Source organism: Hyunsoonleella aestuarii (genome assembly GCF_006148925.1).
Classification (GTDB): Bacteria; Bacteroidota; Bacteroidia; order Flavobacteriales; family Flavobacteriaceae; genus Algibacter_D; species Algibacter_D aestuarii.
Genome location: NZ_VAWB01000001.1, coordinates 245,344 through 360,686, shown reverse-complemented (window position 1 = coordinate 360,686; position 115,343 = coordinate 245,344). Strand labels below are relative to the sequence as shown.

Sequence of the window (115,343 nt, the reverse complement as noted above, 5' to 3'; positions counted from 1 at the left end):
TATCGGTTTTAAAAATTGTTTCTTTTGAGCCTTCCCAAGCCTTTAAACCATCTTTTAAGAATACAATTTTCTCCCCTATTTCCATTACGGAATTCATATCGTGAGAGTTAATAACAGTTGTTATTTGATATTCATCTGTAATTTCCTGGATGAGGTTATCTATGACTATGGCAGTATTTGGATCTAAACCGGAGTTTGGTTCATCACAAAATAAATATTTAGGATTATTAACAATAGCTCGTGCAATGGCCACACGCTTCTGCATACCTCCAGAGGCCTCACTTGGCATCTTTTTATGGGCATCAGGAAGATTAACGCGTTTAAGGACAAAATCTGCACGTTCTTCCATTTCAACTTTACTCATTTTAGTAAACATTTGGAGAGGAAACATGACGTTTTCTGCAATGGTCATGGAATCGAACAAAGCGCTTCCTTGAAAAACCATACCAATTTCCGCTCGTAAATTTCGTTTTTCATCTTCAGTTAACTGTGAAAATATTTTACCATCGTATGATATAGAACCTTCTTCATAATCAAATAACCCTAAAAGGCATTTGATAAAAACTGTTTTACCGGAACCACTTTGTCCAATAATGAGGTTCGTTTTACCTTTAGAGAAAGAGGTGCTAATGCCCTTTAAAATATGGGCGTCTCCAAACGATTTATGTAATCCTTTAACCTCTATCATTAGCCTAACATCATATCTGTTAATATATAGTTAAGAAGTATTATGGCAACACTAGTCCAAACGAATGCTGTTGTACTAGCCTTACCAACTTCTAATGCTCCACCTTTCATATAATAACCATGAAAAGATGGTATTGTTGCTAAAATAAAAGCAAAAACAAAAGTCTTTATAAAAGCATAAAAAATATGAAAAGTGTCGAAGTCTGTTTGTATGCCAATTATATAATCGGCTAGAGTAGAATAGCCTCCAAATACGCATGCGGCCATCCCACCAAGAATTCCTAAAAACATACCAATGGCAATCGCAAAAGGGTATAATAGCAGTGCGATTGTTTTAGGAAATACGAGGTAATTAAGTGAATTAATTCCCATAACTTCAAGAGCGTCAATTTGCTCGGTAACGCGCATTGTCCCTATGCTAGAGGTTATAAAAGACCCTACTTTTCCGGCCATAATAATAGATGTGAAAGTAGGTGCAAATTCTAAAATAACAGATTGCCTTGTCGCAAATCCAACAAGGTATTTTGGTATGAGTGGATTGTCAATGTTAAGTGCCGTTTGTATGGTAATAACGCCGCCAACAAAAAATGAAATAAAAGCAATAATACCTAAAGAGCCAATAATTAAATCGTCAATATCTTTTAAGATTAATGTTTTCATCACCGACCATTTTGTTGGTTTACGAAACATTTCGGCAATCATTAAAAAATAGGCGCCAATATTATGAATGTAACTCATATAAAAATTTGTTAGCGCTAAAGTAAAAAAAACTTAGTCTTTATTATCTTAAAAATAAAATTATGATGTTTTAAATTATGTATTTTTGGTTACTAAATTTATCTAAATTATGCTTAAGAAAATTATTATTGTTTTATTGGTAGGTATATCCTGTTTGTCTACAAAGGCTCAAGATGCTTCAAATAAGGCAAACATAGATTCTGCTTATAGTGATGTCCCAAAATTGGTTGTCGGGATTGTGATTGATCAAATGCGTTATGATTATTTAACACGATATTATTCTAAATTTAGTGAAGGTGGATTTAAACGATTAGTGCATGAAGGCTTTAATTGTAAAAACAATCATTTCAATTATATCACAACCAAAACCGGACCAGGTCATGCCTCCATTTTCACGGGAACAACACCCAAATATCATGGGGTAATTGGAAACGATTGGTTTGATAAAACATTAAGTCATAATGTTAATTGTGTTGAAGATAAATCTGTTTTGCCAATAGGAACCGATAGTAAAGATGGTATGAAATCGCCTCACAGACTTTTAACAACAACCTTTGCAGACGAGAATAGGTTATTCACACAAATGAAAGGCAAAACAATTGGTATTTCGTTAAAACATAGAGGCGCCATTTTACCAGCAGGTCATACAGCAAATGCAGCTTTTTGGTGGGATTATGAACATGATGGAAGTGGTAACTGGATTTCAAGCTCTTTTTACATTAATGATTTGCCTCAATGGGTTAAGAATTTTAACGAATCGAATATTGCTGAATCTTATTTTAAGCCATGGAATACATTATATAATATAGACTCTTATACTGAGAGTGGCTCAGATTTAAACAAGTTTGAAGGGGGGTTTAAAGGAAAAGATTCACCAATTTTCCCTTATGATTTAGAAGTGTTGAAAGATCAAAATGAAAATTTCAAAATTATTGCCGAATCGCCCTATGGAAATAGTTTATTAACAGATTTCGCTTTAGAAGCGATTGAAGGAGAACAACTAGGACAAGATCGTTTTACGGATGTACTTACCATAAGTTATTCAAGCACTGATAAAGTTGGTCATAATTTTGGAGTTAATGCTATTGAAACACAAGACACCTATTTGCGGTTGGATTTAGATATAAAAAGATTATTAGAAGCTTTAGATGAAAAGGTTGGAGAAGGACAATACACTGTTTTTTTAACTTCTGACCATGGAGCACCTTATGCTCCAGGTTATTTAAAATCTAAAAAGATACCAGCAGGGTTTTTTGATGCTTCAGCTATGAGAGTTGCATTAAATCAATTTCTATTTGAAAAATATGGTGTTTTAAATTTGATTTTAAGTAGAATAAATAATCAGATATTTCTGGATCATAAGAAGATTAATGATTATAAGATAAACCTAAAACAATTAAAAGAAGAGATCTCTCTTCAATTACTTCAGTACAAGTTAATAGATAAAGTATATGTGACTTCACAAATAAACCAATTCGTTAATACTTCAGGAAACGGTTATTTAGAAACCTTATTGGATAATGGACATCATCAAAAACGTTCAGGGGATATTTTGTTTGTATTCAATCCTTCAGTATTTAAGGATACACCTTGGAATCGAACAGGTACAGACCATCATTCATGGTTGAGTTACGATACTCATGTGCCGCTATTATTTTTTGGAAAAGGGATTAAGCGTGGGCAAACAATAAGAAAAACTGAAATTACAGATATAGCGCCTACCATTTCCGCTCTTTTGGGAATTAGTTTTCCTAATGGTTGTGTTGGTGAACCTTTAGACTTTGTTTTAGATTAGTTTGAAGAGGAAAACAACCTATATTATAGTTTCCATATTTATTATAATTGGTGTTTATGGATATGAACATTTTTTAAAAGAGGAAGAGGTAAATATTGCAATTGAGACAGGCGAAATTGAAAAAAATGACACAAAGTCTTACTTTCTACCTTCAAGTACTACAGGACAGGTTATTCATCACGAAGGTTATTCCCTATCCTATAAAGAGAAATATGAGCAGGCTGAATGGGTAGCTTACGAATTAAAAAAATCTCATCTTTCAAAATCAAAGTATAAGCGTCCTTTTTTTGAGATTGATCTTGCCGTAAAGACTGGTGCGTCTCATTGGCGGAACTATAAAAATTCTGGATTTGATCGTGGGCACTTATGTCCAGCAGGAGATAGAAGATACAGTCAAGAAGCTCATGACGAAACTTTTTTAACGAGTAACATTAGCCCACAAGACCATGATTTTAACGCTGGTGTGTGGAATCGGTTAGAACAAAAGGTAAGATATTGGGCCAGAAAATATGACGGTGTATTTGTTGTAACAGGAGGTGTTTTAAATGGAGAAATGGAAACCATAGGAGATGAATATGTTGCCGTACCAAACCAATTTTATAAAGTACTCTTAGACTACAATTCAGACAATCCTAAAATGATAGGTTTTCTCCTACCAAATAGAGACTCTAGAAAACCATTGTACGAGTTTGTTGTTTCTGTAGATAGTTTAGAAAAGACCACAGGAATTGACTTTTTTCCAAGTTTAGAAGATGCTTTAGAACGTCAGCTTGAAACTTCAAATAGCTACAAATCATGGAGTTTTTACTAATCAACGAAAATATTTGCGCTTAAAATGTTAGATAGCTAACAAATAAGGTCTTTTATGTATCTTATCTTTCCAAAAATTTTAAAATCAAATAGTTATGAAAAGAAAAGTACTTATTGATTCCCCAAATCGAATAGTACAGATTTTAAAAGCTACGTTTATAATAGCTTTATTCATGGGAACTTCAAATGCTCTTTTAGCACAAAATCCTAATGCAAATGAAAATGCTACAGTTTATGGTGGCGAAATTACGTTTATGGATGGTGAAAAATACACTAGCGTTTGTGTAGGGGATGGAGAAGCAGATTATGTACAAGTAGTTCTCGAAAATGCATCTGGTCGAGTAAAGCAATGGATTGTTACTAACGAAGATGGCGATATTCTCGGTTTACCCGATAATCCTTCAGATGTGAATTTTGATGGAGCAGGTGTTGGTATTTGTTACATTTACCACCTTTCTTATAATGGAATTAAACCCTTAGTAGACCCATCAGGTCAAGGTAAGTTCACCAAAAACGTGAATGATATTGTTGGAAGGTTTGATTTATCTGAACCTATTATGGTTGAAAGATTTCTGCAACCTACCCCAGGAGTATTAGAAGGAGGACCTTTTGAATTTTGTGTAAACGATGGTGAACCCGATTACATACCAGAGGGCGCTATTACACTTTCTGGAAATAGTAGTACTAATGAAGCGTGGGTAGTTACAGATTCCGATGGTAATATTTTAGGACTTCCTCCAACGCCTTATGATGTTAATTTTGATGAAGCTCCAGAAGGTGTTTGCTTAGTTTGGCATCTTGGGTATGAAGATAATGTAAGTTTTGATGGCGTTACAAATGCCAATGACTTAATGGGTTGTTTCGAATTATCAAATCCAATTAGCGTTAATAGAATACAACAACCGGAAGGCGGCGATATTGCCTTAGCGGATGGCTCTACGGAGATAGAAATTTGTGCTGGTGACGGTGTTTCAGATTTGTTTGAAGTTACTTTAACCGGAGCAAGTGGCGGACAAGGCGTACAGATGCTATGGGTTATTACCGATGCAGATGCCAATATACTTGCTGTTTCTAATGATAATAGCTTTGATTTAGAAGGTGCTGGTGAAGGTATTTGTTTAATTTGGAATTTAAGCTACGCTGAAAACGTAAGTCTAGAAGGCGTAACAAATGCAGGTCAGTTAATGGGCTGTTACGACTTATCAAACCCAATTACTGTTAACAGAATTCAACAGCCAGAAGGAGGCGACATAGCTTTATCTGATGGATCTACTGCAATAGAGATATGCGCTGGTGATGGTATTTCAGACGCCTTTGATGTTACCCTAACAGGAGCTAGCGGAGGACAAGATGTGCAAATGCTTTGGGTAATTACCGATGCAGATGCAAATATATTAGATACATCTGATACTAATACTTTTGACTTAGAAGGAGCTCCAGAAGGTGTTTGCTTAATTTGGCATCTAAGCTATGCTGAAAATGTAAGTTTAGATGGCGTTACAAATGCTGGAGATTTAATGGGATGCTATGATTTATCTAATCCTATTACTGTAACTAGAATACAACAACCTGAAGGCGGCGATATAGCTTTAGCAGATGGTTCTACTGCAATAGAGATATGTGCTGGTGATGGAAATTCAGACCTATTTGAGATAACCTTAACAGGTGAAAGTGGAGGGCAAGGTGTAAATATGCTTTGGGTAATTACTGATGCAGATGCCAATATATTAGATGTATCTAATGATAATAGCTTTGATTTGGAAGGAGCTGGTGATGGTGTTTGTTTAATATGGCATTTAAGCTATGCTGAAAATGTAAGCTTAGAAGGTGTTACAAATGCAGGAGATTTAATGGGTTGTTATGATTTGTCTAATCCAATTACAGTTACAAGAAATGGTGTTAATGGAGGTACACTAACTGGAGGGACAGATAATACTTTTAACTTTACGGTTGATGATACCGAGGATAAAATTCCAGCTGATGCCATTACATTAGAAGGTAACATCGGAACAAATTCTGCATGGGTTGTAACAAATGAAGATGGAACAATAATTCTTGGTTTACCAGCAAACTATGCCGATGTTGATTTTAATGCTGCTGGGGTAGGCGTATGTAAAATATGGCACTTAAGTTATGAGGACGGATTAATAGGAACTGTCCCACCTGAGGAAGGAGATCATTTAGTCTCTGGTTTAGAAGGCTGTTTTAGCCTTTCAAATCCAATAACAGTTAATAGAACAGCTCCTAGTAGCTCAAAAGTTTCGGTATTTCCAAATCCAGCAAAGAGCTCTGTTAATGTTGACTATTCTGGATTTAATGGGAGCGAGGTTAATATAAGAATATTTAATTTGAGAAGCCTTCAATTGAGCAGCAAAGATTATAGTACTAGAATTAAAAGAGCAAAGCTAAATGTAGAGAATTATGAACAAGGCCTTTACTTTATTAGAGTAACTGATAAAGTAACAGGTGAAAGTTCTATAAAGCGATTAGTTATTGAGTAAATTGCTATTAAAATTTTTAAAAAGGGTTCTAAATTTTATTTAGAACCCTTTTTGTTTAATATACCTTTCCATCTTAAATTCCGTATATATAGACCTTCGGCATCAGTTACAAGAAATTCCATTTTTTCTTTTTTGGCCTTAAAATATCCAGCCATATAATCTTTAAAAAGAATAAACCTACCTTTTTTAAAAGCTAGTTTCAATGCTGAAAGAAGGGTTATTACGAAACCATAACGCATTTTGTACATTGCTTCTCCTTGTAAGTATTTAGAAGCTTTGTTGTAGCTCTGACCAGTGGGTTTTAAATGTTTAACATGGAGCTTTTCATCGGTTAAAAGTTCCCAACCATGATACTTTGCCAGTAATTCATCAACGGTGTCCCATCCCATAGATGGTTTCAGTTTACCAATATCATAAAAGCATTGTTTTCTATATGCTTTCAAAGCCCCGCGAATGTGGTCTTTTCTTGTAAGGTTTTCTAAAATCCAATTTCCGTTTTTTTCAATTAAACAAAAACCGGCGACCATACCTAGTTTTTGGTTCTTATTGAAATGAATAGATATATGTTCCAAATAATTTTTAGGAAAGATTAAATCGGCGTCATATTTACAAATTATATCGTAGTAATTATCCAGTTCATTATAACCTTTGTAGAAAGCATTTATAATTTTTGATCCTGGTAAATGTTGATTTGAAGAGGTTACATTTAGTAAGGAAATCCAAGAATGTCTTGACGAAAAAGCTTCAACAATATCTTGAGTATTATCGGTTGAATTATCATTAACTACAACTAACTTTTTTGGTAATAGCGTTTGATTTACTAATGAATCTAAAGTTCGTCCTATGGAACTTTCTTCGTTATGAGCAGGAATGATAATATAAAAGTCCAATAGATATTAGATTTAAAACGTAAAGTTAAACCCTTTCGGCGTAAACAATATAATATCTTGGTGTAAACCATCTTAAAATGGGGCGAACACCAAACTTTTTTGTTGGGTTGGTCCATTTCTTCCGATCAATAATTTTCCAACCAGACTTCTGCAATAGCCAATCGAATTGCCAATCTTCGAACTCATGATAATGCCTATCTAGCATATCGGTTTTACTTCTATAGGCCGAAGAAAACCAGAGCTTAAGAGGCACACTTGCCACAAGTTTATTTGTTCTTATGGATTTTAAAACAGTAAATGGTGACAGTAAGTGTTCAAAGATTTCAAAGGCTGTTACTGCATCAGCAGTTGACCTTTCTATTTTAGAAGTATCTAAATCCAAATCTTCACCAGCAGTATTTTCGACCCTATAACCATGATCTTGCATTATTGTCGTAAACGGATTTTCAACTCCTAAATCTAAAATGGAATGGTCTTTTGTGACGTGTTTTTCTAAAAATTTAATGGTATGCTTAAAGCGTTTATTGGGGTAGCTTTGCTCGTACATGGTTATTGTTTGTATACAATAGCATTAATGTTCATTCCAGCACCAACGCTAGCGAAAATGATAACATCTCCTTTTTTTATTTCTTGATTCTCTAAAGAATCATTCAAAATCATGTCGTATAATGTTGGTACCGTTGCTACGCTAGAGTTTCCTAATTTACCAATTGTCATTGGCATAATGCCTTCTGGCATTTCTAGGTTGTACAACTCATAAAAACGTTTTACGATGGCCTCATCCATTTTCTCATTCGCTTGATGAATTAATATTTTTTTTACTTCAGAAATATCAACACCACTTTCGTCTAGGCAAGATTTCATTGCTAAAGGCACATTGGTAAGCGCGAATTCGTAAATTTTGCGTCCATACATTTTTATGTAACGACAATTGTCTGTTATTTCTTGGTTGTTGGTTTCACCGAAATAAATAAAATGAGCCTCATCTAATGCAAAGGTTGCAGTGTCATGAGTTATAATACCACCCTCATCGTTGGTTGCTTCTATGATTACGGCTCCAGCACCATCGCTATATATCATAGAATCACGATCATGTGGGTCTATTACGCGTGATAATGTTTCCGCACCTATAACCAAACATTTTTTTGCTAAACCAGCTTTTATAAAAGCATTGGCTTGAATAACACCTTCAACCCAACCAGGGCATCCAAATAATAAATCGTAACCAACACATTTTGGGTTTTTAATGCGTAAAAGGTGTTTTACTCTTGAGGCGATACTCGGTACGGTATCGCTTTGGTTACTACCATGTCTAACATCTCCATAATTATGCGCGACAATTATATAATCGAGCTCTTCACGATCTACTTTTGCTTTTTCAATGGCTTTTTCAGCCGCAAAAGAAGCTATATCCGAGGTGTTTAAATGGTTCTTAGTATAGCGCCTTTCATCTATTCCAGTGATGGCTTTAAACTTTTTTACAATGACTTCGTTTGGTGCGTTTATACTGGAACCATCACTGTTTAGAAATTCGTGATTGTAAAAGTTTTCATTTTTCTCAACAATGGCAGGAATGTAACTACCTGTACCTGTTATCTTAATATTCATAGATTGTAATTGCCATTAATTAATATAAAACCAATATAAATGCTTTTAATTAAATGTTAAAGTGAGTTGGTTTTAATTTACGATGTTCAAAGAGCAATTTATGCTTCAGCATAAGCCTCAATAGGTGTACATGAACAAATTAAATTTCGGTCTCCATAGGCATCATCAACTCGCCTTACGCTTGGCCAAAACTTATTGTTTCTTACATAGTCTAATGGAAACGCAGCCTCTTCACGTGTATACGTGAATTGCCACTCATTTGCCGTTATCATGTTCAATGTATGTGGCGCATTCTTTAAAACATTATTATCATTGTCTTTAGAAACATTATCAATTTCGTTTTTAATTGAAATCATAGCATCACAAAAACGATCCATTTCAGCCTTACTTTCGCTTTCGGTGGGTTCAATCATCATGGTTCCGGCAACGGGAAATGAGACGGTAGGCGCATGGAACCCATAGTCGATAAGGCGTTTTGCTATATCGGTAACTTCAATGCCATGTGCTTTAAAAGGACGACAATCAACAATCATTTCGTGCGCTGCTCTGCCACGCTCACCTGAATACAGGGTGTCAAAACTTCCTTGTAAGCGATGTTTGATATAGTTCGCATTTAAAATAGCTATTTTCGTGGATTCTGTTAAGCCTTTTGCGCCAAGCATCTTTATATAGCCATAGGAAATTAAGCATGCTAAAGCAGAACCAAATGGTGCTCCAGAAATAGCGGTTATGGCATTGTCTCCTCCTGTTTTCACTAAGGGATTACCAGGTAAAAAAGGAACGAGTTGTTTGGCAACACAAATAGGGCCTACACCGGGACCACCACCTCCATGAGGAATAGCAAAGGTTTTATGTAAGTTAAGGTGGCAAACATCCGCGCCAATATTTCCTGGATTGGTTAATCCTACTTGGGCATTCATATTAGCGCCATCCATATAAACCTGTCCACCGTTATCATGAATAATTTGAGTTACTTCTTTAATAGCAGACTCATAAACACCATGAGTTGATGGGTAAGTTACCATTAAGGCAGAAAGATTGCCTTTATGTAATTCGGCTTTTTCTCTTAAATCTTCAACGTCAATATTTCCTTCTTCGGTAGATTTTGTAACAACAACTTTCATGCCCGCCATTACCGCACTTGCAGGATTAGTGCCATGAGCAGAAGACGGAATTAAACATATATTTCTATGATGGTCGCCACGGGATTCATGGTAAGCTTTTATAACCATTAGACCAGCAAATTCTCCTTGAGCACCAGAATTGGGTTGCAAAGACGTAGCTGCAAACCCAGTGATTTCAGTTAATTGATCTTCCAATTCTTTAAGAACTGTTAAGTAACCCTTGGCTTGTTTAAGTGGGGCAAAAGGATGAATGTTTCCCCATTTGAACCAGCTTAGAGGCAGCATTTCTGAAGCGGCATTCAACTTCATCGTACAAGACCCTAAAGAAATCATAGAATGATTTAAGGCTAAATCTTTACGCTCTAAAGATTTTATATAACGCATCAACTCGGTTTCGGAATGATAAGTGTTGAATACTGGGTCGGTTAAAAAATCTGATTGCCTTTGTAAAGGTTCTGAAATATAATTGGCTTCTTCAACCAAAGAAATTATAGTAGTTTCTTTTTCAGCTGCTTCTGCAAAAATTGAAATTAAATAATTGATGTCTCTAATAGAGGTTGTTTCGTTTACTGATAAGGTTACCGTGTCTTTGTTAGGGTAGTGCAGATTAACTTTTTTTTCAGTAGCAACTTTCTTTATTGCTTTAGCATTCGTTTTTATTTGAAGCGTATCAAAGTAAGACGTGTTAACTTGATTATATCCCAAACTCTCTAGAACAACCGCAAGTTTAGCGGTTTTACTATGAACTTTATTAGCAATGAATTTTAAACCTTGAGGCCCATGATAAACACCATACATGCTAGCCATAACAGCTAATAATACTTGAGCTGTACAGATATTTGAAGTGGCTTTATCTCTTTTTATGTGTTGCTCTCTGGTTTGTAAGGCCATACGGAGAGCTCTATTACTATTGGCATCTTTGGTTACACCAATAATGCGACCTGGTAGATCTCGTTTGTAAGCTTCCTTGGTAGCGAAGTACGCAGCATGAGGACCACCATAACCCATCGGGATACCAAAACGTTGTGTGGTTCCAACCACAACATCGGCTCCAAATTTCCCTGGTGCTTCTAATTTTACCAAACTTAAAATATCAGCCGCAACGGCTACTTTAATTCTTGAGTTATTTGCTTTGGAAATGAAAGATTTTATGTCTGTAATTTGACCGTCTTTTCCAGGGTATTGTAGAATAGCTCCAAAGAAATCTTCAGAATAAGCAAAAGCTTCTTCTTTACCAATAACAAGCTCGATACCTATTGGAGTTGCTCGAGTTTGAAGCAATGATAATGTTTGTGGTAAAATATTTTCAGATACAAAAAACTTGTTGATGCCTGCTTTTTTCTGATCACGCTCTCTTACTGCGAAAAGTAAACTCATAGCCTCTGCTGCAGCAGTACTTTCATCTAACAGAGAAGCATTAGCAATCTCCATTCCTGTTAGGTCGATTACCATAGTTTGGAAATTCAATAAGGCCTCCAGCCTTCCTTGTGCAATTTCAGCTTGATAAGGTGTATAAGCTGTGTACCATCCTGGGTTTTCTAGAATATTTCTTTGAATTACAGCAGGCATAATAGTTGGATGGTAACCCAAGCCGATATACGTTTTACGCGCTTTGTTCTTCTTCGATAAATCATGAATATGCAATAAATACTCGTGCTCGGTCATTGGGTCATCCAAGTTCAATCCATTTTTTAAACGGATATCGTTTGGTATGGTTTCATAAATAAGCTGATCTAAAGAGTCTAAACCTAAGGTTTTTAGCATAAGTTTTTGGTCTTCTTCTCTCGGACCAATATGACGCAATGCAAAGGCGTTTGTATTCATCTAGCAACGATTTTTTATATAATTCGCAAAAATACGCAATATTTAGTGTGTTTTATTGAGCGAAATGGAAAGTTTTTAACTATTCGCAAACGTTATCAACACTTTAACTACTTTTGTTTTATGCGTTTTTTAAGGAAGCTTTTTAATTTTTACATTAATAGTAGTATTCACGTGGCTTTATCGGTATTTTCATTAGCATGGATTACCTTACTTTCATTCGATTTAAGTTATACAGAATCTGTACTTTATTTTGTGTTTTATGCTTCGATAACTGGCTATAATTTTGTTAAGTATTTTGCAATTGCGAAGTTTCATCATAGACAATTAGCCAATTGGTTAAAATTTATTCAAATATTATCTTTTGTTTGTTTCATTCTCATGTGCTTTTATGCAGCACAATTAACTTTAAAAGCACTTACTTTCATTGTATTATTAATGTTACTAACTTTTTTTTATGCGATTCCGTTTTTTTCAAAATCGCAAACTTTAAGAACGATTGGCGGCTTAAAAGTTTATATCATTGCTTTAGTCTGGGTTAGTGTTACAGTGTTTCTTCCTTTGATTACTTTAGACTATAAGATTAATTTGGATGTTATAATACTTGGGATTCAACGCTTTTTATTGGTTATTGCACTGATGTTGCCATTTGAAATTAGAGATTTGAAGTTTGATTCTAATGAATTGTCTACAATTCCTCAAAAGCTTGGTTTAAAAAAAACAAAGCTTCTTGGTTTGTTGATTCTAATGAGCTTGTTTTTCTTGGAGTTTTTTAAAGATTCAACCGCCGAAAATCACATTCTTGTAATGTTTATTGTAGCCTTAATAACTGGCTTATTAGTGCAATTCAGTAAAGTGGAACAAAATAAATATTATAGTTCTTTTTGGGTCGAAGGAATACCCATATTATGGTTAATGCTAATTTTAATATTTAATTAGCAACTTCTTTCAGAGCTTTTTCGAAATCTCTTTTCATTAAGTCTTTAGATGTTTTGTCCAAACACTCAACATCAGATTTTTTTATTGCTTTTGTAAGCTTCGAGTTATTAGCGGTGTATTTTCTACAAGCTCTGCAGTAGATTAAATGTATGTTAAGTTTTATTTTTTCCCACAAGGTGGCATTATTATATTGTGTTTTATCACAAACATGATTTGCTTCATCACAAGGAATAGTAATTTTAAACTTACTCATAACTAAAACCAATTTTCTTTTAGGCAATCAGCCATTGCAGTTCTTGCTCTATGAATAATTACCCAAAGGTTAGACGCTGTAATATTTAGTTCATTACAAATAACTTCGGTTTCGTAACCTAAAATTGTTTTCATTTTAAAAACGTCTGCTTGTTTTTGCGGAAGTTTACCTAAACAATTATGAATTGCATCTCCTAATTCACTATTTTGTAATGTGTCTTCAGCTGTTTTATCAAATGGATCTGCAACGCGTTCTTCAAGCCAATCCCCTTCAGATTCTGAGTCGGTACTGTAATTTATCCTAACTTCTGCTTTTCCTTTAGTGGAATTAATCTTGCGATAATAATCTATGATTTTGCGCTTTAGGATAGAAATTAACCAAGTACGCTCGCTTGCCTCGCCCTTGAAATTTTTCATAGATTTTAATCCAGCTAAAAAAGTATCTTGGACTAAATCTTGAGCAATTTCTCTATCACTTACACGTGTGATGGTGTAATTGAAAAGATAATCAGAATATAAATCGATCCACTTATTAGGATTAATTTTATGTTCGGGCATTGGTTAGCTCTTTTTTTGAATTTCAAAAATAAGTAAATTTTCTATACTTCAATTAAACCCGCACGTTTTAATAATGCCTCTGGTCTTGGTTTTTGCCCTCTAAAACGTTTATAAAGAGTCATAGGATTATCGGTACCACCTTGGCTTAAAACACACTCTTTAAATTTATTGGCTATAGTCTTGTTGAAAACACCATTTTCTTTAAAATATTCAAAGGCATCGGCATCTAAAACTTCGGCCCATTTGTAGCTGTAATATCCAGAGGAATACCCGCCTTGGAAAATATGTGAGAATGCTGTACTCATGCAAGTTTCTTTGATTTCAGGGTAAAGCGAGGTGTTTTTGAAAACATCAGATTCAAAAGCTTTTACACTTTTTATTACCTCTGGAGACTCGCCAGCATGCCAGCTCATATCTAATAAACCAAAACTTAGTTGTCTTAAAGTTTGCATGCCTTCATGAAAGGTTGCAGAAGCCTTAATTTTATCAATCAAGTCCATTGGTATAACTTCTCCAGTTTCATAATGTTTAGCAAAGAGCTCTAAAGCTTCTTTTTCGTAGCACCAATTTTCCATAACTTGACTTGGTAATTCTACAAAATCCCAATAGACACTTGTCCCAGATAAACTAGGGTAGGTCGTATTTGCTAACATGCCGTGCAGTGCATGCCCAAATTCATGAAAGAGTGTGGTTACCTCATTAAACGTTAATAAAGAAGGTTTTGTTTTTGTAGGTTTTGTGAAATTACATACAATGGAAACATGAGGTCTGCTATTCTCTCCATTCTTGATGTATTGTGGTTTAAAAGAGGTCATCCATGCGCCATTACGTTTTCCAGACCTCGGAAAGAAATCGGCATAAAAAATAGAAATCAATTCGCCTTTTGGATTCGTAACTTTATATGTTAAGACATCCTCATGATATTTATCAATAGTATCAATTTCTTGAAAGTTTAAATCGAATAACTTATTGGCTATTGTAAAAGCGCCGTTAATAACATTTTCAAGCTTGAAATAAGGCTTTAGAAGCTCATCGTCTAAACTAAATAATTTCTGTTTTAATTTTTCTGAATAATAAGAGCCATCCCATTTTTCTAATCTTTCAATATTATCTAGTGTTTTAGCGAAGTTTCCTAAGTTTTTAAATTCACGCTCTGCGGCAGGTTTTGCTTTAAGTAATAATTCGTTTGAAAAATTGAGAACATTTTTTGGGGTCTCTGCCATACGCTCTTCTAAAACAAAATGAGCATGGGTTTTGTAGCCTAAAAGGGTTGCTCGTTCGTGTCTAAGTTTTACTATTTCAAGTACAATATTTTGGTTGTCTAAATCGTCTCCTTTAAATGATTTGCTTCCGGCTGCAAGGGTAATATTTTTTCGTAATTCACGATTATCAGCATAGGTTACAAAAGGAATATAACTTGGGTAGTCTAAAGTAAATAACCAGCCTTCTTTCTTTTTGGATTCTGCAAGTTGCAATGCAGCTTCTTTGGCGCCATCAGGTAGCCCAGATAAATCAGATTCCTTTGTAATGAGCATTTCAAACTTATTAGTTTCAGCTAAAACATTCTCGCCAAATTTTAGTTTTAGTTGACTCAAAATTTTATCAATTTCTCTTAGTTTTTCTTTTTTATCTTGAATTAAATTAGCACCATTGCGAGAAAAACTTTTGTATTTCTTATCTAATAATGTTTGTTGTTCGGTTGTTAGATTTAGTTCATCTTTCGAATTATAAACGGCTTTAACACGTTTAAACAAATCTTCATTCAACGTAATGTCGTTACTAAATTCTGAAAGTAGAGGTGATACTTCTTGTGCTATTTTTTGAATGGTTTCATTCGTTTCGGCAGAATTTAAGTTAAAGAAAATACTTGAGATCCTATCTAATTGTTCTCCAGAAAAATCAAGTGCTTCAATTGTGTTTTGAAATGTTGCTGCTTCTGGACTATTCACTATATCATCAATTTCAGCCTTTGCTTTTGCAATAGCGTTTTTAAATGCAGGTAGAAAATGCTCATCATTAATTTTAGAAAAAGGAGCTGTATTATATGCCGTGTTGAATGGTTCTAATAATGGATTTTTTGTCATTAGTAAGAGGATATGTTAAATTTTAATTGTATTATGCGCGCATAGCATAATTTTATTATATTTGCCGCGATAATTATAGGAGTGACTAACTCAGGAATTATTGTTAATAGCTAAGAATCCTCGAATTTATTCGAGGATTTTTTATTTAAAGATCCTTTGCGGACTCGATAACTTTTATTTTTAAGCCTTCTTTGTAAGCAATAACTTTATCAAGCACACATTTATCACTTGATCCAATTATTTGAGCACCAAGAATTCCTGCATTTTTTGCACCATTAAGGGCTACAGTTGCTACGGGGACCCCACCAGGCATTTGTAAAATAGATAGTATAGAATCCCATCCATCAATAGAATTGCTGCTTTTTACTGGAACGCCAATTACTGGCAGCGGTGATAAGGAAGCAATCATTCCAGGTAGGTGGGCTGCTCCTCCAGCACCAGCAATTATAACAGAAAAACCTCTTGTATGTGCATTTTTGCCATAATCAAATAGTTTTTCAGGTGTGCGGTGTGCAGAAACAATATCAACTTCTACTTCTATATCAAATCCTTTTAAGATGTCTATTGCATCTTGCATAATGGGAAGATCACTTTTACTTCCCATAATAACGCCAACTTTACTCATAATTATTCACTTATTACTTTAATAGCTTTCTTAACTTCTGCCGCAATACGACGCGCTTTATTTAAATCTTCATTTACAATAGTAACATGACCCATTTTTCTAAAAGGTCTTGTGTTTTTTTTACCATAAATATGAGGGGTTACACCATCCATATTCATTATTGTCTCTATGTTTTGATAGACAACATTTCCATGATGCCCTTCGGCGCCAACCAAATTAACCATAATACCACCCACTTTGCTATCTGTACGCCCCAACGGTAAATTCAATATAGCTCTTAGATGCTGTTCAAACTGGGAGGTGTAACTTGCTTCAATAGTTTGGTGACCAGAGTTATGCGGTCTCGGGGCCACTTCATTAACTAAAACGTCTCCATCATGTGTTTGAAACATTTCAACTGCTAATAATCCAACATGATTAAATGCTTTAGAAACTTTTAAAGCAACATTTTGGGCTTTTTCTGCAATTTCATCATCTATTCTTGCAGGGCAAATAACATATTCAACTTGATTTGCTTCAGCGTGAAATTCCATTTCAACTACTGGATATGTTTTTACTTCTCCAACTTCATTTCTAGCCACAATAACTGCCAATTCATTTTTAAAATTAACTAACTCTTCCGCAATACATTCTCCATTCGGTAAACCTTCTAAATCCGAAAGATGTTTTACAACTTTAACGCCATTACCATCATAACCAAATTGAGCAGCTTTCCATACAAATGGAAATTCTAACCCACCATTTTCAATGGCGTCTTCAATTTCAGATAGATAGGCAAAACGAGAAAATGCTGATGTAGGGATTTCATGATCCCTATAAAAAAGTTTCTGCGTTGCTTTATTTTGAATGACTCGTAAATTTCTCGAAGAAGGAAATACTTTTATCCCTCTTTTTTCTAATGTTTCTAGGGCATCAACATTTACATTTTCAATTTCAAAAGTTAAGACATCAACATCTTTTCCAAAGTTAACAACTGTTTCATAATCCATTAAATCACCTATATGAAATTCGTTGCAAGCAATTTTACATGGCGCATCTGCACTAGGCTCTAAAACCGATGTGTGAATATCAAATTTTCGGGTGTTGTATAGTAACATTTTGCCTAATTGCCCACCACCCAGAATTCCAAGCTTAAAATTAGATGAAAAATAGTTCATGAAGACCTGTTTAACTTAAATCAATTAATCTTTTTGCAAAAATACATTTTAATATCATATTACTTTAGAAATCCTAAATCAAAAAATCGGTATTCCTTAATCTATTGATTATCTTTGCATCTTTCAAAACTTTAAGTAAGTGATTAAGCTTCACGATAAAATTTTTAAACCATTTATTTCTGCCGAAGAAATAGAAAAAGCTATTGATAAATTGGTAGCCCAAATTTCCAATGACTTAGGAGATGAAATTCCGGTTTTTATAGGGATTTTGAATGGGTCTTTTATGGTGGTAAGTGATTTTGTGAAAAAATATCCAAAACCTTGTGAAGTAACATTTATTAAGTTAGCTTCTTATGAAGGTGTGAAGTCTTCCGAGGATATTCAACGTTTAATAGGATTAACACAGGATCTTACGGGTCGAACGGTTGTTATTCTTGAAGATATAATAGATACAGGAAAAACACTTGCTGAAGTGCATCGTATTTTTAAAAACGAAAAGGTGAAATCCTTAAAGATTGCGACCTTATTTTATAAACCAGATGCGTATAAGAAAGATTTTAAACTTCATTACATTGGTATAGAAATTCCGAATAAATTTATTGTAGGCTATGGATTGGACTATGATAATTTAGGAAGAGATTTGCCAGAAATTTATCAAATAAAAGAAACGCAACACATGACAAACTTAGTGCTATTTGGACCTCCGGGAGCAGGAAAGGGAACGCAGGCAAATTTTTTAAAAGAAAAATATAATTTAGTTCATATTTCTACCGGAGATGTATTTAGATATAACATAAAAAATGAAACAGCTTTAGGGATGTTAGCCAAATCTTACATGGATAAAGGTGAATTAGTTCCAGACCAAGTAACAATCGACATGCTTAATGCTGAAGTTGAAAAAAATGCCGATGCGAATGGGTTTATTTTCGATGGATTTCCAAGAACAAATGCTCAGGCAGATGCTCTTGATACTTTAATGGATAGTAAGGATTCTCAAATTAATGCTATGATTGCCCTTGAAGTTGATGATGAAATTTTGGTTGAGCGCCTGTTAGAAAGAGGTAAATCGAGTGGAAGGGCGGATGATGCTGACGAATCTATTATAAGAAACAGAATTAAAGAATATTACAATAAAACGGCTATCCTTAAAGACTATTATTCGGCTCAAGACAAATATTATGGTGTCGATGGCGTAGGGAGTATTGAAGATATTACGATTAGGTTAAGCAGCGTTATTGACAAACTTTAGTTTATTCGTTTAGTTGTTTAGAACACTTATTCTCAACTAAACAACACAAAAACAAATAAACATAAAAAATGACTGAAGGGAATTTTGTAGACTACGTAAAGATGTTTGTTAGCTCTGGAAAAGGAGGGCAAGGTTCGGCGCATTTACATCGTGAAAAATATATTGAAAAAGGCGGTCCCGATGGAGGAGATGGCGGTCGAGGAGGGCATATAATAGTTCGCGGTAAATCTAATCTTTGGACACTTCTTCATCTAAAGTTTAAAAAGCATATTCGAGCAGGTCATGGTGAACATGGTAGCAAAAGTAGAAGTACTGGAGCCGATGGAGCAGATGTTTATGTTGATGTACCATTAGGCACTGTTATAAGAGACACCGAAACCAATAATATACTTTTCGAAATTACTGAAGATGGTGAAGAGAAAATCTTAGTTGAAGGCGGTAAAGGAGGATTAGGTAATTGGCATTTTAAAAGTTCGACAAACCAAACACCGCGTTATGCACAACCTGGTTTGCCCATGGAAGAGAAGCATGTTACCATGGAGCTTAAATTGTTAGCTGATGTTGGGTTGGTTGGTTTTCCTAATGCGGGGAAATCTACATTGCTGTCAGTGATTACATCTGCGAAACCAAAAATTGCAGATTACGAGTTTACAACACTAAAACCTAATTTGGGAATTGTAAAGTATCGCGAATTTCAAACCTTTGTCATGGCAGATATTCCAGGTATTATAGAAGGAGCTGCGGAAGGTAAGGGTTTAGGATATTATTTTCTTCGTCATATTGAACGTAATTCGGTATTACTGTTTTTAATTCCTGCGGATGCCGATAATATTAAGAAACAATATGATATTTTGCTGGATGAACTAAGACGCTATAATCCAGAAATGTTGGATAAAGAACGAATAATTGCCATTTCTAAATGTGATATGCTTGATGAAGAGTTGAAAAGTGAGTTGCAGACAGAGTTAGATAACGAATTACCAATTCCGTATTTATTTATATCTTCGGTAGCGCAACAAGGACTGAAAGAATTAAAAGATATGCTTTGGCGTATTTTGAATAATTAAATTTAATTTTTTGTACTTCTTAACCTGATTTGCTTATGAAAGAGCGCATTAAGAGTATTGTAGAAATTAATGATAATAAAGTTAGTAGTAGCTTCGGGTTTTTTATTCAAGCATTAATTTTATTATCTGTTATTACTTTTTCAATTGAAACCATTCCAAACTTAAAACCAAGAACACGTATTGTTCTGAAGGTAATTGAGTGGTTTAGTGTTATTGTTTTTAGTATTGAATATATATTAAGAATTTATGTAGCCGATAGTAAGCCAAAATTTGTTTTTAGTTTTTTTGGGATTATAGACTTACTGGCTATTTTACCATTTTATCTTTCTTTTGGAGTTGATTTAAGATCTTTAAGAGCACTCCGATTTTTAAGGTTATTTAGAATTTTGAAGTTAGTGCGCTATAACAGAGCCATGAATCATTTTACGCGTGCTATAAAATCAGCTAAGGAAGAAATCTTACTTTTCTTATTCATAACTTTGATACTGATTTATTTTTCTGCGGTTGGCATATATTATTTTGAAAATCAAGCACAACCAGAACATTTCACTTCCATATTTGATAGTTTGTGGTGGGCTATAATTACCCTAACAACAGTTGGTTATGGCGATGTTTATCCTATAACAGTAGGAGGGAAAGTTTTTACTTTCTTTATTCTCATGATAGGTTTAGGTATTGTGGCAATTCCAACGGGAATAATCTCATCGGCATTGACAAAGTCAGTTGATAAAAAACAAGATGAATAATTAATTAGTATTGTTTTGGTTTAGCTCATTAAGTAAGCTAGGTTTAAACCAATAAAAAAACCCATGAAATTTAATCTTGGGTTTTTTTATTTAGTAGCGAGAGGGGGGCACGATCCCCCGACCTCCGGGTTATGAATCCGACGCTCTAACCAACTGAGCTACCTCGCCGTAAATTGAGGCTGCAAATATAAAAACAATATTAATGCCTACAAATATTAGTTTAGTAAAATATTATTAAAAATAGTTGTAAAACTTATCAATTAATGTATATATTGAGCATCATATATTTAATGTTTACTTATGGAAGATAAAGTTAAATTTGAAATAGAGTTTCCTATTCATGCTTCACCACAGTTGTTGTATCAGTATATATCGACACCGTCTGGTTTATCTGAGTGGTTTTCAGATAATGTAAATTCAAGGGGCGAATTATTTACTTTTATTTGGGATGATAGTGAAGAACAAGCAAAGTTATTAAGTAAAAAAAGTGGTGAACGTGTTAAATTTAGATGGCTAGAAGATGAAGAAGAAAACCTGTCATGTTATTTTGAAATTCGTATTCAAGTTGATGAAATTACTAAAGATGTATCTCTAATGGTCACTGATTTTGCTGAAGAAGATGAAGTTGATGAGGCTAAAATGCTTTGGGATAATCAAATTTCAGATTTAAAACAGGTATTAGGTTCAGTTTAATTTTATAATACATTTTAAATTATATTTGTCCCGCTAAAACAGCGGGATTTTTTTTATGATAAATTTTAACGGGAATATTCAAGAAAACAAAGAGATTTTATCAATAGAAAATAGAGGATATACCTATGGCGATGCTTTGTTTGAAACGATAAAAGCGGTTCATGGAAAGCTCTTTTTTTGGGAGGACCATTACTTTAGGTTAATGGCTTCCATGCGTATTATGCGTATGGAGATTCCAATGAATTTTACCATGGAATTTCTTGAAGAACAAATTCAGAATACATTAACCGCAAATCAATTAAATAATGCATCTGCACGAATAAAGATACTAGTGCATAGAATTGAAGGCGGATTATATTTGCCAGAATCTAACGATGTTAACTTTGTAATTTCTGCTAAGGCAATTGATTCCGACTATTATTTACATGTTAACGAGAATTATGTTGTTGATCTTTTCAAAGATTATTACGTTTCACCAAGTTTACTGTCTACATTAAAAACTAACAATAAAGTGTTAAATGTTGTTGGTAGTGTTTATGCTAAGGAAAATAACTTGAATAATTGTTTGATTTTAAATACTGATAAAAAAGTTGTTGAAGCACTTAATGGAAATGTTTTTTTGGTAAAGGATAATATTATTAAAACACCGCCTTTAAGTGACGGCTGTTTAAAAGGTGTTATGCGGAAACAAATTATTGAAATTTTAAAACATATTCCTGATTATCAATTTGAGGAAGCATCTATTTCGCCATTTGAACTTCAAAAAGCAGATGAGTTATTTATAACAAATGTTATTGTTGGGATTCAACCTATCACAAATTACAGAAAGAAACAATTTTCCCAAGAAGTATCTAAAGAATTGCTGCAAAAATTGAATGTAAAAGTAAGATTGGGCTAGTTGTAGCTTGGGTTTTCAGGAGCATTGGACCAAATGCTATATTCACCGCCAAGTTCTAGCATTTTTTCTTTCCAAAACGTTTCGTAGTCCTTTTCAATGATGTTCTTTTCATAAATATTTTCAGAAACCAACCATGAGTTTGCTTTTAATTCACTTTCTAATTGGTTAGAATCCCATCCAGAATAACCAAGAAAAAACCTTATATCATTTTCTTTGATAGTCTTCGTAGCAATCAACTCTGAAACTTTTGAAAAATCACCACCCCAAAATATGCCTAATGATATTTCGATACTATTAGGAATCAACTCAGGAACCTTATGAATAAAATATAAATTATCCTGCTCCACAGGTCCACCATTATAAACTTTATAATTAGCTTCTATTTCCGGTACTAAGTCATTAATATTATATTCCAATGGTTTGTTAAGAATAAAACCAATAGATCCATCCGAATTATGATCTGCCAATAAAACAATAGAGCGATTAAACGAAACATCACCGATTATCGCTGGTTCCGCGATTAAAAGATCGCCTTTTTTTGGTTTTGTGGTTATCATTAAATATGAGAAATTAGTAATTAAATCTAAGATTTTTTAATTAAACATGCAACTTCAACATTTATTAAATAAAAAAGCCTTCAAAATATGAAGGCTTTCTAAAATATTTAGGAAGTAAATTAGTTTACTGCGCTTGATAAATCTGAACCAGCTTTAAACTTAACCACTTTTTTAGCCTTTATTTTGATAGTTTCACCAGTTTGAGGGTTTCTTCCTTCTCTTGCAGCTCTTTTAGAAACTGACCAAGAACCGAACCCTACTAAAGAAACTCTATTACCTTTTTGTAAAGCTCCTTCAATTTCAATAAGAGCACACTCTAAAGCTTTTTTTGCAGCAGCTTTAGTAATTCCTGCGTGTTCTGCCATTGCGTCGATTAAATCTGTTTTGTTCATAATATAAATTTTAATTATTAATAAATTGGTTAAACATTTTTGTTAAATCCTCTACAAATTTATACGGATTATGCAACCATGCAAGTAATAGCAAGGGAAATACCCGCTATTGTTGATAACTTCGTCTATTTGTTAATAAAGAAAGAGTCTTTGGTCGATGTTTTCGTGATATCAGTATTAATAAGGGTTTAGCGAACTTTAGCATTAGAATCAAATCGATATCCATTTAAAAGTGCTTGAATATCCATTTTACGTTTTCCTGGAAGTTTAATTTCGGTTAATTTAATGTACCCTTTTGATACTGCAACTCTTAAATCTTTTTTGGTAGCTATAATGCTTCCAGAGGGTAAATCATGTTTCGAAAACTCCTTTTCTGCTCTATAAACTTTAATGTCAAAATGGTCATCACCGTTAATTAAAGTGGTATATGCTGACGGATAGGGACTTAATCCACGAATCTTATTATATATATTGTCGATAGTATCTGTCCAATCAATTCTGCAATTATCTCGATTAAGTTTATATGCTGTTTTTAAATTTCTAGTATCTGGCTGGGGAGTTGTTTTAACTTCACCTTCTTTTATAAGATTAACTGTTTTCAAAACAAGATTACTACCTAATGTCATTAATTTATCATGAAGACTACCAGCATCCTCTTCTTGATCAATTGGTATTTCTTCTTGAAGAATCATTTCTCCAGTGTCAATTTTATCATCTATAAAAAACGTAGTAACTCCTGTTTTTGTTTCACCATTAATAATCGCCCAATTTATTGGAGCAGCACCGCGGTAATTTGGTAGTAATGAGGCATGCAAATTAAATGTACCATACTCCGGCATTTGCCAAACAACCTTTGGCAACATTCTAAAAGCTACAACTATTTGAAGGTTTGCTTTTAAATCTTTTAAAACTTTCAAGAAATCTTCGCTCTTTAAGTTTGTAGGTTGCAAAATGTTTAAGTTTTGTGATTTAGCATATCGCTTTACCTCACTCTCATGTAATTTGCGTCCTCGACCAGCAGGTTTATCTGGTGCAGTAATAACCCCAACAATATTATATTGATTCTCAACCAACACTTTTAAGGTGTTAACTGCAAAATCAGGGGTGCCCATAAATACAATTCTTAAATCGTTCATAAATGACTTAATTTATATGTGTTTGTTTTAGTTAAGCTTATAATATTGTGTTCTAATAACAAAGCAAGTGTATCCATAATCTCTTTTTCTGAATAGTCTAAGTTGGAAACTAGATCTCTTGATGAAAAATCTTTAGTCTCCAATAATTCTATGATACACTTTTTTACAGAATTTATATTGGTTGTCTTGGTGTTTTTTTTCGTTTCTAAACAAACCGAGCATATACCACAAGACTTTATGTTTTCTTCACCAAAATATTTAAGTAATTGAATGCTTTTACAAACAATGTTGTTTTCGGTATAGTCAAGTATGGCTTTAACCTGTTCTTGTTTAAGCTGATTTTGTTGTTCAATTACTGTGGCAATCCGGTTAATAGTTTTATCGTCCTCACGAGGTTGTATGAATGTGATTTGAGCATCGGTCTTTGAAAACTGAAAATCAATAATATTGTCACGTTCTAATTGTTGCAATGTTTTAATAACATCGGATTCCGATGTAGACGCTTTTTCAGCTACTTTATCCATATTTATCTTGGTTTTGTGATCAAAAATACCGCCATAAATACGAAGCATAGACTTAACAATAAGCACCAAATTCTGATGCGTTTCTAAATAATTAAAAAGGGATGCGCTAGATATTATAAACTGTACCGTAACGTTATTTTTAAACTGTTTAGATAGGCTAATAATGCTGTTTCTGTCTAACAATAATAACGTGTTATAGGTTAATACAGATGGAAATTTGTAGGTCTTGCAAAAATCATTAAAGTTAAAGTCGTGTATTGAATAAGGGCCTTCACCATATGAGATTTGGAAATAACTACTTAATTTTCGATACACTTGTTTTACAAATTCCACCGATGGTAAAATTTTTAAAAATTGATTTTTGACTAATACTTCATCACTATTATTTTTCAAGAGAATGGCAAAAGCCTTATTTCCATCTCTTCCTGCTCTACCGGCTTCTTGAAAATAACTTTCTAAGCTTTCGGGTAGATTGATGTGAATAACCGTTTTTACATCTGGTTTGTCAATCCCCATTCCAAAAGCATTTGTAGCAACCATAACCTGAGTTTGATTATTGAGCCATTTGGACATGTTGGTGTCCTTTTCATCGTTTGACAGACCGCCGTGATAAAATGTAGCAGAAATATTTTTTGAATTAAGAAAGGTTGATAAATCGATAGTTAACTTTCTGTTTCTAACATAAATAATAGAGGATGCTTTATATTTTTTTAAGATGATTTCAATGCGATAATATTTATCATTTTCATGAAAAACCATGTAAGCCAGATTTGATCTGTAGAAAGATTGTTTGAAGATCTTTGGTTGAATAAAGTCGAGTTCTTCAGTGATGTCTTTAATAATGTTCCATCTCGCTGATGCTGTTAGAGCAATTACATTTACAGACGGTTGTAGTTGCCTTAAAAGCCTAATGTTTTTATAGGCTGGTCTAAAATCGTTACCCCATTGAGATATGCAATGAGCTTCATCTACAGCTATTAAATTTACAGGCATCTGTCGAATACGGTCTTGCACTAATTCTTGTTGTAAGCGTTCTGGCGATAAGTATAGGAATTTGTAATTTCCATAAATGCAATTATCCAATAACGTATCTAATTCGTTATATGAAATACCACTGGTAAGCGCCATGGCTTTTATACCCTTATCATTAAGTGCTTTAACCTGATCTTTCATTAATGCAACTAATGGCGATATTACAACGCAGATGCCTTCCTTTGCTAATGCCGGTATTTGAAAACATAACGATTTTCCACCGCCAGTAGGAAGTAATGCAAAAGTGTCTTCACCTTCAATAACCGCATTTATTATAGGTTCTTGTTGCGGTCTAAAAGATGTAAACTTCCAATAGCGTTCCAGTATGTTTAAAGGATGTGACAATAGGTCCTAAATATTTTTTAAAATGAAATCGGTACGTTCGGCAATAGTGCCAAAAGGAACCTCAATAACATTATAACCAAACTTTTTATAAGTATCGCTTAAATGGTTATGAATTTTTAAAACTTCATCGAAACTTTCAAATCGGGCGCTATCGGTTTTATAGATAGCTTTCCAAGGGGGGAGAATGAAAACATTGGTGTAAACATGTTCGTTGCATGCGTCTGTAAATAATGCATCATATTTCTGATTAAAAAAATCCATGTAAGCCAAAACATCTGGTATGCCACGATCAAAAAAACATAGTGCTTCATTTAACAAACTTCCTTCTTTAAATTGATTAATTCTGCCTTTTAAAAGTCGCATGTTAAAGTCAAGAGGGTCTTTTGCAAAAACAATGGGATTTGAAATTTGATTCACCGTGTCCACTTCTTTTGTAAGTTCTGAAGTTAAAGATCTAATAACTTCTTCAAAACAATAAAAACCTTTTGTGTTTAAGGCATTAATAACCGAAGTTTTACCTGTGCCTGCACTACCACTAATTACAATCTTTTTCGTTTTCAATTCTGCAATATTTGCCGTAAAAATCGGAATTTAACTGGTATAAAAAAAATAGAAAGGAAACTGTATATTTGTGGCTTAAAATTAGACTATGAGTACTTCTTCAGAATCAGAGGCATTTTACAATAAACTAAGAGCTCAATTGTATGATACAGCTTTATGGCCATCTGAATATCTTTATAAATTTATTGTTTCTACGGACTCGAATAAAATTGAACGAGTGGAATCGCTTTTCAATAATATGGGGGCTGTTATTAATACCAAAGAATCAAAAAACGGTAAGTATACAAGCATTTCCATAAATGTTAAAATGAAAAATCCAGATGCCGTTATAGAAAAGTATAAAGAAGTTACAGAAAAAGTTGAGGGTGTGATAAGCCTTTAGTTTTTTTTTGTATTTTGCGCTAGCATAGCAACTACATGCACAAATATATAACTCTACACATTTATTTTGATAGATAATCTAGAATACAACACAGAGCGTGAGCATTTAATTATTCCCGAGTACGGGCGTCATTTACAAAAAATGATTAATCACGCTAAAAGCAGAGAAACAAAAGACGAACGGAATAAATTAGCTAAGGCGATTATATCTGTAATGGGTAATTTACAACCGCATTTAAGAGATGTTCCAGACTTTCAACATAAACTATGGGATCAGTTATTCATAATGTCAAATTTTGAATTGGATGCCGATTCTCCATACCCCAAACCAACAAAGGAGCTTTTTGAAGAAGCACCAGAGCCTTTAAAATACCCACAAAATCATCCGAAGTATCGTTTTTACGGTAATAACATTAAAACCATGATCGATGTAGCGAATACATGGGAAGATGGCGAACTTAAGGAAGCCTTAACCTATACTATTGCTAATCATATGAAAAAGTGTTTTTTAAACTGGAATAAAGATACTGTTGAGGATGCTGTAATTTTTGGTCATTTATTTGAGCTATCGAATGGAAAAATTGATTTAAGAAATTCAAGTGAAGACCTATCAGAATCATCAAGTTTGATGAGAGTAAAAAGCAAGTACAGCAACAATAAAAAAGGTGGACATAAGAAGAGTTCCAACCGCCAAAGAAAACGCTACTAAAATTTTATGGGAACATTTAAAATTGAAGGAGGCCACCAACTAAAAGGAAGTATTCAACCTCAAGGTGCAAAGAATGAAGCCCTACAGATTTTATGTGCGGTTCTGTTAACCCCAGAAGTTGTTACGATAAACAATATTCCAGATATAATCGATGTTAACAAACTAATAAGCTTATTAAAGAAATTAGGGGTTAAGGTCGAAAAACATGCTCGAGGGAGCTATTCATTTCAAGCAGACGATATTAATTTAGAATATTTAGAGTCTGACCAATTCAAAATAGATGGACGTGGACTTAGAGGGTCGATAATGATAGTTGGGCCTCTATTAGCACGTTTTGGTAAAGGATATATCCCGAAACCAGGAGGAGATAAAATTGGTCGCCGTCGTTTGGATACACATTTTGAAGGGCTTATTAAGCTTGGAGCTAAATTTGGTTACAGCAAGGAAGAGCAATTTTATGGTGTTGAAGCTAAAAGATTAAAAGGGACATACATGCTTCTTGAAGAAGCGTCTGTTACTGGCACCGCAAATATTGTTATGGCGGCTGTTTTAGCAGAAGGACAAACAACTATTTACAACGCAGCTTGCGAACCTTATTTGCAGCAATTATGTAAGATGCTAAATAGAATGGGAGCTAAGATTAGTGGAGTAGGTTCTAATAAACTTATTATAGATGGCGTTGAAAGGTTAGGCGGAACAGACCACAGGTTACTTCCAGATATGATAGAAATTGGGAGTTGGATTGGGCTTGCAGCGATGACTAAAAGTGAGCTTACAATAACCAATGTGTCATGGAACGACTTAGGATTAATACCAGAAACATTTAGAAAACTTGGTATTACTGTTGAAAAACAGGAGGACGATATTCATATTCCCGCACATACTGATGGCTATGAAATACAAAGTTTTATTGATGGTTCTATATTAACTATTTCTGATGCACCATGGCCTGGGTTTACGCCAGATTTGTTGAGTATCATTTTAGTAGTAGCAACTCAAGCCAGAGGTAGTGTTTTAATTCATCAAAAAATGTTTGAAAGCCGCTTATTCTTTGTTGATAAGCTAATTGATATGGGAGCTAAAATCATTTTGTGCGATCCACATCGTGCAACGGTAATTGGGCATGATTATAAATCGACTTTAAAAGCCACTACCATGACATCTCCAGATATTCGTGCTGGGGTGTCATTGTTAATTGCTGCGCTTTCAGCAAAAGGGACTTCCACTATTCAAAACATCGAGCAGATTGATCGTGGTTACGAGCGTATTGCCGAGCGTTTGCGTGCTATTGGGGCTAAGATTGAGCGTCTTGATTAGTTTTTCTTCGTTTTTTTATAATAGTATTTTGTTAATTTAAATAAGGGAAAGGAGAGCCAAATAATTATTAAAATTATTCCACATATTTTTAAGTAAGTATAAAACCCGGATCCCACGCTTCCATCAGCAGCTGAAATAAATTTAGAATTCATGTCTATGTTAAACATAAACATGATAATAAATGCCGCTGGGAATGCTAATACACTTAGAACAATTTGAATTATAATAGTTAGAATGATTTTAGTTTTTATCACTTGATAGTTTTGCTGATTATCTTTAAATATAATAAAAGGAAAAGACTATTCTTACTTTATAAAAATTAAAACAAGCCCGTAATCTCACCATCATCATTTATATCAATATTTTCTGAAGCAGGATGAGCCGGTAGCCCGGGCATACGCATAATATCCCCCGTAATAGGAATTAAAAATCCTGCACCAGCAGCAATTTCAATCTCTCTAACCGTGATGATAAAATCTTTGGGACGGCCTAATAATTTTGGATTGTCTGATAGTGATTTTTGGGTTTTTGCTATACAAACAGGCAAATGATCTAAGCCCAGATTTGTGATTTTTCTTAAATGTGCTTTTGCTTTTGCCGTATAATCAACATATTCAGCACCGTATATTTCTGTGGCAATCGTTGAGATTTTATCCTCCACAGAAGATTCCCATTTGTAAAGAGGTTTGAAATCAGATTTATTTTCTTCAACGATATTAACCACATGCTGAGCCAGTTCAAGCGCGCCTTCGCCACCCTTTGCCCAAACCTCTGCTAAAGCAACACGAATGCCTTTTTCTTTAGCAAACGCTTTTATCAGATTAATCTCTGCATCACTATCTGAAATAAACTTATTAATGGCTATAACTGGTGATACCTTAAACTTAAAAATGTTTTCAAGATGCTTTTCTAAGTTAGGTAATCCTCTTTCTAACGCTTCTAAGTCTGGAGTTGTGAGTGATTTCAAATCGGCTCCTCCATGGTATTTTAAAGCGCGAATGGTAGTGGTAAGCACAACAGCTTTTGGTTTAAGTCCAGCACTTTGGCATTTAATATCAAAGAATTTTTCTGCGCCTAGGTCAAAACCAAATCCAGCTTCGGTAACCGTATATTCAGAATGTGTCATACCCATCAAGGTGGCAATAACGGTATTGGTTCCTTGAGCAATATTAGCAAATGGCCCACCGTGTATTATGGCAGGATTACCCTCAATCGTTTGAACTAAATTGGGTTTAATAGCATCTTTAAGTAAGGCCGTCATAGCGCCTTCAGCTTTTAAATCTTTAGCATAAATAGGTGCTTTATCGAAAGTGTAACCAATGAAAATATTGCCTAATCGTTTTTTTAGGTCGGTGAGGTTTTCGGCTAAACAAAGAATCGCCATTATTTCTGAAGCTGCTGTAATATCAAACCCTGTTTCTCTTGGAACTCCAGATGTTGTTCCACCCAATCCTACAATTATACGCCGTAGCGCTCGGTCGTTTAAATCAACCACCCGCTTCCAACCAATTGTTCGTGGGTCGATACGGAGTGAATTGGTTTTATTTTGAATATTATTATCAATAATTGCAGAAAGTAAATTATGAGCTTTCTCTATGGCAGAAAAATCTCCAGTAAAATGAAGGTTGATGTCCTCCATAGGCAATACTTGTGAATTACCACCTCCTGTAGCACCGCCTTTTATGCCAAAAACAGGCCCCAAAGATGGTTCTCTTAGCACTACAGTTGTTTTTTTATTTAGGCGGTTTAATCCTTCGGATAAGCCAATGGACATAGTTGTTTTTCCTTCGCCTGCCGGCGTTGGAGAAATAGCTGAAACAAGAATAAGATTGCTTTCAAGAGCTTTCTGTTTGTCTATAGCTTTTAATGGTAGCTTAGCTTTATGCTTACCATACATTTCAATATCATCAGAAGGTATTCCAAATTTTTCTGAGATTTCCGATATATGTTTTAGAGTAATGGTTTTGGCTATTTCTAAGTCAGTCATAAGCTATAGAATTATATGAAAAAATTATACTGACTTAAATGTATGAAATTTGTAAATGATGTTATGTAATTTTTATCATTTTCAGAAGAGTTGAGAAGTTATTTAATTTAAAGCCTCTTTATAAACCGACAAACAACGTTCGCGTGCGTATTTATGATCTACTATAGGCTGCGGATAGGTGAGTTCTTGAAAATCTGGAACCCAATTTTTGATGTATTCCAAGTTTTTATCGAACTTTTGAATCTGAGTCGTAGGATTAAAAATTCTAAAGTATGGTGCTGCATCTACACCCGAACCAGCAACCCATTGCCAATTGCCTACATTGCTGGCCATTTCGTAATCGTGCAGTTTTTCTGCAAAGTAAGCTTCGCCCCAGCGCCAGTCAATTAATAAATGTTTGCAGAGAAAACTACCCACTAACATACGCACACGATTATGCATAAAACCTGTTTCGTTTAGCTGGCGCATCCCTGCATCAACAAATGGGTAACCTGTTTTGCCTTCACACCATGCTTTAAATTCGGTTTCATTATTACGCCATTGAATGCGGTCGTATTTCGATTTAAAACTTTCGTTAACGGTATGGGGGAAGTGCCAAAGAATTTGCATGAAAAATTCACGCCAGATGAGTTCTTGCCAAAAAATTTCATTCTTTTCGGAAATAGCTTTTTCAATCATTTCTCGAATACTAACAGTACCAAAGCGTAAATGAGGGCCTAATTTAGAGGTAGTGTCTTGGGCAGGATAATTCCTTGTAGCCTCATAATTTTGAATTAAGCTTGGAGAGATTTTAAAGGGCTCTATGCTTTGATTTGAGGGTTTAAAACCAATATCTGATAGACTTAGATTGGGTAAGTTATTTTCAGAAATAAGGTGATCTAAATATTGTTCTGAAGGATAATTTTTAAGAGTGACCTTTTTAAAAATTTCTTTCCATGTTTTCATATAAGGTGTGTAAACCACATATGGAGAACCATCTGATTTAACAACCTCATCTTTTTCAAAAATGACTTGATCTTTATAAGAATTAAATACTATGTTGTTTTGGCTTAATAAGCTCTTAATTTCTTTATCTCGTTTTATTGCATAAGGTTCATAATCATGATTCGTGTAAACTTCTTTAATTTCATACTTATTAATTAGTTTATTGTAAATGTCAATTGGTTTTCCAAAATACAAGGCCAAGTTATGGTTATGAGCGTTTTGTAAAACATGACGCATATTTTGAAGTGTTTTATGAATGAAAGATACGCGAGCGTCATTTTCTGGAAGTTTATGTAATATTTCAGAATCAAAAATAAAAACGGGTAAAACGGGAAGACCTCCTTTTAAAGCTTCGTAAAAACCAACGTTATCGTGAAGTCTTAAATCTCTACGAAACCAAAAAATATTGATAGGTTGTTTCATACTTTTTCATTGTTTCATATAGATAATGTTCTCAATCAATTCCAATCTTCATTTGAATTACTCTAACAGACATTTTCGGTTAGTATTTACCAAACAATTCCTCTAACTTTTCAGTTCTATAATTAAAAATTTCTTCAAGTTTAGGTTTTACTAAAATAGGATGTACTAACTGACCGAGCAAACCAAAAGGAACTTTATAGTCTATAATATCTTCCATTTCAACCCCGCCATCTATTTCTTTAATAAAATGTTTATGATGCCAAAGTGAATAAGGACCGAAACGTTGTTCATCTACGAAATAATGCTTATCAACAATGTGAGTAATTTCAGTAACCCATTTTGTTTTTATTCCCAGAACAGGTGTTACTATGTATTGAATAATTTGACCAGCGAACATGGGTCTGTCTGCACCAGATAAAATATGAAACCCCATATAATTTGGAGTAATGGTTTTTAAGTTTTTTGGATCAGACAGGAAATCCCATGCTTTATTAATGGTAATGGGTAAATTCTGCTTTTTATGTAACCTGTAAATTTTCATCGTTTAATTATGAATAAGGATGTACATGTTTAATGATGTTGCTATGCATAGCCAAATGAAATAGGGTAGAATCAATAGACTTTTTAATTTCAGTTTTTTTCTATAGTCATATAGCATAATCGTAACGATAGCCGTTAAAGCAATAATAACTAGCAGTCCAATACTTACTAAATGTTGATTAAAAAAGATATAATTCCAAATGACATTAAGAATAAATTGAACTGAAAATAATATAATAATTTTGGTATTGAGAAGTATATTAATGAGATAAGCCATATATATTGAAAAACAAAACATAATGGTTGTCCAAGCCATACCAAAAACCCATCCAGGAGGTGTCCATGGTGCTTTATTTAAGTTCATATACCAATTGGTTTGTGGACCATTATTCATGAGAAGCGTTCCAACATATAAGGCTCCAAAATTTATTACAAGAAAGATGAAAATGTTTTTAAGCAGCTTCATGTTTCATTTCATTGATTTGTTGAGCTATCAATTGAGCCTCAGCATATTTTGCATCACTTTTGCTTCTATTAATGCTTGATAGTTCATGCCATTCTTGCATTAATCTTTTAAATTTTGCTTCTAATTTTTCTCTCTTTGATTTTTTCTTGAAAAAACGGAACATAGGTATTTTTAATTTAAATGTTTAATGATTTTTGAGCTCAATGGGCTGGTAGCAGAAAAATAGTAATCTACCAATTTCCCCTTTGGGTCAATTAAGTATTTTTGAAAATTCCACTTTACAGAAGAATCTTTTACGCCATTATTTGCTTTTTGGGTTAACCATGTGTAAAGTGGGTGTTGATGTTTTCCTTTTACATCAATTTTTTCTGTAATCAAAAAATTCACACCATAATTTACTTCGCAAAATGTTTCAATATCCCTAACATTACCAGGTTCTTGACCACCAAATTGATTACATGGCACTCCAATAATTTCTATATTATCACCGTATTTCCCATGTAGCTGTTGTAATGTTTTATATTGTGGCGTAAAGCCACATTTAGAAGCTACGTTTACAAAAAGTATATGCTTGCCTTTAAATTTAGATAAGTTTATAGGTTTTCCTTGTAGCGAGTTTATACTGATATTATATATTGAATCAACATTCAATTTTTTCTCAGTATACCTATTGCCAGCAGTAGCTATAAATGCTTTTAGCGGATTCATATATTTAAATTTTAAAACTTACAATACCACAATCCATTTCAAGTACTTGTCCCGACATTGAGGATGAGTTTTTGGAAAGCAAAAATTCTGCCATACCTGCAACTTCCTCAGGAGATAAGAATTTTTTCAAAGGGTGACGTTCTGTAATATTTTCAATCATTTTATCGTTTCTTAGTAGCTTTGAGGCCAATTCGGTATCTGTAACCGTAGGGGCAATTGCGTTTATGCGTATTGTTGGTGCTAATTCTGCACCAAGAGATTTTACTAAGCCCTCTATACCCGCTTTAGAAACTGCTATACTCGCATGATATGGCATGCCAAGTTTTGCAGCAACTGTACTAAATAAAACAATAGATGGGTGATCTCCATTTTTTAAGATGGGCAAGTACTTTTGAATGACTTTTACAGCGCCAAGAACATTAATTTCAAAGTCCTCTTTAAAATCATCAATACTTAATCTGGATATGGGTTTTAGATTGATACTTCCTGGACAATATACAAGTCCGTCAGCATTTTTTATCTCTGGTAATTCATTTTGTATAACATCACATTGATGATGAGTTAAATTGTTGTGTGATGTTTCGGGAGTACTTCTACTAATGTTTTTTACATTGTAATTAGGCAAAAGCTTTTCAACTAAAGCTTTTCCAATGCCCTTACTTCCTCCGACTACTATTATTGTTTTCATGGGTTTCAGGGCATTTAGTCTTTATGGCCTGCCCTTCAGCCGTTTTTCTATTTTTTGTTTAATTACAGTTAAACGTTTCATTAAATCCATAATTTCAGGATCTTTGTCTACTTTATAGATGTCGTTTAAGCTTAATATTAAACTCTTTACTTCTCTAGATGATTCGATACGCTCACTTGTTGTTTTAAACGTATGTTTGCGTTGTTCGAATTCTAAAGCTTTGTCAATAATCTCCATATTTCTAATCTTACTATAATTTTAATAAACTGCACTAAAATTCATGCAGTTTTGCAATATAATAAAATATAGAGGATTAGCTATTTTTATGTCGATTTATTAGATAAAATTTAATATTTAACTAAATCTAAATCGCTTTTTTGATAGATTTACTATTATATTAATCGACCTTTTAAACGCTTCTCTACTTTTCTTTTGATAGCTGTTAAGCGTTTCATGATATCCATAATATTATCATCCTTTTTTTTCTTGTAGATTTGATTTAGATCTAAGATTAAGGTTTTAGCTTCTCTTGAAATCATAACTCGATCGCTTGTAGATAAAGATCTCATTTTTCTTTGTTCAAATTCTAACGCTTTATTAATTAACTCTAATTCCATTTTTCTAGCTCTTTAAATAATTTTGTAATTCTGTGATTTTTTCTGAATTATTAAACTCTCCACCATAATAGGCAGTAACCGTCGTTGAGGTATCGTCTTTTATACCTCTGGAGGACACGCATAAATGCTTAGCATCAATTATAACTGCGACATCTTCAGTGTCTAAGATTGATTTTAATTCGTTAGCTATTTGGTTTGTTAATCGCTCCTGCACTTGAGGGCGTTTGGCATAGTATTGTACAATTCTATTAAGCTTTGATAAGCCAATAACCTTTCCAGAAGAAATATACGCGACATGGGCTTTACCTATAATTGGAACAAAATGATGTTCACAATTTGAATAAAACGTAATATTTTTTTCAACCAACATCTGGTTGTATTGGTATTTATTATCAAAAAGTGCAACTTTGGGTTTGTTGGCAGGATTTAATCCAGAGAAAATTTCATCAATGTACATTTTGGCAACGCGATTCGGCGTTCCTTGAAGTGAATCATCTGTTAAATCGAGTCCCATAACGTCCATAATTTCTTCGAACAAGATCGCGATTCGGTGCTTTTTTTCAGTATCACTTAATTTGAACGCATCTGGTTTCATTGGAGTCTCTAAACCCGTGTAAAGATGATCGTCACCAATATCTTCAATTGAAAATCCATTAAGTCTGTGTCCGTTTGTTTTCTTTTCTAATTTTTCTATTTGCATAGCTTCTTTTTTATGTGCTGTTTTAGTATTAACCAAACAAAGCACGTTAGCGTTTTGAGATTTTATTTTGTGTTATTTGTTTTTGTCTGCTACATTTAAAGCGCCCTTTTTGAAAAACTCTTAGTTTTTCATGTTTTGTTGAACGACCTTGAACACGCTTTCGCCACATTTTGAAACTACTTGGTTTCATTTCTCTCCGCATCAATGAAATGACTTCTTGTTCTTTCAAACCAAATTGAAATTTTATGGAATCAAACGTTGTTCTGTCTTCCCATGCCATTTCAATGATTCTATCAATAGACTCAGTAGGTAATTTCATACATACTGAAAATTGTATTGCTCGTCATGTCTTATCTTTTCATTTAACATTTTGTCAAAGAAGCGCTTGTTTTCTTTGAATGTCTTGTTATTCTTAAAGTGTATAAATTTCCCTTGCGCATGAATGCTGGCTCCATTGGTTTTATAAATTACCAACTGATAGTATGGTATTAACCATGTAAAGTTTTGTAAACCCTTATTGATAAAAATTAAAATGCCATTTTTTCTTAATTCTATGTTCGCATAATTAATGTCGGACACTGAATTAAGCACAGACATGAAATTTGGACTAACTTCACCAATTATCATTCGTTTAGAGCCAATTCCTTTCATTTTTAGTGATTCCAATAAGGTGAATGATCTACCCACCAAATCACTTATAATTTGCTTGTGTTCTTTATTGTTATGTGTTGTATTAAGTATCATTTACTTCTTGTGATACTCAAATATACAAAATGTTTAACAAAAAATATAAAAAGTTAAACAAAAATGAATATTTTACTATTAGAAAAATTTATAATAGAAGTTAAGTGTATGATATACAGCATTTAACGGTTTTAAAAACGACTTTTAAGAGTATGTTTTCTTAAAATTCTTTTGCTTTCTTCTAAAACAGTCTTGTCCTTGCGCAGTTTCCAAAGTGTGTTTCCTGCTTTTTTTCTAGTACTTTCTAAATTCACAATCGGTTTTGGATAGTCTTTGCCTAACTTAAAATTATAGAGCTGTTGTTCCATTTCTGTCATTAAATACGGCTGGTGTGCAAAAGGTGTATCTAGTTTTTTAAGCTCCGGCACCCATTTTTTTATGAAATAAGCCTCTGGATCATATTTTAAGCTATTTTTTACTGGATTATAAATACGAAGCATATTAATGCCAGTTTCTCCAGCTTGCATTTGTAGTTGTGGAAAATGTATTCCGGGTTCAAAATCTAAAAACATTTGCGATAAATGCGTAGTTGCTTCTTGCCAAGGTTGCCAAAGATTGTGTGTAAAGAACGATACTACTAAAGCTCTCATTCTAAAATTTAAATATCCAGTTTCATTTAAACATCGCATACAGGCGTCTACCAGAGGATAACCCGTTTGTCCTGTTTTCCAAGCATCTTGATATTTAGAAGAAATACTTTTTTTTAATTTATGAAAACCTTTATTTACACTAGCTTCTTCCATGGTGTGTTCCATTTCAAACTTTTGAATAAAATGGGTTTGCCAACGTAAGCGCGACATAAATGCTTCCAAAGCTTTTTTATGTTTCGATGCTTTTTTTAGATGATAAGCTTCATGATACACTTCTCTAACCGATAAATTTCCCCAGGCTATGTATGGTGAAATTCTACTACAACTTGTTCTTGCTTGCTCTGGCTTAGAGATATTGAACATGTAATTCTGGTAGCGTTGCTCAAAAAACGATTTTAAATATCTAAGACCTGTTGAGCGTCCACCTTTTTGAAATGGTGTAAATTTTTGAGTGTCTAAATTAGGCAAATTGAAGTTTATCTCTAAAAGCTCAATATCCTTTTTCGATATGAGCTGATTTTCTTTTGGAGCAAAACTTAAGGGTTCAATAGCATAATAAGCATCTACCAATTCGTTCCAATTATCTCTATTTTTCAAACCACGCTGTACGCCATTATTAATATTTTCGTGCCAATTAATAAGGTTGTTTTTGCAATATCTTTTAAAATTCTTGTCCCGCTCAAAAGTTACTAATATACCTGTTTCTTGATGTGAGTAGATATCTGAAATATGATAACGCGATTGCAATTGGTTAATTGCGGCGATAATATCAGATTGTACAGCAAGTATTTTAGAATTGTAAGTTTCTAGTGCTGTATTTAAATCAATAATAGATTCTCTTATAAAATTCCAATGACGTTCGCTATAATGCGAATCATTCATTAATAATGGCTCAAAACAATACAGTAGTAGTGTAGCTTTTCCAGTTTTTAAAGCATTATAAATCGCTTCATTATCATGCAAACGTAAATCACGTTTTAGCCAAACAATGTTTATGTGGGGCTTAGTATTCATCTTGATTCGCAATTATATGTTGTGCTCTTTCTTTTATATTTTGTAAATCTTGCTTATCCATTTTATCTAATAAGCTATACATCATTTTCATTCTGAAATTGTTCCCTAGTTGTTCTCTTTTTTCATCTAAAAAATTCCAGTACAAACTATTAAAGGGGCATGCATTCTCTCCTATTTTTTTATTTCTGTTATATGTGCAATCTTCACAATAGTTACTCATTTTGTTAATATATGAACTTGAAGATACATAGGGTTTAGTTGCAATTTTTCCACCATCGGCAAACTGACTCATACCTCTGGTGTTGGTAAGTTGTACCCATTCTATAGCATCTACATAAATGCCCAAATACCAATCATCAACTTCATCAGGATTGGTTTGTGTTAAAAGCGCATAATTTCCAGTAATCATTAACCGTTGAATATGGTGTGCATATCCATTATCTAAAGAATTTGTTATGGCATGTTTTAAGCAATTCATTTTGGTATCACCTGTCCAGAAAAATTCAGTCAACTTATTAGTATTGTTGAGTTCGTTTAAATTTTTATATTCTGGCATAAAGGCCCAATACATACCGCGCATATACTCTCGCCAACCAATAATTTGACGTACAAAACCTTCAATTTGAGAAATATCTATAGCGTCAGCGTGTTTTCGGTAATAGTTCATTACCGTTTTTACTACATCTTTGGGAGAGATCAGTTTAAAATTCATAGCGAAGGATAATCTAGAATGAAACAGATATTCCTGTTCGGTATGCATGGCATCTTGATAGTCTCCAAAATGAATCAATAAGTACTTGCAAAAGTATTTGAGTTGTTCTAAGGCTTGAGCTCGAGAAATAGGGTAGGAGAATGTTTTTGTTTCAAATATACCTATAGTTTTGATTTCAGCATATTTAATATTCTTAACAATTTCAGTAACGTCATTTTTGAATAACTTATAGTTTGGAATTTCAACGTCGCCTTTCCATTTATTTCTGTTGCTTTTATCGTAGTTCCATTTCCCACCTTCTGGTTGGTCAGCAACGATCAAAATATTATGCTTCTTACGCATGTCTCTGTAAAAGTTCTCCATGATATACTGTTTTTTGCCATGAAAGAAGTTTTTTAAATCCTCTCTTTTTGTATAAAAATGTTCCGCAGATACTGCATTTGATTTGATGCTTAATTTGTTACAGAATTTTTGTAGTTGCTCATCCAATCTGTATTCATCAGGAAAGATGTATTCGAAATTTTTTATATGATGTTCTTCTATTAATTTTGAAAGGTTTTCGGTTAAACTATGTGTATTATTTTTATCATTAATTTTGAAGTAGATAACGTTGTGTCTTTCAGATTTTAAATCTTCTGAAAATTGGCGCATTGCGGCAAAAAAGCCAATAACTTTTTGAATATGATGCGTTACGTAATCCGTCTCTTGGCGCATTTCAAAAAGACAATAGGTAATATTAATGTTAGTTTCTTTAAACCACGAATGTTTTATATTGAGTTGATCGCCTAATATTAATCTGAGCGTTTTCATTTAGAATAGAGTTCGTTGCAACCATAAATTCTGAAACTTACCATTTGCATCATAATGCTCAGCTTGTAAATCCACATTGAACTTTCGGTCTCGTGGGTCATTACCAACACCAGCAACGTACATCCAATTTCCATAATTACTGTGAACGTCGTAATCTATAAGCATTGCTTCAAAATACGCAGCGCCAATTCTCCAATCTAATTCCAAATCTTTAGCAAAGAACGACGCCACGTTTTGCCTACCTCTATTGCTCATCCAACCTGTTTCTTTCAGCTCAATCATATTAGCATTTACAAAAGATGAGCGGGTTTCGCCATTAGTCCAATTATCGATTAATGATAGGTCAGTTTTCCACGTATAATCTTTTTTTAAAATACCATCAATCTTAAAAATGGCATTTCCATGGTTTAATGAAATATATTTGAAATAATCTCTCCAAATCAATTCAAAAATTAACCAATATGTAGATTGATTTTTATAATACTCTTGTTCAAACTTCTTAACGTTCCAGTAAATTGTTCGCGCCGAGATGCTGCCATTGGCTAGCCATGGTGAAAGTTTGGAACTAAAATCTGTACCAACCAATCCATTTCTTGTTTTCTTATAGAATCTCAATTTTTTAGATTGAAAGAAATAGTCATCCAAACGATTTAAGGCTGCATTTTCGCCGCCTTTAAATGGGAACGATGAATTTAGATGGGTTTTGAAATCTTCAAAACCTAAATCGTTCAGAGATGGAATTTTAGTATCATTTGAAATCGATTCAATTTTCTTTAGGGCTTTTAGGTGAGCTTGTGGTCTAATTTGGCTAAACTTTTCAACTTTTTCCCTAAAGTTCGTAAATACTTGTGGAATTTGTTCAATCTTTATGTTTATGTCTTCTGGATTATAGAGAAACTGGTCATAAATTTCGTTGAAAGCAGAATCTCCTGAAATGGATGCTTTTACTTTATTTAAAACTGTTTGCTCTTCACTTGTCCATTCTTTTTGAAGATAGATTTGTTTTATACCAAAATCTAGTAGGAATTGATTTATTACGTTTTCAGGTTTATCAAAATATATAAATAATTCAACGTTCAGTGATTTGAGGTTTCTTTTTAAATCTTGAATCGTTTCTATTAAGAATCGAGTTCTATATTTTTCTGTTTTTTTAAAACCAAATTTATCAAGTTTATAATGTTCAGGATTGAAAAAATAAATGGCAATTATGATGTTATGGTTATTACAAGCTTCATGCAAAATATAATTATCATGAACTCTTAAATCGTTTCTAAACCAAACTAACCCTATAGTGTTTTGTTTCTTCTGCATTGTTCACTGCAATATTTAACATGTTCCCAATTTTTTTCCCATTTTTTTCTCCAAGTAAATGGGCGATTACACTTTGTACATGTTTTCTGAGGTAAATGTTGCTTTTTGTGACTCAACTTCAACAAGTTTATTAATCATTCCCGAAAAGATGAATCCGTGGAATGGAAGTACCGCATACCAATACAGTCTACCCCATAGTCCACGAGGTCTAAAAGTTGCGGTTTGTTTTAATTTATTATTCTCAATTTTAAATTCTAACCAAGCCTCTCCTGGTAATCGCATTTCTGCGTAAAGCAGTAATTTATGTTTTGCCTTATCGGCATAAATCACACGCCAAAAGTCTAAGGCGTCTCCAACATTTAATTCTGTTGGGCTTGTGCGACCTCGTCTCAATCCAATACCGCCAAAGAGTTTGTCAATATAACCACGTACGCGCCACAAAAAAGTACCAAAATACCAACCGTTAATTCCACCGATGCTCCAGATTTTTTCAATGGTTTTACCAGAGTCAATAACCCTACGTTCTTTATAATCTTTATAACATCCATACTTTGGAACATTTACATATTTATGCAATCGATTTCTTAATCTACCACTGCTTATCATAGAATCTTTCCAACTAGATACAATACTATTTTGCTCAATTTTTTCAAAAGCCAGTTCAACTGCTTCTTTGTAAGTAATCGGGCTGACTCCTAATATGTCATTAATATTACTTGGTTGTCCAATAATTTGCACGCCCATGCTATCCACTAACGAAGTTGCGAGCTTATATGATGTTGATGTCACGAAATATAACCAGTATGATGATAGTTTTGGTGTCATTACAGGTACCGTCAAAATGTATCGCTTTAGTCCTCTAACTTCTGCAAATTGAAGCAGCATTTCTTTATACGTTATAACTTTAGGACCAAAAACATCATAAGATTTATTGTAAAGTTTTGTGTTTCCTGCGGCTCTAGTTAAAAAAGCTAAAACATCCCTAACAGCTAAAGGTTGTGTTTTAGTATTTAACCATTTTGGAGCAATCATAAAAGGGAGTTTTTCAACTAAATCTCTTATTATTTCAAACGAAGAACTTCCAGAACCAACAATTATCCCTGCTTTGAAAATCGTTAATGCATACTTATCTGAAAACAACTGATTTTCTACGTTTTTTCTAGAGCGAAGGTGTTTAGAAAGTTCATCTTCATTTGTGATACCACTCAAATAAATAACTTGTTCGGCCCCAGTGGTTTCTATATAGTGTTTGAAATTTAGTGCACATCGTTCTTCTAAAGATTCAAAGTCCTTTGAGGAATTAGACATTGAGTGTATTAAGTAATACGCTACGTCTATTTTTTTTGGAATATTATCAAGGGTTTCTGGTTTTAAAAAGTCGGCTTCAATAACATAAACGTTCTCGTCTTCAGAAAAACTTTTATCTGCTCTAAGTCTATCTCTTACAACGCAAACCACCGTGTGACCTTGATTTAATAAGAACGGTATGAGCCGTTTGCCTATATAGCCAGTTGCCCCTGTTACAAGAATTGTCATAATTTTTATTTTATTAATTCCTTTGGTCTTTGATAGCCATACCGTATTCTTTGTTCAGGAATAGCATACCCATCCAATCCATTTATGGCAGCTACTTCTGCTTTAGACAAGTTGATGAATCCATCTTTTTCTATAAGGTAGTCATTAACATATAAACCAACAACTTTACCGATAACCAAAATAGTTTTATTTGCTTTTATATCGTATTCTTCAACAAACTGCATTGCCAATTGAATTGGTGCATTTTTTACAAATGGGGCAGAAAACTCAGGTTTATATTCAGGTTCTAAGTTGGTAACATCAAATTCTGAGATAGCACTATCGTATTTTGCTGATGTATGGTGCGCATCGAGTATTATATTTTTATGTACATGGTTAATTGTATAAAATCCAGTTTCTTTTAAATTTTCATAGGTATTTCTAATAACTGTAGTTGGACGTAAAAAGAATCCTAGCATTGCAGGACTCGAACCAATATGGGTAACAGAACTAAACACTGCAACATTCTCTTTGCCATCTTGTGAAATAGAACCAATTAAATTTGCAGATTTATAACCAGAACAACTATTAATCAAATTGATTTTGTAAAGGTGACTGAGTTGTTGTATGTCTAATTCGCTGAAGTATAGCATGTTATAATAATCTCAAATAATTGTTAATTTTAATATGCTGAGCTTTTAAATCAAACATTAAGTTATAAAGTCCGAAAAAAGTTCTATTTATATAAATGAAATGTTTTGATCCTCGATTTCCATTCATTTTCTTTAAATCGGTACTTTTTGAGTAACGTTCGCCTAATTCAGCAATCTTTCCAAAGAAAGTTTTATCTGAAAAATCAAATGTTTCTTTATGGAAAGGTTGTGTAAATAGGCTTAACATTTCATGGAACATGTCTGTGAAAAACTCCAATTCTTCTTTGTTATCATCCTCTTTTAAAATTTCAAGCTCATATAATTTAGAAACAAAATACGCCTGGTTATTAATGTTTTCCGGTAATGCAAGCTCAAAATAGGGTGAATAAAACTCCATTGGGATAGTCTTCATACACCCAAAATCTAAAGCTATTAATTCTCCTTTTTCAGAAACCAGGAAATTTCCAGGATGTGGATCTGCATGTACTTTTTTCAAATTATGAATTTGGTACATGTAGAAATCCCATAGGGCTTGTCCTAATTTTTGTGCTTTCTGTTGGTCTGTATTATGGGCAGTAAATTCTGAAAGATGTTCACCTTCCATATAATCCATAGTGATGATACGTTCAGAAGATAGTTCTTCATAATACTTTGGAAACTTCAAGTTTGAAATATGGGCGCACGCTTTTGAAACTTCTTTGCTTTGCTCAATCTCTAAGATATAATTGGTCTCCTCAATCAACTTATATTCAACTTCTTTGAAATACTTATCGGAATCTTTTCCTTTGATGTTGAACATACTCATAGCTATGGGCTTCACCATAGCTAAATCTGAAGTGATACTCTCCGCAACTCCTGGATATTGGATTTTCACAGCAAGTTTTTTCCCATTCTTAGTTGCCATATGCACCTGACCGATGCTAGCAGCGTTAACAGAAGTTGCGTTAAAAGTATCAAATAGTTCATAGGGCAGTTTCCCAAAGTATTTTTTAAACGTTTTAATAACAAGTGGAGGCGATAAAGGTGGCACTGAAAATTGAGCTAAAGAAAACTTTTCTACATAAGCTTGCGGTAAAATACTTTTCTCCATACTAAGCATTTGCGCCACTTTAAGGGCACTACCTTTTAATTGTTTTAGTCCGTCGTAAATATCAGTAGCGTTATTTTTGTTTAAGCGTTCTTTCGCTTCAACCTCCGTATTTACAATCTTATCTCCATAATATCTTAAATAATTAACGCCTACTTTAGCACCAGTAGAAACTAGTTTAGTAGCTCGTTGAATTTTAGATGTCGGTATATTATCTATGGTTTTCATTCTTTATTTTTAGTTCATTTGAAACTTTTCTTTGAACAGAAATTTTCCTAAATCTAACACGCTTTTTAAAGGCGTGATATCCAAGACATCGAAAGTTGTATTGACTGATTTTTCAATGAAAATATCTGTTTTCTCGAAGGATACGGATGTATCATCAATCCAAAATTTCATGGTTAATAGTAATTGTAACCAAGCAGATTCCTTTAAAGCATTATCTTGAATTTTTTCTAGTTGCTCTTGTTTAATGTCTAGCATTTGGATACCTAATTCACTCACATACTGTGTAAAGTGTTTTTTTAAGCCAGAAAGCATCTTTAATCCTTTTAGATTTGTTTTATATTTATCTAAAACATGCTTTACATAACTTCTGTTTGCCGTAAGGTTTTCAAAAAAGGTATAGTAAAAACTTAAAAGCTTGTTCCTAGCATCAAATATTTTATAGTCTTCACTTTTATTTAAAGCATTTATCGAATTTGTAAAAAACGATTCAAAAATGCCTTTCTCGATAGCTTCAAATGAAGCGAAATGCTCATAGAATTTAGCTTCTTCAAAATTATTCATTTTGGCAAAAGCAAATACCGTTTTAGGATTAGCATCGTGCTCCAACACATAGTCCATGTACCAGGTGAGAATATCGTTTTTAGAAACTGATTTTTTCTTCGTCATAATAATGATATTTATGGTAAAGGTACAAAATGTTTAATAAAAAATAAAAAAAGTTAAACAAAATATAGTATCAGACTATAAGATTTACTTATAGAAGATTAACAGCGCTGTTCTTCTTTCACTAATTTACAACTAGAAATAGCGTTTAGTGCACCAAAAAAAGGTGCGGCAATGTATAACCTCAAGTATTGAAAATTAACCGTGAAAAGGGCAGGAGCTATAGAGCGAATAGGGTTTATAGATGTTTTTGTCATTGGGCGATCAAACATAGCTTCTAATAATGTAACACCGTCCAAAGCTATACCTGACATAGTGCCCATTTCTTTACTACGGGTAGATACATTAATGATTACTATCTTTAAAAAGAAGGTAAGTAGGAACTCTAGAATAGCCACTTTATAGGCTGGAAAATTTTCGGTAGGGGTCGTTTCCCCTAAAAACTGACTCTCACGAAGTAAAAACCACAATATAAAGGCAGCGGGCACAGCACCTATGGCGTGGGCTAGGAGGTATTTAGGTACCTTATTCTAGTTAAATTTTTGGAGATAGCAAAACCAATTGTAACGCCTGGATTAAAATGTGCTCCAGAAATTTCACCAAAGGCATAAATCATTGGCATAACTATTAGTCCCCAAGTAGCCGCAACTGCAACGTGAATTATACTTCCTCGGGTTATTTCATTTATGGTCATGACACCACATACGCAAAACACCATGACGAAAGTTTAAATTGTTTCAGAAATAAACCGTTTCGTCATATTGTTTATACAAATATACTTAGTCTTATTTTAAGCTTTTGTTAACAATAAAGGTTTTTATAATTACTAAATTTATTGACTTGAAAACTAATCTTAAATAATTATAAAATGAAAAAATTACTATTATGTTTATTTGCATTTACTTTAATCAATTCCTTAAATGCTCAGGTTGATACCCCTGCACCAAGTCCCTTTTCTAAATTGGAGCAAAAAGTTGGTTTAACCGATGTTACACTTGAATATTCTAGACCTGGGGTTAAAGAGCGAAAAGTATTTGGAAGCCTTGTTCCTTTTGGTAAAATATGGAGAACGGGAGCTAATGCCAGAACAAAAATCACATTTAGCACTGACGCAACTATTGATGGACAGACTTTAAAAGCCGGTTCTTACTCTATTTTTACTATTCCAAATACAGATACGTGGGAAGTAATTTTTTACAATGACGGTAAGGAGTTTGGAACACCAAAGGAGTTAGAAGATGCACATGTGGCAGCAAGAACAACTGTAAAAGCATACGCAATGGAATACAGTGTAGAGTCTTTTACTATGGATATTAGTAATTTAAAAAACAGTAGTGCTACTATCGCTATTTTATGGGATAAAACTTATTTAGCTGTTCCGTTTACAGTTCCTACAGATGAAGCTGTATTAGCAAGTATAAACAATGTTATGAGCGGTCCAGGTGTGAATGACTATTTTCAGTCTGCTGTTTATTATTTACAGGAAGGAAAGGATATTAGTAAAGCAAAAGCGTGGATTGATAAGGCTGTAGAAATGACAAAAGATAACCCTCGTTTTTGGGTTTTAAGACAGCAGTCGGTAATTCATGCGAAGGCAGGAAGCAAAGATACGGCTATAGCTGCAGCAAAAGCATCACTTATGCATGCTGAAAAGGCTGGAAATGATGATTACGTAAAAATGAATACGGATTCTCTTAAAGAGTGGGGAGCTATGTAATTTTTAACTTCATAATAAAGTAGAAAAAAAGCGCAACTTTAAAAGTTGCGCTTTTTTTAGTCATTGTCATCCAATATAAAAATCTCTTCTAAGGGTTTTTTAAAAAGTTGAGCAATTTTTAGCGACAATACCGTGGAGGGTACATACTTGTTTTTTTCCATAGCATTTATGGTTTGCCTGCTTACTCCAATTTTTACGGCAAGATCTGCTTGAGTCATGTTATGTATAGCACGCTGCACTTTTATATTATTCTTCATGACTTCTAGATTTATGTTTTAAGAAATTGAAACGAAAAATAAAGAATAGGAGCGGAGTAAACATGTTAAATACTAAAATATCAAAAAATGATAACCCAAAAACGAATAATATTGCTAAAACCAAAATTCCGTAATTCACGACAATAGCCCAAATAAGCGAATCACTTCTTAATTTAGAAATAAATTCATCTTCGATTTTTTCCCTTGAGAAAACTACCAAAAATCCTCCAATAATTATTGCGATAGCAGTTAATTCGTCGATAATGCTATTCTCTATAATTTTGAAGAAGCCTTTTGAACTAGTAAAAATAGCCTCATCGTTATAAACGGCGAGTACTTTGGTTGTTAGAAAGTTTGACTCGTAATCGGTAAGAAGTATAAAAATACCTGCAGTTAGACCAATTCCTAGGATTATCCAACCCAAGGTATTATACTTATGAGGTAATAAATAAGTTGTTTTCATAACTGTTCGATTTAAAATTGATTTTATAAAAGTAAAATAAACTTTACATAATGACAAATAAAAATTACTTAAAGTCATAAAAACATGTCTTATTATGACTTAATATTTTAAATCTATTAGCGAACGAACAAGGTCTAAAGTTTTGATGAGCTGTTCGCTAAACTTAAAGGTCATGACATCACTTTCGGTTTTATTATTTCTTAGGAGGTCGTTAAAATGAAGAATCTCATAGTTGTAGCCATTCGTGTTATAGCCAAAATTTAAGGTTTCCAGATTGCTGTTATCGGGCATCAAAGTTACAGTAGTAGGTGCATGAAATCCACCATTAATTTTGATTATACCTTTTTCGCAATAAAAGATGGCTTCACCCGGAGTATCTTTAATAAGACTGCTCTTTAAAATGGCTTTAGTGGAGTTTTTATATTCAAAAACCATATCACATGAGGAGTCAGCTCCATTTTTAAAGTAAGTAGCTGTTGCGTTAATGTTTTGTGGATTTCCCATAGTGCTTAAAGCACAAAAGATTGGATAGATACCTATGTCTAGCAAGCTTCCACCACCAAGTGATTTATTAAATAGTCTTGATGAATTATCAAATGCTCTAAAAAATCCAAAATCCGTTTCAAGTTTTAATACTTTACCATAAATCTTATCTTTTAAAGCTTTTAAAACATATTCATAATGTGGCAAAAAGTAAGTCCAAAGTGCTTCCATTAAAAGTACATTTTTGGCTTTTGCCTGTTCAATCATTTCATTTACTTCGTTAATGTCCATTGCGAACGGCTTTTCACAAAGTACTGCAAGTCCGTTCTCTAGGCAAAGCAAGGTGTTTTCTTGATGAAGCACATGAGGAGTTGCTATATATACAGCATCAATATTGGGGTCTTTAGCTAATGATTCATAGCTGTCGTAGGCTTTTATAGCATTGTATTTAGAAGCAAAATCATTTGCCTTTTGTTGCGAACGTGATGCAACAGCATAAAGTTTACTGTCATTTAAAGTCACTAAATCTTCTGCAAATTTATGAGCAATATTTCCTAGACCAATAATGCCCCATTTAATGACTTTCTTTGAAGTCGGTTTTGACATGATTTCTATTAAAAAGTTGAATTAAGATAGCAATTAATATAACTAATATACATCCAAACAAATTTAGCCATAAATAAGGCATCCAATCATTCCACCAGCCATAGACTACAACAACCTGGGTGATTAGAGCAGCAGTAAAAACAGCATTTGCTTTAATAAATTTAAAGAAAAATGCTAAAAGAAATATTCCTAATACATTACCATAAAAGATAGAGCCAATAATATTAACAAGTTGTATTAAGTTCTCGGCGAGGTTAGCAAAACATGCAATAATAATTGCGATGATTCCCCAAACTAGTGTGAATATTTTAGTTGCATTTACCATGTGTTTTTCGTCTTTATCTTCCTTTAGATTTCTACCGTATAAATCTATAGACGTTATGGTAGCAAGCGCATTTATTTCTGAAGCAGTTGAAGACATAGCAGCCGATAATATCACAGCAAGCAACAAGCCAATGAGTCCTTTGGGAAGGTTTTTGAGAATAAATGTGATAAACATATAATCTCTATCATTAGTTTGTGTGTCTTTAGCCGATTCTTGATATAAGGTTACTAATTCGGCTTCTTTTTGCTTATAAGTATCACTATTTTTATCGCCACTAAGTTGGCGTAGTTCTTCATTTAGCCTATCATAATTATTCGCATATGAAGAGTCAATGGCTCTTTTAATTAAATATTTAGATTCCGAGCGGTGTGTTTTTTCAATACTATCGAGTACAAATAAATCTTGTCTTAATTTATCATCATCCTTTTTAGAAAGTTCAATACTTAAGGTTTTCTTTTCATTAAAAAGCGCATTCTGTTTTTCTTGAAGATTCTGGTATTGTTGAGAATATTCCGAAGCTAGAACTTTTTCTGTCGAAGAATCTATAAAGTTTAATGGTGCTGGGTTAAATTGATAAAATACAAACACCATAATACCCACTAGTAATATGAAGAATTGCATAGGAACTTTTAATAGACCGTTAAATATAAGTCCCATTTGCATTTCTTTCATGGATCGAGCCGAGAGGTATCGCTGTACTTGACTTTGGTCTGTGCCAAAATATGCTAAGGCGAGAAAGGTACCACCTATTAAACCTGACCATACGGTGTATCTATTTTCTAAATCGAAAGAAAAATCTAAAACCTCCATTCTCCCATTAGCTCCAGCAATATCCAAGGCTTTTGTAAATGAAACGTCGTCTGGAATAAGATTTAGAATAATAAAAAGAGCGGCAAGCATGCCTGCAAATATGACAAACATTTGCTGTTTTTGTGTAACGGTAACGGCTTTTGTTCCCCCAGAAACAGTGTAAATAATAACTAAAATACCAATAACAATATTGAGGTAGGTGATGTTCCATCCCAGAACAACCGACAAAATTATCGCAGGTGCAAATATGGTTATTCCCGCAGCTAAACCCCGCTGTATTAAAAATAGGATGGCTGTAAGACTCCTTGTTTTTAAGTCGAATCTATTTTCTAAAAATTCATATGCCGTATATACTTTCAGTCGATGGTATAATGGAATAAAAACAAGACATATTATAACCATGGCAATAGGAAGGCCAAAGTAAAATTGTACAAAACCCATGCCGTCTGAAAAAGCTTGCCCCGTAGTTGATAAAAATGTTATCGCACTTGCTTGGGTAGCCATTACAGATAATCCAATAGTCCACCACTTTGTTGTGTTGCCGCCTTTTACATAGTCCTGTACACTTTTACTGCCTCTTGTTTTCCATGTGCCATAACCAACAATAGTAAGTAAAGTAACGAGTAAAACAATCCAATCAATCCAATCTAGTGTCTGCATAGTTTAAAACCATTTCATAATTAAATAAAAAACTAAAATGTAAATGGCATTAGCTATTAAAACAATGGAATATAGTTTAAGCCAAGGTTGTTTAGGTTGTTGGTTGTCTGTCATAATTAGTCGTTTATTTTGGCTTCAGCTTTAAATTCATCTTTTCCAAGGGAGAGCATATTAGCAAACAACCGGTATGCACCGGAAACTCCGGCAGGAAATTCTCGAAAAAAGCTTAGACCAGTATAGATATAGTGGCCTTTTCCATATTCTGCAATTAGTAAACTTCCATCTTTTGGAGTATCGTCTTTATCATTCATAGATAAAATAGGAGTAAAAGCATCATCCCATTGATTAGGAAAATACAGTCCTCTTTCTTGAGTCCAACCTTCAAAATCTTTTTGGGTAATTTTGTTTGGGAAATTTAAAACAGGATGTCCAGGGTTTAAAAAACGAACTTCGGCATTTTCTTCTGTAACTCGATCTCTCGACAGTTTTAATTCAAAAGGAGCCAAATCATTTACTTTAACTCGATGACTTGTATTGTATTGCACAATTATGTTGCCTCCTTGGGCAACAAAATCAAATAATTCTTTTTGTTTAAATTTTAAGTCTTCAACCGTATTATAAGCTCTTATTCCAACTACAACAGCATCGAATCTACTTAAAGTTTCAGCATCAATTTCATCTGGTTTTAGAACACGAACATTATAACCAATTTGTTCAAGACTTTCTGGAACAACATCACCTGCACCTTGTATATAGGCTATGTTTTCTCCCTTCTTCTTTATATCTAGACGGACAATTTTACTTTCACTTGGAAGTAAAACCGTTTGAAATGGGATGTGCTCATAGGCTATTTCAATAAGCTCATCGGTATAATCTTTATCATTAATATGAACTATGGGACCAATTATGCCTTCACTTTGGTTTTCCGGAGGAATAATTGTAAATATAAGTGCCTGTTCTTCTCCTTTATTTGCAATATTTACTTTTTGCTGTTTAGGATAAATGTTCCAGTCATCGGGGTGGTAAACTTCAACAGCTCCTTCTAAATTATCTCGTCCTGCTTTAACCATCACGGTGATGTCACGTTGAGAATCATTGTCTAATATGATCACTTTTTCAGTGATTTTGGCGGACACCTCAGGTATAATCTCAAAAGGACGATATAATTCACCCTTATCTGGTTTAGAATAGCGCTGAACAATTGGTTTGGTTATGGTTATGGGAACGTTGTCTATTAGTAAATTAAAGTCTAAGTTAAAGGTTCTTGGCGTCTCAGGTAAACCAATTAGCGCTTCGTTTTCTACCTTATACATACCTAAAGAGCCTTTGTTTGTAAGCCAATAGGGTGTGGTTGGTTTAGCAGAGCTAGGAATTTTTATAACTTCTTTGAACGGGTATTTAATGTTATTTTTTAAAACTATTTCCTTCGAAATATTTAAATCTTCATGGTTGTTTAAACTTACAAGGGTGGTAGGAGTTTCACTTCTATTAAGTGCTTCTATATTTAGATTTATGGTTTCGTTTGGAGTAGCCCAATTTGTCTCGGCAGAAACTTCTAAATAAAGACCAGCACACATTTCAATGATTGAAATAAGCTCTTTAGTCTTCTGAGTTTTCCAATGCTTACTTTCAATATTCTGTAATAATTTGTATGCTTTTAGAAGCTGAGGTACATGTACTGAGGGATTTTTAAAATTGAAATCACCTTCAATCTTCTCAAGAATTTCACCAATGGCCTGTCCCCCTCTAATTCTATTCCAGGAGGTATCAATTCCTGAAAAAATTTGCGTACCCTCGTTTAAAGGCTCTCCTTTTAAAAATTCTATATATTCTTGTTGAGAACCGCGCTGCGCCAAACGACCAAACCCTTGGCATAAATGCTGGCTACTTGCTAATGAAGCCAACTCGTTATTGGATAAGCCTTTTAATGGATAGTAGGTCCCTATGTCTAAACTTCTCATATTACTTTTATCGGCTTTTTCAAAGTTTTCCCGACTCCCATAAAACCACCATCCTGTATTAAAAAAAATGCGTTTTGGTTGCCAGAGACCATATTTCTCTATTTGATTTGTATAGGCTTCGTTACTATTTGATAAATCAAAAGCTTCAAGGCTTAACATAGCTGAACTGGTATGGTGACCATGAGTTCGCCCAGGAGTTCTGTGGTCGAATCTATTAATTATTATATCTGGTTGAAATTTTCTAATAGCCAAGACAACATCGCTTAGTACTTGGTCTTTATTCCAAATTTCCAGAGTTTCTTCAGGGTGTTTAGAAAAGCCAAAGTCGTTGGCTCTAGTAAAAATTTGCTCGCCACCATCAATACGTCGTGCCGCTAGCAACTCTTGGGTTCTAATTACACCTAATAATTCTCTTAATTCTGGACCAATGAGGTTTTGTCCACCATCACCACGCGTCAAAGACAGGTAAGCTGTTCTTGCCTTTACTTTATTGGACATGTAGGCAATTAATCGTGTGTTCTCATCATCTGGATGGGCCGCAACATATAATACTGAACCTAAAAAATTAAGTTTTTGGATAGATTCATATATTTCTGTTGAAGAGGGTGTTTTTGGTTTTTGAGCTTGAATTGAAAGAGTAAATACTAATATAATTAAGTAAAATAGTTGTCTTTTCATTATAACTTTAGTTAGCTAAAAATCAAATATAAAAAAGAAACCAGCACTTCGGCTGGTTTTAATTTTTATTTAACGCTTCTTAAAATGATTATCAAATTTGTTTCATGTCTTTTTGTTTTGGCTCAGAATCTGGTTCGGGAGGAATAATCATTCGTGGTTTTTGATTAAAGAATAATTGTTGAATAGAATCCATCCTTTTCATCATTTGTTCAATTTCTTTATCATTATTTATAAAGCCGTTATGGAAGAAATTATCAGAATGAAATTGTCCTGATGTTGAATCTCTTTCAAAAAAATCATCGAAAAAGGAGTCGTTAAAAAAGGAATGATTGTTAAAGTGCTTTTGAAATTGACTTTTAATGCGATCACTTAATTTTCCATTTGAAGAATAACTGTATGAATAAATAGAGTCATACCGCTTTAAATTCCCAAATTCGCCATATTCTTTATTAACAGTAATATTCTCGTCTGGTTCATTTTCTTTCTCCTTAGTTTCTTGCTTGTTTTGTCCTGAACAATTAAAAAATAAAAGACAAAACAAAGGAAGTAGTTTCAATGTTTTCATCACTAAATATTTTTGAATTACACATACGTTTCGGTAAGAGAAAATTCAAAAAATATACCAAAGAATGGCTAGAATTATTTTGAAATAATGAAATGTCAAATTGACAGAATCACAACCATTTCTTCTTTTTGAAATAATAGAGCATCCCAAGAAAGATAAAAATCATAACACCCCAAATGGCAAAATAACCATATTTGTATTTTATTTCTGGTATGTATTCGAAGTTCATACCGTAAATACCAGCAATGAATGTAAGCGGAATAAAAATTGAAGCCATTATGGTGAGAACTTTCATAACTTCATTCATTCTATTGCTAATCGAAGTCATATACATGTCCATTAAACTCCAAATCATCTCGCGATAGATATCAATGTTTTCTGAAACCTGAATTAAATGATCGTAAATATCACGATAATAGGTGAGCGTTTTTTTATCTATGAGTTGATTGTCATTTTTTTCAATGCGACTTATTACCTCTCTAAGTGGAAATATTGCCCTGCGAACTCTTAATATTTCACGTTTTAAATCTTGAATTTTTTTACTAGTGTCATCATTTACATCTCCAGAAAAAATAGCCGTTTCAAAATCTTCAATTTTATCTCCTAAGATTTCAATTACACTAAAATAGTGGTCAACAATGGCATCGATTAGAACATACAGCAGGTAATCTGATTTCATTTGACGCACGCGACCTTTACCTTGTCTTATTCTGGTTCGTACTGAATCAAAAACATCGCCTTCAGCTTCTTGGAATGAAATCACATAGTTCTCTCCTAATATAAAACTTACTTGCTCCGATACTATATTTTGGTTACCGTCGTAATAGAGCATTTTAAGAACCACAAAAAGGTAGTTTTGGTATTCGTCAATTTTAGGACGTTGGGCAATATTTACAATATCTTCTAAAACTAAGGGGTGCAATTCATAGTGCTTTCCTAAAGCCTCAATGTCTGACACATGATTAAGCCCATTTAAGTTAATCCAGGTAATAGAATCGGTTAGTTTAAACTCGAAACTTTCCTGAATGGACTGTAATACTTTTTCGTAACAGTGATGCATACTGTAGTCGAAAGTTTCAATGGAAAGTTTTTCTTTAGAACGTTCTCCGGTATATACAATACTTCCAGGAGCTTGTCCTAATTTCTTTTTAGACCTATAAACTCGTTTTCTAGTCATTCTGTTATATTACCTAAATATAGGTATTATTTAAACAGCTTCGCCATCATCCTCTTTAACATCGTCAATGGCATCCTTTTCAAGTAAGGTTACAGCTTTTTGTAGCATAAGATTATTCGGATAAGTAACTAAATCGCCATTGTCTAACCTTAAATGCAGTTGAAATGCTCGTATATCCTCTATTATGGCCTCTAATGGGAAATCTTTGTCATGAATACTTATTTTGTCTCCCACTTTATATGGGAAGTTAAAGAACATGATTATTCCAGAGGTCACGTTACTTAATATTGACCAAATTGCAAAAAGAGCAATCCCCAGAATTGCAAATATGGATGAAAAAATTAAAGCAAGATCCTTAAATTCTGCACCAAAAATAAAGGCTTCAATAAGCAAGACTATTAAAAAAAGAGTTACTGTGATATATCGTCGCATGAGCCTAATTCTAGCCTCGTTTATGCCGTTTTTTTTGGCAATTTTGGTAATAGTAAAATGTGTAATAAACCTAATTATCAATATTGAAAAAATTACAATTCCAGATACAATTAGTTCATTTTGAAAGTTGCTTAAAAACATAACTCAGTTCATTAAGTTTATTGCAAAGATACGTTCAAAATGAAAACAATATTAATCTAATTGAAGGGTTTCTCTAAGAACTTCATCTTTATTTTTGTTTTTTTGCCAGTAAGGCGATCTGATAGTATTTATTTTAGTGCCTTTCGTTGCAAGTATTTTGGCATTGGAGCCAAAACCACTTTTAAATGTTTCTTCCCAGTTTAAAATATCATAAGGGAAATTTTTGTTGAAAGTAATAGATAATGTTCTATCTAATTTAGGGTAATTAACAGTGTAAATATTGCCCTTTATTTGTGCATTAGCATCGTATGCTTTGAATGGTACATGTCTTAGCCTTAAATACTCAAAAGAAGGAATCATTTTTAAATTTCCTAATGGCAGGGATTTAGGATCTAAACGGAGTTGCGTCCATAATTCATTTTCTAGAACAGATTTTTTTAAAGTAATATTTTTATCGGCTTCTCCGTCAAAATAGGAATGTGAAGAAATTTCAAAATCTTCTCTATTGTTAAGTTGTGCGTAGACATGACCGCACCACTCCTGCATGGAACTGGAAACTTTTAAAGCATGACTGTTATTTGAAACTGGATAGAATGTACTTTGCATAATGGAATAGGGATACATACCAGTATTGAACTTTTTTGTGGCGTTGTGTTTTAAAATAGGGACATTACTTTTATTCCAATTATCCGCTTTTACTTGAACGTTGGGTAAAAAATCTTCAGTAACATAAATTAAAACCGCTTTGCCTTCTCGAATTTCGCCATAGCGGGCTTGCTCTAATTTATATGAAGATATTTCGGCTTCTCCGTTGTACCAATAGTCCTTGAATTCTTTGGATAGATTTTCCTTATTGGACGTTTTTTTTGCTACGATAGGTTCGCTTGAATGTATAGCAAATAATTCAATCTCTTTTTCTTGTTTGCAAGCGGTTGTCACTATAATAATTCCAGCAATACCCATAAAGATTAATTTGGTATTTATAATTTTTTTCATAACAAGTATTTTGCGATAAAGTTACAAACCTAAATGCCTTCTGCAATGCTGTTTAACGTTTTGTAAACAAGATGTACGGGGAAGCCCATAACATTAAAATATGAGCCTTCAATTTTTGTAACACCTATTTGTCCAATCCAATCTTGAATACCATAGGCGCCTGCTTTGTCAAAAGGCTTAAAGTTTTTAATATAGTACCTAATTTCGTCATCTAACAAAGACTTAAACGTAACTTTTGTTATACTATGAAGTGTTTTTTCGAAGTCGGTTGTTGTAAAGCAAACCGATGTGATGACCTCATGAGTCGCATTGCTTAATGATTTTAAAATATTAAAAGCATCATCTTCACTTGTGGGCTTGCCAACTGCTTTATTGTTATGCCAAACAATGGTATCACTAGTAATTAATATATCATTAGGCTTTAATTCTTCTTTAAAAGAAAAAGCTTTTAGTTGCGCTAAATAATTACTTATTTCAAAGTGCACTAATTTGGGAGGATAATCTTCCTTTAATGGTTTTAGCCTTACTTCAAAATTTAAGCCTAAATTTTTTAACAAATCTTGCCTTCTAGGAGAACCTGAAGCTAAAATAATGTGATAATTCTTAAGGTTTTCGTTTAGCATTAATTAAGTATAATATACTTGTATAAAAGTAACGAGAGCATTCCAAATAACATAATCCATTTATACAAATTCTTAATTAATCCAACTTCTTTATTTGAGTCAGCATTAAAAATTTTAACACTTGTAAATATAAGTGGTGCTATAATAAAGATTAAAAAATAAATTACTAAGCTTAATTGGGTATATAGACTATTTATAACGTATACAATAATACCGACCAAAATAACAATATTTAAAAAAGCTAAAATATATTTAGTGCGCTCACGTCCTAAAACTAAAGGTATGGTTTTCATGCCTGCTTTAAAATCGCCATTTATATCCTCAATATCTTTTGTAATTTCTCTTAATAGATTAAGTAAAAATGCAAATAAAGCATAGTCTAATATTACATTGAAGAAAGTCAATTGCGTTTCTCTGTTTAATGAAGTTAAAGATGGTATTAAATCAAATATTCCAACAAATATTAAGCTTAAAGCAACAAGTGCTGAAACTACTAAATTACCTATTAAAAATGTGCGTTTTAAATAGGTGGCATAAACGTAAAGTAGTATTGAAACAATTACGAACAAAGAAAAAAAAGCGCTTTTGTTCACTAAATGTGATAAGTAAAACCCAACACCTACACCAACTATATTGAACATGATAAAATAGTAGTAAGCACTTTTTTCTGAAATACTTTTACCAACAATTATGCTGTTTGGTTTATTAATAGTGTCGGTTTCTATGTCATTTAAATCATTAATTATATTTCCCGCTGCTGCAATACACAGAGTCGCCAAAATTAGCAATGAAATACCCAAAATATCTAAGCTAGTACTCACCCCAAATGGCTCTAGTAAAGCGTACTTTAGAAGTAATTGCGATAAGGCAATCATTAATAAGTTTTTCCAACGAATGAGGTTTAGGAAATTCAAATAATTATTGTTTTTTCAGAATTTTAGATTGCCAAGGCAGAAGTTCAAACAGCTGATTAGATTTATCAATATTTGACTTAACTAATGTGTAATTTTCTGTTTTTATGGAAGTCTCCCATAATAATTTGTTATCACTAAAATTATGAATGATTAAAAATTCTGTTGATTCGTCCCAGCGTCTATAGGCGTATGTATATTGATTTAAAAGGTCAATACACTCGTAATCACCGTAAACTAGAACAGGGTTTTCTTTCCTAAATTGTATCATTCTTTTATAGTATGATAAGATAGAACCTTCATAATTCAATTGATTCTCAACATTTATTTTAGTGTAATTAGGATTCATTTTTATCCAGGGTTTGCCCGAAGTGAAAGAAGCATTAGAACCTGAGTCCCAATGCATGGGTGTTCTTGCATTATCACGACTTTGCATATGAATGTTCTTCATAACATCATCCATATTTTTACCTTGCTTTTTACCTTCATTATAAGCGTTCAAGGTTTCAATATCGTTATAGTCTTCAATTGAACTGAAAGCTACATTTGTCATTCCAATTTCTTCTCCTTGATAAATGTAAACGGTGCCTCTTAAAGATAGGAGCAATGTTGCTAATAATTTGGCAGATTCGGTACGATAAATGGAATCATTTCCAAATCGGGAAACTATTCTTGAAAAATCATGATTACCTAAAAATATACTTCCCCATCCCTTGTTTTTTAGTTTTTTGTCCCATTGATTAAAGATATTCTTAAACTTCATTAAATCTATTGGAATAGTATCATATTTTCCACCTGGCCCTGCATCAATAAACATGTGGTCAAAATGAAAAATCATGTTTAACTCATTTTCAGATGCGTCAACATATTGCAAGCCATTTTCTAAATTAATTCCTGGTCCTTCACCAACAGTCATAATATCATATTTGCTTAAAACGGTCGCATTCATTTCCTTTAAATACTTGTGTATTTTTGGGCCATTGGCATAATATTTATTTATGACTTCTACATAATTGTCGGTGTCTGCATCTGGGAAGTCAAGTTGCTTCGATATAAGCGAAATAACATCCATTCTAAACCCGTCGACACCTTTTTCAAACCAAAACTTTATAATATCATAAATTTCTTGACGCACTTTTGGGTTTTCCCAATTTAAATCAGGTTGTTTTTTAGAGAAAAAATGCATGTAATACTCGTCAGTATTTGAATTATACTGCCAAACACTACCGCCAAAGAAAGCTTTCCAATTGTTGGGTGGATTACCGTTCTTTCCTGATTTCCAGATGTAATAATCATGATACGGATTCTCTTTAGACTTGCGAGCTTCTTGGAACCAGTAATGTTCATCGGACGTGTGATTTGCAACTAAATCCATAACTAATTTCAAACCTCGTTTATGGATTTCCATTAAAAGCGTATCGAATTCGGTCATGGTTCCAAATTCTTTCATGATGGCTCTATAATTACTTATGTCGTAACCATTATCATCATTAGGAGACTCATAAACTGGACAAAGCCAAATAACATCAATGCCTAACGATTTAATATAATCAAGCTTATTTATAATACCATTAATATCACCAATTCCATCACCATTACTGTCGTTGAATGAGCGCGGATATATTTGGTAAACAACACTTTCTTTCCACCAAGTTTTCTGCATTGAATATGAAAATTATATAAAGATTAATCGTATTTCGCATTAAAATTTCCACTCCACTTGCCTTGAACTTTTAATACTTGTTCAATAACATCACGTACAGCTCCTTTGCCACCTTTTTTATGTGAAACATATTTTGAAATACTTTTAATCTCTGGAACGGCATCTTGTGGACAACATGGTAAGCCAATGCCTTTCATAACAGGGTAATCTGGAATATCGTCACCCATATACAAAGCGTTTTCAGATTTTACGTCTTTTTTATTGAAGTAGTCATCAAGTTGTTCAATTTTATTGTGAGCACCCAGATAAATATCGGTAATTCCTAGACCTTTTAAGCGTAATCGAACACCTTCATTAGATCCACCAGAAATTACACATACGTTATAACCCATATCTATTGCAGTTTTAAGGGCATAGCCATCTTTAATATTCATGGCTCTTAGCATATCGCCAGAAGCTGTAACATGCACAGTACCATCGGTTAGTACACCATCAACATCGAAAATAAAGGTTGTTATATGATTCAAATATTCCTTATAGCTTTTTTCTTCCATGGGTTTGTTGTATTGAACTGGTTAAAAGATTATAGATGTCTTGATGATGCAAGCTCTCTAAACTATTCAAATGTTTTTTTATCGTTTTTTTATCATTGCGTTTTGCTGGACCTGTCTGAGCCATGTATGGCGAGATGTCCTGAACTTTCTTTGCTGTTTCTAAAATAAGGGGTTTTAGTAAATCGAATTCGGCACCTTGGCTTTCGGTTATTTCATGACCAATTCTATATAACTGATTTGTAAAATTATTTACAAATACAGCGGCTAAATGTAACACACGTCGTTGCTCGCTATTCACTTTTTTTAAAGGACTCCCAAGATTAAGCGCTAATTCTTTAAGTATATGATAATCTGATTTGTTGATAGTTTCAATGCATATAGGAACGTTTGCAAAATCCATAGAGGTATCCTTACTGAATGTTTGTAATGGGTAGAAAACACCGCGTTTATGCTTTTTGTCTAAATCATAAACATTCACACTCCCCGATGTATGAACCACAAATTGGTCTTTTAAAGGAAGCTGTTTTGAAAGTTCAGCAATGGCATCGTCACTAACCGCCAAAATATAAATATTGGCAGCTTTTAGATTGTTTAAATCATCAGTAATTTCAACCTTATTTTTGTAAGAGCTTAGTTTTTTTAAACTTCTATTGTACCATTGAGTAACCGAAATATTTTCAGCATTATAAAAAGCTTCAAATAAGTGAGAAGCCACATTTCCTGCACCAAGAAGTATTACTGATACCATAATGCTAAAATAACAACTATTAGCAATTACTAATTAACCTAAGAAGATTATTTATAAAATCAGTATGCCGTTATTTTTTTTAAAACATAAAAACACCGCCTTTAAACGATCTTCTTAATTATTTTTAAAATAAATTTTAATCTCTTAAAACATGTATCTCACCAGTAATCGTGTATGTATTACCGTTATAATCTTAGTAAATTCTACTAAAGTTAATATTGATAAATTCACCAAAATTCCCAAGAGTCTTTGCATTATAAACATGGTTGTTATTATTTTGAGAAATATGTATACATTTGCCAATGTTTATAACTGTATTGGTTTCATTTTGAAGGTCTAAATCATCATTAGTTCCAGTAGGAGGTGCATCATTTAGTGTTCCAAACAAATAAAAACAATTGTTATTACTGTTCTCTACTTGTCCTGAAAAGCTGAGGTAAATATTTCTACCACCCGTTTTCATTTCTTCAAAAGAGGCTTGAATATTGGTTGCTATAAACAAATTTTCACAAGAATTATCATCGAAGCTTTGGGATTGTTTGTATCACCTCGAATGGATGTTAATTATAATCACCAATTATCAATTATTTTTTCAGTCATTTTACTGTTTTTTTCTTTAAACATGCAAATAAGGGCATGGTTTTCTCTTGGGACATCTTTATTTTCAATTTTTAAAGATTTTAATATTTCGGAGGTAGGAATCGTTTCCCTACCTTTTTTAGCTAATCCATTTGCAAAGCATGAAGCAATAGGTTTTCCATGCCTCATGATTTTCTGCTCTACATAAAAATATGTTTCATCAACAAACGACATCTTAGTGTATACTGTTGCTTTTTGAAACATTTTTAAAGGTCTGTAAAATTGAGCATTTATAGCTTGGTTTGGAAAAAACCATTTATTTTTTGTTGCTACTTTAAAGAAATTGGTTCGAACCATATAATCTGCTCTACCCATTTCGAAAACGGTCATAATTGCAGCATGGTTCATTACTGAAATATCAATATCAGTAATCCATACTCTAAAGTTTAGCGAGGAAGTTTCGGAACCTTTAAGTTTTGGTCTGAGTTTAGCTTTTCCTAAAGCACTCAAAAGTTTAATCCATCTCATTAGTTTTTTTAATTAGGTTTAGCGGTTCAGTTTTGATTTCGTATTTCCTTTACCAAACTGAAAACCACAAGGATTTTCAGAAGTAGCCGAGCATAAGCAATTTCTTATAGCCATTATTGAGCTTTATTGTCATAAATAATTGTCTTAGGGTAAAAGCTTTTCCATGCCCAATTATAAGCAATAGTGCTTGAAATCATTTTTCCATTTATATTTTCCACCCATGCGGTTAATCCTAATTTGTCAAAATGAACATTAAACTTAAACCCTTCTAATTCGAAATATATAGGAGAATTCTCTTTAAATAATATATTAAATGGAAAGTATATTGAAGAATTACCAAAATCTATTCCAAGTCCTAATGTCTCAATTTGATGAAATTCTTCATATTTAGGACGACCATCACCAGGTTTCCAGTTATTATAATGCGGTATTTCATCTAAAAATTGAGGAAAAACAGCATTTGATGTATCTTTATTCATGAGTGTTTTGGTATTAGGATATTTATTCTTCCAAAAACCCCAGGTACTTTGAATAGTTGAAATTGATTTTAACTTATTACCACTAAGTTCTCCTAAAATCCCCTTACCAGAAAGTTGATTCCAAACTGTATTGGTTTTTCGATCAACCACTAATAGATTATTTTTATTTAAGCCATATCCAAAATCTAAGCCAGAGTTGTCATCATCATTTTCAAATACTCTTGCAGTTCCTACAATAGGGCACCAAGTTATAGATAAGATATTCGACTCAACTTTGAAGTTGGCTACTTCAAAGGCTGACATGTACTTAAGTGGAATTGCAATTTGGGTGTTTTCTAAAGGAATTCCTATTACCAAATCTAAACTGTCAATTTTAATATCTTCTTCATTAGCGTATGCCAAGTTTTCTAAGGCGTTTTTAACTTCCATGTCAATTTCAAGAGGTTCTCCAAATGGTCTTTGCTGTGCAACTATTTTTATCGTCTTAGAATTATTATCAATTTCTTTAGTTACCTCTTTACGTTCAGTTTCTTTACATGAAATTAAATTGATTATTATCGATAAAAGATATATCCATTTAAAATTACTCATCACAGATTTTTTATTGTTGTAAGCACATCATTTTTTTTCATTAAGTATTACCCAAATATACAAATACTTACAAGTCTTATTTGAGATGTGTACAACAAAAGGTCTGTTTACTTAAGGATAATGATATCTTTGTATGCAATGGATAAAGTAGATATAAACACAAGAGCAGATGTTTTTTTATTGGTGTCATCATTTTATAAAAAAGTGCGAAAGGATATGGTGTTAGGTCCTTTTTTTAATGATGTTATTAAAGACTGGGATGCCCATTTAGAAAGCTTAACAACGTTTTGGGAAACGAGCTTATTTATGGCGCGTAAATTAGAGCATAAATATCAAGGAGATCCTTTAGAAGCCCATATAAAAGCAGATAAAGAGAATAATAACATAATTACCGAGTTACATTTCGGTTTATGGCTAAACTTATGGTTTGAAACAATAGACGAACTTTTTGAAGGCGAATACGCCGATATTGCCAAACGGCGTGCAAGAAAAATGGGAACCTTTTTATATTTAAAAATTTTTAAGGCTAGAATACTGTAATTAGATATAGCCCTTTGCTCAAGAGCCTCAATTTTTATAATACTTTAACATCTTAAAGCAAACATAAATTCCTAAATTTGCACGACCTTAAAATCGGGTTATCATGATGCAAAAAAAACTGTCTAATATTTTCTTTTCCACAAGACTTACTGCTTTTTTATTTATTGCTTTTGCGGCAGCCATGGCAACCGGAACTATTTTGGACGCTGGTCAAGAAACATCGCCTACGCCTTACACCAGAAACTTAATTTATAACGCGTGGTGGTTCGAGGCGATTATGGTGTTTTTCATTATTAATTTCACAGGAAATATTTTTAGGTTTAGACTTTACAAAAAAGAAAAGTGGGCTACTTTTATTTTGCATCTTTCATTTATTTTTATTTTGCTCGGAGCATTTATTACACGTTATGGTAGTTATGAAGGGATGATGGGGATTCGAGAAGGAGCTACCGAAAATGCATTTTTATCTCAAAAAACGTATATAACCGCTCAAATTGTAGGAGACTATGAAATTAATGGGCAATTACAACAGCGTTATTTAGAAAATGAAGTCGATTTTTCACCACGCTTGGATAACGATTTTAAAATTGAGACAGATTACAACAAGCAACCTATTTTAATTGAGTTAGAAAAATTTATTAAAGGTGCAGAAGAAGATATTGTACCTAATGAAAATGGGGAAGAATATCTTAAAATTGTTGAAGCTGGTGGAGGAAGACCTCATAACCATTTCCTGAAAGTTGGTGAAGTACAAAGCATTCATAATATTTTGTTTGCGTTAAATAAACCTACCGAAGGTGCTATAAATATTACCTATTCAAAAGATTCACTTTTAATTAAATCGCCATTTGAAGGAGATTACATGACCATGGCAACAATGGCTCAAGGAAAACTTGTAAAAGATAGTTTGCAGCCATTGGTTTTGCGTTCGCGTTACATTATTGGGAATATGCAAATGGTGTTTCCTAAACCAGTAGTAAAAGGTGTTTTTGATGTGGTTCAAAAATCGCAAATACTTAAGAATGATGAAGATGGTGTTGTCCTAAACGTTACAACTAATGGTGAAACGAAGCAATTAGGATTACTTGGAGGTAAAGGGATGAATAACCCATTTAAACAAGTTAAAATAGGAGGTTTAGATTTTGCTTTACGATACGGGTCTAAAGTATTAGAATTGCCGTTTTCTATTAAGTTAAATGATTTTGAAGCAGAGCGCTACCCAGGTACTGAAAGAGGGTATTCGGCTTATTCTAGTGAGGTTACCGTTATTGATGATGAGGCAGGTGATTTTGATTATAAAATATTTATGAATAATATTTTGGACCATCGCGGGTATCGATTTTTTCAATCAAGCTTCGATCCAGACGAAAAGGGAACCATTCTTTCTGTTAATCATGATTACTGGGGGACACTTATTACTTACATCGGTTACTTTATGCTGTACTTTGGTTTAATGGCTATTCTATTTTCCAAATATTCGCGTTTTGGAGATTTAAAAAATCAATTAGAAAAAGTAAAGAAGAAAAAAGCCAAATTGTTGGCTGTGATATTCTTTTGTTTGGGATTGCAGGGTTTTACACAAGAGCATTTCAGTGATGATGGACATAATCATTCTAGACCTGCCAAAACCCAAATAGATTCTATTTTAAAAGGGAATATAACACCTAAAGAACACGCCGAAGAGTTCGGGCATTTAGTTATTCAGGATTTAAGTGGGCGTATGATGCCTGTGAATACCTATGCTTCAGAGATGTTACGAAAGCTAAGTAAGTATGATACTTATGAAGATTTTAATGCAAATCAAGTATTCTTATCCATTCAAGAAAGTCCGATGCTGTGGTATAATGTGCCAATCATTTATTTGAAGCTTAAAAAAGGGGATTCTATTAGGAAACTTATTGGTGTTAGTAAGGATGAAAAGTATGTAAGACTGGCAGATTTCTTTTCAGATAAGGGAGAATATAAATTAGCACCTTTTTTAGACGAAGCTTACAAGGCACAAGTGCCTAACGGGTTTCAAAAGGAATTTAAAGAAACCGATCAGCGGGTTAATTTATTATACAACACCATTGAAGGGATGTCATTAAAGATTTTCCCAATCCCAAATGATGAAAATAATAAATGGATTTCTAATTACGATTATAGACGCGGTAATTACAAAATTCAAGATTCACTTTATCAAAATTTTATAAAGAATGGTTTTAGAGCTTACCTATACACACTTAATCAAGCCAAACAAACGGGAGATTTTAAAGAAACAGAAAAGCTTTTAGCGGCCTTCAAAAAAACACAACATCGTTATGGTGGTGAAGTTATGTTAAGTGACGACAAGGTTAAAACTGAAGTGCTTTACAACAAATATGACATTTTTAAAAAACTGTTTAGCTGGTATATGTATGCGGGTAGTTTACTGTTTGTACTTCTAATTATCCAGATTTTTAAAGATTCAAATAGGATTTTAAATATTTCGGTAACGACATTTAAGTTCATTATTCTTGGGCTTTTTATACTTCATACCGCAGGATTAATTGTGCGTTGGTACATTTCTGGTCATGCACCTTGGAGTGATGCTTATGAGTCTATGATTTATGTAGCTTGGGCAACGATGTTTTTTGGATTGGCTTTTGGAAGAAAAAGTGATTTAACCATTGCATCAACAGCTTTTGTGACTTCTATGATTTTAATGATAGCACATTGGAATTGGATGGATCCCGCTATTGCGAACTTACAACCCGTTTTAAATAGCTACTGGCTAATGATTCATGTAGCGGTTATTGTAGCGAGTTATGGTCCATTTACCTTAGGAATGATTTTAGGAATTGTGAGTTTACTGCTTATGGTTTTTACAAATAAAAAGAATAGAAATAAAATGTTCTTAAACATCAAGGAACTAACTATAATTAATGAAATGGCGTTAACGGTTGGCTTGGTTATGCTAACTATTGGAAACTTTTTAGGAGGAATGTGGGCTAATGAGAGTTGGGGTCGGTATTGGGGTTGGGACCCTAAAGAAACCTGGGCACTTATAAGTATTATGGTATATGCCTTCGTTATTCACATGCGTTTGGTTCCAGGTTTGCGAAGTCGTTGGTTTTACAACTTAATGTCTATTGTAGCCTTCGCTAGTATTCTAATGACGTATTTTGGTGTAAACTTTTATCTGGCTGGATTACATAGCTATGCCAGTGGGGATCAAATAGTAAGCGTAAAATTTATTAGTATCGCTTGTGCAATAATTGCAGTTCTATCATACTTCGCTTACCGTGGTTATTCTAAATATTATCAGAAATAATTAACTATACTAATTTTTCTAAGGCTCCTGTCTTTCATAATTTTCATTTGTGTTAATTTTGGCTTTTAATAACTAAAAAAAGAACAAATGAAACTTTTCAAAGAATTTAAAGAGTTTGCTGTAAAGGGTAATATGATGGATATGGCCATTGGTATTATAATAGGAGCCGCTTTTAATAAGGTAATTGACGTTTTGGTTAAAAAGGTGTTTTTACCGCCATTATCTTTATTAACCGATGGTGTAAATTTTCAAGACAAACGTATTATTTTAAAAGAAACTATTAATGATGGGTCAGGAGCTGTACTCACGGACGAAGTAGCTATTGGTTATGGTGCGCTTGGAGAAGCTTTTCTAGATTTTATAATTATTGGGCTTACCGTTTTTATAGTGGTTAAATTTATGAATCGATTACGCAATAAAGCTCAAGATACCAAAGACGAAACCGTTGCTACTCCTAAAGATATTGAGTTGCTTACTAAACTGAATGAATTGATGGAAGAACAAAATGCTTTGTTGAAATCTAAGTAATTATGGCGAAAAAAGGACGTGAAAAGAACACTAAGAATAAGGCGAAGCATGCAAGGTTAGTAGCGCAAAAGAAAAACAGGAAAAAGACAGAAGTGGCCGTAAGAAAGGAGCGCTTGAAAAATATTATCAAAAAAATTAAAGAAAATTCTAAATAAGAAAAAATGCTTTTAATTTCGGTTTTATTAAATCAGTAAACCAAACTTAAAACCATGATTCTAACTTGTTAAAAGCAATTTCTTTAAAATCCTTGATGACCATATCTGCTTTACTGTAATCTTGATTTTTTGAGTGAAAGCTGTCGTATCCAATGCAGAATATGTCAGCAGCCTTAGCGGCTTTAATTCCGTTGGTTGAATCTTCAATTACAACACATTCTTCCTTTTTAAATCCAGTGGTTTTTGCGGCTTTAATAAAAATTTCTGGGTGTGGTTTTGATTCCTTTAAGTCACCACCGCTTAGTTTACCACTAAAATATTGGTTCAAATCAAAACGATCAAAAATCTGATTAATGCTCGTCATGGCTGCAGAAGAAGCAACAACTAATTTGAGTTTATTATTGCGATAGTCTTTTATCAAATCTAAAACACCATCAATTAAACCAAGATTAGAGTTACTTTCAAAAAAGTGCTTGTAATGTTTTCGTTTTAAAGCAACTAGGGTTTCTGGTGTTTCTTTTAATTCAAAATGGTCACACAACCGCTTGCAAATGTTTATGGTAGACTGTCCTGTAAATGATTCGTAAAGTTCGGTTGAAACATTAATACCAACTTCATTAAACATATCATAATATGCTTTGTTATGCATAGGTTCACTATCAATAATTACCCCATCCATATCAAAAATAACTGCTTTTAGCATTATGAAAAAATTTTGGCGAAGATAAAATATTACAGAGTCTTAGCCTAAGGTCATTTTGTAGTTTTAAATTAATTGGTCATATTTGCCGCTTCTAATTATTTAAATGACTTCTGATTAACGCCAAGATTCACTCTAGCAAAATATAAACTAAGTACTTCGCGTATCTAGCATGTTCCGTTTTTAACAAATTAAAAATGCAGTCAAATAAAATTCCCTTTAAAAAATTCATTGATTATTTTAAAATAGCAGTTACTGGTAAACAACGAGAATTTACATCAGGGAGCATTAAGCGCGCCATTTTTATGCTTGCAGTTCCCATGATTTTAGAAATGCTAATGGAATCCATTTTTGCACTTGTAGATATCATGTATGTATCTCAAATTAGTGTAAATGCAGTTGCGACAATTGGTTTAACAGAGTCCGTTATTGTTTTAATTTATGCTGTAGCTATTGGTTTAAGTATTGCTGCGACGGCTATTGTTGCGCGTCGTGTAGGCGAAAAGGATTTAAAAGGGGCATCACATGCCGCAGTACAAGTTATTTTTTTAGGTGTTTTAGTAGCGGCAATAGTTAGTGTAATTGGTATAACATATCCTAAAGAACTTTTAAGTTTGATGGGGGCAGAGCCAGATTTAATAAATGAAGGTTATGGTTATACTAAAATTCTTTTAGGCGGAAACATTACTATTATGTTATTATTTTTAATTAATGCCATTTTAAGGGGAACTGGAGAAGCTTCAATATCAATGTGGACCTTGGTTTTGTCTAACGGGCTTAATATAATACTTGACCCAATATTTATTTTTGGTTTTGGACCCATTCCTGCTTATGGAGTCGAAGGCGCTGCAATTGCTACAACAATAGGTAGGGGAACAGCTGTAATTTTTCAATTGGCCATATTATTTCTTGGTTATAGTAAAATAAAAATTGCCGTGAAAGATTTGGTGCTTCAGGTCGGTGTTATGTTCAATTTAATAAAAGTATCTTTAGGTGGTATTGGTCAGTTTTTAATAGGTACTTCATCATGGGTCTTTTTAATGCGTATTATGAGCGAGTTTGGAAGCGAAGTACTAGCAGGTTATACTATCGCTATTCGTGTCATGTTATTTACCTTAATGCCAGCCTGGGGTATGAGTAGTGCTGCTGCATCTTTAGTAGGTCAAAACTTAGGAGCTAAAAAAACTGAACGTGCTGAGAAATCAGTTTGGATAACCTCAAAGTATTGTGCTATTTTTATGGGATTCATCTCAATAATCTATATCGCTTTTGCACCACAAATAATTCAGATATTTAATGATACGCCTAATGTTGTAAAATATGGTAGTTTGTGCTTACGAATTATGACTGCGCCTTTTATATTTTACGGATTTGGTATGATTATGCTTAACGCCTTCAACGGTGCTGGAGACACTAAAACACCCACCTATATCAATTTCGTAAGTTATTGGTTACTGCAATTACCTTTTGCGTATATTGCTGCAATTACCTTAAACTATGGTCCTGTTGGTGTGTTTTGGGCTATTGCATTAGGTGAAGTAGTAATGACTTTTATGGCTCTTATTTGGTTTAAAAAAGGGCATTGGAAAAGGATTCAGGTTTAAAATTAAAAGTTATCAAAACTAATTCAATAATTCATTCTAAAAACAAACACAGATCTGGATACAATTTTGATGCGTTGTGTACAACGTATCCAGATTTGTTAGAGTTTGTAATTGTAAATAAATATAATACAAAGACCATTGATTTTGCAAATCCAAAAGCTGTAAAATCATTAAATACGGCTTTGTTAATTAAGTATTATGGCATAAGGTTTTGGGAGTTTCCAGACACTAATTTATGTCCTCCAATTCCTAGTCGTGTAGATTATATTCATCACATAGCGGATTTATTAAAAGCTTCAGAAACAAAGGGGAATATTAATGTTTTAGATATTGGAACTGGTGCAACTTGCATATATCCCATTTTAGGACATGCTGAATATAACTGGAGATTCGTAGGCACCGATATAGATAAGGAATCTTTAAATTCTGCCGAAAAAATTATAAGAAAGAATAATTTGAATGATTTTATAACCCTAAGATGTCAAAGTAAATTATTGCAAATTTTAAAGGGTGTAATTATGGAAAATGATTCATTTTCTATAACCATGTGTAATCCGCCGTTTTATAAATCTGAGCAAGAAGCCTATGAGGCTACAAAGCGAAAGTTGAAAGGGTTAAAAATCAAGGGAGATAATTTTATTAGAAACTTCTCTGGTACCAGTAAAGAATTATGGTATCAAGGAGGGGAAAAGGCATTTCTTCATAATTACCTATATGAAAGCTCTATATTTAAAACCAAGTGCGGTTGGTTCACATCATTAGTTTCTAAAAAAGATTTATTACAAGGCATGTATTTATCTTTGAATAAACTGGGGGCTACTGATATTAAAACTATTAATATGGGACAAGGCAATAAGGTTTCTCGAATTGTAGCCTGGACCTTTCGCTAAACTTTTTATAATCTGTTATTTAATTTTATTTTTACTAAAATCAATTTTGTAATAAAGGCCTAATAGAATTCTGTGTAAGTCTAATTTTCTTATTTGTCTGTTAAGATAACCAACTTGAATATTAGTAGATTTTGAAACATTTATTCCTAAGCCAGTAAAAAGTCTATTTTCCGAGAAACCTTCATTTTTTTTTGTTTGAACGGTTACAAAAAATTCATTGTGCAGACGAAGAAAAAAAGTTTCGTTAAGTCTTATTTTTGTCCCAAGTCTATATCTTAAACGATTATTTAATACGTTAGTAGAGGGCTGATCCAGGAATCGCTGTTCAACTCTAAATCTATGGTCTACAGGAAGCTTAAATAATTCATGCTTATAACTAATTTGTTCTGTTAGACGATTTTCATAGGTGTGCGGACCACTTTTTTCAAAACCACTATCAATATCTGCATAACCATAAGCTAAAGTGGTTGTAACTTTAGGTGAAATTTTATAGTTTAATCCAACGTTGTATAGAATAAAATTAAAGTTGTCTGCTATTTCGTAATCCCAAGCTAGGATTAAGCTACTAACGCTAATTTTATCTGACAATTTATAATTTCCAGATAAGGCAAACCAAGACCCTAACTCTTCTTCCACTGGCGATTGAGAAAATGATTTATAGGAGCTAAATAAAATTAGTAATAAAACGATGTAATATTTCATCTTTTAATGTTTATTGTGTAAAATCGTAATGCTAATGCGATTTTAAAATGGCCAAATAATAGGAACCAGTATTAATGAAACAATTAGAAACAGAAGTAATAGAGGTGCTCCTACTTTTAAGTAATTCATAAATTTATAACCACCAGCTGTCATTACCATAGCATTTGTTGTTGTGCCAATAGGTGTTAAAAACGCTGTTGAAGCACTTATGGCAACCACAATCATAAAAGGTGCTGGTGATAAATTTAGCGAGGTAGCCGCAAGTATGGCAATAGGTGCCATAAGTACTGCTGTTGCAGAGTTATTAATGACTTGACTGAATGTTGTAGTTAGCAAAAAGATACCCCCTAATAAAACGACAGGGTGGATGCTCCCAAGATAATCTACAAGTGCATTAGCAATTATTTGTGCTGTTCCAGTTTTTTGTAAAGCAATACCCATTGGTATCATAGCAGCAATCATAACCACACTTGTCCAGCTTATACCTTTATATGCTTTATTTATTGGGACACAACCAGTTAATAAAATAATTCCAGCAGAAATTAAAGCGGCAATTGAACCAGGAACAATTTTAAATACCATAAAGATGATCATTAATATTAATGAGCCTAAGGCAATGAATGATTTTGGACTTAATTTTTCAACATTTTTAGCCATTCCTTCTGGACTGCCTATAATAACTAAGTTTTCATGTTGTTTTTTAAGATCTTCTATATTCTCCCATGTTCCTCGTATTAAAAAGGCATCTCCAGCTTTAACAATAATTTCTTTTTCAAGGATAGGTTTTCTATTTCTCGAAGCTGCCAATAATTGAATACCAAAACGTTTAAAATAGTCACCTAGTTTATATTTTCTTCCCACAAGTATGGAATTTGGATTTACAATCACTTCGGTCATACCAACCTCTTGATTTATCAAGTTGTTTTTAAGTTCGTCCGTAATTGGTTCTAAAGGTAATAGTCCAAGTCTGAATGTAATCATTATTCTATTTATGGCTTCGGTATCTCCTTTTACAGTAATAATATCGTGATAAAGGAACTCTGTACTAGGGTCTGGAAATTCTATAAATGTTGGTATTTTTTTCAACAAGTTTGGGTGTCTTCGTCTAATTCGAATAATTGAGATATTATATTTTTTTTCAAATTCCCAAGCTTCAATTTTTGTATTTAGCAATGGAGAAATCGATCTAACACGTAGTCGGTAATAACCATTATCAATTTTATAAGCTTCTATCCAATTGTGAAGTGTAGATTCTATATTTACTGGTTTATTATTCGTTTTGTTTTCTGGTAAAAGTTTATAGCCTATATATCTAAAATAAATAAGAGCAATTACTAATAATGGAATCCCTATTAAGGCGAATTCAAAGAATGAGAACGCTTCAAAACCAGCCTCGGTTAATGCATTACTAGCTATAATATTAGGAGGTGTCCCCGTTAATGTAAGTAGTCCACCTGTGTTGGATCCAAAGGCAACTGGCATGAGCATTTTTGAAGGTAATGTACCTATGCTCCAGGCAGAAGATATAGTTAAAGGCATTAAGGTAGCTACCGTCCCAGTGTTACTTACGAAACCAGAAAGTATACCGCCACCCAATGTAACAATTACTAATAGCTTCGGAACACTTTTGCCAGCCCATTCAACAAACTTTTTCCCCGCCATGGCTGTCCATCCTGTTTGCGCTATTCCTTCGCCAATAATAAATAATGCAGCAATCATAATAACCGTAGGATTGCTAAAACCACTCAATGTTTCTGTAGGGTCTAAAATACCGGTTAGAAACAGACTTATCATCGATATAAGTGCTACGATATCAGGTGTAAACTTTCCCCAAACAAAGAGACCAATTGTTATAATTAATATAATAAGCATTAAATAAATCATAGCGTAATTTTTTTAAATTAAGTTGCTTGTTTAGTGTGGTGTAAAATTATAGTTGAAAGATATTAATAATTATGACGAATGTCATGATTTTTTATAGACCTCAATTTTTCAATTATTGTTATATTTATAAGTGAATAAATGACAAAAGTATTTACGAACACGTTTTCGTAATAGTTACTTTTAGGGTATTATAGATGTTTATTAAATAATTTACCTTTATCATTTGTAGAAATAATTTAAAAAAGCAATTTTTTTATGAAATTAGACATTTTAGCCATAGGCGCCCATCCAGATGATGTCGAATTGGGTTGTGGAGCTACAATAGCAAAAGAGATAGCCAACGGCAAAAAAGTTGGAATTATAGATTTAACTCGCGGCGAACTAGGAACTAGAGGGACTGCCGAAACTAGGGATGAAGAATCATTTAACGCTGCAAAAATTTTGGGCGTAAGTATGCGAACAAATATGGAGTTTGCCGATGGCTTTTTTGTGAACGACAAATTACATCAGTTGGAACTTATTAAAATGATTCGTAAATACAAACCAGAATTGGTGATTTGTAATGCAGTCGATGACAGGCACATTGATCATGGAAAAGGTAGTAAACTGGTCAGTGATGCATGTTTTTTAAGTGGACTTTTAAAAATTGATACTAAAACTGAAAATGATGATGATTGGCAAGAACCATGGCGACCTAAGCAAGTGTTTCATTATATGCAATGGAAAAATTTAACACCAGATTTAGTAGTTGATGTATCTGGGTTTATTGATAAGAAATTAGAAGCTGTTTTGGCTTATAAAACACAGTTTTATGACGCTAATAGCGATGAGCCTGAAACTCCAATTTCTAGTAAAAATTTTATCGATAGTGTGAAATATAGAGCTAATGATTTAGGTCGATTAGTTGGTGTGGCATTCGCTGAAGGATTTACTGTAGAACGGCTAGTTGCTGTAGACAGCTTATTTAATTTAAAGTAGTTATTTATACGAAGTAAAATATTAAAAAAGTCTTTGTAGATAAGATTGAAATCGTTTACATTTGCACACGCATTGCAAAATGCGGTTACACGGTGGTTGTAGCTCAGTTGGTTAGAGCATTGGTTTGTGGTACCAAGGGTCGTGGGTTCGAATCCCATCATCCACCCAAAATAAAGGCCTTTCAAGAAATTGAAAGGCTTTTTTTGTTACAATAATATTATATTAATCTAACTTCACTCGTTCTTCTCGATTAGCTAGTTCCCAAGCTGTATGGAATATTAATCTTGTACGAGTTTCTAAAAACTCGTAATTTATTTTATCTGGAGTATCACTTGGCCTGTGATAATCATCATGGGTGCCATTAAAATAAAATATTACTGGGATATTATTTTTTGCGAAATTATAATGATCTGAGCGGTAGTAAAAACGATTGGGATCGTTATCGTCATTATAAGTGTAATCGAACTCCATGTTAAAATACTTTTTATTGACAGCTTCAGAAATATCATGAAGTTCTTTACTTAATTTGTCAGACCCAATTAAATATAAATAACCGCCTTTATTTTCATGTTTAGGATCAATACGACCAATCATATCAATATTAAGATTTGCAACCGTATTTTTAAGAGGGAAAACAGGATCAACATCAGCATAATAACGCGAACCGAATAAACCAATCTCTTCACCAGTAACATGTAAAAATAAAATAGAACGTTTAGGGCCATTACCTTTTTTCTTTGCCTCTTTAAAAGCTTCGGCTATTTCAATCATCGCTACCGTTCCAGAACCATCATCGTCTGCGCCGTTATTAATAGCACCATTACTGGAAATTCCAATATGATCTAAATGAGAGGAAATCACAATAACTTCATCAGGTTTTTCAACACCTTTTATGAAGGCTAATACATTTTCAGAATCTTGAATATTACTTCTTTCAAAATACGAAGCTGGGATTTCTTGAAAATAGTCATTATCACCTAAAGGAGATGGGACGCCTATCTTTAAATATTGGTTTTTAATAAAGTTTACTGCTTTTTTTTGCCCAGGCTCACCTGTTTTTCTTCCTTCAAATTCATCAGAAGCATAAATAAATAACATGTCTTTGAGTTCACTTGAAGTTATAGTTTTTGAAAAATCGACAACATCATTAAACTTTTTAGAAGGATTCTTGCTTTGCGAAGAACTGCATGAAGCTACAAAGATTAATGTTGAAAATAGTAATAGTGTTCTTTTCATAATAAGATTAAATATTGGTGCTATATTACGAAAATTAAGGTTAAAGAAAGACCTGTTTTAAACTATTTTAACAAAGGGTGTTTGTCGTCAATGAGTATTCTATTGGGTTGGTTTGCAATTTGCCATGCGGTTGCAAATATTAGTTGTGCTCTCTTTTTTAATAGTTTGTAATCTATTTTATCTGGTGTGTCAGTGCTTTCATGGTAGTCTTCATGCTCCCCGTTAAAATAGAAAATTACTGGAATATTATATCTTGCAAAATTATAATGATCTGATCGCGAATAATAATCATTTCTGTCTTTTTCAGAATTAAAGCGATAATCTAGATTAATATTAAGGTAAGCCTTGTTTACTTTTTCTGAAACATAATGAAGCTCTTTACTTAATCTATTTGAGCCAATCAAGTATATATAATCATGGTTGTTTTTATGAGCATCATCAACTCTACCAATCATATCTATATTAAGATTTGTCACCGTATCTTCAAGCGGAAAAACCGGGTTTTTGGTATAAAATTCTGAGCCTTGTTTGCCAATTTCTTCTGCTGTTAAATGAAGAAATAGGATGCTTCTTTTTGGTCCATGACCTGCCATTTTGGCTAGTTTAAAAGCTTGGGCTATTTCCATTATTGCTACGGTTCCAGAACCGTCATCATCTGCGCCATTATTCACATTTCCATTTTCATTTACTCCTAGATGATCTAAATGAGCCGATATGATAATAACCTCTTTTGGTTTTTCCGAGCCTTCTATAAAGGCAAGCACATTTTCCGAAGCTTTAATGCCTTTTGAGAAAAAGGATTCGGGAATAATTTGGTAATAGTTTGAATCATCAAATGGCGAGCCAATTTCCTCGCTTATGTAATAATTCTTTATAAAGTTAGCCGCTAGTTTTTGTCCTAATTCTCCAACTTTTCTACCTTGAAATTCATCTGAAGAGAACTTGTATAAATGGGTGCTCAATTCTTCTTCGGTAATAGTATTAGCATATTTAACAACTTTGATACTATCTACTAATTCTATACTTTCCTTAAGGTTTTGAATTTTTGTTGTGTATTTTTCTGTAGCGCAAGTACCAACAAGCGCAAATAGAGATAGAATAAAAAAGGTTTTCATCTAAAAAAATGATTAACGGTCACATGCTACCAGCAAACAGCAGTCTTCTATTTGGTAAAGAAAATACTTTATGCGTGTTTCACAAAAAATCTCGACAAAAATATTAAAAACGTAATAAAACTATTACTATTCTATTTTCAAATCATCTATCTCCAATTCATCTAGATCTAACGATTCTAATTCTTCAATAGCCTCTTCTTTTGTTTCATTTTCTTTTTTTATCAATTCTTGAGTATCGGTAACTTCAGTTTTATCGAAAATTGATTTGTATATACTAATTGTAATAGCGATTGAGGTTAATAAAAAGGTAAACTGAATAATTTTCTTTACTTGTCCAGCCTTTTTCGATAAATAAAAAGCTGTTAACCCAAATAAAAGTGCTCCAATAGCAGGTATGATAGCTAAATTCGAGACTGGTAATACTGCCAAAACAATCGATAGAATTGATGCCGCTAGGGCCAAAACTGTTAATAATCTTTTCATTTTAATTAATTTCTTAAACCAGAAGCTGATTTTATTTTTAATTCGCCATTTCCAACAGGAATTTTAAATTTTGCGTAAACGAGAATTTTATTTGCATCATCAGTAAGCCATAATAAATTATTGTTATTACCTTGTAAAACATTAGAGCTAGATCCAATAGCTAATTTATAACATGTTTTTTTCCCTAAAGCTGTACTAATGGTTTCCTTTCCTAAATATGTGATTTGAGCTTTAGTTTCTGCTCGATCAAATATTATGGTAAAGGATTTTCGATCCCCATTAATCATACTTTCATAATCAAATAGGCGAATATGATAGAGCGTAGTTACTATATCCTTTGTTCCATAACCTATAGAAATAGTTTTGTTTTCAACATTGTTATTCTTTTTTGTTTGAACAGATTTTACAGTTTTAGTTTTATGGCTAAAGGTATATTTCATGGCCTTATAATAACCACCTTCATTTATATCTCTGTTGTAGAGATAAGGTGTGAGAGTTTTCGGGTTCACATAACTCTCATATAAGTCTCTTATTTTAAAGAAATTGTCCCATTTGCTGTAGGTAGCTGCATTGCATTTTAGACGAAGTAATGTGGCTTTGGAGGTTTTAATTGAGCTTGTTTGCATGGTGACTTGCGCAATATCTGTTAGTATGCCAGACATGTTGTAACTAGCTGTATAGGTTAACTTTTCGTTAGTTCCAATTGCTGTATTTTGCCCATTAGTAAACAGGGTAAAAAGAAAAAGTAGAATGACTGAAAGGCGCATTATAGTTGTTTGAGTTTTATTTTAAAACGTAACTGATAACATTTATTGTGCCGAAAATACAATGCTTTATAATTTTAAACTAATTTTTAAATATTTAAGTTCTCTATTTTTTTGACTGATAAATGTCATATTTTTAACGTATTTGCTTCACTATATTTACTATAATGAATTACTTGATATGAAATCTATTTTGTTGCCTACCGATTTTTCTAAAAACTCAGTGAATGCGATTGAATTTGCTGTGGAATTATTTAGTAATCAAGATTGTGATTTTCACATTCTAAATGTTCAGAAAGCATCCTCTTTTATTTCTGATGATATGATGACTGTTTCTAGTTCTGCCACTATATATAGAACAATTGTGGATGCAGCTATGAAGTCTATAAATAATATTATTTCCAAAGTTGAATCTCGATATAAAAATGAAAGACATAATTTTCATTCATTAATTGATTATGATAATTTTACAGATGCAATAAATCAGGTCTCAGAGAAGCATAATATAGACTTGATTATAATGGGTACTAAGGGGGCTTCTGGACTGGAAAAAGCCCTTTTTGGAAGCAACACGGTTCATGTGATTCAACGGTGCAACAAACCCATTCTAGCTATACCTGATGGGTGTAAATTTTCAGATTTAACTAAAATTGTATTTGCAACCACCAATTTGAAGGCTTTCGTAATTAATGAGCTTAAAGTGTTAAAGGAATTTGTAGATGTTTATAATGCACAGCTCTCTATTCTTCATATAGCAGATAAAAACCATGCTACATATAAAACGTTTGATAATAGTGTTTTATATGACACCTATTTTGAAGAAGCAAAACATGATTATATTGACAGTATAAGTCGAGATATGTTTGATGAAATACATGACTATAACATAGCTAATGATACCAAAATGTTAGTTGTAAAAAATAAAAAACATTCTTTTTTAGGTAGGTTGTTTTCCAAGCATGGTCTTGAAACATTAGCTTTTAAGATTGATATTCCTTTTTTGGTTCTTCCAAGTACAGATTAAAGAATACTATACGCGAAGTCTTTTCAATTATGTTTCACAATTCTATAAAGTCATATGTAGTCCTAGTAATTAATAGTTATATTTTTTAGTAAAAGAATAAAACCTAAGAATTTATCACTTAGGTTCTATTCTTTTTAATAGAAAAGTTAATTATTGGCCTTCTTTTATATAGCCCCAGCCCTCTTTCTGTCTGGAGACAATTTCTAAGATGCCATCTGGCACGCTTCTAACACCGTCGATAATGTCTGATTCCGATGCTTTATGACGTTTCATTGTGCCTTCGCAAATAACAAAGTCTACATTGTCCTTTTGAATAAGTTTAGCAATGTCCTCTGCAACTACAGATTTTTCTTTTAGCACCATTTCCATAGCTCCGCTGTACATAACAACTTCAAACTGTGAATTTGGATATGCTGCAGACATTGCTTTTACGTGTCGCACAGTAGACTTATGTACACTAGTGTTATTGCTAGTAACATCAAATACTATTTTAACAGGTTCTTCTTGGGAAAAAGCCATCCCCGTTATAAGACCAACTAATAATAATGTGAAAAAAGTTTTCATAGTCATTATTATTTAATTATTCCCCAGCAAAGATATAGCCACAACCTTTTGCTTGTGCTTTTCCTAGAGCCCATACTCCAGATGGTACTAACTCAATATCTGGGATTATACCAGCAACCCAATCTTTGTAAATTTCTTCTGCATTACCGCCGTTTTTCTCGGCATATTTCCCACTATAAACTTGAAGTGCTAAATTACAAACACAAAAGAGAGCTCCTCTTCCTTGCATTTCTTTTATTCCTCCAGGGCCATTAATTGGGTAGTCACCATCTTGAGGCTCGTGCCACGGATTTCTCAGTGCAAAATCTTTTGTATAATCTTTTACTCCAAAAAATTCACCTAATTTATACTTTGCCCATGTTTCATCATTTAGTGCAAGGGGAATCGCAGAATGACGTAAAACTGACATTGCAGTGATATCGCTGTCCGGTGAATCTGTTGAGTTGTGAGACAAATAGAAAGCCCAATTCCATAGAATTGGTAAACCTGCATGGGGTGTAGAGCCATCATACACTATGCGATGCGTTCCTTTAATTTGGTCAAACCAATTCTCTGTAGCCTTCATACCCTTAGTATCAAAGGCTTTTGTACTTGCGTAAACTGGATTTGCTAGCACAGAAATTGTGCTTGCTGTAGCTCCAAGAGCTAATGCTCCTAGAAACTGTCGTCTTGAATTACTGTCTTTTGTTTTCATAATTTACTTGGTTTTAGTGATATTATATTCTTGTTTATAAAACGCCATTATTGGCTGAAATGGTCCTAGTTTGTGTTGTTCTATAGAGAAATTGTCGGCATAAGGTGGATATGGTGTAGATACGGGCTTTTTCTTTATATCGGGAAAATCTTTTTCAGGATTCGATTTTTGCGGACGCTCATGTATATTTATAAATCCTGCAACATCATAGGCTTCTTCGTCAGTCAATATTGGAGCATCGTATGTTGCAAGTTCAAAAGGCATGTTTCCTTTTATAAATTTAGCAGCAGTAATTACTCGGGTCATACCAGCACCATTATTGAAAGAGTCGTCTCCCCAAAGTGGAGGGTATTCATAACTTAATCCGTCCGGATATAAAACCCCTTGACCATCATGTCCGTGGCAAACAATGCAATGTGTTGTAAAGACTTTTTTGCCATTATCTAGATTAACAGCTCTATTTGGGATTTCCAGTTTTAAAAACCCTTTACCTTTTATTTCTCCATCTTCTGGAGCATATCGGCTTAGCCAATTTAAGTACGCCACAAAAGCTTTCATTTCTTTACTATCTAGTGGCAGAACTTGTCCATTCATACTGCGTTCCATACAACCATTTATGCGTTCTTCGATAGTTCCAATTTTGTTCTCGCGACCACGGAACTGTGGAAACCGTTGAATAATACCGATTAAAGGAGCAGAATAGGGTTTTGTTCCTGATCCAAGGTGGCAATTTCTGCATGACAACCTATTTTTTTGATATATTTTATCGGGATTTTCATTATCAGGGCCAATATATTTGGGTGTATTTTGAAAAAGTTCAAAGCCGTATTTTATAAGTTCATTGTCTTTAGAATCATTTAATCCTGAAACATCATAATTCAAATAATAGATGCTTGGAATTTTGTTTTCTATCTTGAATACGTTTAAATTGATTACATCAAAACAACAAAACATTACAAGGACAGCCAATACCAGTATTGAACCAAAATATATAAACACATACCTTATGAGTTTTTTATATAAATGTGTTGATTCCTTGTTCATGATTTAATAATAAATTAATGAGCGATGTTAAATGCGTAAATCATTTAATAAAGCGTTTAACAATAAATGGTAAACTTCATCTTAGAATTTGAGAGCTGCTATTCAGTTTTTAGCCGCTGAAGCGATGAAAAACATCTTACTTAGGGAGAATAAGTGCTAAATGTTTTACCAAGTTACAAAAAAGTAGCTTTAATTCTTGAAATAATGGTGGTTTAAGTTTTCATTTATTAAAAGTTAGTTGTTGAGTTATTTCTTTATTCCAAATTAATTTCACTCTATTTAAAGGTGATTCAGATGACAATTTTAAATATTTATAATATCGTATATCAACAGTTTTCTGAACCTTCAATATTCGATTATCACAAGCTTCTTTATATGGTTTAAATATTTTTGAAAAACGTTTCTCAAGCTTTAAATAGTCTTCAATTTTAAGGGTTGGTGCATTAGAATCTAATTGAAGTGTATTTAATCCCTTTTCTGAACGTCTTGGATCGTTTCTATATAATAACCATTGTCCAGAATCTACTGCCGCTTTATGATATTGACTCGGGTTTTTCATATCTATCCCGTGAGAATCGCTATGGCAATATGCAATTATTATGGATGGACCATCAAAGCTTTCCGCTTCATTAAACGCCTTTAGTGTTTGGTTATGGTCTGCACCTATAGCAACTGAAGCTACATATATGTTGTCGTATGTCATTGCTAAAAGCCCTAAATCCTTTTTTTGCTTTTGTTTGCCATTAGATGCAAAACTTGCGGTAGCACCAAAAGGCGTTGCTTTTGATGCTTGCGCCCCTGTATTGTCGTAAACTTCGTTGTCTAAAACTAGGATATTTACATTCTCTCCGCTGGCTAACACATGATCTAGCCCGCCATAACCTATATCATATGCCCATCCGTCACCGCCAACAATCCAAACACTTTTTTTAATTAAATTGTCAACTACTGCAAGTAATTGTTTGGCTAAATACGAATTAATTTTTTTAAGCTGCTCTTTCAATATTTCAATTTGTAATCGCTGCTTATTAATTTCAATTTCAGAGGATTGTTTGTTGTTTAAAATGCTGTGTGCTAAATCAAAATTTAATTCAGGTAATAAGGACTTTAAAAGTTGCTTTGCTTTTTGTTCTTGTTTATTAATTGAAACTCTAAAACCTAGTCCAAATTCGGCATTATCTTCAAATAATGAATTTGACCAGGCAGGGCCTTGGCCATTTTCATTTTGAGACCAAGGTGTTGTGGATAAAGTACCTCCAAAAATAGAACTAGCGCCTGTTGCATTTGCAACAAGCATTCTGTCTCCAAAAAGCTGAGACATTAATTTTAAATAAGGTGCTTCACCACAACCTTCAACACCACTTGAATATTTGAATAAGGGTTCTTGTAATTGTTGTTGACTAATTTTTAAAGAGTCAATTTTTGTTCTATCAAATTCTGGAATCGATTCGAAATAAGTCCAATTTGAAATTTCTTCTTTTAGAACCGAATCTTTTTTTACTTGTTTTAACGCCTTTACAGGGCATGCATCCATACAATTATTACAGCCATTACATTGCCTAGGGTTAATTTGAACTGTATAGTTTAATAAATCAAAATCTATGGAAGGGATATGTTTTAATGTCTCGGGCGCTTCATTTAATTTTATGTCATCATAGGCCTTAATTCTTAATGCGCCTTGAGGGCAAGCCATACTACAAGCTCCACATTGCGTACATAAATCAGTATTCCATTGAGGTATGAATTCGTTAATCTTTGGTGTCCCATGCTTTGATGTGTTAGTTGGGTAGGTTCCATCAACCGGTAACGAGCTTACAGGTGTACTTATAATCATTTTACCTAAAAGGTTATTGACGTAGTTGTTTTCAAATTCTGAAACAATAGATTTTTTCGCATATCCATAAGATGTATCCACACTGTAAATGAAATCGTTTAGGTTTGTGTATAAGTCATCTACAGATATATCTCTTTTATTTGCTAAGAAAAAGGCATGTAATTCAGAAATTGAATTTGAATTTAAAACGTTATTTTCTTTAATCTCTTCAAAATTCGCAATCAATAGATTGATGTTTTTTTCAATGATTTGATATTGTTTGTTAGCGGACAAAGATTGCCAAAATGCTTTCGACGTTAGTGAAGTATTAACCAGCAGTGTGCCTCCTGGTTTTAAATTATTTATTGTGCTGTCGTTTTGCGCGAAGAGTGCATTTTGGCAACCTATAAAATCGGCTTGCTTAATTAAATACGGTGCTTTTACAGGCTTATTACTTATACGTAAATGTGCAACATTATAAGAGTTTGATTTTTTATAATTTAATTGGGTATACCCTTGGACAAAAGTGTTAAAATTAGAGCCTATTTGTTTTAAGGTTTTTTTGAAACTTTTAGAGCTATTTTCTTTTTTATCTTGATAGAAAATTGCTTGATAAGTGTTGTTTTGTAGTTTTACATTTTCAGAATAGTTTAAACTTAAATTTTTAACGTCGTCGTTTATGCCAATCGTGAAATTGTTTTTTGGAAATTCTAATTTTAGATTATTGAATATTGCCTGAACCATATTTGGTGTGAACTCTTTAGAAGATAATCCATAACGACCTCCAACTATTTTTGGGAAAACACTTATTTGATTGTTATAAAATGCCTTAGTAATCGAATGAAGAATGTCTAAATACAAAGGTTCACCGCTTGATCCTGGTTCTTTTGTTCTATCAAGTACAGCTATGGATTTTATCGATTCTGGTAATGCTTCAATTAGATGTTTTGTGCTGAAGGGTCTAAACAATCTAACTTTAATGAGTCCGAATTTTTCTCCTTGCTTGTTTAGCTGAAGTATAGTTTCCTCTATAGTTTCAGTAGAAGAAGCCATTGAAATAATAAGTTGTTCCGCATCTGGTTGGCCTTTATATTCAAAAAGATTGTATTGTCTGCCAGTAAGGGTCGCAAATAAATTCATGTGTTTTTGAACTATATCTGGGCAGTTATCATAAAATGGATTTAAGGCTTCCCTGCTTTCAAAAAACACATCTGGTCCTTGAGCAGTTCCTCGTAGAACGGGTTTATTCGGGTTTAAAGCTCTTTTTTTATGCTTAAGGATGTCCTTTGAATCCATCATGAACTGAATTGTTGAATCAGAAACGGTTTCAATTTTAGAAAGCTCATGAGACGTTCTAAATCCATCGAAAAAGTGTACAAAAGGAATTTGAGATTCTAAAGTTGCCGTTTGGGCTATTAAGGCAAAATCTTGAGCTTCTTGAACTGACGCACTGCTCAACATAGCATATCCAGACTGTCTTACAGCCATAATATCACTATGGTCACCAAAAATTGATAGAGCGTGAGTAGCAATGCTCCTAGTTGCGACATGGATTACATTTGGAGTAAGTTCGCCAGCTATCTTATACATATTAGGCAACATTAATAGTAAGCCTTGGGATGCTGTAAATGTTGATGATAATGATCCTGTTTGTAATGAGCCATGCATGGCTCCCGCAACGCCCGCTTCACTTTGCATTTGAAATACTGAAGGAAGATCTCCAAAACAGTTTGAAACATTTTCTGCGCTAAACTGCTCAACAAGTTCACTCATTTCTGAAGCTGGAGTAATAGGGTATATAGGAAAAACTTCATTGGTTTTATAAGCTATATGGGCTACAGCTTCATTTGCAGTTAAAACCTTAAATTTTGAAGTTTTCATTTTGTGGTGTTTTCGTTTATTGAAGAAGAAAACAGCTACTCCATAAGAGTAGCTGTTTTAAAGTTAATTTACTCTTTTACAATTTCTATTTTTACTGGGGTAGGGTTTGAAATCATATCAAACACTGGAGAGAATTTTGCCAGTCTTTCTAATTGTTCGGCAGAAGCGTCCGACTTAACTTTGAGTTGCATTGTGATGCCATTGAAACCTGTTCTTACTTCAGGATCTAAACCTAAAAACCCATGAAGGTCTGCATTTCCCTTAATAGTTGATTGTGCACCTTCTATTTCAATACCGTTTGCTGCTGCGTGGTAGACCATTGCGCCTGTTAAGCAAGAGCTTAATGCATGAAGAACTACTTCTGGAGGTGTTGCTGCTTCATCTTGCCCCAATAAAACTTGAGGGTGACTACATTCCATAGTGAATGTTTCTTCTCTAGTTGAATCTTCTTGACCTGCTCCGTAAAATCCTTTAATGCTTGAAACACAATGCCCACCATCAATCCAGTTGTTCTTGGCTCTAAATTCAAACTTTGCTAATTCTGGTTGCTCTTGAATGTGATTGATAGTGTCTACCAATTGATCTACGTTTACTCCGTTTTTTACATTTGCTGTTGTAATCATGTTTTCTAAATTTTAATTGTTAATTGATTTTTTAAAATGTTTGATATGTTTAATGCATTCCCTGTGCCAAACTATTTAAATAAATGATAATCAACATATTATAATGAAATTTAGAATATAATTCCATAACGATATTTCATAAATAAACGAAATATCGTTATATTTTATACGAAATATCGTTAAGTTAAAGCGGTCGATCTATTTTAAGTGCTTTAATTCTAGACGCTAGGGTAGTGGGTGGTATTTGTAACAATTCTGCAGCTCCATTTTTACCAGATACTTTCCATCTGGTTTTTTTAAGTGCTTTTAAAATATTTGATTTTTCTAGAGCCAGGAATTCTTTTGATGTAAGTATTTTTTCTTGACAAGCTTCCTTTTGAATTTCAGATTTGTCCGAATTATTGGGTATAATGGCCTGCCAATTAATAATTCCATTTTGAGATACAATAACGGCACGCTCTATTAAGTTTTGAAGTTCACGAACATTACCTGGCCAATTATAGGCTTCCAATAGCGCTTTGTCTGAATCTGACAAAGTTACAATGTGCTTATTCAATTTTTTTGAAAATTGCTGAATCATCTCTTGGGCAATTAAGCAAATATCATCACCTCTATCGCGAAGCGCAGGAACTTCTATAGGGAATACATTTAACCGGTAATATAAATCTTCTCTAAATTTGCCTTCTTTAGAAAATTCATATAGATTTCTATGAGTAGCTGCTATTATACGAACATCTACTTTAATAGTCTCTGAGCTTCCAACCGGATCGAATTCACCTTCTTGAATAATTCGAAGTAATTTGGGTTGAAGTTCCAACGGCATTTCACCAATTTCATCAAGGAAAATTGTACCCTTATCTGCAAGTAAGAAACGTCCTTTTCTATCAGCTGCGGCGCCAGTAAATGCCCCTTTTTTATGCCCGAACAATTCACTTTCAATTAAATTAGTGGGTATTGCCCCGCAATTAATTCGAATTAACGGCTTATCGTTGCGATTACTTTCTTTATGGATTGCTCTAGCAACCAGTTCCTTGCCCGTTCCAGTTTCACCATGTATTAAAACGGTGGCATCAGTTTTAGCTACTTGATGTATCAAGTTTATTGCAGATTTCATAAGTTCATCTTCAGCAATAATGCCATAACTGCTGGTAAGCTCCTTAATTTCTTCTTCTAGATATTCTGTTTGTTTAGTTAAAAGATTTATTGTGTCTTCAGCTATTAAACGTTCTTCAATATTTCTTAAAATTAGTGTAAAAAAGGTTTCTTGTTCATTTCCTGATTTGCTGATAGTGCCTTCATTTAAAGTTTCTTTGTCTTGAGAACCAATAACTTTTACAATGTTAGGTAAGTATTTATTTGTTAGACTATCTCTTGTTTTGTTTGAAACGATATTTTCGATTAAATCGGCACTTTCATCATCAAAGAAAAATAAAACATTACGTTGTAATGGGTCGTCATTTTCCAAAATCTTATTCGCAGAAGCATTAGTTAATACAATTTTAAACTTATCATCAAACATTATAATTGCATCCATGGCTCCATTTATTAGGCCGTTCATTTTACTGTTGGAAACCTCAATAATTTGTTTAGACGACGCTAAACTTTCCTGAATAGTATCTAATTCTCGGTGGCGTTTTACCATTACAGCAAGAATACTTTGTGCAAACGCGATACTTTTACTCATTAAGTCTAAAAAATGCTTCCGTTCTATTTTTAAAACATTTGTTTTTTCTACTGTTGCTATCGATGCTGAGCGTGATTCGTTGTCTATTAAGGCATATTCGCCAAAACAATCGCCTTCACTAAGTATGTCGTAAACATGATCTTTTTCAAAAACCTTTACTTTTCCATTAATTATGACATACATCGAATCTCCAACTGATCCTTTTTTAAAAATAGTTTCACCTTTTATATATGATATCTCGGTAGCATTTTTATATAGTTCTTCCATGGATTCTGAAGAAACCCCATTAAAAAAAGGACTATTGGAAAGAATTCGAATATGTTTTTTTGAGTTAGTATCGGACATAAAATTAACCTATAATTAGGCTAAATATATTAATAATTATAAAGCATTTGGTACATTGAATTTTCAAAAGACCATATTTTAAAGATATTTATTTAATTTAGTTGTTTAACAATATTATTTAAATGTCACAGCACAGAGAACTTGTCGCTATTATGTTTACAGATATTGAAGGGTATACCTCTTTAATGCAGAATGACGAAAAAGAAGCGATACTGATTCGAAAAAAGCATAGGAAGATTTTTGATGCTTGCACTAATAAGCATAAGGGAGAGCTTATTCAGTATTTTGGAGATGGCACTTTAAGTACATTTAGAAGCTCTGTAGAGGCTATTAAATGTGGTATTGAAATGCAACTAGCTTTTCAAGAAGAACCTTCAATTCCTGTTAGAATTGGTGTACATGTGGGTGATGTTATTCGAACTGAGGCAGATATAATTGGCGATGCGGTAAATATAGCATCAAGAATAGAGTCATTGGCTGTTGCAGGAAGTATTTTGATTTCTGATAAAGTAAATGACCAAATAAGAAATCAAAAATATTTATCTACTCAATATATTGATGCTGTCGATTTTAAAAATGTAAATAAGGTAATTCCTGTTTTTGCAATTACTAATCAAGGTCTTGTTGTACCAGAGAAGCATACTCTAAAAGGAAAAACAAAACCTAACGATTCTGAAGTATATAAAAGTTATAGAAAAAAAAGCTTTTATGTTTTGGGACTTCTTACTTTGATTATTCTTTTTCTAGCATATTTTATGATGCAGAATAGCGGTGTTGAAATTAAGGAGCCTACTTTAGCTGTTCTTCCTTTTAACAACATGAATAATGATAATAAATCTAACGTATTTACTGATGGAATTACAGAAGATATAATCACGCATCTATCAAAAATTCAACATTTGCAGGTGATTTCAAGAGCATCTGCGATGCATTATAAAAATAGCGATAAGTCTATTCAAGAGATAGCCAAAGAGTTAGATGTTAACTATATACTCGAAGGCAGTGTTAGAGTAAACAATAATCAAGTACGTATTAATGCTAACCTAGTAGATGCAGCAAATAATAAGAATTTATGGGCTGATAATTATGATAATGATTTAGTTCAGATTTTTAAAATACAAAATGATGTCTCTAGAGATATAGCTAATGCATTAAAAATTACTTTAAGTGATAGAGAGGAATCTCGATTAAGTAATGAGCCTACAAACAATCCAGAGGCTTATACTGCTTTTAAGGAAGGTCAAGTTTATTTGCATCAAGGAGGAGGGAAAGTGGAAGAATTAAAGAAAGCAGAAGGCTTATTTAAAAAGGCAATTAACTTAGATCCACAATTTTGTAGAGCTTATGTAGGTGTTGCAGAAACATATTTGGAATATATTTTCTGGGGTAGAGAATCGCCAAAAAAAATGTTGGAGCTAGCCTCTACACCAGCATTAAAGGCATTAGCAATTAATTCTAATGATGGAGGAACTTTTGGAGTTTTAGGAGCAATTAGTTATTATAAATATGAAAAAGAAACCGCTTTATTATATTTAAAAAAAGCCATAGAGATTAACCCTAGTTATGTAAGTGCCTACAATAAACTTGGATGGATCTATTCTTTTGATGGTGATTTGGAAAGAATGGAGGAGAATTTTAATATGGTTCAAAAGCTTGATCCATTATCATCTAAATACATCGGAGATATGGGGCAAGCTTATTACTATCTTCGAGAATTTCAGAAGTCTATTGATAAAATGAATGAATCTCTGAAGAAGTTCCCAAACGATAACATGCTACTTTGGATGAAAGCTTCTAACCTTTCTGGTTTAGGAAGATATCAAGAAGCGATTGATATTTATACCTCACGAAGTGTTGCTTCAAATACCAATTGGATGCTTGGTTATTGCTATGGTATGGTTGGAGAAACGGAGAAGGCAAAAGAGATATTAAATTATCAACTGAATAAAAACAAAATGGTTTATGTGCCACCCGTTATGATTGCAACTATTTACATGGGTTTAGGTGATTTTGATAATGCACTTACTTGGTTAGAAAAGGATTATGAAGTTGGAGGTCAAGGACTATTCTTCTGGGGCTTAAAACAGGATATTAAGTTCGATCCAGTCAAAAATCACCCTCGATTTCAAGCATTGATGAGTAAAATCCCTTGACTGAATAATTAAAAGCAAATTTGAAGAACAAATTATTGTGGTGTAAAAGTCATCGATTAGGTATATTTGATTTTCAATAAAACACCATGCGACACCAAAGGCAATTAGCTGCTATTATGTTTACGGATATCGAAGGATATACTGCTTTGATGCAACATGATGAAAAGCGAGCTACTGCGATAAGAGCAAGACATCGAAATTCTTTTGAAGTCACAACAGAAGCCTTTGGTGGTAAAATTATTCAATATTTTGGAGATGGCACATTAAGTATATTTAAAAGTACTGTTGAGGCGGTATACTGTGCTATTGAAATGCAAAAAGCTTTTTTAGAAGACCCCATGATACCGGTTAGAATTGGTATTCATGTAGGTGATATCATTTATTCTGACGAGGATATCATCGGTGATGCTGTTAACGTTGCTTCCAGAATAGAATCTTGTGCCGTTGCTGGGAGTGTGTTAATTTCTGATAAGGTACACGACCAAATAAGAAGTCATAGAGATATAAAAGTTAAATTTTTAGATGCTTATGAATTAAAGAATGTTGACGATGTAATGCCAATATTTGCTATTTCTAATGATGGATTAATTGTACCCAAAAGTGAAGAAGTAAAAGGGAAACTTAAAGTAATTAAAGACGAACCTAAGCGCTTATTCGACTTTTTCAAAAGCAAAAAAAACATTCATCGGTTAATAACTCTTCTAGCTTTAATTCTTTTCATGATTGCCATAAAATCATTAAAAATAACCACTAATAATTCAGAAAAGGAGTTATCTATCGCAGTTTTGCCTTTTAACAATTTAAGTTCCGATCAAGGCTCAGATTTTTTTAGAGATGGCATTACAGAAGATATACTTACACAGTTATCTAAGTTGAAAGATGTTCGAGTAATTTCTAGAACATCTGTTTGGCAATATAAAGATACAGACAAAACAATTCCTATAATTGCAGATGAGTTAGGAGTGTCTTATATTTTAGATGGTAGTATTAGAAAATACGACAATGATATTCGAATTTCGGCACAATTAATAGATGCAACTGTCGATAGAAATTTATGGGCTGAGAATTATGATAAAACGATTACAGACGTCTTTACGATTCAAACTGAAATTTCTCAAGAAATTGTGGAAGCCTTAGAGCTTAATTTATCTTTTGAAGAGCAAAAACGTTTTTCAGATGTGGCTACTAAAAATATAAATGCTTATAAATTATTTTTAGAAGGAAGAGATGAAGCAGATAAAAGAAATTCTAAAAGTATTGCCAACAGTATTAATTTATTTAAAGAAGCTACAGCCCTAGATCCTGACTATGCTGATGCTTATGCTGAAACGGCGAATTCCATATTTTTAGAAACTTATTACTCTAGAAGAGATCCAAAGGAGGCTTCAAAGACCGCTAGGGAATATTTAGCTAAAGCTGAGGAAATTAATAATAGAGTTCCAAGAATTTATTCGGTAAAGGGTTTTATAGATAATATAGAAGGTAATCATGAAGCTGCTGAAGCTTCATTTCAAAAAGCTATTAGGTTATCGCCAAATGACTTAACAACAAGACATCAATATGCAACCTTTTATTTTTATACTAGGCAATATGAAAAACAACTTGAACAGGCAGAAATTGCATATAGATTGGATCCTTTATCATTTGTTTCTGCCAATAGTTATTCAACTGCTTTAGCATATAATCATAAATACGAAGAAGCGGAACGCATATTGAAGAAAGCTGAGAAACTTGGAAGTGAGAATAATCAGTTCGTAATAAATCGATCATATTTCAGGCTTTATATGGATCAAAGAAGGTACAATGAAGCAATTAATCCTTTAAAAAAAATTGTTAAAGAGGAAAATGTATTCAATAGGTTTTTAGGTTTTTGTTATGCCAAAATAGGAGATACTGTAAATGCTAAAAAAACAATAGACAGGATTAGGGAAGTTGCTCATCCTTATGAGAAAAGTCAGCAACTAGCAGTTGTATATGCAGGACTTCAGGAACGTGATAGTGTACTTTACTACTTGGATACAATTAGAAATAAGCAAACAAAGACTTTAAAAAGAGAGGTTCCAGAATTTTTTGAATTTTTAAAGGATGACTCAGAATTTAACCAAACTCTGAAGTCTCACGGTATTTCAAATGATTAGAATAAATTATAAAAAGCATTTGTAACATTTTTTGAATTTTAACGTCATATAAGTATCAATCAAATAATTACCATCATGAGACAAGACAATCAATTATTAGTAATAACGCATTTAAGTCAGTTAATTTTTATAATAACTGGTTTTGGAAGCTTAATCCTACCATTAATTTTATGGCTAACACAAAAGGATAAGGTTTATAAAATGAACGAACATGGAAAGAATATTGTAAACTTTCAATTAAGTTTAATAATCTATTGTTTACTTTGTATTCCGCTAATTCTTCTATTCGGTTTAGGTATTTTAGGATTTATAGTTTTAGGTGTTATTTCTTTTATTTTTCCTATTATAAATGCGATTCGAGCTAGCAATGGCGAAGTTCCAAAATACCCTTTATCTCTTAATTTTATTAGTTAGTATAGTCTTTATGAGATAAACAAAAAAATGCTCCCCAAACGGTGAGCATTTTTTATTAAGTCATTTGTTATGAGTTATTTCAAAAAATCTAAGACATTTTTCTCAATGCGTTCTTGAATATTGCTAACATTTGCTTTAACAAAAGTTTCTCCTGTGATATTTTCGTATAATTCGATGTAACGTTCAGAAACTGTTTCTATATATTCATCGCTCATAAAAGGTACGGTTTGCCCTTCTAATCCTTGAAAGTTATTCGAGATTAGCCATTGGCGTACAAATTCTTTACTTAATTGTTTTTGTGATTCACCTTTGTCTTGTCTCTCCTGATAGCCTTCTGCATAAAAGTAACGAGATGAATCTGGTGTATGAATTTCATCAATTAAAACGATTTTTCCATCTTTAGTTTTTCCGAATTCATATTTTGTATCCACTAAAATTAATCCTCTGGACGCTGCTATTTCTGAACCACGTTGGAACAATTTACGGGTGTAATCTTCGAGAACAACATAATCTTTCTCTGAGACAATTCCACGCTTCAAAATATCTTCACGAGAAATGTCTTCATCATGATCGCCCATTTCTGCTTTAGTTGCTGGTGTGATGATTGGTTCTGGAAAAGCATCGTTCTCCTTCATGCCTTCTGGCATGGCTGCACCACAAAGTATACGCTTACCTGCTTTATATTCGCGAGCAGCATGACCAGACATATACCCACGAATAACCATTTCTACTTTAAATGGTTCGCATAGATGTCCAACAGCTACATTTGGGTCTGGTGTTGCTGTTAACCAATTAGGTACTAAATCTTCTGTTGCTGCCATCATTTTGGTAGCAATTTGGTTTAATATTTGACCTTTGTACGGTATTCCTTTTGGCATAACGACATCAAACGCTGATAAGCGATCTGTTGCAATCATTACCAATTGCTCATCGTTAATATTATAAACTTCTCTTACTTTTCCTTTATAGAAATTCTTTTGATTTGGAAAGTTGAAATTAGTATCTGTTATAGTATTACTCATTTTTGGTTAATTCGTTTATGAGTTGATTTGTTTATTGTTTTTTTCAAAAGTCTTTACCCCCAATCGTTACGGTATCCTGTTTTGCATTAAAAGCAAAAAAGATACAGTGGAAAGTTTGAAATAGCTTTGAATAAAAATTAGTCTCTGTTTTCTATACTTTTGTAAGCTTCTATTACCTTTTTTACTAATTTGTGTCTTATAACATCTTTGTCATCCAAAAAGACCATGCCAACGCCTTCGACATTCTTTAAAATTAAAAGGGCTTCTTTTAGTCCGGAAATAGTACGTCTAGGTAAATCTATTTGACCAGGATCTCCAGTTAATAAGAATTTGGCGTGTTTACCCATACGTGTTAGAAACATTTTCATTTGTGCATGGGTCGTGTTTTGACCTTCATCCAAAATCACAAACGCATTATCTAATGTTCTTCCACGCATAAACGCTAGTGGAGCAATCTGTATGGTGCCATTTTCTATATAATGAGCTAGTTTCTCCGGAGCAATCATATCGCGTAATGCATCATATAATGGCTGCATATACGGGTCTAACTTTTCTTTTAAATCACCAGGTAAAAAACCCAGGTTCTCACCGGCTTCTACGGCAGGCCTTGTTAAAATAATACGTTTTACTTCCTTGTTTTTTAATGCTTGCACAGCCAATGCAACACCAGTATAGGTTTTTCCTGTTCCTGCAGGACCAATGGCAAATACCATATCATTTTTACGCATTAACTCTACTAGCTTACGCTGATTTGCCGTTTGTGCCTTTATAAGTTTGCCACCAACACCATGTACAATAACTTCACCACTTGCCTTTGAAGTTGTATAATCGTCACTGCTTTGGCTGGTAAGCACACGCTCTATTACATTTTCATCAAGCTTATTATACTTGGCAAAATGTTTTAAAAGCATGGTAATACGGCGGTCGAATTCTTCTAGGAGCTCTTCATCTCCAAAGGCCTTGATTTTATTTCCACGCGCTACAATTTTAAGTTTTGGAAAGTACTTTTTAAGAAGTTCAATGTTTGTGTTTTGGGCTCCAAAAAATTCTTTTGGAGTAATTTCTTCTAATTCGATGATTATTTCATTCAAAGGCGTAAAATTTGTTAAAATGTAGTCCGTTTAGTTAAATAATATAAACAGACCTGTTAGTTGCATTTAGATCTATGTTTTAATAAATAAAGACTTTATAAACCTGTATTTTAGTTTAAAATGTAAAAACAAAAACGAAAATTTATGTAGGTTTGTAAAACAAGTAATATTACTCAAAAATACATAAATTTGGGTGACGAAAAGCTAAAAACATATCAACAATTTTGCCAATGGCGATAATAACATTAACTACCGATTTTGGTGAAAAAGATCACTTTGCTGGCGCAACTAAAGGTGCTATTTATAGTGAACTGCCTGATGTTAGAATTGTTGATATCTCGCACTCAGTTTCATCGTTTAGCATTCCCGAAGCTGCATATATTATCCAAAATGCATACAGTAGTTTTCCGAAAGGCACGATTCATATTATAGGAATTGATTCCGAAATTAATCCAGAAAACAAACATATTGCTATTAAACTCGACGATCATTTCTTTATTTGCGCCAATAATGGTATAATGAGTATGATATGTTCTGAAATTGCTCCTGAAAAAATTGTTGAAATAAATATTCATGATAAAATTCAAACCAGTTTTCCTGTTTTAGACGTTTTTGTTAAAGTGGCATGCCATATTGCTCGTGGTGGTACTTTAGAAATTATTGGAAAGACTATTCATGAAATAAAGCCAATGAAAAATATAGTTCCTTATGTAAATGAGGACAAAACGCAAATAATAGGAAGTATTATTTACATTGATAATTATGGGAATGTTATAACTAATATAAAACGAGGTTTTTTTGAGACCATTCAAAAAGGACGAGAATTTGAGATTTCTGCACGAAACCATAAGTTTAAAAAGGTATTTAATAAGTATAGTGATATTGTAAATTTTGAAATTCCCGAAGAAAAGAGAAATGATGAAGGAAGAGGTTTAGTTGTTTTTAATTCTGGAAATTTTTTAGAGATTGCGGTTTATAAAAGTAATAGTGCTACCGTAGGTAGTGCATCAACACTTATGGGACTAAGTCTTATGGATACTGTAAGCGTAAATTTTGTTAAAAAGAGTGTCGAGGTTTTTACCGAACATCCGTTGAAGCAAGAATTAAAAGAAGATTTATGATTGTACGCATCGTGAAAATGGGGTTTCATGAAAATTCTGTGGATGCTTTTTTAAAAAACTTTGAGGCTAATAAATTTCAAATAAGGGGTTTTAATGGGTGTAATTTTTTAGAGTTATATCGGGACAAACATAATCCAACCGTGTTTTTTACATATAGTTATTGGGATTCTGAAGAAGATTTGCAATGTTACAGAAAGTCAGATTTATTTAAAGCTGTTTGGGCAAAAACAAAACCGCTTTTTAATATTAAACCAGAAGCTTGGAGTTTGGATAAATTAGAAAGTTTAGAATAATAAATTATGCTAAGAAAATTTCCTTTATTTTTTAGCATTCTAGTTGTATCATTTTTTTACTTACAGGTCAGTATATGGATAAAAATTTCAATCAATTAAAAGATATGGAATTATTGAACCGAGGATTATTTAGGGCTGGTCATCTCTGTATCTTAATTTTCGGAATATTAATTGTTGCATTAGGTGCGCACCTAAAATTGTCTAAAACAACATGGATTAATTTAGCTCAAAAATTGGGATCATTAGTTATTTTTGGTGCTACTATTCTGGTTATTTATGGTTTTATTACAGAATTACTAACGAATAATAATGAAAGACCACTAACCCGATTCAGTCTTTATTTAATTCTCTTTGGAGTTTCTACACATGGTTTAATATCTTTGGTTCCAAATAGTAAAAACCCCCATATTGATTTATAAATGTTAGCTATCTTAAAAAAAGAAATAAATTCATTTTTTGCTTCACCAATTGGCTATTTAGTGATTGCTATTTTTTTAGTCTTAAATGGCCTGTTCTTATGGTTGTTTAAAGGAGAATTTAATATTCTAGATTACGGTTTTGCCGATTTATCCTCTTTTTTTCTTCTATCTCCTTGGATTTTAATATTCCTCATTCCTGCTGTTACGATGCGTAGTTTTTCTGATGAAAAAAAGCAAGGAACTCTTGAGCTGTTAATAACCAAACCCATATCGAAAACCCATATTGTTTTGGGTAAGTATTTTGGTGCTTTTGTATTAATTTTAATGGCTTTAATGCCTTCACTAATATATGTTTATTCAGTTTATTATTTAGGTAATCCTATAGGTAATTTAGATTTTGGGAGCACTTTAGGCTCTTACGTTGGATTGTTGTTTTTAGTAGCCTCTTATACTTCTATAGGTGTTTTCAGTTCGACTCTATCGGATAATCAAATTGTCGCTTTTATATCGGCGGTTTTTATTTGTTTCATGTTTTATATTGGCTTTGAGGGTATTTCAGATTTTTTATTAAGTCCGCTTATTGAGCAGCTTGGGATGAGTTTTCATTTTAAAAGCATAAGTCGAGGGGTTATAGATACACGTGATATCATTTACTTTTTATCTGTGACTGTTTTCTTTTTGATGCTTACAAAAATTAATCTTGATAGCGCTAAAAAATGATTTTAACATCCTCTTTTATTGTTTTATTTAGTTTGGTTTTTTTAGCCGTTTGGTTATTCGCAAGAACCATTGATAAGAGGTTGTGGGTTAATCTGTTAATTGGTGTAGTTCTAGCCCCAATTATTTATTTTTATGTGTTTTATCCCTTTATAAATATATTTATTGACTTTCATCATGAAAAGCATTTTGATAGTATAGACTGGAAAGATAAACCTGCATTACGTTACGAAATGAGCAACGAAATAATAGAGGACTCCATATTTATTGGGAAGAAGAAGAATACGGTTGAATCAATGTTAGGTGAAAGTGAATGGTATGGATGGGATGATTCTTTAAAAATGAATTCTGAAAATAAGTGGAATTATAATCTAGGATTTAAACCTGGAGCATTCAATATGAACCAAGAGTGTTTGGAACTGAATTTTAAAAATGATGAGGTAGTGGAGATAAGGCAATATCAACTAGAAAAGAATTTTGAATAGAACGATTAAACATATTAGTATAGCCCTAGCAATTCTTATTGTAGTTAATATTTTGGCAGGGAAAGTTTATCAACGATTTGATTTAACCGAGGATGGACGTTATACGTTAAGTCAATCGGCGCTTGATATAATTGATAGTGTTGATTCACCAATTGATATTGATATTTTTTTAGATGGAGAAAGTTTTCCGTCCGAATTTAGACGTCTCCAGAATGAAGTTAAGCAATTACTTGAGGAGTTTGCTGCAAAAAATAAGAATATCCAATTCAAATTTATTAATCCTTTAAAAGAAGAAGCTACGCGCGAGGGAAACATTCAGCAACTTACACAACGCGGATTAACACCTATGCAGCTAAGTGTTCAGGAAAATGGTAAATCCAGTCATTTGGTTATTTTTCCATGGGCGCTTGCAAGTTATAATGGCGTGACTGTATCTATACCATTAGTGAAAAATAAAATAGGAGTATCGCAACAAGAGCTGGTTACCAATTCTGTTCAGCACTTGGAATATGCCTTCGCAGATGGTTTTAGTAAACTTACCCAATCCAAAAAACGAAAAATAGCTATTTTAAAAGGCAACGGGCAACTCAATGATAAATATATTTTTGACTTTGTGAAAAAATTAGGCTCCTACTATTTTATTGCACCTTTTACTTTAGATAGTGTTTCATCAAGCCCGCAAAAAACGTTCGATAACTTAAAGACATTTGATTTAATAATTTCAGCAAAACCAACAGAAGCTTTTACTGAAAAAGAGAAATTTGTCTTGGACCAATACAATTTGTTTGGAGGTAAAAGTTTGTGGCTTATTGATGCAGTTGCTATGGAGAAAGATAGCTTATACAACGAATCCGGTAAAAGTTTTGCAACCACACGAGATTTGAATTTAACAGATTTTTTCTTTAAATACGGTGCTAGAATAAATCCGGTAATGGTTAATACGCTTTACTCGGCACCCATTACATTGGCAATGGGTAGCGGCAGTAATTCTCAATTTCAACATTTAAAATGGCCTTATTCACCGTTATCTACATCAAGTAATAATCATCCCATAGTTAATAATTTAAATCTTGTAAAATTCGATTTTGCCAATCAAATAGACACTTTAAAAAATGCTATTAGTAAAACGATTCTTTTGGAAAGTGCTCCTTTGAGTAAACTAGATGGGACGCCAAAGGAAATAAGTTTAGATTTGGTAATTAAAGATCCAGACCCTAAATCGTATAATAAAGGAAATCAAACCCTTGCCGTTTTGCTTGAAGGTAAGTTTGAATCAATGTATAAAAACCGTATTAAACCATTTGAACTAAATGACGTTAAAGATATCGGAGTGGAAACACAGATGATTTTAATTGCAGATGGCGATGTTATAAAAAATGATGTCATAGGAAATAAACCTCAAGAATTGGGCTTTGACCGTTGGACTGGACAAACTTATGGCAATAAAGAATTTTTACTGAATGCTGTTAATTATTTATTGGATGATACTGGACTTATAAACATTCGCTCCAAGGAAATTCAAGTGGCATTTTTAAATCAGAATAAAATTGCAAAGGAAAAAACCAAATGGCAAATTATAAATATCGTATTGCCACTGATATTACTTGGGTTTTTCGGTTGGGTTTACACTTACCTTAGAAAGAAAAATTATAGGGGATAAATGTTAATAAGTTTGTTTCCTTTATTAGACTGTATCGAATATATTTGTAGGTAGCATTATTAAAAATAAACACATTATTAATACATGAAATTTATAGTATCAAGTACTTATTTATTAAAACAACTACAGATTTTAGGTGGTGTTATAAATAACTCGAATACCTTACCTATTTTAGATAATTTTTTGTTTGATTTAGACGAGACCGAATTAACAGTTTCTGCGAGTGATTTGGAAACAACAATGTCTTCGACATTAAACGTTGAAAGCGATAGTAAGGGTAGTGTCGCAATACCGGCAAGATTGCTACTTGATACATTAAAAACATTTCCAGAGCAACCTTTAACTTTTGTTGTTGAAGATAATAATACTATTGAAATTAGCTCTAATCATGGTAAGTATGCATTAGCTTATGCTGATGGTAATGAGTTTCCTAATGCTGTATCTCTTGAAGATCCGAGTAAAACTGTTGTTGTTGGGGATGTTTTGGCTACAGCGATTAGTAAAACTATTTTTGCAGCTGGGAATGATGATTTAAGACCAGTGATGAGTGGTGTCTTTTTTCAGTTTTCTACCGAAGGATTAACCTTTGTAGCAACTGATGCTCACAAATTGGTTAAATATACTAGAGAAGACGTGAAAGCTTCCCAAGTGGCAGAATTTATTATGCCTAAAAAACCTTTGAACTTATTAAAAGGTATTTTGGCTGGCAGCGAAGATGATGTTACCATCGAATACAACGATTCGAACGCGAAATTTACTTTTGAAAATTCTGAATTAATTTGCCGGTTAATTGACGGGAAATATCCAAATTATGAAGCAGTTATTCCAAAAGAGAATCCAAATAAGTTAACAATCGCTCGTACACAGTTTTTAAATTCTGTTAAACGTGTTAGTATATTCTCGAATAAAACAACACATCAAATTCGATTAAAAATAGCAGGGGCAGAGTTAAATATTTCTGCAGAAGATATTGATTACAGTAATAAGGCAGAAGAACGTTTAACTTGCGATTATCAAGGAGACGATTTGCAGATTGGTTTCAACTCCCGTTTTTTGACAGAGATGTTGAATAATTTAAGTTCGGATGAGGTACAATTAGAGATGAGTTTACCCAATAGAGCAGGAATATTAACCCCTATCGATGGCCTTGATGAAGGTGAGCAAGTAACAATGCTTGTTATGCCTGTCATGCTAAATAATTAAATTTCTCCTAGGTATTATATAAATGAAAAAGGCGCACAAGTGTGAGCCTTTTTTTATGATAATATACTATCCTCTGCGACGATTTTTGAATTCGTCTAGCATTTTTCTTTTAAAATCTTCTTCAGCAATTTTAAGTAGAATTATTTTTTTGGAAGGAATTACTCCTATTAGTTTCCCTGAAAACGCTAATCTTAATTCATGCATTTTATTTTCGGCGTAATTTAATCTTTTAATCAACTTATTTGCGTCATCATCAGACATGGTTTGAAGGTTGTCTCTTATTTCTTTACGAATCGATCTAATCTCTTTAAATCTTATTTCAGATGTCTCATTTTCATATTCATTATAAATGGGCCAAAACTTTTGAGCCTCTTGTTGCGATAAATCTAATTGCTCTGTAATAAAAGAAACTTTTAAGGCCTTTATGCGCTCTCTATTTTTTTGTGCCGATACATTGAACGTCACTATCAATACTAAAAGAATGAGTAATTTTTTCATTTTATAAATATTTATTCAATCATTAAATCTTCAATGTCAAAATTGTTAAGCAGGTAAGCTTCAATACTTTCATTTTCAAGATTAAGGTCTACAAATTCCTTTTCATTTAGCTCATCATCGTTTAATAATGATCCGATTTCGTAAGGGCTTATACTTTCTGAGATAATATAGTTCTTAACAGATTCAGTATCTAAGTTACCAAACGAAGGTTGAGTTTTGAAAATAGAAAGACTAATTAATAATATAATCGCAGCAGCAATGCTGGAAGTGTATATAAAGTTTTTGGTGCTAAATATAGAAACGACTTGTATTTTCTTTTTACCAAAGACTTTTTCTGAAATTGTGTCTTCTATGTTATTTAAGTATGAATCAGGCACATCAAATCCTGTTTTTTTAGGTAAAGAAGTGTTCTCAATGTCAATTTTGTCTAAAATATTTTTCTCAAGAGAATCAAAGTACCCAGAAGGTGTTTTGAAACCTGTTGATTCGATATTATGTATTTTTTTTGTTTTCATACTACATATAAGACCTCAATTTCACAATTGGGTTTAATTATTAATTAAATATGCTTCAATTTTTTTTACAGCAATGTGATAGGATGCTTTTAATGCGCCTTCACTTGTATCTAGTATATCAGACATGTCTTTATATTTTAAGTCCTCAAAATATTTCATATTAAAAACCAGTTGTTGTTTTTCTGGAAGCGTAGCAATGGCTTTTTGAAGCTTTAACTGAATGACATCACCTTCAAAAAAAACATCGGACGTCAAGTTATTAATAGCTAGTTCCTGTACTTCTTCATTGGTTATTTGTAATCGTTTCGCTTTTTTATTTATAAATGTAATCGACTCATTAGTAGCTATACGATACATCCAAGAATATAATTTACTGTCACCTTTGAAATTATGTATGTTCCTAAAGATTTTGATAAATGTGTTTTGCAGCACATCATCAGTGTCGTCATGAGACTTAACAATATGTCGAATATGCCAATATAAACGTTCTTTATAAGTGCTTATTAATTCCTTAAATGCGGTTTCTTTTTGCGAATCTGACTTAAGTCGCTCTATTAAATAAGTTTCGTCTAGCAAGAATATAGTTTAAGGATTAGACCATTAAATATAACGAAAGTTTAAAGCTAAAAAATTTATCTTTTTCATGTAATTATATAAAAGGCTGATAAATAATAGTTTACATTTAAAAAACACGATAAAATGCATAAAAACACGATAAACTACATATTTTTCTTGTCAGAAGTATTTTTTTATTATATGTTTGTGTCAGAAACCTACTTATGTTGTTAGTTGTCCCCAAATCTAACACTAAACAAAAAAAGGATAGATGCCCAAATCTCTATCCTTTTTTATTTTTTAATAAGTATATTGCTACTATTCGAAGCTCTGCATATCAACAAGTTTTTTGTAAACACCATTTTTTGAAATGAGCTCGTTGTGTTTACCTTGCTCTACAATTTCACCTTTGTTAAGAACCACAATTTCATCAGCGTTTTTTATAGTTGATAATCGATGTGCAATAACAATCGATGTCCTGTTTTTCATCATATTCTCTAAAGCTACCTGAACTAATCGCTCACTTTCGGTATCTAAAGCAGAAGTGGCTTCATCTAAAATCATAATTGGAGGGTTTTTAAGAACAGCTCTAGCAATACTTAAACGCTGTTTTTGTCCGCCTGATAGCTTATTTCCAGAATCACCAATATTGGTGTTAATACCAAGAGGTAAATCTTTAACAAATTCCCATGCATTAGCAATTTTTAGAGCTTCAACGATGCTGTCTTCTGAAGCGTCTTTATCTCCTAAAAGAATATTATTTTTTACAGTGTCATTAAAAAGAATAGAATCTTGAGTAACCAATCCCATTAATCCGCGCAACGACTGTTTTGTTAGGTTTCTAATATCTTCCCCATCTATTTCAATGGCACCTTCATTCACATCATAAAAACGTGTTACTAAATTTGCAATAGTCGATTTCCCGCTACCAGACTGTCCTACCAATGCAACACTTTTTCCCTTAGATATTTTAATAGAAAAGTCTTTAAGAACATAATCATCTTCGTATTTAAAAAAGACTTTACTTAATTCAATATGGTTATTAAAAGTTTCTTTTATAATAGCACTAGGTTTGTCTTCGAGAGGAGATTCTGTATTTAATATTTCTAACACGCGTTCTGCAGCTGCGTTACCTTTCTTTACACTATAACTCGCTTTACTGATTCCTTTTGCTGGTGTTAAAATGTTATAGGCAAGTCCCATATAGGCTATAAATGAACTTCCATCTAATGTGCCATCCACTAATACCATACGACCACCATACCATAATAAAATGGCGATAACAGAGATTCCTAAAAACTCACTAGTTGGAGAAGCTAGATTTTGACGATTTAAAAGTTTATTAGAAAAATTATAGAACCTGCTTGTAGAATCTTGAAACTTTTCATTGAAGATGTTTTCAGCGTTAAAACCCTTTATCACTTTAAGTCCACTAAGAGTTTCTTCTAAAGTAGATAAAAAAGTACCTTGTTCTTCTTGAACCCTGTCCGACTTCCGTTTAAGACTTTTACCAATTCTGGAAATTATAAATCCAGATACGGGAATAAAAATGAAAACAAATATAGTAAGCTTTACACTTATTATAAGCATCATAATTATTGTAAACAAAATAGTAAGCGGTTCGCGAACGATTAACTCTAAAATTGAAAGAAATGAATGTTGGATTTCTAAAACATCTGTTCCGATTCTAGCCATAATGTCTCCTTTACGTTTTTCAGAAAAAAATGAAATAGGAAGCTCAACAGTTTTCTCATAAAGTCGATTTCGCAAATCCTTTAAAACACCATTACGCAAAAAAGTAATGAAATACATCGCCAAGTAATTGAAAATATTTTTAAGTAAAAACAGCACTATTACCAAGCAAATAACCAAAAATAAAGCTTTAGAAGCATCGTCTTGAGCGTATTGATTTACTTGAAATGACAAATAATCCTTGTAGAAATCTTTAAGACTAGATAATCCTTCATAAACTGGTCTAGCAATTACTTTTGTGTTTTCTTTTTCAAATAACACATCGAGCATTGGAATAAGTGCTATAAAAGATAATGCACTAAACAGAGCGTAGAATACATTACTAATAATGTTTAGTATCGCATAACCTTTATAAGGTTTCGCAAACTGAAGTATTTGCTTAAAATAATTCATTAAATAAGCCTCATGTCTTTTAGAATGACTTCAGCCTTGTTATCTAATAATTCTTCAATGTTTTTGAAATCGTTTACTGAGGATAATTTGGTATTTACGCTTACGTAGAATTTTATTTTTGGTTCGGTTCCGCTAGGTCTTAATGCAATTTGACTACCATCTTCTAAATAATAAATAATCACGTTCGACTTTGGAATATCAATTTTGTTTTCTTCGCCTGTAAGCATATTTTTTGAAATGGATAAATCGTAATCTTCCATTTTCACTACTTTCGACCCATTAACTATTTTCAATGGATTTTTACGAGCGTCGGTCATCATCTGTTTTATCTCTTGAGCGCCTTCAATACCTTTTTTAGTAAGCGAGATTAATTTTTCTTTGTAACAGCCATGTTCAACATATAGTTTTATTAATTCATTGTAAAACGAACTTCCTGTAGATTTAGAAATAGCTGCAATTTCGCAAGCTAATAGCGTTGAGGTCACGGCATCTTTATCACGTACAAAATCCCCAACCATAAATCCGAAACTTTCTTCACCACCACCAATAAAATCTAATTCTGGATAGTCCTTTATTAATTTAGCAATCCATTTAAAACCAGTTAAAACAATTTTACTTTCAACGTTATAGGCTGAAGCTAATTTGGTTAGCATTGGTGTTGAAACTATAGTGGAAGCTATGAATTCTTTACCCTTTAACTTATCTTCTCCTTGCCATTGCTTTAACAGAAAATCAGTCATCATTAGCATGGTTTGATTTCCGTTTAAGAGCTGTAATTCATTTTCAGAATTACGAACAGCAACACCTAATCTATCACAATCTGGATCTGTTCCTATTACAATATCTGCATTTACTTCTTCTGCTAATTCTAGTGCCATTTTTAAAGCAGCCGGTTCTTCTGGATTTGGTGAAGCTACAGTTGGGAAATCACCGTTTGGGATTTCTTGCTCTTTAACTATATGCACATTCTTATAGCCAGCACGTTTTAAGGTTTCTGGAACGGCAGTTATAGAGGTTCCGTGAAGCGAAGTAAAAACAATGGTTAAATTATCTTTAGCATCTTGTGAAGCACCAACACATCCATTTTTAACGGACGCATCAATAAAAACATTATCGACTTCTTTTCCAATATAATGGGTTAAAGTGTCGTTAGCTTCAAATTTAATATCTGCATAGTCTAACTCATTAATTCTATTAATTACAGCATTGTCGTGTGGTGGAACTAATTGCCCCCCATCTTGCCAATAAACCTTGTAGCCATTATACTCTGGGGGGTTATGAGAAGCGGTTAAAACAATCCCACAATGACAATTTAAATGTCTAACAGCGAATGATAATTCTGGTGTTGCTCTTAAATCTTCAAATAAATAAACTTCAATATTGTTTGCTGAAAAAACATCAGCCACAATTTTTGCTAAACTTTTACTGTTGTGTCTGCAATCATAAGCTATGGCAACTTTAGGCTTTTCATTAGAGAAGCATTCATGCAGATAATCACTCAAACCTTGCGTGCTTTTACCTAATGTGTATTTATTAATACGATTGGTACCTACACCCATTACACCTCTCATACCTCCAGTACCAAACTCTAAATCTTTGTAAAAACTTTCCTGAATATCTTCTGGGTTGTTTGCAATACTTTCTTTTATTAACTGTTGTGTTTTACTATCAAAAGTAGGGGTTAACCAACTGTTTATGCGTTCTAAAATTTTTGGCTCAATGTAAATCATAATTTGTAAAAAAATAGATAACAAAAGTAATCAATTGTTAAAGAATAATGACAACTAAGGTTCGTTTTGAGGCAAAATAATAATGAAAACGTTTTAGTTAAGATTTATTTTATCCTTTATGAGATAACGTTTTTTGTTTTGTTTGGTGCGTAAAATAATCTCACCCAAAAATCCAGCAACAAAAAACTGAGTTCCGATAATCATGGTTGATAAGGAAATGTAAAATTGTGGACGTTGGGTTATTAGCCTTCCACTTGGATTAAAAAACAGTTTATCAATCCCAAGATAAAGCGCGAAACCAAATCCAACAGCAAACATAAACACACCCAAAGCCCCAAATAAATGCATAGGTCGTTTGCCAAAACGGGATAAAAACCAAATTGTTATTAAATCTAAAAAACCATTAATAAAACGATCCATTCCAAATTTCGTTTCCCCATATTTTCTGGCTTGGTGGAGTACAATTTTTTCTCCAATATTGCTAAACCCTGCATTTTTGGAAAGTACAGGTATGTAACGATGCATTTCTCCGTTTACATCAATATTTTTTACAACATCTTTATTGTAGGCTTTCAATCCGCAATTAAAATCATGCAATTTAACGCCAGAGGTTTTTCGTGCGGCCCAGTTAAATAGTTTTGAGGGTAAATTTTTGGTGATAACCGAATCGTATCGTTTCTTTTTCCATCCAGAAACCATATCAAAACCATCTTTGGTTATCATGCTATACAATTCTGGAATTTCATCTGGGTTGTCCTGTAAATCAGCATCCATAGTAATTACTACATCACCCATCGCAATATCAAAACCAGCATGAAGCGCTTGTGATTTCCCAAAGTTTTTTAAAAATCGAATGCCTTTTATATTATCATTTTTTTCTGATAACTGTATGATAGTTTTCCAAGAATCATCTGTGCTACCATCATCTATAAAGACAATTTCATAAGAAAAATGATTGGTCCGCATCACACTTACAATCCAATCATTTAATTCGTTTAACGATTCGTATTCGTTAAGTAGTGGTATAACTACAGATATATTCATTTTATTATTTGAAAATTGAACATTTCAAAAATACAGAATTTATTCTGTGTCTGGATTTGTTTTTTTTATAAATGCAGCAGATATCAAACCTATAATAGTAATTGGCAGAAGGTAATTAATAACGAGTCTTTGCATTATATTTCCAAAGGAATAGAGATTTTCTTTTTCTATTTTTTTCATAGAATCAGAAATATCTTGATCTGATGTGTTCACACTTTTAAGCATTTCGACAAACTTTTCAATAGTTTTTTCTTTAATGGCTTCAGAAGCTTCAGCGTCAATAAAGTTGAATAATATAAATGTAACTAAGGAGCTAATACCTAAACCAATAATGGCTACAATAAAATAGGATTTAAAAGCATCTTTAAAATTTATATATCCGCTAAAAAGTTGTTTAACTTTAAAAATTGAAATTAACCCAAAAGCAATAGTTCCTATCATTATGGACATAATGTAAAGCGGACTAATAAATAACTCTAAATTAAAAAAATACACCAAAATGGTTAGTAAGGAGAGAGCAATTCCTAGGTAAAGGCCATAATTAGTGGCAATAGATTTTAAAGATTTTCCCATAATATTTTAACGATTTTGGATGTTGATTTGCTAGGATTCAAATATAATAAAACATGACACGGTAAAGTATTATAAAATTTATAAAAAAAAATTGTAGATTTATAAAAATTACTTAAATTTGCAGCTCGAAAATTGAAAAGAATAAAAGCGTTTAGCGATGAAGAAAGGTATACACCCAGAAAATTATAGACTAGTGGCATTTAAAGACATGTCTAATGACGATGTGTTTTTAACAAAGTCTACTGCAAACACAAATGAAACTATTGACGTTGATGGTGTTGAGTACCCATTAGTAAAAATGGAAATCTCTAGAACATCTCATCCATATTATACTGGGAAATCTAAATTGGTTGATACTGCTGGTCGAATTGATAAATTCAAAACTAAATACGCTAAGTTTAAGAAATAAACTAAGTGAAAATATATTTGTAAAAAGCCTTTCTACTATAGAGAGGCTTTTTTATTTTTACCTTTGAAGCGCATTAATGTGAAATTGTTGGTTTTGGATTAGGTGTAAATTTTAAAAATAATATTAATAATGAACTACATCCTTTTTGATGGTCCGTCACGAAATAACTTACTCCCATTTACATATACAAGACCAGTGGCCGATATTCGAGTTGGGATTTTAACCATTCGCGAAAAATGGGAACGTCTTTTAAAGACTACTACAACTACAGTTACCGAAGATTATTTATCTGACAAATATCCCATGGTTGAAATGGAGCATAATGTTATGATTAATGCTTCATATTTGCCTAATTCTGAATTATTTCAGATGGTAAGACATTTAAAAGAGAATCAGGCTATTTTTAAAGAAGAAGATGTAATTGCTTTTTTTACTAAAGAAGCTCAAGAGGATATTAATTTTGATGATTTTGAAGCTTTAGAGTACGAAAATGAAGTTATTAAAATAGAGAATACTTGGGATATTTTCTCAAAAAATGGAGAAGCTTTAAAGGAAGACTTCTATTTAATAACAAAAGATAAAAAGTCTCAGCCTATACCTAAAAGCAACAATGTTATTGTGCCTGAAAATGTTTTTATTGAAAAAGGAGCCAAATTAGAGTTCGTTACTTTAAATGCGTCTAAAGGACCAATTTATATTGGAAAAGATTCTGAGATTATGGAAGGGAGTATTATACGAGGTCCATTTGCATTATGCGATAGCGCTACCGTGAAAATGGGGGCTAAAATATATGGACCAACTACAGTAGGACCTTATAGTAAAGTTGGAGGTGAAATAAATAATTCCGTTTTGTTTGGATATTCAAATAAAGGGCATGATGGGTTTTTGGGTAATTCTGTTTTAGGTGAATGGTGTAATTTAGGCGCAGACACTAATAATTCTAACCTAAAAAATAATTATGCTGAGGTAAGATTATGGAATTATGAGACTGAAGGGTTTGCAAAAACTGGATTGCAATTTTGTGGTCTCATGATGGGAGACCATAGTAAATGTGCTATTAATACCATGTTTAATACTGGTACTGTGGTTGGTGTAAGTGCTAATATTTTTGGAAGTGGATTCCCGAGAAATTTTGTTCCAAGTTATAGCTGGGGAGGTAGTGGCGGATTTACAAATTATACTACGAAAAAGGCATTTGAAGTCGCTAATGTGGTTATGGCAAGACGTGATATTGAACTTTCACAATTAGACAAAAGCATTTTAGAGCATGTTTTTGAAGAAACCAAAAAGTACAGAAGGGCGTAATTTTTAGGCTTTAATCTATCAATTGTAGCTCTATTATTACTAATTAGTATATTTGGAATAGTCAATCCCAAATTTAATGATTAAGTCAGTTTCCCATATTTTATTTCTTTTAGGATATTTATTGTTCTCTCAAAGTAGCGATTATTCTATCACAAATTTAAAAATCAATAATGAGCACCCTCATTTTGGTTTAATGAAACATAGTACTAATAAAATTATATTCACCTCTTATCTCTTGGGTAAAAAGGGAAAAGTTAGGTTGGTCTCCGGAAATCCTATACTTACCATTTATGAAGGTGTAATTTCTAGTTCTGGTGAAATAGAAGCAGTAGAAGCGGTTAAAATTGATGATACTCAAATTATTCCAGCAATAACTAGTGCTGCTATATCGCCAGATGGCAGTAAGTTGTATTTAACAACTATTTATAGTAAAAAAAATAAGCCTAAAGGCGATTTTAAAGCGACGAATTTTCATATTGAAGTAGGAGAGTATCATGAAGAGGTTGGTTGGACTAACTTTAAAGTTTTACCATTTTGTAAACCTAAGTATTCTTATGCACACCCCATGGTTAGCGGTGATGGTAAAACACTTTATTTTACGGCGAATTTAAGGGGAGGTAAAGAAAGTACAAAAGGTGGTTCGGATATTTTTAAAGTTGATATTTTAGACAATAAAACCTTCAGTGAACCAAAAAATTTAGGTAGCAAAGTAAATTCTTATAGTCGTGAAATGTTTCCTTATATAGGTGATGATAATGTTCTTTACTTTGCTTCTAATCGCCCAAACGGCTTTGGAGGGTTCGATATTTATAAGAGTAAAATGAATGACGATGGAACCTTCAGTAAAACTGAAAAACTTCCAAAACCTCTTAATAGTAATAAGGATGATTTTTCTCTAATTATGATGGGAGATTCTGGATATTTCTCTTCCAAAAGAGCAGGAGGTAAAGGGGATGATGATATTTATTTTTTTAAAGCGAATTAAAAGTTTTTTTTACTCTTCTCAAATCCAATAAATTAATAGGGTTGATGCCCAATCCAGAAATATTTTTCCTTGTAAAGCGTACGACTTCATCGTAATATAAAGGCACCATAATAGCGTTTTCCATGGCTAAAGAATCCATTTTGGTGTATAAGTATTTTCTTTTATCAATGTCTGTAATAGTGAATGCTTTATTGTATAAACTATCAAATTGGGCATTCTTAAAATGAAAGTAGTTTGATCCTCCTGGAGCAAAATTCTTACTGTAAAAAATAGATAAGTAATTTTCAGCATCTAAATAGTCTGCAATCCATGAACTTCTGAACATATCAACTTTGCCATTGGACCTTGCTGATCTTAAGGAAGCTTCAGGCATAACATCCACATTAATTTTTAGTCCTGTTTTTTCTAATTCACGCTGGATGTATTCGCAAAAACTAAGATAATTGCTAGTGGTAACTAAATCTATTTCCGGATTTAAAATGCCGCTTTCTTTTTTAAATTGCGCAACTAATTTCTTAGCTTTCTTCGGTTGATATTTAAAGCCAATTGACTTATTGTATCCAGGAAGACCAATAGGTATAAAACCACCATCTGCTGCATTCCCAATCCCATTATTAAGATAAAGAATCATTTTTTTTCTATCGAATCCCAGATTAATAGCTTTTCTTATTAATTCTGATTCTATTTCAGGGGTTTTGGAATCTAAGTAAAATCCTAAATATTCAGTGTTTAGGTAAGGTCCACGAATCATGTTTACAGTTTCCGAGTAAGAACTACTCAGACGTCCATCTGAAGTTAATAATTCATCCTTATAAGATGCATCCAAACCAGATAAAAAATCTATATTTCCTTGAGCAAACTGTAAAAACTCACTTTGCTTATCAGGTAAAAAGGTTAGCGCTACCGCCTCTAAATAGGGCAGTGATTTGCCATTTTCATCTTTTTCAAAATAGTGCTTATTTTTTCTTAAAACCAGTTTGATATTTTCTTCCCAGCGTTTAAATTTAAAAGGGCCAGTTCCTATAGGATGCGATCTAAATTCAGATCCGTAGTGTTCTACTATCTCTTTGGGGACAACAGAACAATATTTCATGGTTAGTAACCCAATGAATGCAGGAAAAGGTTGTTTTAAGGTAATTTCAAATAATGAGTCATTTACAGCTTTGAAGTCGTGTACTTTGTTTAGCACCCAGCTGCCAGGAGCGGCTAATTTTTCATCTCTTAATCGATTAAAACTGTAAACAAAATCATCTGATATTACAATTCGCGTAGAGTCTTTTCCCAATAATGCATGTTTATGAAAGTATACATCGTTTCGAAGTAAAAAAGAGTACGTTATACCATCATCTGAAATAGTCCATTTTTTTGCTATGCTGGGTAATATGTTTAACTCATTATCTAATTGAACTAGACCGTTAAATAGCTGATTACAAACACCATTATCTTGCAATGTTCTTGAAAAAGCAGGATCAAGAGTGTTTATGTTTGCATATTCATTGTATCGAAAAACAAGATGGTCTTTTGACGTTTTATTTCCCTTATAACACCCAAAGAGTATTGCTATTGAAACTATTGTAGTTAAGAATTTATATGTTTTTTTTAAACTCAACGCTTTAGGGGTCATAATGTCCTCAAAAATATCATTTTTTAGACACTAGCTTACTTTTTTGCTAAAATAATGACATAAAAACTCTAAAAGTGACTTCTTTTAAATTAAAGCGTCTAATAATAAATTAAATATTTGTATTGCTATTATTAACAATAACTCTCAAATTAAAATGAAAAAACTTTACTTTCTAGCATGTTCTATGCTATTATGTGCTATAGCGCATGCTCAAATTGTTTGCCCCAATTCCATTAAAACATCGGCAGGAAGCACGCCTTCTACTCCCACATTTGTTTTAAATAATGGACAAGGTTGTACTGCTTGGCCTTCAACAATTACAATTGATGGAACCTCAACGTACAACTTTGTAAGTTGCAGCGGTGTCAATCTTAAATATACTATTGATAGTGGTATCGCACCATCGTCCTATGCAATGACGGTAGATTTTGGTGGAGGAACTACTTGTTCTTATGACGCTGCTGGGGATTTAACAGTTTTATCCTCTAAAGACTTAGCAAAAATAGAAGTCACAGTTTGGCCAAATCCAACTCGTCATTTTCTTAAATTCAGTCTTGGTCAATCAAATAACTTAGAGCGTATTAATATATTCTCTATCTCTGGAAAACTTGTTTTTGATTCACTTGGAAAAACTGAAGTAAATATTTCCAATTTGGCTAATGGTCTTTATATTTTAAGGTTATATGCTTCACAAGGAATTGTAACAAGAAAACTAATAAAAGAATAGTATTAATCAAAGTAATACCAAAAAAAGAGCGTACCTATTCAGAGACGCTCTTTTTTATTAACTTTGCCGATTAAATTGGCATAATGGGCACCAATAAAAAAGTAGCATTTTATACACTCGGATGTAAGCTTAATTTTTCAGAAACATCAACAATCGCTAGAAGTTTTCAAAAAGAAGGTTTTGATCGTGTAGATTTTTCAGAAAAGGCCGATATGTATGTGATAAATACATGCTCTGTAACTGAAAATGCAGATAAGCGCTTTAAAACAATAGTTAAACAAGCACAAAAAGCAAACCCTGAGGCTTTTATTGCTGCTGTTGGATGTTACGCTCAATTAAAACCAGAGGAATTAGCAGATGTTAATGGTGTTGATTTAGTGCTTGGTGCTACAGAAAAATTCAATATTACAGATTATATTAACAATCTAGCAAAGAGCGATTATGGTAAGATACATTCGTGCGAAATAGAGGAAGCGGATTTCTATGTTGGGTCTTATTCAATAGGTGATAGAACGCGCGCATTTTTAAAAGTACAAGACGGTTGTGATTATAAATGCACTTATTGTACCATTCCCTTGGCTAGAGGTATTTCTAGAAGTGACACCATGGATAATGTTTTAAAAAACGCTAAGAAAATTTCTGAACAAAATATTAAGGAAATTGTATTAACGGGAGTTAATATAGGTGACTACGGTAAAGGTGAATTTGGAAATAAAAAGCATGAACATACTTTTTTAGATTTAGTTTCAGAATTGGATAAAGTTGAAGGTATTGAACGATTGAGAATTTCATCTATTGAGCCTAATCTATTAAAAAATGAAACTATTGATTTGGTAGCTAATTCACGCGCTTTTGTGCCACATTTTCATATTCCACTTCAATCTGGTAGTAACGTACTTTTAAAAAGAATGAAACGTCGCTATATGCGAGAACTTTATGTTGACAGAGTTAATAAAATAAAGGAAGTAATGCCACATGCGTGTATTGGTGTTGATGTTATTGTTGGTTTTCCTGGTGAAACAGATGAACACTTCTTAGAAACATATAATTTCTTAAACGAATTAGATATATCCTATTTGCATGTGTTTACATATTCTGAACGTGACAATACAGAAGCCGCAGTTATGGAGGGGGTGGTTCCAAATAATGTTAGGAGTAAGCGAAGTAAAATGTTACGTGGATTATCAGTAAAAAAACGTCGTTCTTTTTATGAAAGTCAGTTGGGAAGCGTAAGAACAGTTTTGTTTGAAAGTGAAAACAAAGAAGGTTATATTCATGGTTTTACCGAAAATTATGTAAAAGTAAAAACACCTTGGAATCCAGCATTGGTTAACACTTTACATGAGGTAGAACTTACCAAAATTAATAGCGACGGCATCGTAAGACTAGAGTTTGTTCGAACTCTTTCTCAATAAAATCCTTTAAATTTCTGTAAATCAACCCTTATTTTGTCCATTTAACTTGTTTTTTGTGTCACTCAGGCTCGTATCAATACTTTTACAGTGAAATAATCATGCCCCAATATGAAAAAATTATTTTACCCTTTAATCCTTTGCGTTTTATTTTTAGTTAGTTGTTCTAATGAGGATATTGATGATGATTCACTTTTAGGAACTTGGACATTATCTGAATGGAATATAACCGATGGCTTCGATATCAATAAAGACGGAATAGTAAGCACTAATTTATTAAGTGAAATTGAATGTTCTTATAGTGAAACGTTACTTTTCGAACCCAACAATATTGTCTCGTTAAATACTACGTTTAATCCCTTATTAGAGATAAAGTTGCTAAATAATTCTACTGATGAATATGACTTTAACGTAGAATGTGATAACGAAGGAGTTATTAGTTTCGCAACATTTTATTCTAAATCAGGAAATGGAGTTACAATTGGAGAAAGTGAAGCATTAATAAACGGTAATAAAATATCCTTGGTGTTTAAAGATAGAATTGAAATCTTTAATGAAGATGGTTCTCAAATAATTGAGACTAAAGATTTAACTTTAGTGTATCAAAAACAATAGTAATTAATCTAAAAACAAAAAAATCCGAAGTAATAAACTTCGGATTTTTTTGTTAATTTTTTTCTAATGATTAGATTCTAACGCCTACAGGAAGCATTCGTTTGTATTTTCGATTACCTCTAACAAACTTAGCAATTTCTGGACTTGTTGGAACAACGCTTAGATTACGCTCTTGAATTTGTTCAAAAACTGCAGCTAAAAATTCCTTTCTAAAACCATCTTCGTCAATAGCTTCTGGAATAATAAGCTTAGTTAGGAAAATTTTTCGTTCTTGAAGCGAATATTCAATTTTTGCTAAATGATTATCAATTTTAATTTCATATTGGCGTAAAAAATCATTATCAACTAATTCTGCAACATCAAC

The 115,343-nt window shown here is 32.9% G+C and carries 114 protein-coding genes, 2 tRNA genes and 1 pseudogene (2 of these 117 only partly in view); 38 read left to right on the top strand and 79 right to left on the bottom strand.

Features of this window, described 5'->3' with window-relative positions; translation table 11 throughout:
- Together FEF17_RS01815 and FEF17_RS01810 are read right to left on the bottom strand one after the other, a co-directional pair.
- Nucleotides 1-688 carry the 5' portion of an ABC transporter ATP-binding protein gene (locus tag FEF17_RS01815; protein WP_139000652.1) on the bottom strand. 80 nt of this gene lie to the left of the window's left edge, so 688 of the gene's 768 nt are visible here — the first part of the coding sequence; it begins with the start codon at nt 686-688; its stop codon lies beyond the left edge, outside the window.
- On the bottom strand, nt 688-1,425 hold the full coding sequence (locus tag FEF17_RS01810) for an MlaE family ABC transporter permease (RefSeq protein ID WP_139000651.1): 738 nt from the start codon (nt 1,423-1,425) through the stop codon (nt 688-690). The genes FEF17_RS01815 and FEF17_RS01810 overlap by 1 nt, the downstream gene beginning before the upstream one ends.
- Before the next feature lie 109 nt (nt 1,426-1,534).
- Here FEF17_RS01810 and pafA point away from each other — a divergent pair, with 109 nt between their 5' ends.
- The 3 genes from pafA to FEF17_RS01795 all read left to right on the top strand — a co-directional run bounded on the left by pafA (nt 1,535) and on the right by FEF17_RS01795 (nt 6,531).
- A complete protein-coding gene (gene pafA, locus FEF17_RS01805; protein WP_139000650.1) occupies nt 1,535-3,220 on the top strand; it encodes an alkaline phosphatase PafA in 1,686 nt (561 codons plus the stop codon).
- A 1-nt stretch (nt 3,221) separates the two neighbouring features.
- Entirely contained in the window at nt 3,222-4,031 is an 810-nt protein-coding gene (locus tag FEF17_RS01800; RefSeq protein WP_139000649.1) for a DNA/RNA non-specific endonuclease, read from the top strand.
- Nucleotides 4,032-4,125: 94 nt separating this feature from the next.
- On the top strand, nt 4,126-6,531 hold the full coding sequence (locus tag FEF17_RS01795) for a T9SS type A sorting domain-containing protein (protein ID WP_139000648.1): 2,406 nt from the start codon (nt 4,126-4,128) through the stop codon (nt 6,529-6,531).
- A gap of 35 nt (nt 6,532-6,566) precedes the next feature.
- Here the strand turns inward: FEF17_RS01795 and FEF17_RS01790 are convergent, their stop codons facing one another.
- The 4 genes from FEF17_RS01790 to gcvP form a co-directional block, all read right to left on the bottom strand.
- A complete protein-coding gene (locus FEF17_RS01790) occupies nt 6,567-7,421 on the bottom strand; it encodes a glycosyltransferase family 2 protein (protein ID WP_139000647.1) in 855 nt (284 codons plus the stop codon).
- Nucleotides 7,422-7,446: 25 nt separating this feature from the next.
- On the bottom strand, nt 7,447-7,968 hold the full coding sequence (locus FEF17_RS01785) for a class I SAM-dependent methyltransferase (RefSeq protein ID WP_139000646.1): 522 nt from the start codon (nt 7,966-7,968) through the stop codon (nt 7,447-7,449).
- Nucleotides 7,969-7,970: 2 nt separating this feature from the next.
- A complete protein-coding gene (locus FEF17_RS01780) occupies nt 7,971-9,029 on the bottom strand; it encodes a 3-oxoacyl-ACP synthase III family protein (protein ID WP_139000645.1) in 1,059 nt (352 codons plus the stop codon).
- Nucleotides 9,030-9,127: 98 nt separating this feature from the next.
- Entirely contained in the window at nt 9,128-11,977 is a 2,850-nt protein-coding gene (gene gcvP, locus FEF17_RS01775; protein ID WP_139000644.1) for an aminomethyl-transferring glycine dehydrogenase, read from the bottom strand.
- A gap of 120 nt (nt 11,978-12,097) precedes the next feature.
- Between gcvP and FEF17_RS01770 the strand changes: the two genes are divergently transcribed.
- On the top strand, nt 12,098-12,913 hold the full coding sequence (locus FEF17_RS01770) for a hypothetical protein (RefSeq protein WP_139000643.1): 816 nt from the start codon (nt 12,098-12,100) through the stop codon (nt 12,911-12,913).
- On the opposite strand, the gene FEF17_RS01765 is transcribed toward FEF17_RS01770, so the two are convergent.
- From FEF17_RS01765 to FEF17_RS01745, 5 genes are all read right to left on the bottom strand, one after another.
- On the bottom strand, nt 12,906-13,166 hold the full coding sequence (locus tag FEF17_RS01765; RefSeq protein WP_139000642.1) for a hypothetical protein: 261 nt from the start codon (nt 13,164-13,166) through the stop codon (nt 12,906-12,908). The two genes, FEF17_RS01770 and FEF17_RS01765, sit on opposite strands and share 8 nt — an antisense overlap.
- A 2-nt stretch (nt 13,167-13,168) precedes the next feature.
- The gene (locus tag FEF17_RS01760) at nt 13,169-13,723 is read right to left on the bottom strand and encodes a sigma-70 family RNA polymerase sigma factor (RefSeq protein WP_139000641.1); all 555 of its coding nucleotides are present in this window, start codon (nt 13,721-13,723) and stop codon (nt 13,169-13,171) included.
- Nucleotides 13,724-13,764: 41 nt separating this feature from the next.
- Nucleotides 13,765-15,807 carry a M3 family metallopeptidase gene (locus FEF17_RS01755; protein ID WP_139000640.1) on the bottom strand — a complete coding sequence of 681 codons (2,043 nt, stop codon included), beginning with the start codon at nt 15,805-15,807 and terminating at the stop codon, nt 13,765-13,767.
- 145 nt (nt 15,808-15,952) lie between these two features.
- Nucleotides 15,953-16,432 (bottom strand): 5-(carboxyamino)imidazole ribonucleotide mutase, encoded by a 480-nt coding sequence (gene purE, locus FEF17_RS01750; protein ID WP_139000639.1) that lies wholly within the window; start codon nt 16,430-16,432, stop codon nt 15,953-15,955.
- A 2-nt stretch (nt 16,433-16,434) separates the two neighbouring features.
- Nucleotides 16,435-17,589: a 5-(carboxyamino)imidazole ribonucleotide synthase gene (locus FEF17_RS01745; protein ID WP_139000638.1), complete on the bottom strand. Its 1,155-nt coding sequence runs from the start codon at nt 17,587-17,589 to the stop codon at nt 16,435-16,437.
- A gap of 139 nt (nt 17,590-17,728) precedes the next feature.
- Between FEF17_RS01745 and FEF17_RS01740 the strand changes: the two genes are divergently transcribed.
- The 3 genes from FEF17_RS01740 to FEF17_RS01730 all read left to right on the top strand — a co-directional run bounded on the left by FEF17_RS01740 (nt 17,729) and on the right by FEF17_RS01730 (nt 20,651).
- Nucleotides 17,729-18,838 (top strand): adenylate kinase, encoded by a 1,110-nt coding sequence (locus FEF17_RS01740; RefSeq protein WP_139000637.1) that lies wholly within the window; start codon nt 17,729-17,731, stop codon nt 18,836-18,838.
- A 68-nt stretch (nt 18,839-18,906) separates the two neighbouring features.
- The gene (gene obgE, locus FEF17_RS01735; protein ID WP_139000636.1) at nt 18,907-19,905 is read left to right on the top strand and encodes a GTPase ObgE; all 999 of its coding nucleotides are present in this window, start codon (nt 18,907-18,909) and stop codon (nt 19,903-19,905) included.
- Between the two features lie 35 nt (nt 19,906-19,940).
- On the top strand, nt 19,941-20,651 hold the full coding sequence (locus tag FEF17_RS01730) for an ion transporter (RefSeq protein WP_139000635.1): 711 nt from the start codon (nt 19,941-19,943) through the stop codon (nt 20,649-20,651).
- 94 nt (nt 20,652-20,745) lie between these two features.
- Here FEF17_RS01730 and FEF17_RS01725 read toward each other — a convergent pair.
- Nucleotides 20,746-20,819, bottom strand: a tRNA-Met gene (locus FEF17_RS01725).
- 132 nt (nt 20,820-20,951) lie between these two features.
- Here FEF17_RS01725 and FEF17_RS01720 point away from each other — a divergent pair.
- On the top strand, nt 20,952-21,344 hold the full coding sequence (locus FEF17_RS01720) for an START-like domain-containing protein (RefSeq protein WP_139000634.1): 393 nt from the start codon (nt 20,952-20,954) through the stop codon (nt 21,342-21,344).
- A gap of 55 nt (nt 21,345-21,399) precedes the next feature.
- Nucleotides 21,400-22,242: an aminotransferase class IV gene (locus FEF17_RS01715; RefSeq protein ID WP_139000633.1), complete on the top strand. Its 843-nt coding sequence runs from the start codon at nt 21,400-21,402 to the stop codon at nt 22,240-22,242.
- Here the strand turns inward: FEF17_RS01715 and FEF17_RS01710 are convergent.
- The 5 genes from FEF17_RS01710 to FEF17_RS01690 all read right to left on the bottom strand — a co-directional run bounded on the left by FEF17_RS01710 (nt 22,239) and on the right by FEF17_RS01690 (nt 26,789).
- Nucleotides 22,239-22,799, bottom strand: coding sequence for a YqgE/AlgH family protein (locus FEF17_RS01710; RefSeq protein WP_139000632.1), 561 nt, complete (start codon nt 22,797-22,799; stop codon nt 22,239-22,241). The two genes, FEF17_RS01715 and FEF17_RS01710, sit on opposite strands and share 4 nt — an antisense overlap.
- Before the next feature lie 119 nt (nt 22,800-22,918).
- Nucleotides 22,919-23,191 carry an HU family DNA-binding protein gene (locus tag FEF17_RS01705; protein WP_139000631.1) on the bottom strand — a complete coding sequence of 91 codons (273 nt, stop codon included), beginning with the start codon at nt 23,189-23,191 and terminating at the stop codon, nt 22,919-22,921.
- A 188-nt stretch (nt 23,192-23,379) separates the two neighbouring features.
- Complete coding sequence (gene fmt, locus FEF17_RS01700; protein ID WP_139000630.1) at nt 23,380-24,327, bottom strand: methionyl-tRNA formyltransferase; 948 nt, start codon at nt 24,325-24,327, stop codon at nt 23,380-23,382.
- Entirely contained in the window at nt 24,324-26,228 is a 1,905-nt protein-coding gene (locus tag FEF17_RS01695; RefSeq protein WP_139000629.1) for a RecQ family ATP-dependent DNA helicase, read from the bottom strand. Before FEF17_RS01695 ends, fmt begins: the two co-directional genes overlap by 4 nt.
- A 6-nt stretch (nt 26,229-26,234) precedes the next feature.
- Nucleotides 26,235-26,789 (bottom strand): AAA family ATPase, encoded by a 555-nt coding sequence (locus tag FEF17_RS01690; protein WP_139000628.1) that lies wholly within the window; start codon nt 26,787-26,789, stop codon nt 26,235-26,237.
- 88 nt (nt 26,790-26,877) lie between these two features.
- Here FEF17_RS01690 and FEF17_RS01685 point away from each other — a divergent pair, with 88 nt between their 5' ends.
- The 3 genes from FEF17_RS01685 (at nt 26,878) to murA (ending at nt 29,196) form a co-directional block, all read left to right on the top strand.
- A complete protein-coding gene (locus tag FEF17_RS01685; RefSeq protein WP_139000627.1) occupies nt 26,878-27,171 on the top strand; it encodes a DUF493 family protein in 294 nt (97 codons plus the stop codon).
- A gap of 66 nt (nt 27,172-27,237) precedes the next feature.
- The gene (locus FEF17_RS01680; RefSeq protein ID WP_139000626.1) at nt 27,238-27,879 is read left to right on the top strand and encodes a DUF4290 domain-containing protein; all 642 of its coding nucleotides are present in this window, start codon (nt 27,238-27,240) and stop codon (nt 27,877-27,879) included.
- 6 nt (nt 27,880-27,885) lie between these two features.
- A complete protein-coding gene (gene murA, locus FEF17_RS01675; RefSeq protein WP_139000625.1) occupies nt 27,886-29,196 on the top strand; it encodes a UDP-N-acetylglucosamine 1-carboxyvinyltransferase in 1,311 nt (436 codons plus the stop codon).
- Nucleotides 29,197-29,515: 319 nt separating this feature from the next.
- Here murA and FEF17_RS01670 read toward each other — a convergent pair whose 3' ends face one another.
- The 21 genes and pseudogenes from FEF17_RS01670 to FEF17_RS01570 all read right to left on the bottom strand — a co-directional run bounded on the left by FEF17_RS01670 (nt 29,516) and on the right by FEF17_RS01570 (nt 46,330).
- A complete protein-coding gene (locus FEF17_RS01670; protein WP_139000624.1) occupies nt 29,516-31,183 on the bottom strand; it encodes a formate--tetrahydrofolate ligase in 1,668 nt (555 codons plus the stop codon).
- Nucleotides 31,184-31,285: 102 nt separating this feature from the next.
- Nucleotides 31,286-32,590, bottom strand: a complete 1,305-nt coding sequence (locus FEF17_RS01665) for a cryptochrome/photolyase family protein (protein WP_139000623.1) — start codon at nt 32,588-32,590, stop codon at nt 31,286-31,288.
- Between the two features lie 79 nt (nt 32,591-32,669).
- A complete protein-coding gene (locus FEF17_RS01660; RefSeq protein WP_139000622.1) occupies nt 32,670-33,131 on the bottom strand; it encodes an SRPBCC family protein in 462 nt (153 codons plus the stop codon).
- Between the two features lie 3 nt (nt 33,132-33,134).
- Nucleotides 33,135-33,596 carry a TspO/MBR family protein gene (locus tag FEF17_RS01655; RefSeq protein WP_139000621.1) on the bottom strand — a complete coding sequence of 154 codons (462 nt, stop codon included), beginning with the start codon at nt 33,594-33,596 and terminating at the stop codon, nt 33,135-33,137.
- Nucleotides 33,583-33,759, bottom strand: coding sequence for a Lacal_2735 family protein (locus FEF17_RS01650; RefSeq protein WP_139000620.1), 177 nt, complete (start codon nt 33,757-33,759; stop codon nt 33,583-33,585). The genes FEF17_RS01655 and FEF17_RS01650 overlap by 14 nt, the downstream gene beginning before the upstream one ends.
- 8 nt (nt 33,760-33,767) lie before the next feature.
- Nucleotides 33,768-34,304 (bottom strand): glutathione peroxidase, encoded by a 537-nt coding sequence (locus FEF17_RS01645; RefSeq protein ID WP_139000619.1) that lies wholly within the window; start codon nt 34,302-34,304, stop codon nt 33,768-33,770.
- A gap of 4 nt (nt 34,305-34,308) precedes the next feature.
- A complete protein-coding gene (locus FEF17_RS01640) occupies nt 34,309-34,992 on the bottom strand; it encodes an SDR family NAD(P)-dependent oxidoreductase (protein WP_139000618.1) in 684 nt (227 codons plus the stop codon).
- A 21-nt stretch (nt 34,993-35,013) separates the two neighbouring features.
- Nucleotides 35,014-35,229 (bottom strand): hypothetical protein, encoded by a 216-nt coding sequence (locus FEF17_RS01635; protein ID WP_139000617.1) that lies wholly within the window; start codon nt 35,227-35,229, stop codon nt 35,014-35,016.
- Nucleotides 35,230-35,384: 155 nt separating this feature from the next.
- Nucleotides 35,385-35,609, bottom strand: coding sequence for a hypothetical protein (locus FEF17_RS01630; RefSeq protein WP_139000616.1), 225 nt, complete (start codon nt 35,607-35,609; stop codon nt 35,385-35,387).
- Between the two features lie 4 nt (nt 35,610-35,613).
- Nucleotides 35,614-36,309: a GTP cyclohydrolase I FolE gene (gene folE, locus FEF17_RS01625; RefSeq protein ID WP_139000615.1), complete on the bottom strand. Its 696-nt coding sequence runs from the start codon at nt 36,307-36,309 to the stop codon at nt 35,614-35,616.
- Between the two features lie 46 nt (nt 36,310-36,355).
- Nucleotides 36,356-36,628 carry a TIGR03643 family protein gene (locus FEF17_RS01620; protein WP_139000614.1) on the bottom strand — a complete coding sequence of 91 codons (273 nt, stop codon included), beginning with the start codon at nt 36,626-36,628 and terminating at the stop codon, nt 36,356-36,358.
- Complete coding sequence (locus FEF17_RS01615) at nt 36,625-37,053, bottom strand: hypothetical protein (RefSeq protein WP_139000613.1); 429 nt, start codon at nt 37,051-37,053, stop codon at nt 36,625-36,627. The genes FEF17_RS01620 and FEF17_RS01615 overlap by 4 nt, the downstream gene beginning before the upstream one ends.
- A 131-nt stretch (nt 37,054-37,184) precedes the next feature.
- The gene (locus FEF17_RS01610) at nt 37,185-38,657 is read right to left on the bottom strand and encodes a cryptochrome/deoxyribodipyrimidine photo-lyase family protein (RefSeq protein ID WP_139000612.1); all 1,473 of its coding nucleotides are present in this window, start codon (nt 38,655-38,657) and stop codon (nt 37,185-37,187) included.
- Nucleotides 38,647-40,179 (bottom strand): cryptochrome/photolyase family protein, encoded by a 1,533-nt coding sequence (locus tag FEF17_RS01605; protein ID WP_139000611.1) that lies wholly within the window; start codon nt 40,177-40,179, stop codon nt 38,647-38,649. Before FEF17_RS01605 ends, FEF17_RS01610 begins: the two co-directional genes overlap by 11 nt.
- Nucleotides 40,180-41,490, bottom strand: coding sequence for a DASH family cryptochrome (locus FEF17_RS01600; protein WP_139000610.1), 1,311 nt, complete (start codon nt 41,488-41,490; stop codon nt 40,180-40,182). It abuts the gene before it with no gap.
- Complete coding sequence (locus FEF17_RS01595) at nt 41,466-41,606, bottom strand: DUF2256 domain-containing protein (RefSeq protein ID WP_139000609.1); 141 nt, start codon at nt 41,604-41,606, stop codon at nt 41,466-41,468. The genes FEF17_RS01600 and FEF17_RS01595 overlap by 25 nt, the downstream gene beginning before the upstream one ends.
- Nucleotides 41,557-43,026 carry an SDR family oxidoreductase gene (locus FEF17_RS01590; RefSeq protein WP_139000608.1) on the bottom strand — a complete coding sequence of 490 codons (1,470 nt, stop codon included), beginning with the start codon at nt 43,024-43,026 and terminating at the stop codon, nt 41,557-41,559. The genes FEF17_RS01595 and FEF17_RS01590 overlap by 50 nt, the downstream gene beginning before the upstream one ends.
- A gap of 5 nt (nt 43,027-43,031) precedes the next feature.
- On the bottom strand, nt 43,032-43,658 hold the full coding sequence (locus tag FEF17_RS01585; RefSeq protein WP_139000607.1) for a flavin reductase family protein: 627 nt from the start codon (nt 43,656-43,658) through the stop codon (nt 43,032-43,034).
- Nucleotide 43,659: 1 nt separating this feature from the next.
- Nucleotides 43,660-44,973, bottom strand: coding sequence for an ABC1 kinase family protein (locus FEF17_RS01580; RefSeq protein ID WP_139000606.1), 1,314 nt, complete (start codon nt 44,971-44,973; stop codon nt 43,660-43,662).
- Nucleotides 44,974-44,982: 9 nt separating this feature from the next.
- A complete protein-coding gene (locus FEF17_RS01575) occupies nt 44,983-45,639 on the bottom strand; it encodes a TetR family transcriptional regulator C-terminal domain-containing protein (protein ID WP_139000605.1) in 657 nt (218 codons plus the stop codon).
- Between the two features lie 98 nt (nt 45,640-45,737).
- Nucleotides 45,738-46,330 (bottom strand): annotated as a pseudogene (locus FEF17_RS01570) (MIP/aquaporin family protein).
- 174 nt (nt 46,331-46,504) lie between these two features.
- Between FEF17_RS01570 and FEF17_RS01565 the strand changes: the two are divergent.
- The gene (locus tag FEF17_RS01565) at nt 46,505-47,353 is read left to right on the top strand and encodes a DUF2911 domain-containing protein (RefSeq protein ID WP_139000604.1); all 849 of its coding nucleotides are present in this window, start codon (nt 46,505-46,507) and stop codon (nt 47,351-47,353) included.
- Between the two features lie 56 nt (nt 47,354-47,409).
- Here FEF17_RS01565 and FEF17_RS01560 read toward each other — a convergent pair whose 3' ends face one another.
- The 17 genes from FEF17_RS01560 to FEF17_RS01480 form a co-directional block, all read right to left on the bottom strand.
- Nucleotides 47,410-47,610 (bottom strand): helix-turn-helix transcriptional regulator, encoded by a 201-nt coding sequence (locus FEF17_RS01560; RefSeq protein ID WP_139000603.1) that lies wholly within the window; start codon nt 47,608-47,610, stop codon nt 47,410-47,412.
- Nucleotides 47,600-48,073, bottom strand: a complete 474-nt coding sequence (locus FEF17_RS01555) for a hypothetical protein (protein ID WP_211342461.1) — start codon at nt 48,071-48,073, stop codon at nt 47,600-47,602. The genes FEF17_RS01560 and FEF17_RS01555 overlap by 11 nt, the downstream gene beginning before the upstream one ends.
- A 99-nt stretch (nt 48,074-48,172) precedes the next feature.
- Nucleotides 48,173-49,162, bottom strand: coding sequence for a Gfo/Idh/MocA family protein (locus FEF17_RS01550; RefSeq protein ID WP_139000602.1), 990 nt, complete (start codon nt 49,160-49,162; stop codon nt 48,173-48,175).
- Nucleotides 49,131-50,957, bottom strand: a complete 1,827-nt coding sequence (locus FEF17_RS01545; RefSeq protein WP_139000601.1) for a sodium:solute symporter family protein — start codon at nt 50,955-50,957, stop codon at nt 49,131-49,133. Before FEF17_RS01545 ends, FEF17_RS01550 begins: the two co-directional genes overlap by 32 nt.
- Nucleotides 50,958-51,073: 116 nt before the next feature.
- Nucleotides 51,074-53,596, bottom strand: coding sequence for a PIG-L family deacetylase (locus tag FEF17_RS01540; RefSeq protein WP_139000600.1), 2,523 nt, complete (start codon nt 53,594-53,596; stop codon nt 51,074-51,076).
- Between the two features lie 91 nt (nt 53,597-53,687).
- Nucleotides 53,688-54,161, bottom strand: coding sequence for a hypothetical protein (locus FEF17_RS01535; protein ID WP_139000599.1), 474 nt, complete (start codon nt 54,159-54,161; stop codon nt 53,688-53,690).
- A 109-nt stretch (nt 54,162-54,270) separates the two neighbouring features.
- Entirely contained in the window at nt 54,271-55,338 is a 1,068-nt protein-coding gene (gene corA, locus FEF17_RS01530; RefSeq protein ID WP_139000598.1) for a magnesium/cobalt transporter CorA, read from the bottom strand.
- A 30-nt stretch (nt 55,339-55,368) separates the two neighbouring features.
- Nucleotides 55,369-55,911 carry a mechanosensitive ion channel domain-containing protein gene (locus tag FEF17_RS01525; RefSeq protein WP_139000597.1) on the bottom strand — a complete coding sequence of 181 codons (543 nt, stop codon included), beginning with the start codon at nt 55,909-55,911 and terminating at the stop codon, nt 55,369-55,371.
- A 51-nt stretch (nt 55,912-55,962) separates the two neighbouring features.
- Nucleotides 55,963-56,907, bottom strand: coding sequence for a septum formation inhibitor Maf (locus FEF17_RS01520; RefSeq protein WP_139000596.1), 945 nt, complete (start codon nt 56,905-56,907; stop codon nt 55,963-55,965).
- A gap of 29 nt (nt 56,908-56,936) precedes the next feature.
- Nucleotides 56,937-57,530, bottom strand: coding sequence for a Maf-like protein (locus FEF17_RS01515; RefSeq protein WP_139000595.1), 594 nt, complete (start codon nt 57,528-57,530; stop codon nt 56,937-56,939).
- The gene (locus FEF17_RS01510) at nt 57,530-58,444 is read right to left on the bottom strand and encodes a geranylgeranylglycerol-phosphate geranylgeranyltransferase (protein WP_139000594.1); all 915 of its coding nucleotides are present in this window, start codon (nt 58,442-58,444) and stop codon (nt 57,530-57,532) included. The genes FEF17_RS01515 and FEF17_RS01510 overlap by 1 nt, the downstream gene beginning before the upstream one ends.
- Before the next feature lie 4 nt (nt 58,445-58,448).
- Entirely contained in the window at nt 58,449-60,104 is a 1,656-nt protein-coding gene (locus tag FEF17_RS01505) for an alpha-glucosidase (RefSeq protein WP_139000593.1), read from the bottom strand.
- Between the two features lie 23 nt (nt 60,105-60,127).
- Nucleotides 60,128-60,658: a KdsC family phosphatase gene (locus FEF17_RS01500; RefSeq protein ID WP_139000592.1), complete on the bottom strand. Its 531-nt coding sequence runs from the start codon at nt 60,656-60,658 to the stop codon at nt 60,128-60,130.
- Nucleotides 60,639-61,406, bottom strand: a complete 768-nt coding sequence (locus tag FEF17_RS01495) for a Rossmann-like and DUF2520 domain-containing protein (protein ID WP_139000591.1) — start codon at nt 61,404-61,406, stop codon at nt 60,639-60,641. Before FEF17_RS01495 ends, FEF17_RS01500 begins: the two co-directional genes overlap by 20 nt.
- A gap of 193 nt (nt 61,407-61,599) precedes the next feature.
- The gene (locus FEF17_RS01490; RefSeq protein WP_139000590.1) at nt 61,600-61,908 is read right to left on the bottom strand and encodes a hypothetical protein; all 309 of its coding nucleotides are present in this window, start codon (nt 61,906-61,908) and stop codon (nt 61,600-61,602) included.
- 68 nt (nt 61,909-61,976) lie between these two features.
- A complete protein-coding gene (locus FEF17_RS01485; protein WP_139000589.1) occupies nt 61,977-62,513 on the bottom strand; it encodes an acyl-CoA thioesterase in 537 nt (178 codons plus the stop codon).
- Between the two features lie 113 nt (nt 62,514-62,626).
- A complete protein-coding gene (locus tag FEF17_RS01480; protein ID WP_139000588.1) occupies nt 62,627-63,583 on the bottom strand; it encodes a DUF3179 domain-containing (seleno)protein in 957 nt (318 codons plus the stop codon).
- Nucleotides 63,584-63,703: 120 nt separating this feature from the next.
- Here FEF17_RS01480 and FEF17_RS01475 point away from each other — a divergent pair, with 120 nt between their 5' ends.
- The 4 genes from FEF17_RS01475 (at nt 63,704) to FEF17_RS14250 (ending at nt 68,098) form a co-directional block, all read left to right on the top strand.
- Entirely contained in the window at nt 63,704-64,123 is a 420-nt protein-coding gene (locus FEF17_RS01475; protein WP_425552636.1) for a group III truncated hemoglobin, read from the top strand.
- 106 nt (nt 64,124-64,229) lie between these two features.
- Nucleotides 64,230-67,415: a cytochrome c biogenesis protein gene (locus FEF17_RS01470; protein WP_139002110.1), complete on the top strand. Its 3,186-nt coding sequence runs from the start codon at nt 64,230-64,232 to the stop codon at nt 67,413-67,415.
- An 87-nt stretch (nt 67,416-67,502) separates the two neighbouring features.
- Nucleotides 67,503-67,943, top strand: a complete 441-nt coding sequence (mscL, locus tag FEF17_RS01465; RefSeq protein WP_139000587.1) for a large conductance mechanosensitive channel protein MscL — start codon at nt 67,503-67,505, stop codon at nt 67,941-67,943.
- Between the two features lie 2 nt (nt 67,944-67,945).
- A complete protein-coding gene (locus FEF17_RS14250; protein WP_170180953.1) occupies nt 67,946-68,098 on the top strand; it encodes a hypothetical protein in 153 nt (50 codons plus the stop codon).
- Nucleotides 68,099-68,144: 46 nt separating this feature from the next.
- On the opposite strand, the gene FEF17_RS01460 is transcribed toward FEF17_RS14250, so the two are convergent.
- Nucleotides 68,145-68,801, bottom strand: a complete 657-nt coding sequence (locus FEF17_RS01460; protein WP_139000586.1) for an HAD family hydrolase — start codon at nt 68,799-68,801, stop codon at nt 68,145-68,147.
- Between the two features lie 194 nt (nt 68,802-68,995).
- On the opposite strand from FEF17_RS01460, the gene FEF17_RS01455 reads away from it, so the two are divergent.
- Nucleotides 68,996-70,402: an MATE family efflux transporter gene (locus FEF17_RS01455; protein WP_139000585.1), complete on the top strand. Its 1,407-nt coding sequence runs from the start codon at nt 68,996-68,998 to the stop codon at nt 70,400-70,402.
- Entirely contained in the window at nt 70,381-71,292 is a 912-nt protein-coding gene (gene rlmF, locus FEF17_RS01450) for a 23S rRNA (adenine(1618)-N(6))-methyltransferase RlmF (protein ID WP_246046769.1), read from the top strand. Before FEF17_RS01455 ends, rlmF begins: the two co-directional genes overlap by 22 nt.
- A 15-nt stretch (nt 71,293-71,307) precedes the next feature.
- On the opposite strand, the gene FEF17_RS01445 is transcribed toward rlmF, so the two are convergent.
- Nucleotides 71,308-71,994: a DUF2490 domain-containing protein gene (locus FEF17_RS01445; RefSeq protein WP_139000584.1), complete on the bottom strand. Its 687-nt coding sequence runs from the start codon at nt 71,992-71,994 to the stop codon at nt 71,308-71,310.
- A 42-nt stretch (nt 71,995-72,036) separates the two neighbouring features.
- On the bottom strand, nt 72,037-73,878 hold the full coding sequence (locus tag FEF17_RS01440) for an SLC13 family permease (RefSeq protein WP_246046768.1): 1,842 nt from the start codon (nt 73,876-73,878) through the stop codon (nt 72,037-72,039).
- A gap of 255 nt (nt 73,879-74,133) precedes the next feature.
- Here FEF17_RS01440 and bshB1 point away from each other — a divergent pair, with 255 nt between their 5' ends.
- Nucleotides 74,134-74,856: a bacillithiol biosynthesis deacetylase BshB1 gene (gene bshB1 / locus FEF17_RS01435; RefSeq protein ID WP_139000583.1), complete on the top strand. Its 723-nt coding sequence runs from the start codon at nt 74,134-74,136 to the stop codon at nt 74,854-74,856.
- Between the two features lie 92 nt (nt 74,857-74,948).
- Nucleotides 74,949-75,022, top strand: a tRNA-His gene (locus FEF17_RS01430).
- 56 nt (nt 75,023-75,078) lie between these two features.
- On the opposite strand, the gene FEF17_RS01425 is transcribed toward FEF17_RS01430, so the two are convergent.
- From FEF17_RS01425 to FEF17_RS01410, 4 genes are all read right to left on the bottom strand, one after another.
- Nucleotides 75,079-76,092 (bottom strand): M28 family metallopeptidase, encoded by a 1,014-nt coding sequence (locus FEF17_RS01425; protein WP_211342460.1) that lies wholly within the window; start codon nt 76,090-76,092, stop codon nt 75,079-75,081.
- 62 nt (nt 76,093-76,154) lie between these two features.
- The gene (locus FEF17_RS01420; protein ID WP_139000581.1) at nt 76,155-77,207 is read right to left on the bottom strand and encodes a M28 family peptidase; all 1,053 of its coding nucleotides are present in this window, start codon (nt 77,205-77,207) and stop codon (nt 76,155-76,157) included.
- A gap of 126 nt (nt 77,208-77,333) precedes the next feature.
- The gene (locus FEF17_RS01415; RefSeq protein WP_139000580.1) at nt 77,334-77,690 is read right to left on the bottom strand and encodes an FUSC family protein; all 357 of its coding nucleotides are present in this window, start codon (nt 77,688-77,690) and stop codon (nt 77,334-77,336) included.
- Between the two features lie 5 nt (nt 77,691-77,695).
- Nucleotides 77,696-78,457 carry a DUF3108 domain-containing protein gene (locus FEF17_RS01410; RefSeq protein ID WP_170180952.1) on the bottom strand — a complete coding sequence of 254 codons (762 nt, stop codon included), beginning with the start codon at nt 78,455-78,457 and terminating at the stop codon, nt 77,696-77,698.
- A gap of 178 nt (nt 78,458-78,635) precedes the next feature.
- On the opposite strand from FEF17_RS01410, the gene FEF17_RS01405 reads away from it, so the two are divergent.
- The gene (locus FEF17_RS01405; RefSeq protein WP_139000578.1) at nt 78,636-79,478 is read left to right on the top strand and encodes a universal stress protein; all 843 of its coding nucleotides are present in this window, start codon (nt 78,636-78,638) and stop codon (nt 79,476-79,478) included.
- Between the two features lie 150 nt (nt 79,479-79,628).
- Here FEF17_RS01405 and FEF17_RS01400 read toward each other — a convergent pair whose 3' ends face one another.
- The 6 genes from FEF17_RS01400 to FEF17_RS01375 form a co-directional block, all read right to left on the bottom strand.
- Nucleotides 79,629-80,042 carry a DsrE family protein gene (locus FEF17_RS01400; protein ID WP_139000577.1) on the bottom strand — a complete coding sequence of 138 codons (414 nt, stop codon included), beginning with the start codon at nt 80,040-80,042 and terminating at the stop codon, nt 79,629-79,631.
- A 16-nt stretch (nt 80,043-80,058) separates the two neighbouring features.
- Nucleotides 80,059-80,736, bottom strand: coding sequence for a twin-arginine translocation signal domain-containing protein (locus FEF17_RS01395; protein WP_139000576.1), 678 nt, complete (start codon nt 80,734-80,736; stop codon nt 80,059-80,061).
- Nucleotides 80,737-80,739: 3 nt separating this feature from the next.
- Nucleotides 80,740-81,780, bottom strand: a complete 1,041-nt coding sequence (locus FEF17_RS01390; RefSeq protein WP_139000575.1) for a c-type cytochrome — start codon at nt 81,778-81,780, stop codon at nt 80,740-80,742.
- 220 nt (nt 81,781-82,000) lie between these two features.
- The gene (locus tag FEF17_RS01385) at nt 82,001-85,474 is read right to left on the bottom strand and encodes a 4Fe-4S binding protein (RefSeq protein WP_139000574.1); all 3,474 of its coding nucleotides are present in this window, start codon (nt 85,472-85,474) and stop codon (nt 82,001-82,003) included.
- A 68-nt stretch (nt 85,475-85,542) separates the two neighbouring features.
- Nucleotides 85,543-86,097, bottom strand: a complete 555-nt coding sequence (locus tag FEF17_RS01380; RefSeq protein ID WP_139000573.1) for an OsmC family protein — start codon at nt 86,095-86,097, stop codon at nt 85,543-85,545.
- Between the two features lie 184 nt (nt 86,098-86,281).
- On the bottom strand, nt 86,282-88,126 hold the full coding sequence (locus tag FEF17_RS01375; protein ID WP_139000572.1) for a sigma 54-interacting transcriptional regulator: 1,845 nt from the start codon (nt 88,124-88,126) through the stop codon (nt 86,282-86,284).
- Between the two features lie 122 nt (nt 88,127-88,248).
- Here FEF17_RS01375 and FEF17_RS01370 point away from each other — a divergent pair, with 122 nt between their 5' ends.
- The 3 genes from FEF17_RS01370 to FEF17_RS01360 all read left to right on the top strand — a co-directional run bounded on the left by FEF17_RS01370 (nt 88,249) and on the right by FEF17_RS01360 (nt 92,831).
- A complete protein-coding gene (locus FEF17_RS01370; protein WP_139000571.1) occupies nt 88,249-90,279 on the top strand; it encodes a FlgO family outer membrane protein in 2,031 nt (676 codons plus the stop codon).
- 86 nt (nt 90,280-90,365) lie between these two features.
- Nucleotides 90,366-92,417: an adenylate/guanylate cyclase domain-containing protein gene (locus FEF17_RS01365; protein ID WP_139000570.1), complete on the top strand. Its 2,052-nt coding sequence runs from the start codon at nt 90,366-90,368 to the stop codon at nt 92,415-92,417.
- A gap of 75 nt (nt 92,418-92,492) precedes the next feature.
- A complete protein-coding gene (locus FEF17_RS01360) occupies nt 92,493-92,831 on the top strand; it encodes a DUF4870 domain-containing protein (RefSeq protein WP_139000569.1) in 339 nt (112 codons plus the stop codon).
- A gap of 74 nt (nt 92,832-92,905) precedes the next feature.
- Here the strand turns inward: FEF17_RS01360 and FEF17_RS01355 are convergent, their stop codons facing one another.
- Complete coding sequence (locus tag FEF17_RS01355) at nt 92,906-93,853, bottom strand: phosphoribosylaminoimidazolesuccinocarboxamide synthase (RefSeq protein ID WP_139000568.1); 948 nt, start codon at nt 93,851-93,853, stop codon at nt 92,906-92,908.
- Between the two features lie 137 nt (nt 93,854-93,990).
- Nucleotides 93,991-94,944, bottom strand: coding sequence for a PhoH family protein (locus FEF17_RS01350; RefSeq protein ID WP_139000567.1), 954 nt, complete (start codon nt 94,942-94,944; stop codon nt 93,991-93,993).
- Nucleotides 94,945-95,174: 230 nt separating this feature from the next.
- On the opposite strand from FEF17_RS01350, the gene FEF17_RS01345 reads away from it, so the two are divergent.
- From FEF17_RS01345 to dnaN, 7 genes are all read left to right on the top strand, one after another.
- Nucleotides 95,175-96,065, top strand: coding sequence for an SAM hydrolase/SAM-dependent halogenase family protein (locus FEF17_RS01345; RefSeq protein WP_139000566.1), 891 nt, complete (start codon nt 95,175-95,177; stop codon nt 96,063-96,065).
- Nucleotides 96,062-96,358, top strand: coding sequence for a putative quinol monooxygenase (locus FEF17_RS01340; protein ID WP_139000565.1), 297 nt, complete (start codon nt 96,062-96,064; stop codon nt 96,356-96,358). Before FEF17_RS01345 ends, FEF17_RS01340 begins: the two co-directional genes overlap by 4 nt.
- A gap of 74 nt (nt 96,359-96,432) precedes the next feature.
- Complete coding sequence (locus FEF17_RS01335; RefSeq protein ID WP_139000564.1) at nt 96,433-96,777, top strand: hypothetical protein; 345 nt, start codon at nt 96,433-96,435, stop codon at nt 96,775-96,777.
- Nucleotides 96,778-97,497, top strand: coding sequence for a gliding motility-associated ABC transporter permease subunit GldF (gene gldF, locus FEF17_RS01330; RefSeq protein WP_139000563.1), 720 nt, complete (start codon nt 96,778-96,780; stop codon nt 97,495-97,497).
- Nucleotides 97,494-97,979: a hypothetical protein gene (locus FEF17_RS01325; protein WP_139000562.1), complete on the top strand. Its 486-nt coding sequence runs from the start codon at nt 97,494-97,496 to the stop codon at nt 97,977-97,979. Before gldF ends, FEF17_RS01325 begins: the two co-directional genes overlap by 4 nt.
- Nucleotides 97,972-99,639 (top strand): gliding motility-associated ABC transporter substrate-binding protein GldG, encoded by a 1,668-nt coding sequence (gene gldG, locus FEF17_RS01320; RefSeq protein WP_139000561.1) that lies wholly within the window; start codon nt 97,972-97,974, stop codon nt 99,637-99,639. Before FEF17_RS01325 ends, gldG begins: the two co-directional genes overlap by 8 nt.
- Before the next feature lie 84 nt (nt 99,640-99,723).
- Nucleotides 99,724-100,842, top strand: coding sequence for a DNA polymerase III subunit beta (gene dnaN, locus FEF17_RS01315; protein WP_139000560.1), 1,119 nt, complete (start codon nt 99,724-99,726; stop codon nt 100,840-100,842).
- Nucleotides 100,843-100,908: 66 nt separating this feature from the next.
- On the opposite strand, the gene FEF17_RS01310 is transcribed toward dnaN, so the two are convergent.
- The 7 genes from FEF17_RS01310 to FEF17_RS01280 form a co-directional block, all read right to left on the bottom strand.
- Nucleotides 100,909-101,340 carry a sensor of ECF-type sigma factor gene (locus tag FEF17_RS01310; protein ID WP_139000559.1) on the bottom strand — a complete coding sequence of 144 codons (432 nt, stop codon included), beginning with the start codon at nt 101,338-101,340 and terminating at the stop codon, nt 100,909-100,911.
- An 11-nt stretch (nt 101,341-101,351) separates the two neighbouring features.
- Nucleotides 101,352-101,855, bottom strand: a complete 504-nt coding sequence (locus FEF17_RS01305; RefSeq protein WP_139000558.1) for a hypothetical protein — start codon at nt 101,853-101,855, stop codon at nt 101,352-101,354.
- A gap of 33 nt (nt 101,856-101,888) precedes the next feature.
- Nucleotides 101,889-102,431, bottom strand: a complete 543-nt coding sequence (locus tag FEF17_RS01300) for an RNA polymerase sigma factor (RefSeq protein ID WP_139000557.1) — start codon at nt 102,429-102,431, stop codon at nt 101,889-101,891.
- 297 nt (nt 102,432-102,728) lie between these two features.
- Nucleotides 102,729-104,555, bottom strand: a complete 1,827-nt coding sequence (locus FEF17_RS01295) for an ABC transporter ATP-binding protein (protein WP_139000556.1) — start codon at nt 104,553-104,555, stop codon at nt 102,729-102,731.
- Nucleotides 104,555-106,285 (bottom strand): phospho-sugar mutase, encoded by a 1,731-nt coding sequence (locus FEF17_RS01290; RefSeq protein ID WP_211342459.1) that lies wholly within the window; start codon nt 106,283-106,285, stop codon nt 104,555-104,557. The genes FEF17_RS01295 and FEF17_RS01290 overlap by 1 nt, the downstream gene beginning before the upstream one ends.
- 93 nt (nt 106,286-106,378) lie before the next feature.
- Entirely contained in the window at nt 106,379-107,329 is a 951-nt protein-coding gene (locus FEF17_RS01285) for a glycosyltransferase family 2 protein (protein ID WP_139000555.1), read from the bottom strand.
- A 39-nt stretch (nt 107,330-107,368) separates the two neighbouring features.
- Entirely contained in the window at nt 107,369-107,902 is a 534-nt protein-coding gene (locus FEF17_RS01280) for a DUF4199 domain-containing protein (protein ID WP_139000554.1), read from the bottom strand.
- A gap of 157 nt (nt 107,903-108,059) precedes the next feature.
- On the opposite strand from FEF17_RS01280, the gene FEF17_RS01275 reads away from it, so the two are divergent.
- From FEF17_RS01275 to FEF17_RS01265, 3 genes are all read left to right on the top strand, one after another.
- Entirely contained in the window at nt 108,060-108,311 is a 252-nt protein-coding gene (locus FEF17_RS01275) for a type B 50S ribosomal protein L31 (protein ID WP_139000553.1), read from the top strand.
- A 129-nt stretch (nt 108,312-108,440) separates the two neighbouring features.
- The gene (locus tag FEF17_RS01270) at nt 108,441-109,616 is read left to right on the top strand and encodes a GlmU family protein (RefSeq protein WP_139000552.1); all 1,176 of its coding nucleotides are present in this window, start codon (nt 108,441-108,443) and stop codon (nt 109,614-109,616) included.
- Nucleotides 109,617-109,692: 76 nt separating this feature from the next.
- Complete coding sequence (locus tag FEF17_RS01265) at nt 109,693-110,601, top strand: TolB-like translocation protein (protein WP_139000551.1); 909 nt, start codon at nt 109,693-109,695, stop codon at nt 110,599-110,601.
- On the opposite strand, the gene FEF17_RS01260 is transcribed toward FEF17_RS01265, so the two are convergent.
- On the bottom strand, nt 110,588-112,225 hold the full coding sequence (locus tag FEF17_RS01260) for an ABC transporter substrate-binding protein (RefSeq protein WP_139000550.1): 1,638 nt from the start codon (nt 112,223-112,225) through the stop codon (nt 110,588-110,590). The two genes, FEF17_RS01265 and FEF17_RS01260, sit on opposite strands and share 14 nt — an antisense overlap.
- Nucleotides 112,226-112,379: 154 nt before the next feature.
- Between FEF17_RS01260 and FEF17_RS01255 the strand changes: the two genes are divergently transcribed.
- From FEF17_RS01255 to FEF17_RS01245, 3 genes are all read left to right on the top strand, one after another.
- Nucleotides 112,380-112,952 carry a T9SS type A sorting domain-containing protein gene (locus FEF17_RS01255; RefSeq protein WP_139000549.1) on the top strand — a complete coding sequence of 191 codons (573 nt, stop codon included), beginning with the start codon at nt 112,380-112,382 and terminating at the stop codon, nt 112,950-112,952.
- An 83-nt stretch (nt 112,953-113,035) separates the two neighbouring features.
- Complete coding sequence (gene mtaB / locus FEF17_RS01250; protein ID WP_139000548.1) at nt 113,036-114,367, top strand: tRNA (N(6)-L-threonylcarbamoyladenosine(37)-C(2))-methylthiotransferase MtaB; 1,332 nt, start codon at nt 113,036-113,038, stop codon at nt 114,365-114,367.
- Nucleotides 114,368-114,475: 108 nt separating this feature from the next.
- Nucleotides 114,476-114,979 (top strand): hypothetical protein, encoded by a 504-nt coding sequence (locus FEF17_RS01245; protein WP_139000547.1) that lies wholly within the window; start codon nt 114,476-114,478, stop codon nt 114,977-114,979.
- Nucleotides 114,980-115,049: 70 nt separating this feature from the next.
- Here the strand turns inward: FEF17_RS01245 and FEF17_RS01240 are convergent, their stop codons facing one another.
- Nucleotides 115,050-115,343, bottom strand: partial view of an N-acetyltransferase gene (locus tag FEF17_RS01240; RefSeq protein WP_139000546.1) — the 3' portion only. The gene runs 3 nt beyond the window's last position; 294 of the gene's 297 nt are visible here — the last part of the coding sequence; its start codon lies beyond the right edge, outside the window; it ends in the stop codon at nt 115,050-115,052.

Bases quoted from the DNA above. Each gene is read 5' to 3' on its own strand.
- FEF17_RS01655 (WP_139000621.1), bottom strand. From the start codon at position 33,596: ATGAAGCTGCTTAAAAACATTTTCATCTTTCTTGTAATAAATTTTGGA.
- FEF17_RS01520 (WP_139000596.1), bottom strand. From the start codon at position 56,907: ATGAAAAAAATTATAAATACCAAATTAATCTTTATGGGTATTGCTGGA.
- FEF17_RS01535 (WP_139000599.1), bottom strand. From the start codon at position 54,161: ATGAAAACATTGAAACTACTTCCTTTGTTTTGTCTTTTATTTTTTAAT.
- FEF17_RS01405 (WP_139000578.1), top strand. From the start codon at position 78,636: ATGAAATCTATTTTGTTGCCTACCGATTTTTCTAAAAACTCAGTGAAT.
- FEF17_RS01540 (WP_139000600.1), bottom strand. From the start codon at position 53,596: ATGAAAAGACAACTATTTTACTTAATTATATTAGTATTTACTCTTTCA.
- FEF17_RS01605 (WP_139000611.1), bottom strand. From the start codon at position 40,179: ATGAAAACGCTCAGATTAATATTAGGCGATCAACTCAATATAAAACAT.
- FEF17_RS01810 (WP_139000651.1), bottom strand. From the start codon at position 1,425: ATGAGTTACATTCATAATATTGGCGCCTATTTTTTAATGATTGCCGAA.
- FEF17_RS01555 (WP_211342461.1), bottom strand. From the start codon at position 48,073: ATGAAAACAACTTATTTATTACCTCATAAGTATAATACCTTGGGTTGG.
- FEF17_RS01390 (WP_139000575.1), bottom strand. From the start codon at position 81,780: ATGAACAAGGAATCAACACATTTATATAAAAAACTCATAAGGTATGTG.
- FEF17_RS01395 (WP_139000576.1), bottom strand. From the start codon at position 80,736: ATGAAAACAAAAGACAGTAATTCAAGACGACAGTTTCTAGGAGCATTA.
- FEF17_RS01485 (WP_139000589.1), bottom strand. From the start codon at position 62,513: ATGAGATGGATTAAACTTTTGAGTGCTTTAGGAAAAGCTAAACTCAGA.
- FEF17_RS01565 (WP_139000604.1), top strand. From the start codon at position 46,505: ATGAAAAAATTACTATTATGTTTATTTGCATTTACTTTAATCAATTCC.
- FEF17_RS01580 (WP_139000606.1), bottom strand. From the start codon at position 44,973: ATGAAAACCATAGATAATATACCGACATCTAAAATTCAACGAGCTACT.
- FEF17_RS01370 (WP_139000571.1), top strand. From the start codon at position 88,249: ATGTCACAGCACAGAGAACTTGTCGCTATTATGTTTACAGATATTGAA.
- FEF17_RS01785 (WP_139000646.1), bottom strand. From the start codon at position 7,968: ATGTACGAGCAAAGCTACCCCAATAAACGCTTTAAGCATACCATTAAA.
- FEF17_RS01470 (WP_139002110.1), top strand. From the start codon at position 64,230: ATGCAAAAAAAACTGTCTAATATTTTCTTTTCCACAAGACTTACTGCT.
- FEF17_RS01495 (WP_139000591.1), bottom strand. From the start codon at position 61,406: ATGGTATCAGTAATACTTCTTGGTGCAGGAAATGTGGCTTCTCACTTA.
- FEF17_RS01755 (WP_139000640.1), bottom strand. From the start codon at position 15,807: ATGACAAAAAATCCATTATTAGAACCATTCAACACGGCATATAATACA.
- mtaB (WP_139000548.1), top strand. From the start codon at position 113,036: ATGGGCACCAATAAAAAAGTAGCATTTTATACACTCGGATGTAAGCTT.
- mscL (WP_139000587.1), top strand. From the start codon at position 67,503: ATGAAACTTTTCAAAGAATTTAAAGAGTTTGCTGTAAAGGGTAATATG.
- FEF17_RS01505 (WP_139000593.1), bottom strand. From the start codon at position 60,104: ATGCAGAAAACTTGGTGGAAAGAAAGTGTTGTTTACCAAATATATCCG.
- FEF17_RS01325 (WP_139000562.1), top strand. From the start codon at position 97,494: ATGATTTTAACATCCTCTTTTATTGTTTTATTTAGTTTGGTTTTTTTA.
- FEF17_RS01515 (WP_139000595.1), bottom strand. From the start codon at position 57,530: ATGCTAAACGAAAACCTTAAGAATTATCACATTATTTTAGCTTCAGGT.
- FEF17_RS01305 (WP_139000558.1), bottom strand. From the start codon at position 101,855: ATGAAAACAAAAAAAATACATAATATCGAATCAACAGGTTTCAAAACA.
- FEF17_RS01545 (WP_139000601.1), bottom strand. From the start codon at position 50,957: ATGCAGACACTAGATTGGATTGATTGGATTGTTTTACTCGTTACTTTA.
- FEF17_RS01600 (WP_139000610.1), bottom strand. From the start codon at position 41,490: ATGCAGAAGAAACAAAACACTATAGGGTTAGTTTGGTTTAGAAACGAT.
- FEF17_RS01380 (WP_139000573.1), bottom strand. From the start codon at position 86,097: ATGATTACAACAGCAAATGTAAAAAACGGAGTAAACGTAGATCAATTG.
- FEF17_RS14250 (WP_170180953.1), top strand. From the start codon at position 67,946: ATGGCGAAAAAAGGACGTGAAAAGAACACTAAGAATAAGGCGAAGCAT.
- FEF17_RS01705 (WP_139000631.1), bottom strand. From the start codon at position 23,191: ATGAACAAAACAGATTTAATCGACGCAATGGCAGAACACGCAGGAATT.
- FEF17_RS01760 (WP_139000641.1), bottom strand. From the start codon at position 13,723: ATGCCCGAACATAAAATTAATCCTAATAAGTGGATCGATTTATATTCT.
- FEF17_RS01440 (WP_246046768.1), bottom strand. From the start codon at position 73,878: ATGATTTATTTAATGCTTATTATATTAATTATAACAATTGGTCTCTTT.
- FEF17_RS01630 (WP_139000616.1), bottom strand. From the start codon at position 35,609: ATGGAATTAGAGTTAATTAATAAAGCGTTAGAATTTGAACAAAGAAAA.
- murA (WP_139000625.1), top strand. From the start codon at position 27,886: ATGGGAACATTTAAAATTGAAGGAGGCCACCAACTAAAAGGAAGTATT.
- FEF17_RS01765 (WP_139000642.1), bottom strand. From the start codon at position 13,166: ATGAGTAAGTTTAAAATTACTATTCCTTGTGATGAAGCAAATCATGTT.
- fmt (WP_139000630.1), bottom strand. From the start codon at position 24,327: ATGAACGATTTAAGAATTGTATTTATGGGCACCCCTGATTTTGCAGTT.
- FEF17_RS01645 (WP_139000619.1), bottom strand. From the start codon at position 34,304: ATGAATCCGCTAAAAGCATTTATAGCTACTGCTGGCAATAGGTATACT.
- bshB1 (WP_139000583.1), top strand. From the start codon at position 74,134: ATGAAATTAGACATTTTAGCCATAGGCGCCCATCCAGATGATGTCGAA.
- FEF17_RS01420 (WP_139000581.1), bottom strand. From the start codon at position 77,207: ATGAAAACCTTTTTTATTCTATCTCTATTTGCGCTTGTTGGTACTTGC.
- FEF17_RS01640 (WP_139000618.1), bottom strand. From the start codon at position 34,992: ATGAAAACAATAATAGTAGTCGGAGGAAGTAAGGGCATTGGAAAAGCT.
- FEF17_RS01265 (WP_139000551.1), top strand. From the start codon at position 109,693: ATGATTAAGTCAGTTTCCCATATTTTATTTCTTTTAGGATATTTATTG.
- FEF17_RS01290 (WP_211342459.1), bottom strand. From the start codon at position 106,285: ATGATTTACATTGAGCCAAAAATTTTAGAACGCATAAACAGTTGGTTA.
- FEF17_RS01310 (WP_139000559.1), bottom strand. From the start codon at position 101,340: ATGAAAAAATTACTCATTCTTTTAGTATTGATAGTGACGTTCAATGTA.
- corA (WP_139000598.1), bottom strand. From the start codon at position 55,338: ATGACTAGAAAACGAGTTTATAGGTCTAAAAAGAAATTAGGACAAGCT.
- purE (WP_139000639.1), bottom strand. From the start codon at position 16,432: ATGAGTAAAGTTGGCGTTATTATGGGAAGTAAAAGTGATCTTCCCATT.
- FEF17_RS01270 (WP_139000552.1), top strand. From the start codon at position 108,441: ATGAACTACATCCTTTTTGATGGTCCGTCACGAAATAACTTACTCCCA.
- FEF17_RS01665 (WP_139000623.1), bottom strand. From the start codon at position 32,590: ATGAAACAACCTATCAATATTTTTTGGTTTCGTAGAGATTTAAGACTT.
- FEF17_RS01410 (WP_170180952.1), bottom strand. From the start codon at position 78,457: ATGCGCCTTTCAGTCATTCTACTTTTTCTTTTTACCCTGTTTACTAAT.
- FEF17_RS01385 (WP_139000574.1), bottom strand. From the start codon at position 85,474: ATGAAAACTTCAAAATTTAAGGTTTTAACTGCAAATGAAGCTGTAGCC.
- FEF17_RS01525 (WP_139000597.1), bottom strand. From the start codon at position 55,911: ATGTTTTTAAGCAACTTTCAAAATGAACTAATTGTATCTGGAATTGTA.
- FEF17_RS01355 (WP_139000568.1), bottom strand. From the start codon at position 93,853: ATGAGTAATACTATAACAGATACTAATTTCAACTTTCCAAATCAAAAG.
- FEF17_RS01340 (WP_139000565.1), top strand. From the start codon at position 96,062: ATGATTGTACGCATCGTGAAAATGGGGTTTCATGAAAATTCTGTGGAT.
- gcvP (WP_139000644.1), bottom strand. From the start codon at position 11,977: ATGAATACAAACGCCTTTGCATTGCGTCATATTGGTCCGAGAGAAGAA.
- FEF17_RS01780 (WP_139000645.1), bottom strand. From the start codon at position 9,029: ATGAATATTAAGATAACAGGTACAGGTAGTTACATTCCTGCCATTGTT.
- FEF17_RS01610 (WP_139000612.1), bottom strand. From the start codon at position 38,657: ATGAATACTAAGCCCCACATAAACATTGTTTGGCTAAAACGTGATTTA.
- FEF17_RS01670 (WP_139000624.1), bottom strand. From the start codon at position 31,183: ATGACTGACTTAGAAATAGCCAAAACCATTACTCTAAAACATATATCG.
- FEF17_RS01720 (WP_139000634.1), top strand. From the start codon at position 20,952: ATGGAAGATAAAGTTAAATTTGAAATAGAGTTTCCTATTCATGCTTCA.
- FEF17_RS01280 (WP_139000554.1), bottom strand. From the start codon at position 107,902: ATGGGAAAATCTTTAAAATCTATTGCCACTAATTATGGCCTTTACCTA.
- FEF17_RS01635 (WP_139000617.1), bottom strand. From the start codon at position 35,229: ATGGAGATTATTGACAAAGCTTTAGAATTCGAACAACGCAAACATACG.
- FEF17_RS01245 (WP_139000547.1), top strand. From the start codon at position 114,476: ATGAAAAAATTATTTTACCCTTTAATCCTTTGCGTTTTATTTTTAGTT.
- FEF17_RS01560 (WP_139000603.1), bottom strand. From the start codon at position 47,610: ATGAAGAATAATATAAAAGTGCAGCGTGCTATACATAACATGACTCAA.
- FEF17_RS01460 (WP_139000586.1), bottom strand. From the start codon at position 68,801: ATGCTAAAAGCAGTTATTTTTGATATGGATGGGGTAATTATTGATAGT.
- FEF17_RS01660 (WP_139000622.1), bottom strand. From the start codon at position 33,131: ATGAAAATTTACAGGTTACATAAAAAGCAGAATTTACCCATTACCATT.
- FEF17_RS01550 (WP_139000602.1), bottom strand. From the start codon at position 49,162: ATGTCAAAACCGACTTCAAAGAAAGTCATTAAATGGGGCATTATTGGT.
- FEF17_RS01400 (WP_139000577.1), bottom strand. From the start codon at position 80,042: ATGAAAACTTTTTTCACATTATTATTAGTTGGTCTTATAACGGGGATG.
- pafA (WP_139000650.1), top strand. From the start codon at position 1,535: ATGCTTAAGAAAATTATTATTGTTTTATTGGTAGGTATATCCTGTTTG.
- FEF17_RS01650 (WP_139000620.1), bottom strand. From the start codon at position 33,759: ATGTTCCGTTTTTTCAAGAAAAAATCAAAGAGAGAAAAATTAGAAGCA.
- FEF17_RS01770 (WP_139000643.1), top strand. From the start codon at position 12,098: ATGCGTTTTTTAAGGAAGCTTTTTAATTTTTACATTAATAGTAGTATT.
- FEF17_RS01445 (WP_139000584.1), bottom strand. From the start codon at position 71,994: ATGAAATATTACATCGTTTTATTACTAATTTTATTTAGCTCCTATAAA.
- FEF17_RS01275 (WP_139000553.1), top strand. From the start codon at position 108,060: ATGAAGAAAGGTATACACCCAGAAAATTATAGACTAGTGGCATTTAAA.
- FEF17_RS01365 (WP_139000570.1), top strand. From the start codon at position 90,366: ATGCGACACCAAAGGCAATTAGCTGCTATTATGTTTACGGATATCGAA.
- FEF17_RS01260 (WP_139000550.1), bottom strand. From the start codon at position 112,225: ATGACCCCTAAAGCGTTGAGTTTAAAAAAAACATATAAATTCTTAACT.
- FEF17_RS01715 (WP_139000633.1), top strand. From the start codon at position 21,400: ATGATAAATTTTAACGGGAATATTCAAGAAAACAAAGAGATTTTATCA.
- FEF17_RS01590 (WP_139000608.1), bottom strand. From the start codon at position 43,026: ATGACAATTCTTGTAACAGGGGCAACTGGCTATATAGGCAAACGGCTC.
- FEF17_RS01620 (WP_139000614.1), bottom strand. From the start codon at position 36,628: ATGAAATTACCTACTGAGTCTATTGATAGAATCATTGAAATGGCATGG.
- FEF17_RS01335 (WP_139000564.1), top strand. From the start codon at position 96,433: ATGGATAAAAATTTCAATCAATTAAAAGATATGGAATTATTGAACCGA.
- FEF17_RS01345 (WP_139000566.1), top strand. From the start codon at position 95,175: ATGGCGATAATAACATTAACTACCGATTTTGGTGAAAAAGATCACTTT.
- FEF17_RS01415 (WP_139000580.1), bottom strand. From the start codon at position 77,690: ATGAAAAGATTATTAACAGTTTTGGCCCTAGCGGCATCAATTCTATCG.
- FEF17_RS01255 (WP_139000549.1), top strand. From the start codon at position 112,380: ATGAAAAAACTTTACTTTCTAGCATGTTCTATGCTATTATGTGCTATA.
- FEF17_RS01710 (WP_139000632.1), bottom strand. From the start codon at position 22,799: ATGATAACCACAAAACCAAAAAAAGGCGATCTTTTAATCGCGGAACCA.
- folE (WP_139000615.1), bottom strand. From the start codon at position 36,309: ATGCAAATAGAAAAATTAGAAAAGAAAACAAACGGACACAGACTTAAT.
- FEF17_RS01745 (WP_139000638.1), bottom strand. From the start codon at position 17,589: ATGAACTATTTTTCATCTAATTTTAAGCTTGGAATTCTGGGTGGTGGG.
- FEF17_RS01795 (WP_139000648.1), top strand. From the start codon at position 4,126: ATGAAAAGAAAAGTACTTATTGATTCCCCAAATCGAATAGTACAGATT.
- FEF17_RS01425 (WP_211342460.1), bottom strand. From the start codon at position 76,092: ATGAAAAGAACACTATTACTATTTTCAACATTAATCTTTGTAGCTTCA.
- FEF17_RS01455 (WP_139000585.1), top strand. From the start codon at position 68,996: ATGCAGTCAAATAAAATTCCCTTTAAAAAATTCATTGATTATTTTAAA.
- FEF17_RS01295 (WP_139000556.1), bottom strand. From the start codon at position 104,555: ATGAATTATTTTAAGCAAATACTTCAGTTTGCGAAACCTTATAAAGGT.
- gldF (WP_139000563.1), top strand. From the start codon at position 96,778: ATGTTAGCTATCTTAAAAAAAGAAATAAATTCATTTTTTGCTTCACCA.
- dnaN (WP_139000560.1), top strand. From the start codon at position 99,724: ATGAAATTTATAGTATCAAGTACTTATTTATTAAAACAACTACAGATT.
- FEF17_RS01475 (WP_425552636.1), top strand. From the start codon at position 63,704: ATGATATCTTTGTATGCAATGGATAAAGTAGATATAAACACAAGAGCA.
- FEF17_RS01615 (WP_139000613.1), bottom strand. From the start codon at position 37,053: ATGATACTTAATACAACACATAACAATAAAGAACACAAGCAAATTATA.
- obgE (WP_139000636.1), top strand. From the start codon at position 18,907: ATGACTGAAGGGAATTTTGTAGACTACGTAAAGATGTTTGTTAGCTCT.
- FEF17_RS01360 (WP_139000569.1), top strand. From the start codon at position 92,493: ATGAGACAAGACAATCAATTATTAGTAATAACGCATTTAAGTCAGTTA.
- FEF17_RS01375 (WP_139000572.1), bottom strand. From the start codon at position 88,126: ATGTCCGATACTAACTCAAAAAAACATATTCGAATTCTTTCCAATAGT.
- FEF17_RS01285 (WP_139000555.1), bottom strand. From the start codon at position 107,329: ATGAATATATCTGTAGTTATACCACTACTTAACGAATACGAATCGTTA.
- FEF17_RS01575 (WP_139000605.1), bottom strand. From the start codon at position 45,639: ATGACGAAGAAAAAATCAGTTTCTAAAAACGATATTCTCACCTGGTAC.
- FEF17_RS01585 (WP_139000607.1), bottom strand. From the start codon at position 43,658: ATGCTATACTTCAGCGAATTAGACATACAACAACTCAGTCACCTTTAC.
- FEF17_RS01685 (WP_139000627.1), top strand. From the start codon at position 26,878: ATGAGTACTTCTTCAGAATCAGAGGCATTTTACAATAAACTAAGAGCT.
- FEF17_RS01480 (WP_139000588.1), bottom strand. From the start codon at position 63,583: ATGAGTAATTTTAAATGGATATATCTTTTATCGATAATAATCAATTTA.
- FEF17_RS01500 (WP_139000592.1), bottom strand. From the start codon at position 60,658: ATGGAAGAAAAAAGCTATAAGGAATATTTGAATCATATAACAACCTTT.
- FEF17_RS01730 (WP_139000635.1), top strand. From the start codon at position 19,941: ATGAAAGAGCGCATTAAGAGTATTGTAGAAATTAATGATAATAAAGTT.